At 68.8% G+C, this 115,343-nt stretch carries 107 protein-coding genes (2 of these 107 cut by a window edge); 45 read left to right on the top strand and 62 right to left on the bottom strand.

Going from position 1 to position 115,343, the window contains the following annotated elements; genetic code table 11:
- Positions 1 to 449, top strand: the 3' portion of a protein-coding gene (locus tag LX88_RS05090) for a GNAT family N-acetyltransferase (RefSeq protein WP_090072241.1). It extends 184 nt beyond the left edge of the window; only the last 449 of its 633 coding nucleotides appear in the window; the start codon falls outside the window, past its left edge; the stop codon is at positions 447 to 449.
- Positions 450 to 513: 64 nt separating this feature from the next.
- On the opposite strand, the gene LX88_RS05085 is transcribed toward LX88_RS05090, so the two are convergent.
- The 9 genes from LX88_RS05085 to LX88_RS05045 form a co-directional block, all read right to left on the bottom strand.
- The gene (locus LX88_RS05085) at positions 514 to 1,653 is read right to left on the bottom strand and encodes an N-acetylmuramoyl-L-alanine amidase (protein ID WP_258946660.1); all 1,140 of its coding nucleotides are present in this window, start codon (positions 1,651 to 1,653) and stop codon (positions 514 to 516) included.
- 220 nt (positions 1,654 to 1,873) lie between these two features.
- Complete coding sequence (gene trxA / locus LX88_RS05080; protein WP_090071992.1) at positions 1,874 to 2,203, bottom strand: thioredoxin; 330 nt, start codon at positions 2,201 to 2,203, stop codon at positions 1,874 to 1,876.
- 34 nt (positions 2,204 to 2,237) lie between these two features.
- A complete protein-coding gene (gene trxB, locus LX88_RS05075) occupies positions 2,238 to 3,218 on the bottom strand; it encodes a thioredoxin-disulfide reductase (RefSeq protein ID WP_258946659.1) in 981 nt (326 codons plus the stop codon).
- Positions 3,219 to 3,295: 77 nt separating this feature from the next.
- Positions 3,296 to 4,039: an RsmA family anti-sigma factor gene (locus LX88_RS05070; RefSeq protein ID WP_258946658.1), complete on the bottom strand. Its 744-nt coding sequence runs from the start codon at positions 4,037 to 4,039 to the stop codon at positions 3,296 to 3,298.
- Entirely contained in the window at positions 4,036 to 4,653 is a 618-nt protein-coding gene (sigM, locus tag LX88_RS05065; RefSeq protein ID WP_090071983.1) for an RNA polymerase sigma factor SigM, read from the bottom strand. The genes LX88_RS05070 and sigM overlap by 4 nt, the downstream gene beginning before the upstream one ends.
- 79 nt (positions 4,654 to 4,732) lie before the next feature.
- On the bottom strand, positions 4,733 to 6,256 hold the full coding sequence (locus LX88_RS05060) for a protein kinase family protein (RefSeq protein WP_372511181.1): 1,524 nt from the start codon (positions 6,254 to 6,256) through the stop codon (positions 4,733 to 4,735).
- Positions 6,257 to 6,287: 31 nt separating this feature from the next.
- The gene (murJ, locus tag LX88_RS05055) at positions 6,288 to 7,937 is read right to left on the bottom strand and encodes a murein biosynthesis integral membrane protein MurJ (RefSeq protein WP_258946656.1); all 1,650 of its coding nucleotides are present in this window, start codon (positions 7,935 to 7,937) and stop codon (positions 6,288 to 6,290) included.
- Entirely contained in the window at positions 7,934 to 10,231 is a 2,298-nt protein-coding gene (locus LX88_RS05050) for a DUF6049 family protein (RefSeq protein WP_258946655.1), read from the bottom strand. Before LX88_RS05050 ends, murJ begins: the two co-directional genes overlap by 4 nt.
- A complete protein-coding gene (locus LX88_RS05045; protein ID WP_258946654.1) occupies positions 10,228 to 10,746 on the bottom strand; it encodes an NUDIX hydrolase in 519 nt (172 codons plus the stop codon). Before LX88_RS05045 ends, LX88_RS05050 begins: the two co-directional genes overlap by 4 nt.
- Positions 10,747 to 10,788: 42 nt before the next feature.
- Here LX88_RS05045 and LX88_RS05040 point away from each other — a divergent pair, with 42 nt between their 5' ends.
- Positions 10,789 to 12,225, top strand: coding sequence for a CCA tRNA nucleotidyltransferase (locus tag LX88_RS05040; protein ID WP_258946653.1), 1,437 nt, complete (start codon positions 10,789 to 10,791; stop codon positions 12,223 to 12,225).
- A gap of 81 nt (positions 12,226 to 12,306) precedes the next feature.
- On the top strand, positions 12,307 to 12,576 hold the full coding sequence (locus LX88_RS05035; RefSeq protein WP_258946652.1) for a helix-turn-helix domain-containing protein: 270 nt from the start codon (positions 12,307 to 12,309) through the stop codon (positions 12,574 to 12,576).
- On the opposite strand, the gene LX88_RS05030 is transcribed toward LX88_RS05035, so the two are convergent.
- Positions 12,505 to 13,845 (bottom strand): MFS transporter, encoded by a 1,341-nt coding sequence (locus LX88_RS05030; protein WP_258946651.1) that lies wholly within the window; start codon positions 13,843 to 13,845, stop codon positions 12,505 to 12,507. The genes LX88_RS05035 and LX88_RS05030 overlap by 72 nt on opposite strands.
- 238 nt (positions 13,846 to 14,083) lie before the next feature.
- Between LX88_RS05030 and LX88_RS05025 the strand changes: the two genes are divergently transcribed.
- The gene (locus tag LX88_RS05025; RefSeq protein WP_090071978.1) at positions 14,084 to 14,662 is read left to right on the top strand and encodes a YqgE/AlgH family protein; all 579 of its coding nucleotides are present in this window, start codon (positions 14,084 to 14,086) and stop codon (positions 14,660 to 14,662) included.
- Between the two features lie 18 nt (positions 14,663 to 14,680).
- Here the strand turns inward: LX88_RS05025 and LX88_RS05020 are convergent, their stop codons facing one another.
- Positions 14,681 to 15,085 (bottom strand): SdpI family protein, encoded by a 405-nt coding sequence (locus LX88_RS05020; RefSeq protein ID WP_258946650.1) that lies wholly within the window; start codon positions 15,083 to 15,085, stop codon positions 14,681 to 14,683.
- Between the two features lie 250 nt (positions 15,086 to 15,335).
- Between LX88_RS05020 and leuS the strand changes: the two genes are divergently transcribed.
- A complete protein-coding gene (gene leuS / locus LX88_RS05015; RefSeq protein ID WP_258946649.1) occupies positions 15,336 to 18,128 on the top strand; it encodes a leucine--tRNA ligase in 2,793 nt (930 codons plus the stop codon).
- A 21-nt stretch (positions 18,129 to 18,149) separates the two neighbouring features.
- Here the strand turns inward: leuS and LX88_RS05010 are convergent, their stop codons facing one another.
- Positions 18,150 to 18,764, bottom strand: coding sequence for a TetR/AcrR family transcriptional regulator (locus tag LX88_RS05010; RefSeq protein ID WP_258946648.1), 615 nt, complete (start codon positions 18,762 to 18,764; stop codon positions 18,150 to 18,152).
- A 92-nt stretch (positions 18,765 to 18,856) separates the two neighbouring features.
- On the opposite strand from LX88_RS05010, the gene LX88_RS05005 reads away from it, so the two are divergent.
- Complete coding sequence (locus LX88_RS05005) at positions 18,857 to 19,717, top strand: SDR family oxidoreductase (RefSeq protein ID WP_258946647.1); 861 nt, start codon at positions 18,857 to 18,859, stop codon at positions 19,715 to 19,717.
- Between the two features lie 64 nt (positions 19,718 to 19,781).
- Here the strand turns inward: LX88_RS05005 and LX88_RS05000 are convergent, their stop codons facing one another.
- Positions 19,782 to 20,489, bottom strand: coding sequence for a TetR/AcrR family transcriptional regulator (locus LX88_RS05000; protein WP_258946646.1), 708 nt, complete (start codon positions 20,487 to 20,489; stop codon positions 19,782 to 19,784).
- Positions 20,490 to 20,601: 112 nt separating this feature from the next.
- Between LX88_RS05000 and LX88_RS04995 the strand changes: the two genes are divergently transcribed.
- On the top strand, positions 20,602 to 22,716 hold the full coding sequence (locus tag LX88_RS04995) for an MMPL family transporter (protein WP_258946645.1): 2,115 nt from the start codon (positions 20,602 to 20,604) through the stop codon (positions 22,714 to 22,716).
- On the opposite strand, the gene LX88_RS04990 is transcribed toward LX88_RS04995, so the two are convergent.
- Both LX88_RS04990 and LX88_RS04985 read right to left on the bottom strand, forming a co-directional pair.
- Positions 22,656 to 23,726, bottom strand: coding sequence for a YVTN family beta-propeller repeat protein (locus LX88_RS04990; RefSeq protein ID WP_258946644.1), 1,071 nt, complete (start codon positions 23,724 to 23,726; stop codon positions 22,656 to 22,658). The two genes, LX88_RS04995 and LX88_RS04990, sit on opposite strands and share 61 nt — an antisense overlap.
- 122 nt (positions 23,727 to 23,848) lie before the next feature.
- The gene (locus tag LX88_RS04985) at positions 23,849 to 25,879 is read right to left on the bottom strand and encodes a DUF2339 domain-containing protein (RefSeq protein WP_258946643.1); all 2,031 of its coding nucleotides are present in this window, start codon (positions 25,877 to 25,879) and stop codon (positions 23,849 to 23,851) included.
- 102 nt (positions 25,880 to 25,981) lie between these two features.
- Here LX88_RS04985 and LX88_RS04980 point away from each other — a divergent pair, with 102 nt between their 5' ends.
- Genes LX88_RS04980 through LX88_RS04960 form a run of 5 tightly spaced genes read left to right on the top strand, consistent with a single transcriptional unit; the run spans position 25,982 to position 31,061 of the window.
- The gene (locus tag LX88_RS04980; protein WP_258947609.1) at positions 25,982 to 26,947 is read left to right on the top strand and encodes a LacI family DNA-binding transcriptional regulator; all 966 of its coding nucleotides are present in this window, start codon (positions 25,982 to 25,984) and stop codon (positions 26,945 to 26,947) included.
- Positions 26,944 to 28,353: a sugar ABC transporter ATP-binding protein gene (locus LX88_RS04975; protein WP_258946642.1), complete on the top strand. Its 1,410-nt coding sequence runs from the start codon at positions 26,944 to 26,946 to the stop codon at positions 28,351 to 28,353. The genes LX88_RS04980 and LX88_RS04975 overlap by 4 nt, the downstream gene beginning before the upstream one ends.
- Positions 28,350 to 29,255, top strand: coding sequence for an ABC transporter permease (locus tag LX88_RS04970; RefSeq protein WP_245983847.1), 906 nt, complete (start codon positions 28,350 to 28,352; stop codon positions 29,253 to 29,255). The genes LX88_RS04975 and LX88_RS04970 overlap by 4 nt, the downstream gene beginning before the upstream one ends.
- A gap of 31 nt (positions 29,256 to 29,286) precedes the next feature.
- Complete coding sequence (locus tag LX88_RS04965) at positions 29,287 to 30,201, top strand: substrate-binding domain-containing protein (protein WP_258946641.1); 915 nt, start codon at positions 29,287 to 29,289, stop codon at positions 30,199 to 30,201.
- Positions 30,198 to 31,061: a ribokinase gene (locus LX88_RS04960; RefSeq protein ID WP_258946640.1), complete on the top strand. Its 864-nt coding sequence runs from the start codon at positions 30,198 to 30,200 to the stop codon at positions 31,059 to 31,061. The genes LX88_RS04965 and LX88_RS04960 overlap by 4 nt, the downstream gene beginning before the upstream one ends.
- A 1-nt stretch (position 31,062) precedes the next feature.
- On the opposite strand, the gene LX88_RS04955 is transcribed toward LX88_RS04960, so the two are convergent.
- The gene (locus LX88_RS04955; RefSeq protein ID WP_258946639.1) at positions 31,063 to 32,112 is read right to left on the bottom strand and encodes a right-handed parallel beta-helix repeat-containing protein; all 1,050 of its coding nucleotides are present in this window, start codon (positions 32,110 to 32,112) and stop codon (positions 31,063 to 31,065) included.
- Positions 32,113 to 32,269: 157 nt separating this feature from the next.
- On the opposite strand from LX88_RS04955, the gene ptsP reads away from it, so the two are divergent.
- Positions 32,270 to 33,901 carry a phosphoenolpyruvate--protein phosphotransferase gene (ptsP, locus tag LX88_RS04950; RefSeq protein WP_258946638.1) on the top strand — a complete coding sequence of 544 codons (1,632 nt, stop codon included), beginning with the start codon at positions 32,270 to 32,272 and terminating at the stop codon, positions 33,899 to 33,901.
- Here the strand turns inward: ptsP and LX88_RS04945 are convergent.
- Positions 33,898 to 34,302: a Rid family hydrolase gene (locus LX88_RS04945; RefSeq protein ID WP_258946637.1), complete on the bottom strand. Its 405-nt coding sequence runs from the start codon at positions 34,300 to 34,302 to the stop codon at positions 33,898 to 33,900. The genes ptsP and LX88_RS04945 overlap by 4 nt on opposite strands.
- Before the next feature lie 121 nt (positions 34,303 to 34,423).
- Between LX88_RS04945 and LX88_RS04940 the strand changes: the two genes are divergently transcribed.
- A complete protein-coding gene (locus LX88_RS04940; RefSeq protein WP_258947608.1) occupies positions 34,424 to 34,822 on the top strand; it encodes a MarR family winged helix-turn-helix transcriptional regulator in 399 nt (132 codons plus the stop codon).
- Between the two features lie 140 nt (positions 34,823 to 34,962).
- On the opposite strand, the gene LX88_RS04935 is transcribed toward LX88_RS04940, so the two are convergent.
- From LX88_RS04935 to macS, 11 genes are all read right to left on the bottom strand, one after another.
- A complete protein-coding gene (locus tag LX88_RS04935; RefSeq protein WP_258946636.1) occupies positions 34,963 to 35,808 on the bottom strand; it encodes a LysR family transcriptional regulator in 846 nt (281 codons plus the stop codon).
- Positions 35,805 to 36,821: a hypothetical protein gene (locus LX88_RS04930; RefSeq protein WP_258946635.1), complete on the bottom strand. Its 1,017-nt coding sequence runs from the start codon at positions 36,819 to 36,821 to the stop codon at positions 35,805 to 35,807. Before LX88_RS04930 ends, LX88_RS04935 begins: the two co-directional genes overlap by 4 nt.
- A complete protein-coding gene (locus LX88_RS04925; protein WP_258946634.1) occupies positions 36,806 to 37,279 on the bottom strand; it encodes an RNA polymerase sigma factor in 474 nt (157 codons plus the stop codon). The genes LX88_RS04930 and LX88_RS04925 overlap by 16 nt, the downstream gene beginning before the upstream one ends.
- A 29-nt stretch (positions 37,280 to 37,308) precedes the next feature.
- Positions 37,309 to 37,476: a DUF397 domain-containing protein gene (locus LX88_RS04920; protein WP_258946633.1), complete on the bottom strand. Its 168-nt coding sequence runs from the start codon at positions 37,474 to 37,476 to the stop codon at positions 37,309 to 37,311.
- 13 nt (positions 37,477 to 37,489) lie between these two features.
- Positions 37,490 to 38,296 (bottom strand): Scr1 family TA system antitoxin-like transcriptional regulator, encoded by an 807-nt coding sequence (locus tag LX88_RS04915; protein ID WP_258946632.1) that lies wholly within the window; start codon positions 38,294 to 38,296, stop codon positions 37,490 to 37,492.
- Between the two features lie 121 nt (positions 38,297 to 38,417).
- Positions 38,418 to 39,596, bottom strand: a complete 1,179-nt coding sequence (locus LX88_RS04910; protein WP_258946631.1) for a glycine C-acetyltransferase — start codon at positions 39,594 to 39,596, stop codon at positions 38,418 to 38,420.
- Entirely contained in the window at positions 39,596 to 40,627 is a 1,032-nt protein-coding gene (tdh, locus tag LX88_RS04905; RefSeq protein ID WP_258946630.1) for an L-threonine 3-dehydrogenase, read from the bottom strand. Before tdh ends, LX88_RS04910 begins: the two co-directional genes overlap by 1 nt.
- 36 nt (positions 40,628 to 40,663) lie before the next feature.
- Positions 40,664 to 42,118, bottom strand: coding sequence for an SDR family oxidoreductase (locus tag LX88_RS04900; protein WP_258946629.1), 1,455 nt, complete (start codon positions 42,116 to 42,118; stop codon positions 40,664 to 40,666).
- A gap of 113 nt (positions 42,119 to 42,231) precedes the next feature.
- The gene (locus LX88_RS04895; protein ID WP_258946628.1) at positions 42,232 to 42,747 is read right to left on the bottom strand and encodes a DUF1707 SHOCT-like domain-containing protein; all 516 of its coding nucleotides are present in this window, start codon (positions 42,745 to 42,747) and stop codon (positions 42,232 to 42,234) included.
- A 20-nt stretch (positions 42,748 to 42,767) separates the two neighbouring features.
- Entirely contained in the window at positions 42,768 to 43,430 is a 663-nt protein-coding gene (locus LX88_RS04890) for a response regulator (protein ID WP_090071943.1), read from the bottom strand.
- Positions 43,427 to 44,587, bottom strand: a complete 1,161-nt coding sequence (gene macS, locus LX88_RS04885; RefSeq protein ID WP_258946627.1) for a MacS family sensor histidine kinase — start codon at positions 44,585 to 44,587, stop codon at positions 43,427 to 43,429. The genes LX88_RS04890 and macS overlap by 4 nt, the downstream gene beginning before the upstream one ends.
- A gap of 116 nt (positions 44,588 to 44,703) precedes the next feature.
- On the opposite strand from macS, the gene LX88_RS04880 reads away from it, so the two are divergent.
- The gene (locus LX88_RS04880; RefSeq protein ID WP_307789503.1) at positions 44,704 to 45,906 is read left to right on the top strand and encodes a GGDEF domain-containing protein; all 1,203 of its coding nucleotides are present in this window, start codon (positions 44,704 to 44,706) and stop codon (positions 45,904 to 45,906) included.
- 82 nt (positions 45,907 to 45,988) lie between these two features.
- Here the strand turns inward: LX88_RS04880 and LX88_RS04875 are convergent, their stop codons facing one another.
- Complete coding sequence (locus LX88_RS04875; protein WP_258946626.1) at positions 45,989 to 47,140, bottom strand: AI-2E family transporter; 1,152 nt, start codon at positions 47,138 to 47,140, stop codon at positions 45,989 to 45,991.
- Between the two features lie 81 nt (positions 47,141 to 47,221).
- On the opposite strand from LX88_RS04875, the gene LX88_RS04870 reads away from it, so the two are divergent.
- From LX88_RS04870 to LX88_RS04855, 4 genes are all read left to right on the top strand, one after another.
- Positions 47,222 to 49,399: a translocation/assembly module TamB domain-containing protein gene (locus LX88_RS04870; protein ID WP_258946625.1), complete on the top strand. Its 2,178-nt coding sequence runs from the start codon at positions 47,222 to 47,224 to the stop codon at positions 49,397 to 49,399.
- Between the two features lie 149 nt (positions 49,400 to 49,548).
- On the top strand, positions 49,549 to 50,325 hold the full coding sequence (locus tag LX88_RS04865) for a hypothetical protein (protein WP_258946624.1): 777 nt from the start codon (positions 49,549 to 49,551) through the stop codon (positions 50,323 to 50,325).
- A gap of 249 nt (positions 50,326 to 50,574) precedes the next feature.
- Complete coding sequence (locus LX88_RS04860) at positions 50,575 to 53,895, top strand: beta strand repeat-containing protein (RefSeq protein WP_258946623.1); 3,321 nt, start codon at positions 50,575 to 50,577, stop codon at positions 53,893 to 53,895.
- A 284-nt stretch (positions 53,896 to 54,179) separates the two neighbouring features.
- The gene (locus LX88_RS04855; RefSeq protein WP_258946622.1) at positions 54,180 to 54,782 is read left to right on the top strand and encodes a TetR/AcrR family transcriptional regulator; all 603 of its coding nucleotides are present in this window, start codon (positions 54,180 to 54,182) and stop codon (positions 54,780 to 54,782) included.
- 183 nt (positions 54,783 to 54,965) lie between these two features.
- Here LX88_RS04855 and dnaB read toward each other — a convergent pair whose 3' ends face one another.
- The 6 genes from dnaB to LX88_RS04825 form a co-directional block, all read right to left on the bottom strand.
- Positions 54,966 to 56,924 (bottom strand): replicative DNA helicase, encoded by a 1,959-nt coding sequence (dnaB, locus tag LX88_RS04850; RefSeq protein WP_372511249.1) that lies wholly within the window; start codon positions 56,922 to 56,924, stop codon positions 54,966 to 54,968.
- A 602-nt stretch (positions 56,925 to 57,526) separates the two neighbouring features.
- Entirely contained in the window at positions 57,527 to 57,979 is a 453-nt protein-coding gene (gene rplI, locus LX88_RS04845; protein WP_090071925.1) for a 50S ribosomal protein L9, read from the bottom strand.
- Between the two features lie 17 nt (positions 57,980 to 57,996).
- Positions 57,997 to 58,236, bottom strand: a complete 240-nt coding sequence (gene rpsR / locus LX88_RS04840) for a 30S ribosomal protein S18 (protein ID WP_030480165.1) — start codon at positions 58,234 to 58,236, stop codon at positions 57,997 to 57,999.
- Between the two features lie 58 nt (positions 58,237 to 58,294).
- A complete protein-coding gene (locus LX88_RS04835) occupies positions 58,295 to 58,807 on the bottom strand; it encodes a single-stranded DNA-binding protein (RefSeq protein WP_258946621.1) in 513 nt (170 codons plus the stop codon).
- Between the two features lie 29 nt (positions 58,808 to 58,836).
- Positions 58,837 to 59,211: a 30S ribosomal protein S6 gene (gene rpsF, locus LX88_RS04830; protein WP_258946620.1), complete on the bottom strand. Its 375-nt coding sequence runs from the start codon at positions 59,209 to 59,211 to the stop codon at positions 58,837 to 58,839.
- A gap of 101 nt (positions 59,212 to 59,312) precedes the next feature.
- Positions 59,313 to 60,245, bottom strand: coding sequence for a hypothetical protein (locus LX88_RS04825; protein ID WP_258946619.1), 933 nt, complete (start codon positions 60,243 to 60,245; stop codon positions 59,313 to 59,315).
- A 131-nt stretch (positions 60,246 to 60,376) separates the two neighbouring features.
- On the opposite strand from LX88_RS04825, the gene LX88_RS04820 reads away from it, so the two are divergent.
- From LX88_RS04820 to LX88_RS04810, 3 genes are read left to right on the top strand one after another with little or no spacing between them, the layout of a single operon-like run.
- The gene (locus LX88_RS04820; protein ID WP_258946618.1) at positions 60,377 to 61,147 is read left to right on the top strand and encodes a deoxyribonuclease IV; all 771 of its coding nucleotides are present in this window, start codon (positions 60,377 to 60,379) and stop codon (positions 61,145 to 61,147) included.
- A 23-nt stretch (positions 61,148 to 61,170) separates the two neighbouring features.
- Positions 61,171 to 62,547 carry a glycosyltransferase family 87 protein gene (locus LX88_RS04815; protein WP_258946617.1) on the top strand — a complete coding sequence of 459 codons (1,377 nt, stop codon included), beginning with the start codon at positions 61,171 to 61,173 and terminating at the stop codon, positions 62,545 to 62,547.
- 19 nt (positions 62,548 to 62,566) lie between these two features.
- Positions 62,567 to 63,574: a GDSL-type esterase/lipase family protein gene (locus LX88_RS04810; RefSeq protein ID WP_258946616.1), complete on the top strand. Its 1,008-nt coding sequence runs from the start codon at positions 62,567 to 62,569 to the stop codon at positions 63,572 to 63,574.
- Here LX88_RS04810 and LX88_RS04805 read toward each other — a convergent pair.
- The 3 genes from LX88_RS04805 to LX88_RS04790 form a co-directional block, all read right to left on the bottom strand.
- Positions 63,486 to 65,099: a glycosyltransferase family 87 protein gene (locus LX88_RS04805; RefSeq protein WP_258946615.1), complete on the bottom strand. Its 1,614-nt coding sequence runs from the start codon at positions 65,097 to 65,099 to the stop codon at positions 63,486 to 63,488. The genes LX88_RS04810 and LX88_RS04805 overlap by 89 nt on opposite strands.
- A 101-nt stretch (positions 65,100 to 65,200) precedes the next feature.
- On the bottom strand, positions 65,201 to 67,627 hold the full coding sequence (locus LX88_RS04800) for a transglycosylase domain-containing protein (RefSeq protein WP_307789499.1): 2,427 nt from the start codon (positions 67,625 to 67,627) through the stop codon (positions 65,201 to 65,203).
- Between the two features lie 419 nt (positions 67,628 to 68,046).
- On the bottom strand, positions 68,047 to 68,445 hold the full coding sequence (locus LX88_RS04790) for a DUF5318 domain-containing protein (RefSeq protein WP_030480154.1): 399 nt from the start codon (positions 68,443 to 68,445) through the stop codon (positions 68,047 to 68,049).
- A 164-nt stretch (positions 68,446 to 68,609) separates the two neighbouring features.
- On the opposite strand from LX88_RS04790, the gene LX88_RS04785 reads away from it, so the two are divergent.
- Complete coding sequence (locus tag LX88_RS04785; protein ID WP_258946614.1) at positions 68,610 to 69,146, top strand: PadR family transcriptional regulator; 537 nt, start codon at positions 68,610 to 68,612, stop codon at positions 69,144 to 69,146.
- Between the two features lie 31 nt (positions 69,147 to 69,177).
- A complete protein-coding gene (locus tag LX88_RS04780; RefSeq protein WP_258946613.1) occupies positions 69,178 to 70,263 on the top strand; it encodes an inositol-3-phosphate synthase in 1,086 nt (361 codons plus the stop codon).
- Positions 70,264 to 70,303: 40 nt separating this feature from the next.
- On the opposite strand, the gene LX88_RS04775 is transcribed toward LX88_RS04780, so the two are convergent.
- Positions 70,304 to 71,038: an SDR family NAD(P)-dependent oxidoreductase gene (locus LX88_RS04775; protein ID WP_258946612.1), complete on the bottom strand. Its 735-nt coding sequence runs from the start codon at positions 71,036 to 71,038 to the stop codon at positions 70,304 to 70,306.
- 38 nt (positions 71,039 to 71,076) lie between these two features.
- Between LX88_RS04775 and LX88_RS04770 the strand changes: the two genes are divergently transcribed.
- The gene (locus tag LX88_RS04770; RefSeq protein WP_258946611.1) at positions 71,077 to 71,658 is read left to right on the top strand and encodes a hypothetical protein; all 582 of its coding nucleotides are present in this window, start codon (positions 71,077 to 71,079) and stop codon (positions 71,656 to 71,658) included.
- On the opposite strand, the gene LX88_RS04765 is transcribed toward LX88_RS04770, so the two are convergent.
- Positions 71,607 to 72,236, bottom strand: coding sequence for an HAD family hydrolase (locus LX88_RS04765; RefSeq protein WP_258946610.1), 630 nt, complete (start codon positions 72,234 to 72,236; stop codon positions 71,607 to 71,609). The two genes, LX88_RS04770 and LX88_RS04765, sit on opposite strands and share 52 nt — an antisense overlap.
- 67 nt (positions 72,237 to 72,303) lie before the next feature.
- Between LX88_RS04765 and LX88_RS04760 the strand changes: the two genes are divergently transcribed.
- The 4 genes from LX88_RS04760 (at position 72,304) to LX88_RS04745 (ending at position 78,427) form a co-directional block, all read left to right on the top strand.
- Positions 72,304 to 73,470, top strand: coding sequence for an MFS transporter (locus tag LX88_RS04760; protein ID WP_090066291.1), 1,167 nt, complete (start codon positions 72,304 to 72,306; stop codon positions 73,468 to 73,470).
- A gap of 64 nt (positions 73,471 to 73,534) precedes the next feature.
- The gene (locus tag LX88_RS04755; RefSeq protein ID WP_258946609.1) at positions 73,535 to 75,559 is read left to right on the top strand and encodes a PhoX family protein; all 2,025 of its coding nucleotides are present in this window, start codon (positions 73,535 to 73,537) and stop codon (positions 75,557 to 75,559) included.
- A gap of 129 nt (positions 75,560 to 75,688) precedes the next feature.
- Positions 75,689 to 77,785 carry a PhoX family protein gene (locus LX88_RS04750; protein ID WP_258946608.1) on the top strand — a complete coding sequence of 699 codons (2,097 nt, stop codon included), beginning with the start codon at positions 75,689 to 75,691 and terminating at the stop codon, positions 77,783 to 77,785.
- A 102-nt stretch (positions 77,786 to 77,887) separates the two neighbouring features.
- The gene (locus tag LX88_RS04745; protein WP_258946607.1) at positions 77,888 to 78,427 is read left to right on the top strand and encodes a DUF3455 domain-containing protein; all 540 of its coding nucleotides are present in this window, start codon (positions 77,888 to 77,890) and stop codon (positions 78,425 to 78,427) included.
- Here LX88_RS04745 and LX88_RS04740 read toward each other — a convergent pair.
- Positions 78,400 to 79,575 (bottom strand): MFS transporter, encoded by a 1,176-nt coding sequence (locus tag LX88_RS04740; protein ID WP_258946606.1) that lies wholly within the window; start codon positions 79,573 to 79,575, stop codon positions 78,400 to 78,402. The two genes, LX88_RS04745 and LX88_RS04740, sit on opposite strands and share 28 nt — an antisense overlap.
- A gap of 12 nt (positions 79,576 to 79,587) precedes the next feature.
- Here LX88_RS04740 and LX88_RS04735 point away from each other — a divergent pair, with 12 nt between their 5' ends.
- A complete protein-coding gene (locus LX88_RS04735) occupies positions 79,588 to 80,265 on the top strand; it encodes an SDR family oxidoreductase (protein WP_258946605.1) in 678 nt (225 codons plus the stop codon).
- Positions 80,266 to 80,294: 29 nt separating this feature from the next.
- Here LX88_RS04735 and LX88_RS04730 read toward each other — a convergent pair whose 3' ends face one another.
- The 5 genes from LX88_RS04730 to LX88_RS04710 all read right to left on the bottom strand — a co-directional run bounded on the left by LX88_RS04730 (position 80,295) and on the right by LX88_RS04710 (position 85,926).
- Entirely contained in the window at positions 80,295 to 81,608 is a 1,314-nt protein-coding gene (locus LX88_RS04730; RefSeq protein WP_258946604.1) for an amidohydrolase family protein, read from the bottom strand.
- 439 nt (positions 81,609 to 82,047) lie between these two features.
- The gene (locus tag LX88_RS04725) at positions 82,048 to 83,211 is read right to left on the bottom strand and encodes a sensor histidine kinase (protein WP_258946603.1); all 1,164 of its coding nucleotides are present in this window, start codon (positions 83,209 to 83,211) and stop codon (positions 82,048 to 82,050) included.
- A 300-nt stretch (positions 83,212 to 83,511) separates the two neighbouring features.
- Positions 83,512 to 84,618 carry a nitric oxide synthase oxygenase gene (locus LX88_RS04720; protein WP_258946602.1) on the bottom strand — a complete coding sequence of 369 codons (1,107 nt, stop codon included), beginning with the start codon at positions 84,616 to 84,618 and terminating at the stop codon, positions 83,512 to 83,514.
- A gap of 132 nt (positions 84,619 to 84,750) precedes the next feature.
- Positions 84,751 to 85,395: a tRNA (guanosine(46)-N7)-methyltransferase TrmB gene (gene trmB, locus LX88_RS04715; RefSeq protein WP_258947605.1), complete on the bottom strand. Its 645-nt coding sequence runs from the start codon at positions 85,393 to 85,395 to the stop codon at positions 84,751 to 84,753.
- Between the two features lie 126 nt (positions 85,396 to 85,521).
- Entirely contained in the window at positions 85,522 to 85,926 is a 405-nt protein-coding gene (locus LX88_RS04710; protein WP_258946601.1) for a hypothetical protein, read from the bottom strand.
- A 260-nt stretch (positions 85,927 to 86,186) separates the two neighbouring features.
- Here LX88_RS04710 and mycP point away from each other — a divergent pair, with 260 nt between their 5' ends.
- Positions 86,187 to 87,329: a type VII secretion-associated serine protease mycosin gene (mycP, locus tag LX88_RS04705; RefSeq protein WP_258946600.1), complete on the top strand. Its 1,143-nt coding sequence runs from the start codon at positions 86,187 to 86,189 to the stop codon at positions 87,327 to 87,329.
- Here mycP and LX88_RS04700 read toward each other — a convergent pair.
- The 3 genes from LX88_RS04700 to LX88_RS04690 all read right to left on the bottom strand — a co-directional run bounded on the left by LX88_RS04700 (position 87,295) and on the right by LX88_RS04690 (position 89,956).
- Positions 87,295 to 88,197 carry an ABC transporter ATP-binding protein gene (locus tag LX88_RS04700; protein ID WP_258946599.1) on the bottom strand — a complete coding sequence of 301 codons (903 nt, stop codon included), beginning with the start codon at positions 88,195 to 88,197 and terminating at the stop codon, positions 87,295 to 87,297. The two genes, mycP and LX88_RS04700, sit on opposite strands and share 35 nt — an antisense overlap.
- A gap of 92 nt (positions 88,198 to 88,289) precedes the next feature.
- Positions 88,290 to 89,039 (bottom strand): hypothetical protein, encoded by a 750-nt coding sequence (locus tag LX88_RS04695; RefSeq protein WP_258946598.1) that lies wholly within the window; start codon positions 89,037 to 89,039, stop codon positions 88,290 to 88,292.
- A gap of 5 nt (positions 89,040 to 89,044) precedes the next feature.
- Positions 89,045 to 89,956 (bottom strand): ABC transporter ATP-binding protein, encoded by a 912-nt coding sequence (locus LX88_RS04690; RefSeq protein WP_258946597.1) that lies wholly within the window; start codon positions 89,954 to 89,956, stop codon positions 89,045 to 89,047.
- 130 nt (positions 89,957 to 90,086) lie between these two features.
- Between LX88_RS04690 and LX88_RS04685 the strand changes: the two genes are divergently transcribed.
- The gene (locus LX88_RS04685; RefSeq protein ID WP_258946596.1) at positions 90,087 to 90,521 is read left to right on the top strand and encodes a PPOX class F420-dependent oxidoreductase; all 435 of its coding nucleotides are present in this window, start codon (positions 90,087 to 90,089) and stop codon (positions 90,519 to 90,521) included.
- Positions 90,522 to 90,563: 42 nt separating this feature from the next.
- Positions 90,564 to 90,833, top strand: coding sequence for a hypothetical protein (locus tag LX88_RS04680; RefSeq protein ID WP_258946595.1), 270 nt, complete (start codon positions 90,564 to 90,566; stop codon positions 90,831 to 90,833).
- Positions 90,834 to 90,840: 7 nt separating this feature from the next.
- Here the strand turns inward: LX88_RS04680 and LX88_RS04675 are convergent, their stop codons facing one another.
- Entirely contained in the window at positions 90,841 to 91,626 is a 786-nt protein-coding gene (locus tag LX88_RS04675; protein WP_258946594.1) for an HAD family hydrolase, read from the bottom strand.
- A gap of 48 nt (positions 91,627 to 91,674) precedes the next feature.
- Here LX88_RS04675 and LX88_RS04670 point away from each other — a divergent pair, with 48 nt between their 5' ends.
- The 3 genes from LX88_RS04670 to LX88_RS04660 are packed head-to-tail and all read left to right on the top strand — an operon-like array spanning position 91,675 to position 93,579.
- The gene (locus LX88_RS04670) at positions 91,675 to 92,202 is read left to right on the top strand and encodes a TetR/AcrR family transcriptional regulator (RefSeq protein ID WP_258946593.1); all 528 of its coding nucleotides are present in this window, start codon (positions 91,675 to 91,677) and stop codon (positions 92,200 to 92,202) included.
- Positions 92,202 to 92,675: a pyridoxamine 5'-phosphate oxidase family protein gene (locus tag LX88_RS04665; protein WP_258946592.1), complete on the top strand. Its 474-nt coding sequence runs from the start codon at positions 92,202 to 92,204 to the stop codon at positions 92,673 to 92,675. Before LX88_RS04670 ends, LX88_RS04665 begins: the two co-directional genes overlap by 1 nt.
- The gene (locus LX88_RS04660) at positions 92,659 to 93,579 is read left to right on the top strand and encodes an SDR family oxidoreductase (protein WP_258946591.1); all 921 of its coding nucleotides are present in this window, start codon (positions 92,659 to 92,661) and stop codon (positions 93,577 to 93,579) included. The genes LX88_RS04665 and LX88_RS04660 overlap by 17 nt, the downstream gene beginning before the upstream one ends.
- A gap of 162 nt (positions 93,580 to 93,741) precedes the next feature.
- Here the strand turns inward: LX88_RS04660 and LX88_RS04655 are convergent, their stop codons facing one another.
- Positions 93,742 to 94,398, bottom strand: coding sequence for a response regulator (locus LX88_RS04655; protein WP_258946590.1), 657 nt, complete (start codon positions 94,396 to 94,398; stop codon positions 93,742 to 93,744).
- 9 nt (positions 94,399 to 94,407) lie between these two features.
- Positions 94,408 to 95,583, bottom strand: coding sequence for a sensor histidine kinase (locus LX88_RS04650; RefSeq protein WP_308203421.1), 1,176 nt, complete (start codon positions 95,581 to 95,583; stop codon positions 94,408 to 94,410).
- A gap of 116 nt (positions 95,584 to 95,699) precedes the next feature.
- Here LX88_RS04650 and LX88_RS04645 point away from each other — a divergent pair, with 116 nt between their 5' ends.
- Positions 95,700 to 96,368 carry a hypothetical protein gene (locus LX88_RS04645; protein ID WP_258946589.1) on the top strand — a complete coding sequence of 223 codons (669 nt, stop codon included), beginning with the start codon at positions 95,700 to 95,702 and terminating at the stop codon, positions 96,366 to 96,368.
- A complete protein-coding gene (locus LX88_RS04640) occupies positions 96,365 to 96,733 on the top strand; it encodes a GntR family transcriptional regulator (RefSeq protein ID WP_258946588.1) in 369 nt (122 codons plus the stop codon). Before LX88_RS04645 ends, LX88_RS04640 begins: the two co-directional genes overlap by 4 nt.
- Here LX88_RS04640 and LX88_RS04635 read toward each other — a convergent pair.
- Positions 96,718 to 97,164, bottom strand: a complete 447-nt coding sequence (locus LX88_RS04635) for a hypothetical protein (RefSeq protein ID WP_258946587.1) — start codon at positions 97,162 to 97,164, stop codon at positions 96,718 to 96,720. The genes LX88_RS04640 and LX88_RS04635 overlap by 16 nt on opposite strands.
- Positions 97,165 to 97,218: 54 nt before the next feature.
- Here LX88_RS04635 and LX88_RS04630 point away from each other — a divergent pair, with 54 nt between their 5' ends.
- From LX88_RS04630 to LX88_RS04620, 3 genes are read left to right on the top strand one after another with little or no spacing between them, the layout of a single operon-like run.
- Complete coding sequence (locus tag LX88_RS04630) at positions 97,219 to 98,721, top strand: dynamin family protein (protein WP_258946586.1); 1,503 nt, start codon at positions 97,219 to 97,221, stop codon at positions 98,719 to 98,721.
- The gene (grpE, locus tag LX88_RS04625) at positions 98,718 to 99,083 is read left to right on the top strand and encodes a nucleotide exchange factor GrpE (RefSeq protein WP_258946585.1); all 366 of its coding nucleotides are present in this window, start codon (positions 98,718 to 98,720) and stop codon (positions 99,081 to 99,083) included. Before LX88_RS04630 ends, grpE begins: the two co-directional genes overlap by 4 nt.
- Positions 99,080 to 100,900 (top strand): dynamin family protein, encoded by a 1,821-nt coding sequence (locus LX88_RS04620; RefSeq protein WP_258946584.1) that lies wholly within the window; start codon positions 99,080 to 99,082, stop codon positions 100,898 to 100,900. The genes grpE and LX88_RS04620 overlap by 4 nt, the downstream gene beginning before the upstream one ends.
- On the opposite strand, the gene LX88_RS04615 is transcribed toward LX88_RS04620, so the two are convergent.
- Positions 100,897 to 101,361, bottom strand: coding sequence for a hypothetical protein (locus LX88_RS04615; protein ID WP_258946583.1), 465 nt, complete (start codon positions 101,359 to 101,361; stop codon positions 100,897 to 100,899). The genes LX88_RS04620 and LX88_RS04615 overlap by 4 nt on opposite strands.
- 139 nt (positions 101,362 to 101,500) lie before the next feature.
- On the opposite strand from LX88_RS04615, the gene LX88_RS04610 reads away from it, so the two are divergent.
- The 3 genes from LX88_RS04610 to LX88_RS04600 all read left to right on the top strand — a co-directional run bounded on the left by LX88_RS04610 (position 101,501) and on the right by LX88_RS04600 (position 104,623).
- On the top strand, positions 101,501 to 102,187 hold the full coding sequence (locus LX88_RS04610) for a DUF6802 family protein (RefSeq protein ID WP_258946582.1): 687 nt from the start codon (positions 101,501 to 101,503) through the stop codon (positions 102,185 to 102,187).
- 311 nt (positions 102,188 to 102,498) lie between these two features.
- Entirely contained in the window at positions 102,499 to 104,310 is a 1,812-nt protein-coding gene (locus LX88_RS04605) for a phosphoenolpyruvate carboxykinase (GTP) (protein ID WP_258946581.1), read from the top strand.
- 103 nt (positions 104,311 to 104,413) lie between these two features.
- Positions 104,414 to 104,623, top strand: coding sequence for a hypothetical protein (locus LX88_RS04600; RefSeq protein WP_258946580.1), 210 nt, complete (start codon positions 104,414 to 104,416; stop codon positions 104,621 to 104,623).
- Positions 104,624 to 104,908: 285 nt separating this feature from the next.
- Here LX88_RS04600 and LX88_RS04595 read toward each other — a convergent pair whose 3' ends face one another.
- The 5 genes from LX88_RS04595 to LX88_RS04575 form a co-directional block, all read right to left on the bottom strand.
- Positions 104,909 to 105,751 (bottom strand): septum formation family protein, encoded by an 843-nt coding sequence (locus LX88_RS04595; RefSeq protein ID WP_258946579.1) that lies wholly within the window; start codon positions 105,749 to 105,751, stop codon positions 104,909 to 104,911.
- A complete protein-coding gene (locus LX88_RS04590) occupies positions 105,748 to 106,995 on the bottom strand; it encodes a pyroglutamyl-peptidase I (protein WP_258946578.1) in 1,248 nt (415 codons plus the stop codon). The genes LX88_RS04595 and LX88_RS04590 overlap by 4 nt, the downstream gene beginning before the upstream one ends.
- 71 nt (positions 106,996 to 107,066) lie before the next feature.
- A complete protein-coding gene (gene mctP, locus LX88_RS04585; RefSeq protein WP_258946577.1) occupies positions 107,067 to 108,701 on the bottom strand; it encodes a monocarboxylate uptake permease MctP in 1,635 nt (544 codons plus the stop codon).
- A complete protein-coding gene (locus tag LX88_RS04580) occupies positions 108,701 to 108,967 on the bottom strand; it encodes a DUF3311 domain-containing protein (RefSeq protein ID WP_258946576.1) in 267 nt (88 codons plus the stop codon). The genes mctP and LX88_RS04580 overlap by 1 nt, the downstream gene beginning before the upstream one ends.
- A gap of 105 nt (positions 108,968 to 109,072) precedes the next feature.
- Entirely contained in the window at positions 109,073 to 109,759 is a 687-nt protein-coding gene (locus LX88_RS04575) for a GntR family transcriptional regulator (RefSeq protein ID WP_258946575.1), read from the bottom strand.
- Positions 109,760 to 109,855: 96 nt separating this feature from the next.
- Between LX88_RS04575 and LX88_RS04570 the strand changes: the two genes are divergently transcribed.
- The gene (locus LX88_RS04570; protein WP_258946574.1) at positions 109,856 to 110,635 is read left to right on the top strand and encodes a LamB/YcsF family protein; all 780 of its coding nucleotides are present in this window, start codon (positions 109,856 to 109,858) and stop codon (positions 110,633 to 110,635) included.
- A 174-nt stretch (positions 110,636 to 110,809) separates the two neighbouring features.
- Here the strand turns inward: LX88_RS04570 and LX88_RS04565 are convergent, their stop codons facing one another.
- The 3 genes in view from LX88_RS04565 to LX88_RS04555 are tightly spaced (at most 53 nt apart) and all read right to left on the bottom strand, a layout consistent with a single transcriptional unit that may run on beyond the window.
- Positions 110,810 to 111,709: an ROK family protein gene (locus LX88_RS04565; RefSeq protein WP_258946573.1), complete on the bottom strand. Its 900-nt coding sequence runs from the start codon at positions 111,707 to 111,709 to the stop codon at positions 110,810 to 110,812.
- 11 nt (positions 111,710 to 111,720) lie between these two features.
- Positions 111,721 to 113,889: an NEW3 domain-containing protein gene (locus tag LX88_RS44160; RefSeq protein WP_258946572.1), complete on the bottom strand. Its 2,169-nt coding sequence runs from the start codon at positions 113,887 to 113,889 to the stop codon at positions 111,721 to 111,723.
- Positions 113,890 to 113,942: 53 nt separating this feature from the next.
- Positions 113,943 to 115,343, bottom strand: partial view of a hypothetical protein gene (locus LX88_RS04555; RefSeq protein WP_258946571.1) — the 3' portion only. 708 nt of this gene lie beyond the right edge of the window; only the last 1,401 of its 2,109 coding nucleotides appear in the window; the start codon falls outside the window, past its right edge; the stop codon is at positions 113,943 to 113,945.

Raw genomic sequence — 115,343 nt, 5'->3', positions numbered from 1 at the left:
GCATGATCTACTGCGACGGCATCCCCGCCGGTTCGGTCTTCTACGCACCACCGGCCGCTGTTCCGCGCAGCGCCGCCTTCCCCACGTCTCCGGTGAGCCCGGACGCGGTCCTCATGACGTCGCTGGACGTCCTCCCCGAGTTTCGCGGGGGCGGGCTCGCGCGAGTCCTCGTGCAGGCCGTGGCGAAGGACCTGACGCGTCGTGGCGTGAAGGCCATCGAGGCGTTCGGCGACATGCGCCCGGACGACGAAGGAGCCAGTTGCGTCACGCCGGCCGACTTCCTCACGAGCGTCGGCTTCAAGACCGTGCGGCCGCACCCCCGCTGGCCCCGGTTGCGGATGGAGCTCCGCAGCTCCATCACCTGGAAGGAAGACGTGGAGGCCGCTCTCGAACGGCTCCTCAACAGCGTCACCGTCTCCACCGCGGAACCCAGCTTCCGCCCGGTCTGAAACGCACGCGGGGCCCTTTCGTACTGACATGCAGTACGAAAGGGCCCCGCGTGCAGTCAGAGCGTCAGCCCTTGGCCATCTCGTAGCGCAGCAGGTCGTTGAACGTGAACGTGCCCGTCGGCTGGTCGTCCTTGCCGAGCAGGTACAGACGCTTCACGGCCACGAGGATCCCCTCGGCCACGATGTCGCGGAACCCAGGGGTCGACAGCCGCGCGCGGTCCTCCGCGTTCGTCAGGTAGCCCACCTCGACGCGGACGGCCGTGCAGCGGGTGAGCCGCAGCAGTTCCCACGTCTTGGGGTGCGAGCCGCAGCTCGACATCGTCGTGCGGGCGGTGACCTCGCGCTGGATGAACCCGGCCAGCGCCTCACCGACCGTCGACGACGCACCGTTGCCGGTGCCGTAGTGGAACGTCGCCACGCCCTGCGCGTTCGGCGACGAGTTGCCGTCGCTGTGCAGGGACAGGATCAGGTCGGCACCGGCCTCGTTCGCGAACCGGGCGCGCTCGTTCTCGTCCGGGCAGTTGTCCGGCCCTCGCGTGAGCAGCGCCTCCATGCCGGTGGCGGCCATCTTGCCTTCGAGACGACGGGCCAGGTCCAGCATCAGATCGGCCTCGGACAGCCCGTCCACGACCACACCGCGGTCCTGGCCACCGTGGCCGGGGTCGATGACGATGCGCTTGCCGGACAGGCGTGAACCGGCGCCGCGCAGCTTCTCCTGCTCGCGCAGCAGCTGCGGACGGCCGCCGCGCACCTTCGGCTGGAGCTGGCGCAACGCGCGCACGGTGTCCGGACCGCACATGCCGTCCACGATCAGGCCGTAGTCGCGCTGGAAGTTCTTCAGCGCCTGCTCGGTCTGCTGGCCGAACACGCCGTTGGCGCGGCCGGCGTCGTAACCGAGCTCCAGCATGCGTTCCTGCAGGGCCAGCACGTCGTCACCGGTCGTCGGCTGCGACATCAGGAACGCGAGCGGCCGGTCCCCCAGCCGGAACGTCGCGTCACGCAGCGAACGGTAGGTCGCCGGGCCGACGATGCCATCGATGATCAGCCCCCGCTGCTGCTGGAACGCGCGCACTGCGTGCTCGACCTGCTGGTCGAACACCGGCGGCGCCTGTGGGTCGGCCGGCGGAAGCAGTCCGAGCCTGGTCAGGGTCGACCGGATCTCGGCAACATCACTTCCGACGTCCCCGCGGCGGAGCAGCTGCATGCACCCTCGCTCGACTAGGGCGCCGAACCTGGTCGGCGCGTCAGTTGGGAAGTCTTCATTGTGCCCTGCTGCGCTAAGTGATCGATGCAGGGCTACTCACAGTCGTACCGAGATCACCGCCCCGGCACCAAAACGAACGTGACCCGCTCGTCTTATCGATAGACGGGCGGGTCACGTTGCGCGTTGCAAAGAACTTCTCAGCTCCTGCAACTTCTTGAACTCAGGAGAGCACGTCCGACAGGTCCTTCAGCAGCGCGGCCTTGGGCTTCGCGCCGACGATCTGCTTCACCGGGCGGCCGCCCTGGAACAGGATCAGCGTCGGCACGGACATGATCTGGTAGTCGCGGGCGATCGACGGGTTGGCGTCGATGTCGACCTTGGCGATGGTGATCTTCTCGCCGTGCTCGGCCGCGATCTCCTCCAGCACCGGGGCAACCATCTTGCACGGGCCGCACCAGGTCGCCCAGAAGTCGACCAGCACGGGCTTCTCGCTGGTCAGCACGTCGTCCGCGAACGACTTGTCGGTCACCGTGACGGTGGCGCCTGCCATGTTGATCTCCCTAAAAGGACTCGCAGAAGGAACTTCAGTTGCTCTTGCCGTAGCCGCCACCGACGGCCTCGGCGGCCATCTCGGCCTGCTCGGTGCCGTGCTCGGCCAGCCACCGCTCCGCGTCGATCGCAGCGCTGCAACCGGAGCCGGCGGCGGTGATCGCCTGACGGTATTCGTGGTCGACCAGGTCCCCGGCGGCGAACACGCCGTCGAGGTTCGTGTACGAGGACTTGTCCTTGGTCAGGACGTAGCCCTCCGCGTCGAGGTCGACCTGGCCCTTGACCAGAGCCGAGCGCGGGTCGTGGCCGATCGCGAGGAAGAAACCGGTGACGGGCAGCTCGGACTCGGCGCCGGTCTGGGTGTCCTTGACCTTGATCGACGACACGGTGCCGTCACCGAGAACGTCGGTGACCTGCGTGTTCAGCTGCCACCTGATCTTCTCGTTGGCGCGGGCGCGCTCCAGCATGACCTTCGAGGCGCGGAACTCCTCGCGGCGGTGGATGACCGTCACGGACTTGGCGAAGCGCGTGAGGAACGTCGCCTCCTCCATCGCCGTGTCGCCGCCGCCGACCACCGCGATGTCGTGGTCGCGGAAGAAGAACCCGTCGCACGTCGCACAGGCGGACACGCCGCGGCCGAGCAGCTCCTGCTCGCCGGGGATGTTCAGGTAACGGGCCGCGGCACCCATCGCGAGGATGACGGCCTTGGCCTCGTACTCGACGCCGTTCGCGACGACCTTCTTGACGTCACCGGTCAGCTCGACCGACTCGACGTCCTCGGCGCGCAGCTCGGCACCGAAGCGGGTGGCCTGCTCGCGCATCTGCTCCATGAGCTCGGGGCCCATGATGCCGTCGCGGAAGCCCGGGTAGTTCTCGACCTCGGTCGTCGTCATGAGGGCGCCGCCGTACTGCGACCCCTCGAAGACCAGGGGCTCCAGCTGCGCGCGTGCCGCGTAGACCGCCGCGGTGTAGCCCGCCGGTCCCGATCCAATGATGATCACGTTGCGCACGCTCACGGCTCTGCAACTCCTCGATCTCGTCGTCTGACTGGCTCAACGGATCGTAGGTGCAGCTAATTCCGTGACTTGAACGACTACCTCTGACCCACGGTCGTGTCCTCGAGAACGCCCTCCGGCTTGTCCGGCCCGCAGGTCGCCGGGTCCAGCACGACCAGGCGGTACTTGCCCAGTCCGGCGGGCAGGATCGCCATGACCGCGGACTTGCCCTCGAGGTCGATCGGGCTGATGCCGAGCGGGGTGCCCGAGCTGGTGATGCCGCCGCCCTTCAGACAGCCGGCCAACCGGTCGGGGGTCTCCAGCGGGCCGTAGTTCTGCGCTCTGAGCACTTCACCGACGGCGGAGCCCAGTTCGTCGCGCTTGAGCGCGAGCGGGGGCGCCGCACCCGGCTTGGTCGTCGGCGCGGGCGCGGCGTCGTTCGCGGGCGGCTGCTGCTGCGCGCCCGGTGACACGGCCAGCACGATGCCGAACGCGGCCGCGGCGGCGACCAGCACACCGGCACCGCCCATGCCGAGCCGGCGGTTGCGGCGCTTGCGGGCGTCGTTCAGCGACACGACCGGCGCGATGCCGGGACGGGCCTCCGCGGCCAGCGCCGCGTCGATCCGCGCGGCCACGTGGTCGGGCATCGGGACGGGCGGCAACGACCGCAGGTCCTCCAGCGTGGCGTCGAGCGCCTGCAGGACCTCCCTGGCGTCGGCGTCCGCCTCGACCCTCGGACGCAGCTGTGCGGCGACCTCAGGGGGCAGCACGCCCGCGTGCAGGTCCGCGATGAGGTCAACAGACCACGGCGGACCCATCGGCACGCGCTCCATGCCGGTCATCGGCCCTCCCACTGACGTTGCTCTTGCACATTCACACCGTCAGCTGGGACGTTCGCATCTGCGATTCGGTTCCTGAGGTGCCCGAGAACTTTGGCCAGCTTGGCGCGACCACGCGCACACCGGCTCTTCACCGTGCCCTCCGCGATGCCGAGCATCTTCGCCGTTTCGGCGACCGAATACCCCTCGACGTCGACGAGCACGATGGGCGCCCGCTGCTCTTCCGGCAGCTCCATCAACGCCTGCTGCACCATGAGGCTGGTCTCGCGGTCGCTCATCGCGTCGCGGGGAGCGACGGGTTCGCCGGGACCGGCCTCGGGCAACGGCACTGTCGGTCTTGTTTGTCTGCGTCTCATCCGATCGAGACACGCGTTCACCACGATCCGGTGAAGCCAGGTGGTCACCTGTGACTCGGCGCGGAACGACGACGCCGCCCGGAAAGCCGAGATGAACGCCTCCTGCAGCGCGTCCGCGGCCTCTTCGGGATCACGCAGCGTGCGCAACGCCACCGCCCACATCCGGTCGCGGTGCCGTTTGACCAGCTCCGAGAACGCGTAGGGGTCACCTGCGGCGTGGGCCGAGATGAGATCGGCGTCCGAGCTGGCTGCGGCGGTCACGGTGGGAACTTTAGCGAGGGTGATCACAGATCACCCGGACAGGGCTACCCAGAGTGCGGGCGTAGTTCTACTCGCCGTCCTACTGCGCTCGCGTGTAGACGACTTCCCGGACCTCGGACTGGTTCTTGCCGCCGCCGGCGCTGGTGAGCTGCGTGATCCAGATCAGGACGTGACCGGTCGGCTCGTGCTCGTTCAGCTGGATCTGCGTCTGCCCGTCGGACAGGTCGGCGACCCCGATGACCTTGGTCTCCTCGAGCGGCGCGTCCAGCGCGGACGCGGACCTGATCTCGACGTGCGTGCCCTTGCTGGGCGAGGTGATGGTGACCGAGGCCAGCTTCACCGGCTCCGCGAACGAGGCCATCAGCCCGATGCCGGGCTTCAGCGTCGGGAACGGCTGGAAGTAGTTGTCGGTCCGCCAGAACGTGCCCGCGTTGTTGTCGGCCGCCCGGCTCGCCTGGTTGGGGTTGTCGGGCTGGTTGGTCACGTCGTAGACGCCGATGGCCGCCGGCTGCACCGGTCCGGCGGGTGCGGGCGGAGGTGCGCTCTGGCCGTTCGACCCCGGCTGGTTGATCACCACGGTCGGGCCGCCGCCCTTGGACGGCTCGTCGCTGAAGAACCCGACGATCTGCACGCTCAGCCACACGATCACGGTCAGTGTGGCCAGGGCGAGCACGCCGACGCTGATCCACAACTTCTTCTTCTGCTGCTTGTCCTGCCGTGGGCGCTGCGTGGTCCACACGACCTGGTCGTCGTCATCACGGGTCGACGCCACGGCCGGGATCAGCGCGGTCTGGGCTTCCTCGGCCGCGATCTGGTCGAGGACCTGCAGGATCGCGGCGGACGTCCGGATGCCGCCCACCGAGGTGTCTTCCAGCGACCGCACCGCGACGGACGACAGGTCGTGCGGCAGGTACGGGTGCAACGCGTTCGGAGCGACCACGGACCCGTCCGGCCCGGTCGGTGCGACCGGCACGCCCTGAGGGCCGCCCGGCAGCGCCCACCGGCCCGTCAGCAGCAGGTACAGGATCGCGCCGAGGCCCTTGACGTCGTCGCGCGCGATCGCGTCCGGCCGCGGGCCGGGGAACGCGAGGCGCAGGCGGCCGTCCGAGGTGACCCGGATGCGCTGCGGGTGGTCGGCGCCCAGCACGAGACCGGCGTGGTGCGCGCCCTCGATGGCGGCGCCCAGCGGTTCGAGCAGGCGGGTCGCGGCGCCCGCCGGCAGCGGGCCCTCCGCGATGAGGTCCATCAGGTCGGTGCCCTGGGTCCACTCGGCGATGACGATGCCGAGGATGCCCTCGTCGGGACGGATGCCGGTGCCGGGCGTCAGCACGTCGATCACCCTGGACACGCCGGGGTGCGTGAACGACGACGCGTGCATCGCGCGTTCGACCGTTCGGCGGGCACGGGCGGCAGCCTCGTTGTCCGCGAGGTTGCCCAGCAGCACCGTCAGCGCCACGTCCCGGTTGAGCTGACCGTCGCGCGCTCGCCACAGCTCCGCGTTGGACCGCGCGTCTGCTCCTGATTTCGCGAGCAGCCGGTAGCGGCCGTTGCCGATGACGCCCCCGGGATTCAGGGCGGCGTGAACTCCGCTACTCACGGACACGAGGGTACGGGACGGCGCTCACGGACTGGAGTCACCTTCGCCGCACCAAACGGTTGATCTTGGCGATCACCGGCTTCATCTCGGGCACCCGGAACGCCGCCAAAAGGCCGAACGCGAGGGGCAGGCCGATCGCCGTCACGAGCACGACCTCGATCCAGGCCGCCACGACCGGCTCGATGGTCCCGAGCATGCCCAGGACCAGCCAGTTCGCGCCCTTGGCGACCGCGAAGGCCAGCGAGGAGGCGACGACCGTGAGGCAGACCGTCCAGATGGTGAAGCCGGTGCGCAGGCGGCCGAGGCGGATCCGCAGCCACACCTGGCCGACGATCGCGCCGAAGACGAAGCTCAGCGACATCGCCAGCGACACGCCGACGGCGAGCTGCGAGGCGTCACCCGGCGTGGACACGGCGAGGAAGAGGTAGAGCAGGCCGATGCGCACCGCCACGATCAACGCCTGGATGAGCGTCGGCGTGCGGGCGTCCTTCATCGCGTAGAAGACCCGCAGCTGCAGCAGCGTCACGGCGTAGGGCACGAGACCGAACGCCGAGAGCGCGAGCGCCAGACCGATCCTCGTGCCGCCCTCGACGCCTGAGTTGCCCCAGGCGAAGGCCGCGAGGCCGATGGCCAGACCGGACACCGTCATCAGCGCGCTGAACGGCATCAGCAGGATCGCCGACATGCGGTTGCCGAACAGCAGGTCGCGCACGATCGACTCGTTGTCGTTGTTCGCGGCCGCCCGGCTCATCTTCGGCATCAGCGCCGTCAGCAGGGAGACACCGAGAACGCCGTACGGCACCTGGGCGATCAGCCACTGGTAGTTGAACGCCGTCAGCGTGCCCTCGGCGCTCGTCGCCACGTTCGTCAGAACCGTCATGCTGGCCAGGCCGAGCCCGACGTAGAGCAGCACCCAGAACGCGAGGCTGCCGAACTCCGACAGGCGCGAGTCCCAGCCGAAGCGCCACTTGAACTTGAAGCCGGTCTTCTTCAGCGCCGGGAACAGCACGGACGCCTGCACGGCCACACCGAGCGCGGTGCCGAGGCCGAGGACCAGCAGGTGCACGTCGGTCATGCGAACCGGGTTGAGCGTGAGCTCGCCCGGCAGCAGCGCGTAGACGACCAGAACGACGATCACGACGAGGTTGTTCAGCACCGGCGCCCAGGTGGGGATGCCGAACACGTGCCGTGCGTTGAGCACGGCGCTGAGCAGCGCCGTCAGGCCGTAGAAGACGATGCCCGGCAGCACCAGGTACGCGAACGCGGTGACCAGCTCGGGGTTCGCGTTCTCGGAGTCGGAGATGTAGAGGTCGGTCAGCAACGGCGCGCAGGCCATCGCGATGACCGTGCCGACGGCGAGGATCAGCGTGCCCATGGTGATCAGCCACTGGGCGTACGACTCGCCGCCGTCGCCGTCCTCCTTCTCGGCCCGGACCAGCAGCGGGATCGCCACGCTGGTCAGGATGCCGCCGAGCAGGAGCTCGTTGATCATCGTGGGCAGCATCGACGCCGCCTGGTACGAGTCGCCGAGCATCTCGGCGCCGATCACCGCGATCAGCAGCACCTTCGACAGCAGGCCGGTGCCCCGGCTGACGATCGTCGCGATCGCCATCGAGCCGCTCGCCCTGGCGACCGACGGTGGTTGGTTCTGCTGCTCTGGCTGGGTGGTCGTGGCTGTCTCGCTCACGCGCTCGACTTCTCCGGTGTGACGTTCTCGATGGACGGTGCGCCGCCGTTCTCGCCGTTGCGAGCGCGGACCCGCTTGTAGATGCGCCGCCCGGAAAGCAGGACGAGCGCGATCCCGGCGATCACGGTGATGATCACCGTGATGGTGCCGTAGGCGGACGACGACACCTCCAGCTTGACAGTGTCACCGAGAGCGACGCCCTCCGGAGTGGTCAGTCGCACGCTGACCGGGAACCGGCCGGAGCGCAGCACCTCGACGGGCACCCGCACGACGCGCTCGCCGCGGGCGGGAAGCACCTGGTCGGCGAGGTCGAGCTTGCGGATGCCGGGGGTGTCGGCGAGGTTGATCCGGACCGTCACGCGCACGTCGAGCTTGTTCGTGATCGTGACCGGGATCGGGCTGTCGCCGGAGCCGAGCAGGATCGGGCTGTTCGGCTGCGTCACGCCGACCATGCCGGTCAGCGCGTTCAGCTCGCTCTGGCTGACCTCGGCCGCGGACCGGGCGCCCTGCTCGTTGCCCCGCCACGCGCCGGACATCGCCCGCAGCAGCCCGAGCCACAGCGGGTCGGCCAGGTCGGACGGCGACGCGTGCGCGCTGTCCTCCTGCTGCATGGCCGCGACGAGGCCGTTGAGCTCGACGCTCTGGTCCGTCACGGAGTCCGAGATGATCGCCGAGATCTCCCGCGCACCGGCCTCCGGCGGGTAGGAGATCTTGGCGTTCGTCACCGCGGGCGTGGCGCCGGTGAGCTCCGCGAGCCCGGTCTGGCTCGCATAACCGCTGGTCAGCAGCTTCTGAGCGGTGGTGAGGAACTCGGTCATCTCCGAGAGCGGCGCGTGCCAGCGGCGCGGCGGCGCGACCAGCACGTTGCGGCCGTCGCCCTGCCAGCCGGCGCGGAACACCAGCACCGCCAGCGCGTTCTGCACGGACACCGGCTGGCTCTCGACCGGCGTGGTCACGCCGGACAAGGTGCGCGGGCGCGACTCACTGCCCTGCAGCGCGTCCGAGACCATCGAGTCGATCTTCACCGCGGTCACCGGGTTCTTGCCGCCGATGACGACCGGCGCGGTGCCCGGCGCGTCGGCGATGCCGGTCGGGTCGAGCAGCAGCGACTTCGCGCCGGGGTAGCCCTTGTCCGGCTGAGGGGTGACCAGCTCGTCGAACGTCGACTGGTCGAGCACGCCGTCCTCCGGCCACACCAGGTCGGGCAGCGGCTGCACGGACAGGACGTCCTGGATGAGCTTGGGGCCGTCCGTCACCGCGAGCGTGCGCATGGTCGCGAGCTTCGCCCTGTTCAACGCCACGAGGTCGGCGTCGGCGTACGGCAGCGCGACGACGCAACGGCCCGTGACGGCGAGCTTGAGGCGGTCGAGCCACAGCTTCGCCTCGATCCTGCCCTTGCCCTCGGTGCCGCCACGCAGCTGGTAACCGGTGCTCATGGCCTGCACGGTGCGCAGCAGGTCCGGGTCGATGGCCAGGCACATGGCCGTGCTCATCTGCGGAACCGCCTGCTCGTAGGCCTGCAGCAGGCCGTACAGCCGGCCGTTGACCGAGAGCGACGCCGCGAGCTCGTCGTCGATCAGCTCCGACCGGCCCTCGCCGCCCAGCCTGACCAGCCGCGGGCGGTCCGCGATCGGCCACAGCACCGTCAGCTTCGAGCTCGCGCCCGGCTTGCCCCTGGTCTCGCCGCCGGGCACGCCCAGCACGGGCAGCAGCGTCGACAGCGCCGCGAGACGTGCCTGGCCGCCGTAGTCCGGCCTGCCGTTCACGTTCGCGAGGATCGGGTAGATGCCCGGCCGTTCGACCTCCAGCGAGGTCGGCTCGGTACCGCGCAGCGGCACCTCCAGCGTGAAGTCCTTCTGCTGGCCCGGTTCGAGTTCGCCGGCGACAGGGGTGAACTTGGGCTGCACGGCCTCGGCCGCCGCCGGCTCCCGCAACGCCTTGCGCAGGTCGTCCTCGGAGTCGAGCGGCTCACCGCGCTCCAGGCGCAGCACGATGTCGGACACCTTGCGGTCGCCGATGTTGACGATCTTGCCGGTGATCCTGACGGTCGCCGGGGAGTCGCTCGTGACGAACCGGGGGGTGAGCTGGTCGATGTCGAGCCGCAGGAACTGCGGCTGCGCCTGACCCGGCTGGGCGGAGAGCGATCTGGTCGCCCACACCTGGGTGGCGGGAGCGGGCATGAACGGCAACGCGTCGACCTCGTCCGGCTGCCCCTGCTGGGCGGCCGCGGCCGGCGCTGTGATCACCACGAACGCGGCGACAGCGGCTGTGCAGACGAGCTTCTTCAGGCTCACGCCGACGACTCCGCCCCGTTGTGGCAACGGCCGGCGAGCAGTTCGGCTGCTCGGCGGACCAGGCGGCGCTCGTCGGCATACGCGAGTCGCTCGTCCAGTTCGCCGAGTGGCACCCACGCCACCTCGGTGACCTCCACGTCTTCGTCGGAAAGCTCTCCCCCCGTCGCTTCGAGGAGGAAGTGGTGAACCGTCTTGTGCACCCGGCGGTCGTCAGCGACGAACCAGTAGTCGATCGACCCCAACGGGCGCAACACCCTGCTATGAATACCGGTCTCCTCGGCGACCTCGCGCACCGCGGTCTGCTCCGCGGTCTCGCCTGCCTCGATGTGACCCTTGGGCAAAGACCACAGCAACCGGCCGCGCCGGTCAAGTCTGCCGATCACCGCGGCCCGCCGCTCGCCGTCGAGCACCAGGCCACCGGCCGACGTCTCGTCGACGGTCTCGAGCCTCCTGCCCCGGCGCCGCTTCCGGCGCCCCGGCTTGGGACTCCCGGAACGTGCGGCTGACGGGGACATACGGCCGATCGTACTTACGAACCTTGAGTACGCTGGTTTCTCGTGTCTCGATCGCTCCAGCAGAATGCGGTGGTGGAACCACCCGCCATCACACCTGTCGTCGCCGAACTCGCCGCTCGGTTCGCTGCCGGCGGCAAGCGCCTCTACCTCGTCGGTGGAAGTGTGCGCGACGCCGTGCTGGGGCGCCCGACGAACGACTTCGACTTCACCACCGACGCGCGACCTGCGGAAATCCAGAAGCTGCTGAGCGGCTGGTCCGACGCGCAGTGGGACACCGGCATCGCCTTCGGGACGGTCGGCGCGTCGAAGAAGGGCGAGATCATCGAGATCACGACCTTCCGCGCGGACGTCTACGACGGCGTGACCCGCAACCCCGAGGTGACCTTCGGCGATTCCATCGACGGTGACCTGGTCCGGCGCGACTTCACGGTCAACGCGATGGCGTACGACATCGCCGCGAGCGAGTTCGTGGACCCGACCGGCGGTCTGCAGGCGGCGCGCGACGGTGTGCTGGACACCCCGGCGACCCCGCAGGAGTCGTTCGGCGACGACCCGCTGCGCATGCTGCGTGCCGCCCGGTTCGTCTCCCAGCTCGGCTTCAAGCCCGCGCCTCGGGTGATCGAGGCGATGCGGTCGATGGCAGGCCAGCTCACCCGCATCACGCCGGAGCGCGTGCAGGTGGAGCTCTCGAAGCTCCTGTGCGGCGCGCACCCGCGCCGCGGCATCGAGCTCATGGTGGAGACCGGGCTGGCCGACGTCGTGCTGCCCGAGCTCACGGCCATGAAGCTGGAGATCGACGAACATCATCAGCACAAGGACGTCTTCGACCACTCGCTGGTTGTGCTGGAGCAGGCAATCGATCTTGAAGAAGTTGATCAATCACCCGATCTGGTGCTGAGGATCGCCGCGCTCCTGCACGACATCGGCAAGCCGGCGACGCGGAAGTTCGAGCCGGGCGGCGGCGTCTCGTTCCACCACCACGAGGTCGTGGGCGCGAAGATGGTGCGCAAGCGCTTGCGCGCGTTGCGGTACTCGAAGGAGATCACCGAGGACGTCGCGAAGCTCGTCTACCTGCACCTCCGTTTCCACGGGTACGGCAACGGCGAGTGGACCGACTCGGCCGTGCGCCGGTATGTGACGGACGCCGGTGATCTGCTGACGCGGTTGCACAAGCTCGTCCGTGCCGACTGCACGACCCGGAACAGGCGCAAGGCGAACCTGCTGCGCAACACCTACGACTCCCTTGAGGAACGCATCGCCCGCATCGCGGCCGAGGAAGACCTCGCGCGCGTGCGTCCGGACCTCGACGGCAACGAGATCATGAAGCTGCTCGGCCTGCCGCCGGGCCGCGAGGTCGGCGCCGCGTGGAAGTTCCTCAAGGAGCTCAGGCTCGACCGCGGGCCGCTGGACCGCGACGAAGCCGAGGCGGCGCTGCTCGACTGGGCGCGCGAGCAGGGGATCACGCCACCCGCCCCGTGACGCATTGTGAGCGAATGGAATCCCCGCGTTAGCGAAGTGTCAGCGCGGGGATGCACCATGGTCAGTGCGCCAGGGGGGCGCATGGGGGTGGTGCAGATGTTCGCTTGGGGGCTTTCCACAGGTCCTGCCGTACGAGACCTGGACGTTCTGACCGACGATCAACGAGCCGTGCTGAGGTGTCTCGCGCGCGGCCACGCCGACCACGAGATCGCGCGCGTGCTCGGCATCGGGCAACAGCGGGTGGCCGACGAGGTGGCCGACATCCTGCGGCGCCTGGACCTAACCGATCGAGTGGCGGCTGTCGTCTTCGCGCACGAGGCCGGGATGCTGCACCTGCCGTTTCCGCGCTGACAGGAGCAGGTAGGCGCCGAGCCCGACCAGGTAGAGGCTCGCGGCGACGAGGAGGAGGCCGGGCGAGCGCCCGTCCAGGGGGACCACCATCGCCGTGATCGACACCGCGGTGACCTGCGCGATGTTGAAGAGGGTGTCGTAGAGGGCGAACACGCGCCCGCGCACCTCGTCGCCGACGTCGTGCTGCACCGCGGTGTCCACGCAGAGCTTGACGATCTGACCGGCGAAGATGATCACGAAGCTGGCCAGCAGGATGGACGGCAGCGTCATCGGCAGCCCCAGCCCGACCTGGGCCGAGGCCGTGAGCAGCAACGCGCCGCAGATCGTGCGCTTGACCCCGAACCTGTCGACGATGCGGTCCGTCAGGATCCCGGCGAGCAGCACACCGGCGCCGCCGGCGACCGCGACCTCGCCGAGCCCGCCGATGCCCGCCTTGAGGATGCCGACGTCCTCCAGGCTGTAGCGCATCAGCAGCAGCGTGATCATCAGGCTCATGCCGAACGCCGCCCGGTGCGCGAGCAGCGCGGCCAGCCCGGCCGTGACGCTCGGCGTGCGCCAGGTGGCCTTCGCGCCGTCCAGCAGCCCGCGGGCCACGGCCGTCATGGCGTTGTTCGGCTCGTCGACCTCGTCCGGTCCGAGCACACCCGCCTTGAACCGGCTGGCGATGAACGCGCTGAGCAGCAACCCGACCACGGCGATGCTGGTGGTCCAACCCGAACCGCCGTCCCCCGCGCCGAGCAGCGAGCGGAACCCGATCGCGCAGGCGGCGCCGACGACGGCCATGACAGCACCGGCCGTCGTGGTCAGCGCGTTCGCCTCGACCAGGTGATCTTCGTCGACGACGTGCGGCAGTGACGCGCTCAGACCGGACCCGACAAATCTGCCGATGCCCATGACGACGAGCGCGGAGACGTAGAGAGGCAGCCCGCTCAGCCCTGCGCCGACGGCCAACGCCGTGAGCAGGACGAACACGGCCCGCACGACGTTCGCGACGACGATGACCTTCTTGCGGTCCCACCGGTCGAGCAACGCACCCGTGAACGGTCCGATCAGCGAGTACGGCAGCAGCAACACCGCGAACCCCGCCGCGATCGCCGCGGGATCGGCCTGGCGCTCGGGGTTGAACAGCACGGCACCGGCGAGCCCGGCCTGGAAGAGCCCGTCACCCCACTGGGAGGCGAGACGAGTGGCGAGAAGTCTGCGGTAGGCGGGGATGCCGAGGAACCGGCGTGATCCCCAGTGGTGTTTCTCCACCGCAAGCGTTGTCACCGTTGCACTCTATGCGCGTCGTGGTGAAAACCACGAAAGCCGGACCTCGCGGTCCGGCTCCCCTGGTGCCGGATGCCAGGTCGCCTCACGGCGCGGCGCACTACGCGGCTCCAGCCGAACGGTATTCCGCGAAGGCGGTTGTCTGTTGAGCCCGGGGGACACAAAGACATCCGACACCTCAGTCTAACGGGACGCGGGCCTGAGTTGTTCCGGCGATCACGGGTGATTTCATGGTGACGTGCGTCCCGATGACGAAGTCGAAGTCGAGCCAGGCTCCCTGTTGGTTGCCGCTCCGAGCCTGAACGACCCGAACTTCAAACGCACCGTCGTCTACATCATCGATCAACGTCCAGAGGGGACCCTCGGTGTCGTGCTGAACCGCCCCTCCGACGTGGCGGTGCATGACGTGCTGCCGCCGTGGGGTTCACAGGTCACGAAGCCGCAGTGCATCTACATAGGCGGTCCGGTGGAACAGAAGACGGCGTTGTGCCTGGCAGCGTTGAAGGCGGGCACCGACCCCGCCACCGTGGAGGGGCTGGTCAGCGTGCAGGGCCCGGTAGCCCTGGTCGACCTCGACGCCGAACCGGACGATCTGATGCCGCTGGTGCGCGGCCTGCGGGTGTTCGCGGGCTACGCGGGCTGGGGCGAGGGCCAGTTGCAGGGCGAGATCGACCGCGGCGACTGGATCGTCGTGACCGGACTGGCCGACGACGTGCTGGCCGGCGCGAAGGTCGACCTGTGGGGCAGGGTGCTGCGCCGGCAGGGCATGCCGCTGGCGCTGCTGTCGACCTACCCGAAGGACGTCCGAGACAACTGATTCACGTGAAACGTCGGGTTACAGCCCGGCGAGCGGGGAGCAGCCGCCGCCACCGCAGGCGCAGCCGCCACAACCCTTGGGCTTGACCGGCTCCGGCACGAGCGCCGCCGCCCGGCTGCCCATCACGCCACCGGCGAGGGCGATCGTCAGCGCGCCGACCAGTCCGATGATCCCGGCGGTCACCGCCAGGTCGGCCATCACGAACGCCATGGCGCCGGACACGACGGCGACGACACCTGCGGCGACGTTGGGCACGCCGGCGACGCGGTTGGCCAGCGCGAACGTCTCCTCGTCGCGCAGGGCGGCGGCCGTGCGCACGCCGACGAAGCGGTTGCGGCGCAGCTTGCCCTGCAGACCCAGCAGACCGACCGCGCCGAGAGCGACGCCGAGCACACCCAGGACGACCGACAGCACGATGTTCACCCCATGAGGGTAAGACGGGACCGCGGTTCCCCTCTCGCTCACCCCGGTCTGATGTGCCGCAGGCCACCGCCCGGTTCATCGTGCTTGCGCTGCGCTGATACCGTTGAGGGCATGAGCACGGCCCGCCTGCTCCTTATCTAGCCGCGACGACCTGATCGGAAGACGGTCGGCGCGGCCACCCTCCATGCCCGTCTGGGCTGGGGGGTTTCGTCATGTCAGGGGCAGGAACAGACGTGAGAGGGACCTTGAAATGAGCACGGACGCGGCGGAGATTCCCGCCTACCGCTACACCGCCGAGCTGGCGAACCAGATCGAGGAGCGGTGGCAGCGGTACTGGGAGAACCACGGCACCTACCACGCGCCCAACCCCGTTGGCGCGCTCAAGGGTGACGTGCCCGCCGACAAGCTGTTCGTGCAGGACATGTTCCCGTACCCGAGTGGCGCCGGGCTGCACGTCGGCCACCCGCTGGGCTTCATCGGCACGGACGTCTTCGCGCGGTACCACCGCATGAACGGCCGCAACGTGCTGCACACCATGGGGTTCGACGCGTTCGGCCTGCCCGCGGAGCAGTACGCGGTGCAGACGGGTCAGCACCCCCGCAAGACCACTGAGGACAACATCAACACCTACCTGCGCCAGATCCGCAGGCTGGGGCTGGGTCACGACGAGCGTCGTCGCATCTCGACGATCGACCCCGAGTACTACAAGTGGACCCAGTGGATCTTCCTGCAGATCTTCAACTCCTGGTACGACCCGGACGCCCGCAAGGCTCGTCCGATCGCCGAGTTGATCTCGCAGTTCGAGTCTGGTGAGCGCGACGTCGAGGGTGGCCGCACGTGGTCTGAGCTGTCTTTTGCCGACCAGCAAAGGATCTTGGGCGAATTCCGCCTGGCCTACATGTCGGAGGCGCCCGTCAACTGGTGTCCCGGACTGGGTACTGTCTTGGCGAACGAAGAGGTCACCGCGGACGGTCGCAGTGAGCGTGGCAACTTCCCGGTGTTCAGGAAAAGCCTGCGCCAGTGGATGATGCGCATCACCGCGTACTCGGACCGGCTGATCGACGACTTGGACCGGCTGGACTGGCCGGACAAGGTCAAGGCCATGCAGCGCAACTGGATCGGGCGCTCGCATGGCGCCCGAGTCCGATTCGCGGTGGGAGACGAGAACATTGAGGTCTTCACGACCCGGCCGGACACGTTGTTCGGCGCGACCTACATGGTCCTGGCACCGGAACACGAGCTGGTGGACCAGATTGCGGCGCCCGATCGCGTGGCAGACATCGCCGCGTACCGGCGCGCCGCGTCCCTGAAGTCCGAACTGGACCGTCAGGAGAACAAGGAGAAGACCGGCGTCTTCATCGGGGCGTACGCCACGAACCCGGTGAACGGCAAGGAAATCCCCGTCTACATCGCCGACTACGTGCTGATGGGCTACGGCACCGGCGCGATCATGGCCGTGCCCGGCCAGGACCAGCGCGACTGGGACTTCGCGAAGAAGTTCGACCTGCCGATCATCCGCACGGTCCAGCCGTCGGAGGGCTTCGAGGGCGAGGCCTACACCGGCGACGGGCCGGCGGTGAACTCTCGCCAAGAAAATGGGCTCAGCCTGGACGGCATGGCGATCGACGACGCCAAGAAGACGATGATCGGCTGGCTGGAGGAGAACGGCCACGGTTACGGCACCGTCCAGTTCAAGCTGCGCGACTGGCTGTTCAGCCGCCAGCGCTACTGGGGCGAGCCGTTCCCGGTCGTCTACGACGAGGCCGGCACCGCCATCGCGCTGCCCGAGTCGATGCTGCCGATCGAGCTGCCCGAGGTCGACGACTACTCGCCGCGCACCTTCGAACCGGAGGACGCGGACACCGAGCCGTCGCCGCCGCTGTCGCGCGCGACCGAGTGGACGACGGTCGAGCTGGATCTGGGCGACGGCCCGAAGACGTACCGCCGCGACACGAACACGATGCCGAACTGGGCGGGTTCGTGCTGGTACCAGCTGCGCTACGTCGACCCGGTCGAGACCGAGCGGTTCGTCGACCCGGAGAACGAGCGGTACTGGCTGGGCCCGCGCACGGCCGAGCACGGCCCGACCGACCCCGGTGGCGTCGACCTGTACATCGGCGGCGTCGAGCACGCGGTGCTGCACCTGCTGTACTCGCGCTTCTGGCAGAAGGTCCTGTTCGACCTGGGCCACCTGTCCGGCGACGAGCCGTACCGCCGCCTGTTCAACCAGGGCTACATCCAGGCGTACGCCTACCGCGACCCGCGTGGCGTGCACGTGCCCGCGGACGAGGTCGTCGAGGCCGACGGCAGGTACCTGTACAACGGCGAGGAAGTCACTCGTGAGTACGGGAAGATGGGCAAGAGCCTGAAGAACGTCGTCACGCCGGACGAGATGTGCGAACGGTACGGCGCCGACACCTTCCGGTTCTACGAGATGTCCATGGGTCCGATGGACGTGTCACGGCCGTGGGCGACGAAGGACGTCGTGGGTGCGCAGCGGTTCATGCAGCGCCTGTGGCGCAACCTGGTCGACGAGACCGACGGTTCGCTGCGCGTCACGGACGAAGAGCCGTCCATCGAGGCGTTGCGGCTGCTGCACAAGACGATCGCGGGCGTGCACGACGACTACGCGAACCTGCGCTACAACACGGCGGGCGCGAAGCTGATCGAGCTGAACAACTACGTCACCAAGCACTACTCGTCCGGCACGCCCCGCCCGCTGGCCGAGGCCCTGGTGCTGATGCTGGCCCCGCAGGCCCCGCACGTGGCCGAGGAGCTGTGGGCGAAGCTGGGCAACGACGGCTCGCTGGCGCACGGCCCGTTCCCGAAGGCCGACGAGCAGTACCTGGTCGAGGACACCGTCGAGTACCCGATCCAGGTCAACGGCAAGGTCCGCTCGCGGGTCGTCGTCTCGGCGTCCGCGTCGCAGGACGAGATCAAGGCCGCCGCACTGGCGGAGGAGAAGATCGCCGAGCTGGTCGCCGGTGGCGAGCCGCGCAAGGTGATCGTCGTTCCCGGCCGTCTGGTGAACATCGTTCTGTAGCGCCGAGAAGAGCTGGCGTGGCTACGGCCGCGCCAGCTCTTCCAGCACCTGCTCGACCTCCAGCGACGGGTCGGCCACTCGAGCCGCCCGCAACGCCCCCGCGAGCACCGCCATGAGCATCTCCACGACCAAGTCCACGTCGAACGGGTGCTCACCGAGCAGGTAGTCGCGTGCCAGCTGGTCGGCCGCTGTCGTGTACATCCGCAGCGTGGCCCGCACCGCCGGCCGTTCGAAGTCCAGCCCGAGGTTCTCGCACAGCTTCCGGTTGCCGTCGTCCCGCACGGCGTCGAACGGCTCCTCCGCGCCCCACGGCCGCAGCACGAGGTTGAGCGCCAGGTCGCGATGCGCCGCCAGGTACGTCAGGTGCGCGGCGTGCGACCGGCGGATCCGCTTTCCCAACGGCACGTCCGGGTCGTCGACGTGCAGGTCCAGCACCTCGCGCCCGATCGAGCACAGCACCTCGCTGTAGAGCCCCTGCTTGCTGCCGAAGTGGTGGAACACCAACCCGTGCGCGACTCCGGCCGCTCGGGCGACGTCGGCTGCCTTCACCTCGTCGTACTTCGACGTGATGAACAGCTCTCGGGCCGCTGCCAGGACTTTCTCCTTGGTGGCGGCTGCGGTGGCGGCACGGGTCATGTCACCACGCTAACAGCTCGTTGACTCCGAGTCAGTGAAGGAGTAGTTCTTGATTAAGAGTCATTGACTCAAAGTCAACGAGGGGATTCGAGATGACGAAGACACTGGTCATCGGAGCGACCGGCACCGTGGGCGGCCTGGTGCTCGCGGAGGCTGTGCGCCGAGGCGCGGACGTGCGCGCGTTGGTGCGCAACAAGGAGCGGGCGAACCTGCCCGACACGGTCGAGGTGGTCCAAGGAGACCTGGCCGACCGCGAGGCCGTGGCCGGCGCGCTGAGGGGCGTCGACTCGGCGTTCTACGTGTCGCCGCACGAGACCAACGAGGTCGAGATCGCGACGATCTTCGGGCAGGAGGCCGAACGAGCCGGTGCACGCCTGGTGTTCGGCGGCTTCCACATCGAGGACGACGACGCGCGCGAGGCGGCGGGCCGCGCGATCCCGGCCTACGTGCCGAAGCTGAAGCTGGCGGCGTTCCTCGCGAGCACCGACACCAGGCCCGCGATGGTCAGCATCACCAACTTCGCCCAGAACGACGAGGTCTTCCGCGCGGACATCGAGGCGGGGACGTTCCCGACGCCCCTGCACCCCGGCGGGGTCAACCGGATCGACCTGCGCGACGCGGCCGAGGTGCTCACCGACGCGCTGGTCGACGTGAGCTTCGCGGCCGGCTCCTACCAGCTCGTGGGTCCCGAGTCGTTGAACGGCGAGCAGTCGGCGCAGGTCTGGGCGGAGGAGCTCGGCCGGCCTGTCGTCTACACCGGTGGCGACCCGGAATGGCGCAGGGCGTTCGAACGCAGGCTGTCGGGCCAGAAGCTGGTGGACTGGATCCGCAGCTTCGAGCTGCTCAGCGCGGCGCCGATCCCCACGACCGAGGCCGAGGTCGCGACCATGACGAAGCTGCTCGGGCACGCGCCGCGCACGTTGCGCGACTACGTGCGCGACTCCGTGGCCTGAGTTTTGTCTGCAAGTCAGCCGAAGGCCGACTTGCAGACAAGAACTCACTGCTCAGCGGTTAAAATCAGGCACTGAAGCCGATGTCCGTCAGCATCTGGTCGAGCATGCTGTCGAACATCGGCTCCGGGTTGCTCACCGCGAACGGGAACCGCCCGAACACCTCCAGCGCCACGTGCCCGTACAACCGCACCCACGACTGGACGACGTGGTAGATCTTGCCCAGGTTCAGGACGCCGTCGTCGAGCGTCACACCGTGCTCCGACACCGCGTCCACCAGCACCTGCTGGAACGCCACCAGGTCCTCGTGCAGCACCTCGGGCACCTCGTCGTCCGAGTGGGTGGCGACCAGGTTCGACGCGATCAGCTGCCCCGCGAGCTGCAGGAACACCGAGCCGAACTGGTCGGCTCCGATCGGGTCGCGCGGCGAGGCGAAGACCAGCGCGAACTCCTGCGGGTGGGCCAGTGCCCAGCGGCGGAAGGCGTGGCACACCGCCCTGACCTGGCATCCCACCTCGCCTGACGTGTCCGCGGCGAGGTCCGCGTAGAGCGCCGCCGCCATGTCCGCGCAGATGTCGTCGCAGAGCTGGCGCAAGAGCGCGTCGTGCGAGTCGTAGTAGCGGTAGAGAGCCGGCGCGGTGATGCCGAGTTTACGTGCAATCGCACGCAGGGTAACCGCGTCGCGGCCGCTTTCCACCAAGAGGGCGCGGGCCGCCTGCCGAATCTCACGCTCGGTCTCGGCGCGGAGCCGTTCTCGGCGAGTGGCCTCGGTCATATGTCACTCCATCGGGTTGTAGACCCCGTCCATGGACCCGTACGGTTTCAGTGAACGGTGTTTACAAGAGTTCACGGTATTAACAGCACGGTAACCCAGGAGGCCGTCGTCGATGTTCGCGAAGTGGGGATCCATCGCTTATCGCCGCCGGTGGGTGGTGTTGATCGCGACCGTACTGCTCGCGGTCGTCGGCGGTGTGTGGGGCATCGGCGTGTTCGACAAGCTCAGCCAGGGTGGGTACGAGGCTCCCTCCAGTGAGGCGGCGCGGGCCGACAAGGTAGCCGAGGAGGCGTTCGGGCGGCAGAACGGTGACGTGATCGTCATTTATCGCGGCGATTTCGCGAACCCGCTCGAGCTGAAGAAGGTCGCCGGCCACATCAGCGGCTTCCCCAAGGACGACGTGCTCAAGGCCGTCGGGCCGGTGCCGTCGGACGACCAGCAGCAGGCTCTCGTCGCGATCACGCTGAGCAGCGGTGACTCGAACGAGCAGATCAAGCAGTTCCAGGACGTCCAGCCGCAGTTGAAGATCGACGGCTTCACCGAGCAGGTCGGCGGGCTCGTGCCCACCCAGAAGGCCATCAACGACATGTCGCAGGACGACCTGACGCGCGCCGAGATGTTCTCGCTGCCGCTGGTCCTGCTGCTGCTCGTGATCATCTTCGGTGGTCTCGTGGCGGCGTCCCTGCCGGTCGTCGTCGGCGGTCTCGCGATCATGGGCTCGCTCGGCGTGCTGCACGGCGTCGCCCTCTTCACCGAGGTCAACTCGTTCGCGGTCAACGTCGCCTCCCTGCTCGGCCTGGGCATGGCGATCGACTACGGCCTGTTCATGGTCGGCCGGTTCCGCGAGGAACTCGCGCAGGGCCGCACGTCCGAACAAGCCGTCGCCCGCACCGTCGCGTCCGCCGGCCGCACCGTCGTGTTCAGCGCGACGCTGCTGGTCATCGCGCTGGCCGGGCTGCTGCTCTTCCCCCACGGCTTCCTGAAGTCCCTCGCGTACGGCGGTGTGTCGTCGGTCGCGATCGCGGCGCTGGTCTCGGTCACGCTGCTGCCCGCATTGCTCGGCGTGCTCGGCCACCGGGTCGACAAGCTCGCGATGCCGTGGCGCAAGAAGGAGCCCAGCGAACGCGGCTGGCGCAAGCTCAGCGGCAAGGTCATGAAGCGGCCCGTGCTGATCGCCGTGCCGATCGTCGGCGTGCTGCTGGCCCTCGGCTCGCCGTTCCTCGGCGTCCAGTTCGGCCAGGTCACCGAGAAGGTCCTGCCCGAGGGCAACGCCGTGCGCGTCGCCACCGAGAACATCAACCAGAACTTCTCTGCGCTCTCCAACACCGGTTTCAAGATCGTCGTCAAGGGCGGTGACGAGGCCGCGATCCAGGCTTACCTGGGCAAGGTCAAGGACGTGCCCGGCGTCGGCGAGGTCCAGCCGACGGGTGCGGACAAGGGCGTCACGGCCGCGATGGCCGGGCTGGAGAACGACGCGCTGAGCGAGGAGTCCAAGCAGGCGCTGAAGGACGTTCGCGCGCTGCAGGCCCCGGCCGGCGCCGAGGTGCTCGTCGGCGGCAACACCGCGGTGGTCAGCGACTCGCTCGACGCCATCGCGGAGGGCCTGCCGTTGATGGTCACGCTGCTGGTCGGCGCGACGCTGATCCTGATGTTCCTGGCGTTCGGCTCGGTCGTGCTGCCGATCAAGGCCGTGGTCATGAGCGCGCTGTCGCTCTCCGCGACGTTCGGCGTGCTGGTGTGGATCTTCCAGGACGGTCACGGCGCCGACCTGCTGGGCGTCACGCCAGGCCCGCTGGAGTCCGGCATCGTCGTGCTGATGGCGGCCATCGTGTTCGGTCTGTCGACGGACTACGAGGTCTTCCTGCTCTCCCGCATGGTCGAGGCCCGCGGTCAGGGCGCGACGACGGAGGAGGCGGTGACCACCGGTCTGGCCAAGACCGGCCGGGTGATCACGTCGGCCGCGCTGCTGCTGATCGTGGTGACCGGCGCGTTCGCGTTCTCGCAGGTCGCGATGATGCGGTTCGTCGGTGTCGGCATGATCCTCGCGCTGGCGCTCGACGCCACCGTGGTCCGCATGCTGCTCGTCCCGGCCGTGCTCAAGCTGCTCGGCAACGCCGCGTGGTGGTCACCCGGTCCGCTCAAGAAGATCCAGGAACGGCTCGCGCTTCACGACGAGCCGGTGGACGACCTCGACGACGAGGTCCGCAAGCCGGTCCCCGTCGGCTGACCGGGCGGGAAGGCGATCATGGCCGCGTCGAAGAGGCGCGGCCTCGCCTCCAGTTCGTCCAGCTTCATCCGATACGTGGTGAGCACCGAGTTCGTGCTGTCCAGGACCGTCGTCGTCGCGCCGGTGGCGAGGAAGACCCTCGTGTCACCCGGTGCGATGGCGACGCTCGGCGAGTCGATGCGCAAGCGTTCGCGCACCGTCATCGTCGCCGCGTCGACGACCAGGACCGACCGTTCCTTGGGCAGCGTCAGGTAGACCGTGGCGCCGTCCGGGGTGACGGCGATGCTGCCCGCTCCCCTGCCGACGCCGACCGTGCCGACGACCTGGTTCGTGGTCGTGTCGATCACCGACAACGTGCCGGGCGTCCGGTCACCGAGGCGCATGCTGCTCACGTAGAGGCGCTTGCCGTCCGGTGAGATCGCCAGGTGCTGCGGCAGTCCGCCCACCTGCACCGCCGACGTCTGGAACGCCGTCGCCGTGTCGACCAGGCCGACCGTGCCGTCCTGGGAGTTCGCGACGTAGAGGATCTTGTTGTCCGGGTGGACGGCGAGGCCCTGCGGCTGCCCGCCGGCCTTGATCACCGCGACCATCTGGAAGTTCTCCGGGTTCACCACCGCGACGCCGCCGCTGGCCGAGACGTAGAGCCGCCGGCCGTCCGGGCGCATCACCGCGTGCGACAGCTGGACCTGGGTGAAGAGCCGGTCGACGATCTCGCCGGTGCCCGGGTCTACCACGGTGATCGCGCCGGTCCACCCGTTGATCACGTAGAGCCGCCGCCCGTCGGGTGACACCGCGACGCCCGTCGCGCGGCCCCCGGTGTCGGCCTGCACGAGAACGGCACCGTTGCGGGTGTCCACGACCTGGACGAGACCGGTCTTCCCCACCACGTACGCGAGCGGTGTCGCTGATGCGGAAGAAGTGGTCGTGTACTCGTGCCCTTGGTGAACACCCGTCGCCGCGAAGGCCGCTGAGAGCGCTATAACCGCGGCCACGAGGCGTGGCTTTGCCATACGGCCGATGGGAACACTTCCGGGTGCTTTCGATCCACTTCAGTCACTCGGCCGAGTGAAATCTATGCCTGGAGGTAGTACGGCTGTCGTCCGCGACGGCGGTGCGGACGACAGCCGTCCCATCAGTAGGAGTGCGGAACCACTGGTTTGGATTCATATGACTCGGGATTTTTCGCCGAAGTCACCAGTTTGGCGTAACGGGTGCCGGCGGTGAGCAGGACCAGACCGGCACCGAGGAACGCCAGCACGCGGGCGACGCCGTCGAGCGCGGAGAGGTCGAACAGCACCAGCTTCACGACCGCGGCACCGACGAGGATCAGGCCGGAGATCCGCAGCGCCTTGTTGTTGATCCCCTTGACCAGCAGGAACAACGCGGCGATCGTCCACGACACCGTGACCATCGAGTGCCCGAAGAGGAATCCGATCTCGTCCGGCGACATCAGCAGCGCCGCGCACAGCACCGCACCCGCCGCGCCGTAGAGCAGCACGAGCCCGGAGACGATCCACGGGAACGGGTGCTTGGCCGGCTCGCGCAGCACCTGCATCTTGAGCGCGGCCCACGGCAGGATCGCGGCGAAGACGCCCAGCACGACCGCCGTCACCAGGGCGGCCGCGTAGTCACCGGGCCCGACGTCGTTGAAGAAGCGCGGCTCCTCGACGAGCCACGTGATCGGCACGGCCTGCCCGATCGTCATGAAGAACCCGAGCACGCCGAACGCCATCGACCCGGCGAGCGCGGTCTTCTTGTTCAGCCGCGCCGCGAGGACGGCCAGGAGCACCGCCTCCGCCAGCACGATCGCCGTGCGGACGTTGCCGTCGAGCGCGATCACCGTGGTCTGGAACAACGCGAGCATGCCCGTCGCACCGGCCGCCGTGGTGAACCCGCGCGGCAGGTCGGGGACCATCCAGATCGCCAGCAGCACGGCGGCGACCACACCGGCGAGGATCGAGTTGGCCGGGTTCTCGAGCAGCGTCGTCGCGAACAGGGCCGGCAGCGCCGAACCCGCGATCAACGCGACGGCGACGATGTCGTCGGGCCGCTTGCGGATCGTCAGGAACGCGACCGCGATGCCGACGACGGTCGTGGCGGCCGCGACGCCGACCACGGTCCACTCGTAGGAGCGCGGGATGGCGTTCGCGGTGGTGAGCAGTGAGGCGAGGATCGGCGGGAAGCCACCGGCGATGGCGAGGCCCGGCCAGTTCCGCTTGATCTGGACCGGCGTGCTGGCCATCTTCAGCACCAGCAGGAAGCCGACGAGCAGGACCGTGAAGCCCTCGGTGATGATCGGCGAGCACAGGGCACAGGCTGCGACGACGGTGACCGCGAGCGCCTGCGACTCCCACTTCAGCGCGAGCACGACACCAAGCGCGGCGACGGCCAGCCCGACGACGAGCCCCACGCTCTCCGGCAGGTACCCGTACAGGCTCGTGGCGGCGAGGACGTCGAGGTAGAGCCCGGCGAAACCGGTGAACGCCAGCGCCATCGCGCCGGTGCGCCCGGCGGGGTTGCGGTGCAGCCACATGCCGATGCCGACCAGCGCGCCGCTGAACACCGCGCCGCCGATGACGCGCGGCATCGGGCCGAGCCAGCCGCGCTGGACGGCGAGGACCAGCAGCATCACGAAGCCGAGCACGGTGATCGCGCCACCGACCCAGGCCAGCAGCTTCGCGCCGGCGCCGTCCTTGCCGAGCTTCTCGAACAGGGTCTCGCGCGGCTGCGGCGCGGGCCACTGCTGCTGTTGTTGCTGGGGGTGGGGCCACCGCGCCTGCTGAGGCTGTGGGAACTGCTGCCCGGCAGTCGGCGGAAGCTGCTGCCCAGGGAACTGCTGCCCGGCAGTCGGCGGCACCTGAGCCGAGCCAGCAACGTGCTGCGGCGCCGCCGCCATGTCACGCGGGGCCCTTTCGTACTGCATGTCAGTACGAAAGGGCCCCGCGTGCGGTTGCGAGACGGCGGCCGGTGGCGTCGGGACGGTCGTGGCCGGCGGCTGCGGCACCTCGCCGGGCCGCGCCACCTCGGGTGCCTCGAGAACCGCGGTCGCGGTCGAGGCGGAGCGCTCGCGCATCTCCGTGCTGATCGTCGTCAGCCGCTGCCCGATGGCCGCGAGCTCCAGCGCGAGGCGCTGCTCGTCTCCGAGGCGATCCTGTCCGTCCATGTGATCAGGGTGAGGCAGAGCACGCCCAGTTACATCCGTACACCTACTCATCCGCTTGACTAGATACATGTGTAATCGATTAACTACTGCTCCGTGACGACCATGAAGGACGTCGCGCAGCACGCCGGCGTCTCCACGGCCACCGTGTCGCGCGTGCTCAACGGGCATGCCGCACCGACCCCCGAGACCCGCGAGCGCGTGCTCGCCGCGATCGAGGAACTCGGCTACCGGCCCAACGCCCTGGCGCGATCCCTCAGGACCACCAGCACCCAGACCCTCGGTCTGGTCATCAGCGATCTGCTGAACCCGTTCTTCGCCGAGATCGCCCGGGCGGTCGAGGACGAAGCCCGGTCACACGGCTACTGCGTCGTGATCGGGAACGCCGACGAGAGCGCCGAGCAGGAAGCGACCTACGTGCGCACCCTGCTCGACCGCCGGGTGGACGGCCTCCTGCTGTGCCCCGCGACCGACGACCCGAGTCTGGTTCGCGAAGTGAGCGCAGGCGGCGTACCGCTGGTTCTGCTCGACCGGACGGTCAGAGGCGCCACATGCCCCGTCGTCCGCGCTGACGGCAGTGAGGCGTTGACCGCGCTCGCCCGGCGGCTCGTCGGCGCCGGCCACACCCGCATCGGAGTGATCGCGGGTCCGCCGAACACCTCCACTGGAAGAGAACGGACCGACGTGCTCACCGGGTCGCTCGGCGGCCTCGCGCAGGTCGTGCACGGCGACTTCCGCCAGGAGAGCGGCAGCCAGGCCGCCGCGAGGCTCCTCGACGACGGCGCCACGGCGTTGATCGCGATGGACAACCTGATGGGTCTCGGCGCGCTGGGCGAGGTCAGGGCCCGCGGCCTGCAGATCCCGCACGACATCGCGTTCGCGGTGTTCGACGACCAGCCCTGGTTCCCGCTGCTCGACCCGCCGATCACCGTCATCGCGCAGCCGACCGTCGAGATGGGCAGGGCCGCCGCGCGCAGCCTCCTCGCCCTGATCGACGGCCGCCAGCCCGACGACGTCCGCCTCACCGCGAAGCTCGTGCTGCGCGGTTCGCTCGGGGAGGCCGAGCTGTGAAGACCCTCATCACCGCCCGCGGCATCACGAAGCACTTCGGCGCCACCAAGGCGCTGGACGGCGTCGACCTCGACATCAACGCGGGCGAGGTCCACGTCCTGCTCGGTGAGAACGGTGCCGGCAAGTCCACGCTGGTCAAGGTCCTCGCGGGCATCCACGGCCACGACGCCGGCACGATCGAGGGCCACGCCAGCCTCGCCGTCATCCACCAGGAACTGGCGCTGGTCCCCGAGCTGAGCGTCGCGGAGAACCTGTTCCTCAACCGCCTCCCGCGCAGGTTCGGCTTCGTCGACCGCGCCGAGATGCGCCGCAGGGCACCGGAACTGCTGGACCGCGTCGGCCTGGACGTCGATCCGGACGCCAAGGTCCGCGACCTCGGCATCGCCCAGCAGCAGATGATCGAGATCGCCCGCGCGCTCGACAAGGACGCCGGCGTGCTGATCCTCGACGAGCCGACCGCGGTCCTCACCGAGACCGAGACCGACCGGTTGCTGCAGATCATGGTCCAGCTGCGCCAGAACGGCGTCGGCCTCGTCTTCATCACCCACCACCTCGACGAGATCCAGCGCGTCGCCGACCGCATCACGGTCCTGCGCGACGGCCGGAGCGTCGGCGTCCTCGGTCCCAAGGCCACCACCCGGCACATGATCGAGCTGATGGTCGGCCGCCCGATCGACGAGCAGTACCCACGCGCGCGACAACGCCCTGGCCAGCCGCTGCTCAGCATCGAGGGCCTGACCAGGCGCGGCGCGTTCGAGGACATCAGCATCGAGGTCCACGCGGGCGAGGTCGTCGGCATCGCCGGCCTGGTCGGCGCAGGGCGGACTGAGGTCGCGCGGGCCGCGTTCGGCGTCGACGGCTACGACCACGGCACGGTCGAGGTCGACGGGAAGCCGTTGCGCCGGGGCGACGTGCAGGCCGCCATCAAGGCAGGTCTCGGCCTGGTCCCCGAGGACCGCAAGGGCCAGGGCCTCGTCCTGACCGCCACCGTCGGCCAGAACCTCGAGCTCGTGACGCTCGGCGACCGAGACCAGAAGCGCCTGCACGACATCGCGGGCAAGCTCCGGATCAAGGGCCGCGTCGAGCAGCCGGTGAAGGAGCTGTCGGGCGGCAACCAGCAGAAGGTCGTCATCGGCAAGTGGCTGCTGGCCGACCCGAAGGTGCTGATCCTCGACGAACCGACCAGGGGCGTCGACGTCGGCGCCAAGGTCGAGATCTACGAGCTCATCAACCGCATGACCGCGCAGGGCCGGGCCGTGCTGCTCGTGTCCAGCGACCTGCCCGAGGTGATCGGGATGAGCGACCGCGTCGTCGTGATGGCCCACGGCCGGGTGGCCGGTGAGCTGCCCAGGGGCGCGACCCAAGACCAGGTGATGGCACTCGCCGTGCAGGAGATCTCAGCGTGAGCACGATCAGCATTCGCAAGTACGCGAGCGAGAACGGTGCCCTCGCGGGCCTCGTCGTCCTCGCTCTGGTGATCGCGGTCATGCAGCCCGCGTTCCTCAACGCGCAGAACCTGCTCAACGTGGGTGTGCAGGCCGCGGTCATCGCGATCATGGCGTTCGGCATGACGTTCGTGGTGGTCGCGGGCGGCATCGACCTGTCGGTGGGCAGCATCGCCGCACTGGCCGCGATGGTCGGCGCGCTCACCGCCGGCCCGATCGGCCTGGTCGTCGGCGCCCTCTGCGGTCTCGTCAACGGCGCGCTGATCAGCTACGGCAAGCTGCCGCCGTTCATCGCGACGCTGGCCATGCTCAGCGTCGCCCGCGGTCTCACGCTGGTGTTCTCCGAAGGCCAGCCGCACGAGACCGACGCGCTGGTCACGTTCCTCGGCTCGAACCTCGCGCCGATGGTTCCGCTGCCGTTGCTGCTGATGCTGGCGTTCTTCGGCATCACCGGCCTGATCCTCACGCGCACCAACCTCGGTCGCCGCATGTACGCGATCGGCGGCAACGAGGAAGCGGCCAAGCTCAGCGGAATCGACGTCCGGAGGCAGAAGCTCTGGATCTACGCGCTGAGCGGCCTCTTCGCCGCCGCCGCGGGCCTCGTGCTCGCGGGACGGCTCGGGTCCGCCGGTCCGCAGGCAGCGGTCGGCTACGAACTCGACGCCATCGCCGCCGTCGTCATCGGCGGTGCGTCGCTGTCCGGTGGCGTCGGCCGCGCCACCGGGACGTTGGTCGGCGCACTTGTGCTCGCCGTCCTGCGCAACGGCCTCAACCTGCTGCAGGTACCGCCGTTCTGGCAGCAGGTCGTCATCGGTGCGGTGATCGCTCTCGCCGCGCTGCTCGACTCACTTCGCCGTCGCTGAGAAAACCCGCAACAGGTAAAGGAAGACACCAATGAAGGTGACCCGACGGATCGCGCTGACGCTCGGCGCCGCTGCTCTGCTGGCGACCGGGTGCAGCGGTACAGGGGCGTCCGGAGGCCAGATCACCATCGGCCTCGCGGTGTCCACTTTGAACAACCCGTTCTTCGTGGAACTGCAGCAGGGCGCGCAGGAGATGGCGGACCAGCTCGGCGCCAAGCTGACCGTGGTCGACGCGCAGAACGACGCGACGAACCAGGTCAACCAGGTGCAGACGCTGGTGACGCAGGGCGTCAAGGCGATCATTCTCAACCCGGTCGACACCTTGCAGTCCGCGCCGGCCACGAAGGCCGCCGAGACCGCGAACATCCCGCTGATCTCGGTCGACCGCGCCGTCGAGGGCAAGGTCGCCGCCGAGGTCGCGTCGAACAACGTCTCGGGCGGCAGCCTCGCGGCCATCGAGCTCGGCCGCGCCACCTCCGGCGAGGTCGCGCACCTCAAGGGCATCCCGGGCGCCTCAGCGTCGCGTGACCGCGGCCAGGGCTTCGAGCAGGGCCTGAACAGCGGCAACATCAAGGTCGTCGCCTCGGCCGTCGCCGACTTCGACCGCGCCAAGGGCCTCAACGAGACCACGAACCTGCTGCAGGGCCACCCCGGCATCAAGGGCGTCTTCGCCGAGAACGACGAGATGGCGCTCGGCGCGATCAAGGCCCTCGGCGCCCGTGCCGGCAAGGACGTGCAGGTCGTCGGCTTCGACGGCACGCCGGACGGCCTGAAGGCGATCCAGGACGGCACGCTCGCCGCGACCATCGCGCAGCAGCCGAAGCTCCTGGGTTCCAAGGCCGTCGAGCAGGCCGTGCACGCCGCCAAGGGCGAGCCGGTTCAGCAGGTCGTGGACGTCGAGGTCAAGGTCATCACCGCGAAGAACGTGGCAGAGTTCGTCAAGTGACGCAGACTTTGCTCGTTCTCGGGTCCGCCAACGCCGACCTCGTGGTCGAGGTCGGCAGGCGGCCCGCGGGCGGTGAGACCGTGCTCGGCGGCGACACCGTCGTGCTGCCCGGCGGCAAGGGTGCGAACACCGCCGTTGCCGCCGCACGCGTCGGTGCCTCCGTCGCGTTGGTCGGTGCGGTCGGTGGCGACGGGTACGGCTCGCTGCTGCGCGAGTCGCTCGAGTCGTCCGGCGTCGACACCGCGCTGGTGAAGACTTCCTCTCGTCCCACCGGGATCGCGTACATCACCGTGACGCCGGACGGCGAGAACTCCATCGTCGTGTCGCCGGGTGCCAACGCCGACGTGTCACCGTCCGATGTGGACGCTCTGTCTCTCGGCGGCACGGCCGTGCTGACGTGCTCGCTGGAGGTGCCGCTGGAGACGGTGGTCCACGCGATCGGCGCCGCCTCCCGCGCCGGCGCCCGGACCGTGCTCAACCTGTCGCCGGTCGCGGAACTGCCCGCGGAGACGTTGCGGCAGCTCACCGTGCTGATCGTGAACGAGCACGAGGCCGCGCAACTCGCGCCGGACTGGCGTTCCCTGCTCGACCTCGGTCCGAGTTCGGCCATCGTGACGCTGGGCTCGCGCGGCGCCGCGGTGGTGCAGGAGTCCGGTGTCGTCGAGGTGCCGGCGATCGAGGTCGACGAGGTGGTCGACACGACCGGCGCCGGTGACGCGTTCGCCGGTGCGCTGTCCGCGCGGCTGGCCGAGGGCGACGACCTGGTGCGGGCCGCCCGCTACGCCGCGAAGGTCGCCGCGCTGTCCGTCACGAAGGCGGGCGCGCAGCCGTCGTACCCGACCGCCGCCGAAGTCGGCTGAACTACGCCGGTACCGCCGCGCGGTCGTCGAAGAGGTCTTCGTTCGGCAGCGCGTACTTCTCGACGTCCGGTGCCCTGTCCGGCAACGGGTCCGTTGGCATCTCCGGCTGCAGCGGCGGGGCGGCGACCTGGTTGAACGGGATTCCGCGCGGCGCCCTGACCTTCTTGCGCGGCGTGTCGGCGTCGTACCGCACGTCCTGGCCGTTGCCGACGATCACGTTGCTTCGCTGCAGGTCGTCCCTCGGGCCGGGGCTCAGCGCCAGCCCGACACCGGGGTTGCCGGTGATCAGGTTGCGGGACACCAGGTTCTTCGTGCTGGTCAGGAGGCTCATGCCGAGCCCGAACGCGCCGTCGGCCTGCGCGGGCGAGAGGGCCTCGTCGTTGTCGGAGACGAGGTTGCCGACCAGGGTGACGTCCTCCTGGCGTTCGGCGGCCGAGGTCATGCCGACCCGGTTGCCGCTGAACCTGTTGCCCAGCACGAACATCCGGCCGGACGCGTTCGTGCCCTGGTAACCGACGGCGTTGCGTTCGGCGACGTTGCCGCGCACGACGACGTCGCACGGCAGGCACTGGCTGACGGAGAAACCGGAGTCGGCGCTGCCGCTCGCGTAGCTCTGCTCGATCACGCCATTCTGGGCGTTGTCGGCGTGGACGCCGAACCGCGCGTTGTTGCTCGCCGTCACGTAGGAGACGCGAAAGCCGCGTTGCCCGGAGATCAGCACACCGTCCGAGGTGTGGTTGCGGACCGTCAGGTTCTGCACGGACACGTCCGGAGCGGCGACCACGATCCCGTTGGCGCGCTCGGTCTCGCCGTCGATGATCACGCTGCCGCGGCTGGCTCCCCTGATCGTGAGGCCTTTGGTCTTGACCTGCACCGATTCTTCGTAGACACCCGGCGACACGACGATGGTCGCGCCCTCCTGCGCCACGTCGACGGCGTCCTGGATGGTGCTCAGCTGCGCCGGGACGTTGATCTCGGGACCGAGACCCGGTTGCGCCGACGAGCATCCGGCGACCAGTAAGACTGCGGCGAAGACGTACTGAAGGCGCACGGCTGGCACCGTACTGCTCCGAACGGCCTAGGGTCACATCGCGGTCGGCTGCGCGTGTTAAGCCGTGATGACGAACTGCGCGTTGCTGCGCGTTCCGCCGCTCGATTGGTCACACTGAGCTGTCCCGGGTTTCCCGTCGGAGGGTATGGTCTAGACCATGTCGAGCGCGCGGCTGAGCGGTGTCGGTGTGAGCAGCGGTCGGGCAACCGGCCCCGTGGTGAGGATCGCCGAGGCCCTGCCCGAACCTCCTGCGGGCCAGCGAACAGCGGATACGAAGATGGAGGCCTCCCTCATCCGTCCCGCGACGGAGGTCGTGGCGCAGCGCCTGATGGAGCGCGCGAAGACGGTCGAGGGCGACGCTCGCGCCGTGCTGGAGACGACGGCGGCGATGGCCGGCGACCCGTCCCTGATCAAGGCCGCCGAGAAGCTCGTCGTCGACCAGTCGCTGACCGCCGCCCGTGCCGTGCACGAGGCAGCGCAGAAGTTCATCTCCGCACTCCAGGCCGCCGGTGGCTACATGGCCGAACGGGCCCGCGACGTCCAGGACGTCCGCGACCGCGTCGTGGCCGAACTCCTCGGCCAGCCCGCGCCCGGAGTCCCCGACCTGGCCTCGCCGTCCGTGCTGGTGGCGCGCGACCTCGCGCCTGCCGACACCGCGGGCCTCGACCCCGCCAAGGTCCTCGCCCTGGTCACGGAAGAGGGCGGCCCCACCTCCCACACCGCGATCCTCGCCCGTTCGCTGGGCATCCCGGCCGTCGTCGCGTGCCGCGGCATCCTGGCGTTCGAGGGCACCTCTCTCGACGTCGACGGTGACACGGGCCAGGTCCGCGAGTCGGACGGCAAGGTCCGCGCGGCCGGCACGGGCAAGAAGGCCGAGTGGAACGGCCTCGGTGTGCTCAAGGACGGCCTCCGCGTGAAGGTCCTGGGCAACGTCGGCTCGCCCGCCGACGCCCTGGCCGCTGCCCAGGCAGGCGCGGAGGGCGTGGGCCTCTTCCGCACGGAGTTCTGCTTCCTGGACGCAGCGGAGGAACCGACCGTTGCTGAGCAGACTGCTGCTTATGAGGCTGTGCTGGCGCCGTTCAAGGGCAAGCCGGTTGTGGTGCGCACGCTCGACGCGGGCGCGGACAAGCCGCTGGCGTTTCTGAACCCGGACCCCGAGCCCAACCCGGCCATGGGCGTCCGCGGCCTGCGCGTCGCGTTCGACCGCCCCGAGGTCCTCGACCGCCAGCTCGAAGCCATCGCTCTGGCCGCGGCGTCGTCCGGCGCCGAGGTCTCGGTCATGGCCCCGATGGTCGCCACCGCCGCCGAAGCCGCCTGGTTCGTCGAGCGCGCCCGCAAGGCCGGCATCGCCCGGGTCGGCGTGATGGTCGAGGTCCCGTCCGCGGCTCTGTCGGCGAAAGAGATCCTGCAGGTCGTCGACTTCATCTCCATCGGCACCAACGACCTGGCCCAGTACGTCTTCGCCGCCGACCGCCAGCTCGGCGGCGTGGCAGCGCTGAACGACCCGTGGCAGCCGGCACTGCTCCGCCTGATCGCCCTGGTCGGCGAGGCGGCGACCGCCACCGGCAAACCTGTCGGCGTCTGCGGCGAGGCGGCGGCCGACCCGCTGCTCGCGTGCGTGCTGATCGGCCTCGGCGTCACGTCGCTGTCGATGAACCACACGGCGCTCGCCGGTGTCGGCGCGAAGCTGGCGACGTCCAGCATGGACATCTGCCAGCTCGCGGCCCGCGGCGCGCTGGCCGCGGGCGACCCGGCTTCCGCGAAGCTGGCGGCCCGCGCCCCGCACTAACCGATCGCGGTCACGCGGATCTCGATGCGCATCTTCGGGTGACCGAGGGCGGTGACCCCGCTCTCGGTCCAGATCGGCGCACGATCCCCCATGCGCGCACGGAACTGCTCGACCATCACGCGGTTGTGGTCGTCGAACGAGTCGTCGCCGAGCACGTGGTACGAGTTCACGTGCACGACGTCCGCCCAAGACGAGCCCGCAGTCACGAGAGTGCGCTCGACGTTGTCGAACGTACGCACGATCTCGTCCTCGAGCGACTCCGGGAACTCGAACTCGTCGCTCCAGCCGCCCTGACCCGAGGTCTCGACCCGGTCGCCGATGCGCACGGCCTGGCTGTACCGCATGTTCTCGAGCTGCGTCTCGCCGTATCCGGGGGTGGCGAAGAACTCCGGCTTGCTCATGACTTCCTCCTATGACTTCACGCTTGAAGTCAACCGTACACGACTTCAAGCGTGAAGTAAGCTGCGCGGCGTGGAGTGGCTGAACGCGGACGAGAAGGAAGCCTGGACCGGGCTGATCTCGATGGTGCTGCTGCTGCCGGGCCGGCTCGAAGCGCCGTTGCAGCAGGAGTCGGGCCTGAGCCTCTTCGACTACCTGGTGCTCAGCCACGTCTCGGAGGCACCGGACCGCAGGATCCGCATGAGCGAACTGGCACACCTCGCGAACGGGTCGCTGTCGAGGCTGTCCAACGTGGTCAAGCGCTTCGAGCAACGCGGCTGGGTGGTGCGCTTCCCCGACCCCGACGACGGCCGGTACACCATCGCGTTGCTGACCGACGAGGGCTACGAGGTGGTCGCGGCCGCAGCGCCCACGCACCTGCGCACGGTCCGGCAGTTCGTCCTCGACCCGCTCAGCCCTGCCGACCGCCAGGCGTTGGCGCGCATCGCGACCAAGCTGAGCGTGACGATCCCGCCGCCCTAGCTCGCTGTTTCGTGCCGCACGCGGGGCCCTTTCGTGCGGTCTGACCGCACGAAAGCGCCCCGCGTGCGGTTGAAGACGGCGCGGATGAGGTGGCTTGCGACCGGTGGACGACTTCAGCGGCGAAAGTCCAGCGCGTCGCCCTAGCCGGGGCGCAGTTCGTCGAGGACCGCCCTGATCAACGGGTGGTCCTCCGAGCCCCGGCGCACCGCCGCCACCACCCGCCGCAACGGCGCCACACCTGCCACCGGCACCCCGCCGACGGCGTTCCGGGGTGCCAGCGCGACCCCTGCACCCGCCGCCACCAGCGCTTCGATCGCGCGGAAGTCGTCAGAGGTGTGCCTGATCCGCGGTGTGAACCCGGCCTGCGCGCACGCCGTCTCGACCACGTCCCGCAGCGGGTTGCCCGGCAGCGTCACGACCCAGTCCTCGTCCGCCAGTTGCCGCAGCTCGACCGGTCCGCCGTTCAGCGCGTGCCCCGGCGGCAGCACGACGTCGAACGGCTCGGTGTAGAGCGGAAACCGGGTGAAGCGGTCCGTCGTGCGGTGTTCCTCGGTGATCGCCACGTCGATCTCGCCGTCCAGCAACAACCGCACGCTCTCGTGCCCCTCGGCGTCGCGCACCGACAGTTCGATCGAGCGTTCCTTCAGCACGGCCAGCGCGGGCGCCACCACCTGCGTGATCGCCGACGCGAACGCCGCCACCCCCACCCGGCCCGCCGTCCCGTCGGCCAGAGCGTCCAAAGTGGCCTGTGCGCGTTCCAGTTCGGCGGCGACGACGTGCGCGTGCGTGACGAGCAGCTCGCCCGCCGGAGTCAGCGACACCCGTCGTCCCTTGCGCAGCAGCAACGGATGCCCCGCCTCCGACTCCAGCGCCGCGAGCTGCTGCGACACCGCTGACGGCGTGAGGTGCAATGCGGCGGCTGCGGCCGTCACGGTGCCGTGGTCAGCGAGTGCGCGCAGCACGCGGAGCCGTCGTGGGTCGATCACCGCTCAATGATGGGGGATTCCACTTCGCCGTTCACGGGGACGTCCTGAGGCACGATCGGCTCGAAGCCCACCTGCTCCAGCAGCAGGTACTCCGTCTCCGAGATGGCGATCTGCGCGGGCAGCCCGAACTGGGGCGTGGTGATCACGTCCCGCTTGACGATCGGCAGCCCGGTCTCGGCGTCGATCACCAGCTGCGTCTCGACGTCGGCGAACTGGAACGTCGGCGGCGCGGCGATCGCCACACCGACCCCCCGGCGCTCGTTGAGCACGGTCACGTCACCGAGGAACCGCGCCCCGTCGAGCGTCTTGACCAACTCGAACGCCGCCCGCCGCTGGTCGGCGCTCACGTTCGAGCTGATCAGCTCCATCGCGAGTGACCCGAGCCGGTAGGCGTCCTTCCCCACGATGGTCTCCAGCGCCTTCTTCAGCTCCTGCGGATCGGCGGGCAGCGAGTCGAGCGAGTCGAAACGCGCCTGGCTGTGCAGGGACATCTGGAAACCGGCCACAGCGGTCTTCTGCACGGCCGGCTTCATCGGGCCGATGCGCACCGAGTGGGTCCCGCCGACCTGCGGCACCGTCTCCGGCCTGCCCGCGGCCTCCCACGGGTTGCCGTCGCGGTCCAACGGGAACGGCCTCACGTCGCCGTCCTTCTGGAGGACAGTGACCTGCTGGTTCGCGGCCAGCCACCGGTCGGTCTTGGAGTCGATGTGCACGGCGTACGGGTCAGCCGGGTCACCGACGATCATCAACGACCACTGCCGCGTCAGCTCGTGCCACCACTTAGGAGGGGCAGCCGGCTGCACGGGCTGAGGAGGCGCAGGCAGCAGCACGACCGCAAGCACGATCACCGCACCGATGACCAGCAACGGAGCGAATCGCCGGACGAACTGCTTCCGAGCAGGCCTCTCCCGCGGCAACGTGACGATGCGCGCCAGGTCGCGTTCCATCCGCTCGGGGTCGACCTCGGGCACGGGCGGCTTCGCCTGCGCCAGGTCCTTCAGGAGGTCTTCCACGACGCCCTCGCACGGTCGAAGTTCGGAGTCCAGAGAGCAGCCTGCAAACGCCGCCGAGCCCGGTGCAGCCGCACGAAGAACGTCGCCGTCGTGCACCCGAGCACCTGCGCGGCCTCCGCCGCGGCCAGTCCGTGCCACGCGATGAGCGTGAGCACCTCCTGGTCCGCGTCGGACAGGCTCGCGAGCGCCGCCCGCAGCTCGACGACCGCGAAGTCGTCCTCGGCCGGGGAGTCGGTGAGCTCGTAGGTCGTCGTCTGCCTGTGCGCCGCCCGCACCAGGTTGCGGGCGATGCCGAGCAGCCAAGGCAGCGCGTTCGACGGCATCTGGTCGAGCCTGCGCCAGGCGACTGTGAAGGTCTCGCTGGTGATGTCCTCCGCGAGCCGAGGCCCCGCGTGGCTCGCCGCGTAGGCGAGCACCCGCGGGTAGCACTCGCGGTAGACGCTCGAGAATTCCTCCACGTCAGGTAGTGCGCTGACCGGCCCGATTCTTACAGCCGAGTGGCGCGAGTCACATCGCGGAGGAACGCCGACCACGCCTCGCCTGACACCGGCAGGTGGGTGGAAGGCGCCTTGCTGTCACGGATGCCGATGCCACGTCCGACCTCGACGCAGTCGCTCGCATCAGGGCTGTAGGAGCTCTTGCGCCAGACCGGCATGCGGAACATCTCCTCAGGTCAGGATGCTTTTGATCAGCTCCTTCGATTCTTGCTCATCCAACGCCTGAGCGTCGAGCAGCTTCAGCACGCTGGAGTAAGTCGCAAGAGACGCCTTGTCTTCGAGGAAGAGGGACGAAGTCTTGCTTTCGATGAAGATCACCGGGTCGAACTTCTGGTAGCTGAGTTGCAGGAACGAGCCGGACACACCGGCATGGCCGCCGAGGGCGGTCGGTACTATTCGCACAGTGATGTACGAGCGCTCAGCCATCCCGCCGAGATGAATGAGCTGGTCCTTCATCACGTCGGGCCCGCCCACGGGTAGGTGCAGCGCTTGTTCGTGGATGTAGAACACAAACGTGCGGCTCCAATGAAAGAGCTCGCGCCGTGCAATCCTCGCCCGGATGACGTCCTCGTAGTCGACAGCCTCGTTCGGTGTGCCCTTCGCGACTAGCGCTCGCATGTAGTCCACGGTTTGGAGATGGCCCGGGACCAGGTTCATCGACCAGACGGTGACGGCGTTGGCCAGGCGCTCCTGGTCGATCAAGAGGCGCACCTGGTCCGGAATCCCGTCTTCGGGGATCTGGAGATAGCCGTTCTCGCGCGTCTCGTTGAACAAGGCGAGCAGGCGCTGGACCTCTGGCGGCTTGACGCGACAGAAGCCGAGCAGCTGCATCAGGTCGGCCTCGGTGACGCCGCCCTTGCCGCGGACCAGGTCGGAGAGTTTGGCTTCGTCCCAGCCGAGTTCCTCGGCGATCTTGCGGTGGGTCAGCCCAGTCGGCTCGATGATCTTGCGAACAGCATCGCCGAACTCGCGTCCCACCACACTGGACTTTCGTCGTGGCATGTCGACGAAACTAGGAGCAAGACCCGTACCGGCTCCATTGTTTCCTTCCGAATGTCACCGAAGGAAGTAGTTTTTGGAGCCGGTACAAGTCCGACCTTCACATCTTTGCGCGTGCGGCGATAAACGCGTCTACAGCGCGGTTAACGTCCTCGGTCGTGTGTGAAGCCGACATCTGCGTGCGGATACGAGCCTTGCCGTGCGGCACCACGGGGTACGAGAAGCCGATCACGTAAATGCCCTGCTCCAGCAGCAGGTCCGCCAACCGGCCCGCCTCGGCCGCGTCACCGATCATCACCGGGATGATCGGGTGCTCACCGGGCAGCAGGTCGAAGCCCTCCTCGGTCATCCGCCGGCGGAACAGCTCCGTGTTCTCCCGGAGCCGGACCAGCAGGTCGGACGAGGTGGAGAGCATGTCGAGCGTGGCGATCGCGGCGGCGGTGATCGACGGCGCGAGGGAGTTCGAGAACAGGTACGGGCGCGAGCGCTGGCGCAGCAGTTCGACGATCTCCTTGCGGCCGGACGTGTAGCCGCCGGACGCGCCGCCCAGCGCCTTGCCCAAAGTGCCGGTCACGATGTCGACGCGGTCCTGCACGCCGAACAGCTCCGGGGTGCCGCGTCCGGTCGGGCCGGTGAAGCCGACCGCGTGCGAGTCGTCGACCATGACCAGCGCGTTGTAGCGCTCGGCCAGGTCGCAGATCTCGTCGAGCGGCGCGAGGTAGCCGTCCATCGAGAACACGCCGTCGGTCGCGATCAGCCGGTAGCGCGCGTCGGCCGAGTCCTTGAGCTGGCGCTCCAGGTCGTCCATGTCGCGGTTCTTGTAGCGGAACCGGCGAGCCTTCGACAGGCGCACGCCGTCGATGATCGACGCGTGGTTCAGCTCGTCGGAGATGATCGCGTCCTCGGCTCCGAGCAGCGTCTCGAACAGGCCGCCGTTCGCGTCGAAGCACGAACTGTAGAGGATCGTGTCCTCGGTGCCGAGGAACTCGCTGAGCTTGCGCTCCAGTTCCTTGTGCGGCTCCTGGGTGCCGCAGATGAACCGCACCGAGGCCATGCCGAAGCCCCAGTCGTCCAGCGCCTTCTTCGCGGCCTCGATCAGCTGCGGGTGGTCGGCGAGGCCGAGGTAGTTGTTGGCGCAGAAGTTCAGCACCTCGTCACCGGAGCCAACGCGTACGGAGGCGTTCTGCGGGGTGCCGATCACGCGTTCTGACTTGTAGAGGCCGGCCTCCCTGATCTCCTCGATCGTCTTGAGGAGGTCGTTCTTCAGCTCGCCGTACATCAGGCTCCCGTCCAGTCGAGGATGACCTTGCCGCACTTGCCTTCGCGCGCGGTGGCGAACGCCTCCGCGTGCTGCGTGTGGTCGTACCGGTGCGTGATGACCGGCGCGAGGTCGAGGCCGCGCTGCAGCAGCACGGTCATCGAGTACCAGGTCTCGAACATCTCGCGGCCGTAGATGCCCTTGATGTGCAGCATCTTCAGCACGACGCTGCTCCAGTCGACGGAGAACTCGTCCGCGGGCAGCCCCAGCATCGCGATGCGACCGCCGTGCGCCATGTTCGCGATCATGTCCCGCATCGCCGTCGGCTTGCCGGACATCTCCATGCCGACGTCGAAGCCCTCGGCCATGCCGAGTTCCCGCTGCGCGTCCGCGATCGTCTTCTCGGCGACGTTCACCGCGAGGTCGACGCCGACCTTGCGGGCCAGGTCGAGGCGGTGCTCGGAGATGTCGGTGATCACGACGTTGCGCGCGCCCGCGTGCTTGGCGACGGCGGCGGCCATGATGCCGATCGGACCGGCGCCCGTGATGATCACGTCCTCGCCGATGACGGGGAAGCTCAGCGCGGTGTGCACGGCGTTGCCGAACGGGTCGAAGATCGCGGCCACGTCCAGGTCGACCTGCGTGCGGTGCACCCACGCGTTCTGCTCGGGCAGCACGACGTACTGCGCGAACGCGCCGTTGGAGTGCACGCCCAGACCACGCGTGTTGGCGCAGAGGTGGCGGCGGCCGGCTTTGCAGTTGCGGCAGGTTCCGCAGACGAGGTGACCCTCGCCGCTGACCAGGTCGCCGACCTTGACGCCGGTGACGCTGCCGCCGATCTCGACGACCTCGCCGACGAACTCGTGGCCGAGGACCAGCGGCGCCTTGATGTTCTGCGCGGCCCAGTCGTCCCACGAGTCGATGTGCAGATCGGTGCCGCAGATGCCGGTGCGCAACACCCTGACCAGCACGTCCGTCGGTCCGGGGGTGGGATCCGGGACGTCTGTCAGTTCGAGGCCAGGCCCAGCGGCGACCTTGACGAGAGCCTTCATGCGGGAAGTTTCACCCTTTGCTGCTTGTGCAGTCCATCAGGACTTTCTGAAGTTCTTGTGCAGCTCAGCTTCATTGGCGATGTTGCGCACCATGCCGCCGAACACGATGCCGTGGAACGGCCAGACGATCCCCCAGTAGAGGTGTCCGGCGAGCCCTTTCGGCACGAACACGGCGCGTTGGCGGTAAGTGGACCCGTGTCCCTCGTTGCCCGCCACTCGAAGCTCCAGCCACGCCTTGCCCGGCACCTTCATCTCGGCCCGCAACCGCAGCAACTGCCCGCGTTCGATCTCCTCGACCCGCCAGAAGTCGAGCGCCTCGCCCACGTACAGCCGCTGCGGATCACGCCGCCCGCGCCGCAGCCCGACGCCGCCGACCAGCCGGTCCATCCAGCCCCGGATCGCCCAGGCCAGCGGGAACGAGTACCAGCCGCGCTCGCCGCCGATGCCCTCGACGACTTCCCACAACCGTTCGGGCGTGGCGCTCGTGCGGCGCTCGCGTTCGTCGGTGTAGACCGAACCGCCGGACCAACCGGGGTCGGTGGGCAGCGGCTCGCTCGGCGACCCCGGCAGCGTCGCCCCGGACCAGCGCGTCTCCACGTCGGCGTCGCGGATCTTGCTCAGCGCGAGTTCGACGGCCTTGTCGTAGCCGGTGTTCTCGCCGGGCAGCACCTCGCGGATGTCGTTCTCCCGGCACACCACCTCGTGCACCAGCGACTCGATCAACGGCCTCGCGATCGACCTCGGTACCGGCGTGACGACGTTGACCCAGTGCGACGACAGGCCCGGCGTCAGCAACGGCACCGGCAGCACGCGGCGCTTGGGCAGTCCGGCGACCTCGGCGTACCGGAGCATCATCTGCAGGTACGTCAGCACATCCGGCCCGCCGATGTCGAACGTCCGGTTCTCGTCCTCGAGCGTCGTGGCCTCGACCAGGTACCGCAGCACGTCCCGCACGGCGATCGGCTGGATCCGGTTGTGCACCCAGCGCGGCGTGACCATGACCGGCAGCCGTTCGGTCAGGTAGCGCAGCATCTCGAAGCTCGCCGACCCCGACCCGATGATCACGGCGGCCTGCAGCACCACGGCCTGGACGTCCGAGCGCAGGAAGACCTCGCCGACCTCCTTGCGCGAAGCGAGGTGCGGCGACAGCTCGACACCGGCCGGGTGCAGGCCGCCCAGGTAGACGATCCTGCGCACACCGGCCCGTTCGGCCGCCTCCGCCGTGTTCTCCGCGGCCTTGCGGTCGGCGTCGGCGAAGTCCTTCGAGTGCAGCGAGTGCACGAGGTAGTGGACGACCTCGACGTCCCGCATCGCCTCGTCGAGATCACCGAGCACGTCCCCGCGCACGATCTCGACGTCAGCGGCCCACGGGACGTCGCGCAACTTCTCCGGCGAACGCACGAGGCAGCGGACCTCGTGCCCTTCGGCCAGCAGCCTGGGCACGAGTCGTCCGCCGAGGTACCCGGTCGCGCCGGTCACGAGACACCGCATGCCTCGATCCTGCGGCTTCCGGGGCGTTCGTGCAGATCAGGCCACGCTCGCGCAGGGGTCCCCCTGGTCTGGGATCCCCTCGCATCCCAACGTACTCAGCGGGTCCAACAAGATCAGCGCTTGCTCCGCTTGATCACCACGGTCCCGCCGCGCACCGAGCCCTTGAGCTGGAAGTGAGGGTTGCCCATGGTCGTGTTCTGGACCTTGTCCTTCAGCTCGCCCGCGGTGATCTCGACGGCGTCGGCGTCGACCGACGACCCCGCCGGCACCAGGAGCTTCACCGTGCCCAGCGACACGTCCAGGTCGACGTTGACGACCGGGGGCACCTCGGCGGCGGTGAAGTCGAGGTTCGTGGTGCCGAGGGTGTTGCGGATGACGAGCTCGTTCGGCACGACCCAGTGGCCCTTGCGGGTCGTGGTGCTCATCGTGTTCTTCAGCTCGGTCCGCTCGCGGGCCACTTCGTTGTTGACCATGCCGGGCAGGTCGAGCAGCACCACGTTCAGATCGGCCCTGGTCTTCGCGCCGAGCGCGGTGTCCGTGCGCACGGTGAACTCGTCGAGCGTGATCATGCCGCGGCCCACCGCCTTGTTCAGGAGGGTGACGACGTGCTCGCGTTCCGCGTCGGACACGCGTAAGTCTCTGGGGTCTGTCATTTCTCTGCCTCCGGTTCGGCGTCGAGACCGTGCTCGATGGCATAACGCGCCAACTCCACCCGGTTGTGCAGTTGGAGTTTGCGCAATGTCGACTGGACGTGGTTTTCGACCGTGCGGTGGGAGATGACCAGGCGGTTCGCGATCTGTCGTGCGGTCAGGCCCTTGGCGACCAGCCGCAGCACCTCGGTCTCCCGGTCGGTGAGCTGAGGCTTCTCCTCCGAGCCGTCGGGCGCGGCGGCCATCCGCCGGTACTCGCCCAGCACCAGGCCCGCGAGCCCGGCCGTGAACACGGCGTCGCCCGCGGCCGTCCGGGACACGGCCTCGACCAGTTCCTCCGAGGACGCGGACTTCACCAGGTAGCCGGACGCGCCCGCCTTCACGGCCTGCAGCACGTCGTCGTGCTCACCGGACGCGGACAGCACGAGCACGCGCGTCTCCGGCAGCTCGCTGGTGATCATCGCGGTGGCGTCGACCCCGGAGAGTTCGCCGAGGTTGAGGTCCATCAGGACCACGTTGGGCCGCACGGCCTTCGCGATCCGCACGGCCGAGGGCGCGTCACCCGCGGTCGCCACGACCTCGAAGCCGCGTTCCTGCAGATCGCGCGCCACGCCTTCGCGCCACATCGGGTGGTCGTCCACGACCATCACCGAGACCGTCATCTTGCCGCCCCCTTCCTGAACACCCGAACCTCCCATTCCGTGCCCTCCCCCGGCCCGGTCTGGAGCTCCAGCGTTCCGCCGAGCGACTCCACCCGGCCTTTGATCGACTTCTCGATCCCCATCCTGCCTTCCGCGGCGGCCGAGGCGATCCGGCCTTCGGGGATGCCAGGCCCATCGTCCCTGACGCTCAGCACGATCTCCTCCCCGAGATCCTCCAGCAACACCCAGGCACACGTGCCCTCGCCGCAGTGCTTGTCCACGTTGGACAGAGCTTCGCGCACCAGCGACGTGAGCTCACTCGCCGCCGGAGCCTCGAACATCACCTGCGTGGCCGGTGTCGACACCTGGATCCTCGGTGTGGCGAGCATCTGCAGGCCGGGACGCAGGTCGATCTCTCCGGCCACAGTGGAGTCGGCGGGTGCGGCGGCCACCAGGTTCCTCAGCGCCACCTCCTGCTCACCCGCCATCTTGGCCAGTTCGGCGGCTTCGCCGCCGACCTCCAGGCCCCGCTTGCGCACGCGGGCGAGGACCTGCAGAACGCTGTCGTGGATCGACCGGGCAAGCCTCTCGCGTTCAGCCGTCGCGGCTTCGGCCCTCAAAGCCTGGGCGAGGAGCACCGCCGAACGCCGTGCCGTGGCCGACGCCATGCCGACGACCATGCCCGCACCGGCCAGCAACACCACGTCGCGGAGCAGGTCGAGGCTCGGCGAACGGTGGGACAGGTAGGTGGAGAGACCGACGGCGAGTCCACCCGCCAAGCCCGCGTAGGCCCCGCCGAGCGCGCCCAGGGCGACCGCCGGCACGCACGCCCAGATCGTCGTGATCAGCGGGACGTGCAGGACCAGCAGTTGGTGGTCGGACATGATCAGCGGAGACAGCGACATGAGACCGCAGGTCAGAGCGAGGTCGACCAGCACGATCGGCCACCGCCTGCCCCACGTCGTGCTGTAGGCGCGGCTCGTGAAGACGGACCACAGCGCCATCACCCCGAGAGTGGTCCACGCGAGCCACGGCCGTACGTAACCGGATTGGTTCGCGATGACGTTGGCCGCCGCGAAGAGGAATGTGACTATGCGTAGTGCGATCACCCCGCGCCACAGGGGCGTGGACGGGTCGTCGATCACCTTCGTCACACGTTCGGCAGGCTCTTTGGGCACGCTGTGCTCCTTTCGGACACCATCCTGCCGCGTGAACGTGTGCTGGCTAACCCCCAGGTGGCCGTCTTCTGCCGAACGGAGGAATGTGCGACGCTCTCCGGGTTCGGGGGAGGGCGATGCGGGTGCGGGACTGGCCGGTGTGGACTTTGCGGCAGCCTGCGCTCTACTACTGGTTGTTCATCGACATCGCGGCCCTCGCCACGGTCACCTACGCGATCGTTTCCTCGGAAACGCCGTCACCCTCCGAAATCGCCAGGTTCGCCGCGATCGCGGGCACAGCGGGTGCGGTGATCATCGGCAGCACCATCTACAGCCACCGCCTGGGTGAGACCGAACGAAACCCCTGGGCAGCTCACCTCTGCTACCTGACGGCAGGCATTCTGGCCCTCCCGCCGAACTTGCTGGTGCTCCTCCTCTTCGGCCCGGCCCTGCACTGCCTGCTGACCCAGCGCCCGGAAACCCACCGCTGGCTCTTCACGCTGAGCGCCACCACGCTGGCCGTCTTCACCACCCGCTACGTCCTCGGCTGGGCCGACCCGCACGCCAACATCGTGATCCTCACCCTGGCCGCGACACTGCTGCTGGTCCTGCGAGCGGCCCTGATCGCACTGGGCCTGAAGCTGCGCAGCCCGTCCGCCACCTTCGAGGAGAACGTCGGCGAACCCATCGACGCCATCCTCGGCATAGTCGCCGTGTCGATCGGCGGCCTCATGGGCTGCGTGGCGGAGTCGAACGCGGTCCACGTCCTCATCGCCGGCCCGTCCCTGGCCCTGCTGGAACGAGCGGCCCAACTCCCCCAATGGCGCCGCTCAGCCCAGCGCGACGCCAAGACCGGCCTCGCCAACGCGGTGCACTGGGACACCCGCGCCCGTTACGAACTGACCAAGGGCGCCAGCCGCACCCGCCCGATGGCCGTCATGCTCCTCGACCTGGACCACTTCAAGAGGGTCAACGACGAGGTCGGCCACCTGGCAGGCGACGCCGCCCTGGCCGCGATCTCGTTGCTCCTGCGCGGCACCGTCCGCCGAGGAGACCTCGTCGGCCGGTTCGGCGGCGAGGAGTTCGTGGTGCTCCTGCCCGAGGCCACGCCCGACGAGGCCGAGTTCGTCGCCGAACGAGTCCGCAAGGCTGTGGCAGCACTTCGCGTGCCCACCATGGCCACGGACGGCAAGCCGCACGAGCTGCACGGCCTGACTGTGTCCATAGGGGTGTCGACGACGACTCGGTTCGGGTACGAGCTGCCAGACCTGTTGGTAGCGGCCGACGCGGCGTTGCTGGCGGCCAAGGCTTATGGCCGAAACCTCGTGTCGATGGCCTAGAGCTCCTGAGGTTGATGAGGGGAGCTTTCATAAACCTCAGGTTTATGAAAGCTCCCCTCATCAACGTCGTGTGGGAGGGGGTCTAGAGCTCTTTGACCCGTTCGCTCTTGTCGTCCTTCGGCGCCGTGTCCTGAGGGTTCAGCACGTCCACCTTCTCCGGCTTCTGCACAGCGTCCGAATCGGACACCAGCGACCGGATCCCGGAGTTCAGCACCGCCAGCAACGGCACGGCCAGCAACGCCCCGGCGATGCCACCGGTCACCAACCCGCCGGCGATCGCGAGCACCACGGCCAACGGGTGCAGCTTGACCGCACGCCCCAGCAGCAACGGCTGCAGAACGTGCGACTCCAGCTGCATCACACCGACGAGCACGGCCAACACCACCAAAGCAGCGATGGGCCCGTTGGTGACCAACGCGATCAACACCGCCACGGCACCGGTGAACACCGCACCGATGATGGGGATGAACGCGCCGAGGAACACCAACGCGGACAGCGGCACCACGAGCGGCACACCGATGATCGCCAGACCGACACCAACGCCGACGGCGTCCACGATCGCGACCACGGCCGTAGCGCGCACATAAGAAACGAGAGAGCTGAACCCGCGCCGTCCGGCCACGTCGACGCGCTGACGCACGTCGCGAGGCACCGCGCGAGTGACGAAACGCCAGATGCCGTCACCGTCGTGCAGGAAGAAGATCAGCGTGAACAACGCCAGCAGCAGCCCGGTGAGCAACTCGCCCAGGGTCGCGGCGGTCGTCAGGGCGCCGGACGTGATCTCCGCCTGGTTCTCCTTGATCGTCTTCACGATCTCGTTGACGTAGTTCTGCAGCTGCTGGTCCGACAGGTGCGCGGGCCCGTCCTTCAGCCACGTCTGGATGGTGTCGAGCGACGCCGCCACCTGTGACTGCAGTTCGGGCAGCCCGCGGGAGAACTCGCTGATCACGAACGTCAGCACGCCGCCGAGGACGCCGATGCCGATGATCATCATCACGGTCACCGCCACGCCGCGCGGCACGCGCCACTCGACGAGCTTCGAGACGCCGGGCGACAGCAGTGCGGCGAGCAGCAGCGCGATAGCGACGGGGATCACTATCGACGCGAGGAAGCCGAACACGTAGGCGACCACGTACAACGCGGCCACCACGACGACGAACCGCCAGCTCAGCGCGGCACTCACGCGCAGCAGCCTTGGAACGCGCCCGCTGATCTCCGACTCCGGCGTGCTCATGGGCCTCACGTTAACTGTTCAGACCCTCGCCAAGGTGCAACCCGAGCGGGGATGATCCGATTCGTCAGGGGGAGGACGAACGTGATCAAGCCCGAAGACTTGACCGAGCTCGAACGCCAGGTCGCCGGGGCCTATGCGGGCGGCACCGAGATCGACCTGACCGGGCAGAGCGTGCGCGGCGAGGTGCTCACCGGTCTGCTGACCGGGTTGTACCGGGTGCCGCGCAAGGGACTACCCGCTCTGCGCCTGCGCAACGCGCGGATCACCGGCATGTTCGAACTGGAGGGCACCCGCGTCACGCGGGTCATCGACCTCACCCACTGCACCTTCGAGGAGTCGCTCGACCTCCGCATGGCCCGCCTCATCGGCCTTCGGTTGCGCGGCACCCGCGTTCCCGGGCTGCAGGGCCGCAACCTCAGGGTCTTCAGCGACCTGGTCCTCGAGGCCGGCTTCACCTGCACCGGCACCGTCGACCTCACCGACGCCGCGGTGGACGGGACGCTCCGCCTCGCCGGTGCGGTGCTGCGTTCGGCCACCGACCACGCGCTGCTCGGCGCCCGGATCAGGGTCAGCGGTTCGATCCAGGCCATCGCGATGCGCGCGAACGGTGAGGTGCGGTTCCGCGGTGCGGCGATCGGCGGCAGCGTCCACCTCGGTGGCGCGCGGCTGCTCAACACAGGCAAGGACGCGCTCGACGCGTCCGGGATCGTCGTCGCGGGCAACGTCTTCTGCAACGCCGAGGGCGGTCGCTTCACCGCCGACGGCCGCGTGCTGTTCGACGGTGCGCGCGTCAACGGGAACGTCGAGTTCACCGGCGCCCGCCTCAACTCCGCCCACCGCGTCGACAACCAGGTGCTGGTACTGCCGCACGGATCGGCCGACGAGGCCGCGACGCTCGTGGCCGACCGCATCCGGGTCGAGGGCAACGTCGAACTCGACGACGGCTTCACCAGCGAGGGCACGGTCCGGCTGCCGAACGCGAGCATCGGCGGCTACCTCCGGCTGTCCGGCGCGGTGATCGGGCCGCGCGAGATCGCCGAAGAGCTCGCCGGTGACGTCACGAACCGCATCCCGGTCGCCCTGCACGCCGACGGCATGCAGGTCCGCGGCGACGTCGAGGCCCGCAGTGCCGTCAACGGCGCGGGCATCCGGTCCAAGGCACTCCACACCTACGGCCAGGTGCGGCTGTCCAACGCCACCATCCACGGCAGCGCCAGCATGTCCGGCGTCTCGCTGCACGGGCCGGGCATCGACGTCCTGTTCGCCGACCGCCTCCAGGTCGGCGGCACGCTCTTCCTGCGCGAGTTGAAGGCCAAGGGCTCGGTCCGCCTGCAGAACGCGAACATCGGCTCCACGCTCGACCTCTCCGGCGCCGAGCTCACCCTCCCGAGGCTCCGCGGGAACGGCACTCAGAAGCCGTCACTGGATGCCCGCGCCATCACGATCGGCAAGGACCTCCTGTGCAGCCGCGGGTTCACCGCGGTCGGCGGCGTGCGCATCCGGCTGGGCGAGGTCGGCAAGATGGCGACGTTCAGCGACTCGCACCTCGGCTCGACCGCCGCGGACATCGCGCTCAACGCCTACGGCCTGACCGTGCACCAGTTCCGCCTGCACATCCCCGCGGGCCAGCAGCCCAAGGGGAAAATAGTGCTGAGCCGCCTGAAAGCGGTGTCGGTGACCGACGGGCCGGGCCTGTGGGACGCCGAGGGCGGCGTCGCCGTGGACGACTTCGAGTTCGCCGGCATCACCGCCGACCCGGACGTGCCGGTGCAGACGCGCTTGAAGTGGTTGCTCAAGGTGCAGCCGGACTTCGCGCCCGGACCGTACGAACAGCTCGCCGCCGTGTACCAGCAGGGCGGCGAGGAGGAACTCGCGCAGAAGGTCCAGCTGGAGAAGCAGCGCCGCCGCTATTCCGAACTAGGCCGCGCCGGCCGGGTCTGGGGCGTCGTGCAGCGGTGGACGGTCGGCTACGGCTACCGCCCGTGGCTCGCGATCTGCTGGCTCGCCGTGTTCTGGCTGTTCGGCGCGCTGTGGTTCGCCTGGCACCCGATGGTCAAGCTCAACAAGGACGAGGACCCGGTGTGGAACGCCGCGCTGCTCGCCCTCGACCTCCTGATCCCGATCATCGACTTCGGCCACGACGGCAAGTGGCAGTTCACCGGTGCGTCGCAATGGATATCTTCGCTGCTCGTGGCCGTGGGCTGGGTGCTCGCGTCGACCGCGGCCGCCGGTGCGGCCCGGGTGTTGAAACGGGTGTGAGCCAAGGGAAGCCGTTCACACGATGTGGTTAACCGAGCGCCCAGGGCGTGCATTCGGAGTGGATGGACTGGCAGAGTCGCCGACGTCGACTTGATCAGTTGATCGTCGGCGATTCCCTTGAGCGCCACCGAGTAGCGAGGTTTCCTGCGTTGTTCTCCACTGAGCTGCGAGCGAAGACGGGAGCGAACGGCATGCGCCGGTTCGCCACCCGAGCGCTGCTCGCCGTCGGTGGAGCGATCGCCGGAACCGCCGTTGCCTGGGCGCTCGCCACGACGTCGGCCAACGCGGCCGACATCGTGCCTGCCACGGACGCGCAGCAGTTCGACGTCGTCAGCACGATCGTCGCCAAGACGGACGAGAAGCTGCCGGTCGCCGTTCCCGCTGCCAAGGCAGTGCACAAGATCGACGAGACTCTGCGCACCGAGCAGGAGAAGGCTCGCGCCGCTCTGCCGGACGTTCAGGTCTCCCAGGCGGTCGAGCAGATCGCCGCACGAATCCTGCCGCAGGTCACCAGGATCGGTCAGTCCAGCAGTCCCGTCAGTGAGCGGGCCATGGACGTGACGTTCCCGGAGATCCCGGCTCCCGCCACCGATGCCGGACAGTCGCCGGCACCGGTGGTCTCGCAGTTCACCGGCGCGTCCGGTGGCAGCTGGACGGACCTGTTGGAGCACAACGACTTCGTCGTGCCCTCCGAGCAGCGTCCTTCCCTGCCCAGCACCCCGTTCCCGAAGCTGCCCGTCCCGGCCCCCGCGCCGGTGCAGTGTGCTTCGTGCAACGACGGTTCTGGTTCTGCCAAGGGCAGCATGATGGCTGCCCCCGCTGCACCCGGTGACGCTCACGGCATCTCGTCGACGCGCGCTCTCGCGCCGTCCACTGACGAGGTCACCGTGACGCCGGGCAAGCAGCCCGGTATCAACCCCGACTGATTCAAGCGCGCGGTCCGCGGCAGCCCTCTCCCCTGGCTGTCCGGAAGTCGACCGTCGCGCTTTTTTCTTGCGCTCAAACAGGTCGATCACCGCGTGCGACTCCCCCGGTGATGACGCGCCCTCCCCTGCGCGTTTCGGCCCCACCCCCTTGAGCCCCCGTCGCTTGGACGGGAAATCGATGAAGGAGATCTAATGCAGACCTGGGCAAAGCGCGGACTTCAGACCGCGTTTGTCACTGGTGGTTTGCTGATGCTCGGTACGGGCATCGCTTCTGCTCAGGAGAACGTCGACCCGGACGCTGCGCCTTCGGCTGTCGACGTCGCGGCCGGTGTTCCGGTCAAGGTCGACCAGAACAAGCTGGCCACCCCGGTCCGGGAAGTCACGGTCCCCAAGGTCGACCGGACGATCAGCACGGACCGCGTCACCAGCGCGGTGCCCACCCGCACGGCAGCGCCCGTCGCGAACCCGCTGGTCCGTCAGGCAGGTGAGCGCCTGCAGGGCACCGCCTTCCAGAACGTGGTGCGCGGCAACAGGATCCAGGGGCACCTCGATGTGCCGTTCAACATCTGCGGCAACGCGATCGCGGTTCTCGCCGACACCGAGGCGACCGGCGACTGCACGCAGACCACGCACCGTGACGGCACCGTCGTCACCGATGGCGCCGGCCAGGCTCTCGCCGGCAACGTCGTCGCCGTCGACCACGTGCTCCCGGTCCAGGCCACCGGCAACGCGGTCGGGGCGGGCGGCAACGCCGAGACCAACACGACCGACGCCAAGCAGGTCTCGACGACCGGCGGCGACATCACCACCAGTGGTGAAAAGGGCACCATGTCCGGCAACGTCGTGGCCGAGCGCGGTGCGACCCCGGTTCAGGTCACCGGCAACGGCGTGGGCGCGGCGGGCATCGCCGAGGGCAACTCCTCCGCCGACACGTTCGCCTCCTCCGAGGGCGACGTCGTCACGAGCGGCAAGAACGGCTCGATCTCCGGCAACGCCGCGCCGATCCCGCTGGCGCCGCTGTTCGAGGTGAACGGCAACTCGGCCGCCGCCGCGGGCAACGCCGCCACGGACTCGACGCAGACCGGTGCCGCGTACGCCGGCGGCAAGACCTTCACCAACGGCGACCCCGCCACGCTCGCCGGCAACATCGCCGAGCCCGCGCTCGCCGGCCCGATCACGGTCGACGACAACGCCGCCGCCGCCGGTGGCAACGCCGCCGCCGTCAGCGACACGGTCAACGACTCGCGCGCCGGTGGCTCGCACCACACCACGGGCCACGGCTCCACGGGGTCCGGCAACATCGCCGGCGCGCCCATCTCGCTGCCCGTCGCCGCGGGCGGCAACGGCGCGTCCCTGGTCGGCAACGCGCTGACCGACCACTCGAACGAGGCGAACTCGACCGCCGGTGGCCAGTCCTTCACCGTCGGCGACAAGTCCGTGCTCTCGGGCAACATCGCGGACGTTCCCCCGGCCACGGCCGTGGACGTGTGCGGCAACGGTGCCACGCTCGCCGGCCAGGCCGCTGGTACCTGCGAGAACGACGTCAAGTCGGTCACCTCCGGCTACCAGGGCACGACGGGCAACGACTCGGTCGGCTCGGGCAACATCGCCTCCACCCCGCTCGCCGCGCCCGCCGAGGTCTACGGTCTCGCCGCCGCTGTCGGTGGCCAGGCCGCCGGCTCGGCCGACGAGGTCAAGCTGGTCCAGTCCGGTGGCACCCCGAACACCCAGGACGACCGCGGCACGGTCTCCAGCAACGTCGTGACCGCGCCGACCGCGGTCGCCCCGCAGGTCTTCGCCGTCACCGCCGGCCTCGTGGGCAACACCACGTCGGACGCGGCGAACGACACCACGGTCGTCGCGGGCGACGCGCCCCACGCGACCGGCAAGAAGAGCTCGGCGTCCGGCAACATCGTCCAGGTCCCGACCTCGACGCCGGCCCAGGTCTTCGCCGACGGCGTCACCCTGGTGGGCAACAACGACACCACGGGCGTCAACTCCACCGACATGAAGGCCGGCGGCGACGCCCTCACCACCGGCAAGCAGGGCTCCATCGCGGGCAACGTCGTGTCGGCCCCGGTCGCGACCGGCACCCAGGTGCTCGGCTGGTCGGTCGGCGGCGGCGGCAACGTCAACTCGACGGCCACCAACGACCTCAGCTCGGTCGCCGGCGGCGACGTCAACAGCAACGGTGACAAGGGTGCCGTCGCCGGCAACCTCATCGGCGCGCAGCCGGCAGTGCTCCCGGCCGTTCCGGGCAACACGGTCTCCGCGGCCGGTATCACCAACTCCGACGTGGTGTCCGCCACCAACGTCGTGTCCGGTGACGACAGCCACACCTCGGCTGACGACGCTTCGGTCTCCGGCAACCTGGTCAACGTCCCCGCCAACGCCTTCGCCGGCGTGTACGCGGACGCGGTCGCGGTCGCGGGCAACGCCACGACGGTCACCGACAAGGCCTCGCACACCCAGGCCGGCGGCGAGACCGCCACCGAGGGCAGCGGCCCGCTGACCGCTCGCGACATGCACGTCCCGGTCGAGGCGGCTGCCAAGCTCGCGCGCATCCCCGTTGAGGTCGTCGGCCAGGCGACCACGCTGGGCACGAGCGACGACACGCAGCTCACCGGCGAGGACACCGACGGCCCCCTGCGCGCCACGCAGCTCAAGGGCCTGGAGCTCCCCAAGGGCGTCGACAGCCTGATGAAGGCCAACCAGGTTCCGACGTTCCACGGTCTCGACAGCAAGCTGCCGATCAACCAGCTCCCGAACCCGGCTGACCTGGCGGCTCTGGTCGGCCAGCTGCCCATCCAGGGCCTGCCCACCACCCAGGGTCTGCCCACGCAGGGCCTGACCAAGGGTCTGCCCACGCAGGGTCTCACCAAGGGTCTGCCCACGCAGGGTCTCACCAAGGGTCTGCCCACCCAGGGCCTGACCAAAGGTCTGCCCACGCAGGGTCTCACCAAGGGTGTGCCCACCCAGGGTCTCACCAAGGGTGTGCCCACCAAGGGTGTGCCCACGCAGGGCGTGACCAAGGGTCTGCCCACGCAGGGCCTGACCAAGGGTCTGCCCACGCAGGGCCTGACCAAGGCTCTGCCCACCCAGGCTCTCACCGAGGGTCTGACCCAGGGCCTCACGAAGGGTCTGACCCAGGGCCTGGCCAAGACGCCCCTCCAGGGTCTGCCCGGTGTGGCGAAGGAGCGCTCCGCCCTGCCGCTGAACGGTGGCACCGGCAACGTCACGCCGAACATCCAGGGCCTGCCCCTGGGCCAGCTGCTCGACGCCGCGAAGGGCCTGATCCCGGCCGGCGCCACCGGGCGTTCGCTGCCGTCCCTCCCGGTGACCGCCCCGGCGCTGCCGGTGCCGGTGCAGCTGCCCGCGCTGCCCACCGAGCGTTCGCTGCCCGCGCTGCCCGTCGACGGCCCGGCCTCCCTCTCGGGTCTCAGCCTGAACCCGACCCAGGGTCTGGCCCCGAAGGCCGGCGAGCGTTCGCTGCCGCAGCTGCCGTTCGCCCCGGCGCTCGCCATGATCGACCCGGCCAACCTGTTCCAGAAGGTGACCGGCTCGCTGTAACACCCAGCACCACGTAACACCCCGCAGTACGTAACACCCTCCCTCCGGTAAGAAGCTGAGCCCCAGCGACACGACGGTGTCGCTGGGGCTCAGTGCCGTTCGGGGGGATTTCGTGCCAGCTCCGGTGACGATCCAAACTCGTGGTGAGGCTGAAGCAGTCATCTTCCCGTTCCCCTCTCTGGCGAGACGAGACGTCTCGTCTCGTTGATGAGGCGAAGCACGCCGCCACATGCGAGCACTTGGCAAGACGAGACGTCTCGTCTCGTCGCTTACTAGGATGAGTCATGCCCATGCCAGGTGTCCCAGACCCCAACCGACGCAGCGATGCAACGCGGCGCGCCATCCTCACCGCAGCCATCGACCTCCTCGGGGAGGTGGGCTATCCGAAGCTCACCATCGAAGGCATCGCCCGCAGGGCCGGAGTCGGCAAACAGACGATCTACCGGTGGTGGGCGTCAAAGGGTTCGCTGATCTTCGAGGCCTTCCTGGCCTTCGCAGGTGACGGCGAGACCGCCGCCCTGCCGGACACCGGCGATCTGGCCGCAGACCTGAAACTGGTACTGCGGGCCACGGTCGATGAACTGGACGATCCGCGCTACGACAAGGCCATGCGCGCCATGCACGTCGAGATCGTCAACGATCACTTGCTGGCCGGCGAGTACGTGGCGCGACTGGAAAAGCCGATGCGGGAACTGAAGAAGGAGCGCCTCCGCGCGGCACAGCGCGCTGGGCAGCTCGCTGAAGACGTCGAGCTCGAGGTGGCGATCGACATGCTGTTCGGTCCGGTCCTCAACCGGTGGCTGCAGCGGACTGGCCCGCTGACTCACCACTACGTGGACCAGGTGGTGGACACGGCGTTGCGCGGCCTCGAACCCCGCAAGCCGTAGCCCGCTGGTCCACGTGCGAGTGTCTGCGTCGGTCGGCCCGGCGGGCGAGATCGCGGCGTTGTGGCCGGCGGCCGCGGACCCGGCAGCGCTGACATCGGCGACGACGTAGCCGGGACTGGCCTCGTTCCCGACCTCAGGACATCGCCGCCGCACCGTTGCAATGCCGTTGAGGCAGGCGTCGGCTTACGTCTGGGCCAGGTCCGTGAAGCGGCTGTAGTGCAGCTGGTGCGCCACGACGATGGTCGCGGTCGGCCCCGCGCGGTGCTTGGCGATGATCAGGTCGGCCTCGCCGGCGCGCGGGTCGTCGCGTTCCCAGGCGTCTGGGCGGTTGACCAGGATGACCATGTCGGCGTCCTGCTCCAGGGAGCCCGACTCACGGAGGTCGGAGAGCATCGGGCGCTTGTCTGTTCGCTGTTCCGGGCCTCGGTTGAGCTGGGAGATCGCGATCACCGGGACGTGGAGTTCCTTGGCGATCAGCTTGAGGTTTCGGGAGAACTCCGAGACTTCCTGCTGGCGCGACTCCGTCTTCTTGCCCGACGACATCAGCTGGAGGTAGTCGACCACCACGAGCTTGAGGTCGTGGCGCTGCTTGAGGCGGCGGGCCTTGGCCCTGATCTCCATCATGGTGAGGTTCGGGCTGTCGTCCACGAAGAGCGGTGCCTCGCTGATCTCGCTCATGCGGCGGGCCAGGCGGGTCCAGTCGTCGTCGCTCATCGTGCCGCCTCGCATGTCGCTGAGGCGGATGCGCGCCTCGGCGGAGAGCATGCGCATGACGATTTCCGTGCGGCTCATTTCCAGGCTGAAGATGGCGCTGGTCATGCCGTGCTTGACCGAGCACGACCTGGCGAAGTCGAGGCCCAGCGTCGAGTTGTGGGTCGGGATCATCGTCTCGCCCGCGAGGTACAGGTGGTCGTGGTTGTCGACCTCCACGCACCTCACCGGGACGGAGGCGACTGGGCGGACCGCGACGATCTCCACCTGGGCGTGCTCGCCCAGGCCCGCGATCAGTTCGTCGACGTCGCGGCGCAGGCGGGCGAAGCGGCCGTCGATCTGCAGTGCGGCCAGCAGTTCCGCGCGCTGCTTGTGGGACGCGCGCAGGTACGCGGCGGGGATGTGCGGGTCGTCGGCCAGGTCGAGTTCCTTGGCGACGCGCAGTTCGTCGTCGGTCAGTTCCAGGTCGCCCAGGCCGGACAGGAACAGGCCCAGCGCGCGCGGGGACAGCGGCAATGACGCGGTGGGCAGCTCCCAGGCCGCGGACAGCCGGACGAACATGCGGCACAGGCCGACCCGCTCGAACAGCTGCGCGGTGGTGCGGATCGCCCAGAAGCCGCCGGTCTCGCTGCATGACTCCGTCAGCCACTGGTGCTCGGCGTCGGCCACGATCACGGTGCCGTCGGAGAACTCGACCTCGAAGCACGGACGGCCCGTCATCACCTCGGTCGCGGCGACCACCCTGGTCGGACGGCCGTCGGCGCCGATCAGGAACGAGCCCACCGACACGGCGCCCATCGTCGTCCAGCCGGACGGCGTGGGCAGCGGGGTGTCCAGGGCGAGCGCCTTGCCGACACCGGGGCGGGCCGCGACGATGATCATCTGGCCGCCGTGCAGGCCGTTGGTCAGGGCGTCGAGGTCGGCGAAGCCCGTCGGGATGCCCTGCGACATGCCGCCGCGGGACGCGATCGCGTCGATCTCGTCCATGGTCGGCTGCAGCAGGTCCTCGAGGGCCACGTAGTCCTCGGTGGTGCGGCGGTCGGTGACCTCGTAGATCGCGGCCTGCGCCCGGTCGACCACCTCGTCGACGTCCGCGCCCTCGGCACCGTTGTAACCGAGCTGCACGATGCGCGTGCCGGCCTCGACCAGACGGCGCAGCACCGCTTTCTCGGCCACGATCTCGGCGTAGTAGCCGGCGTTCGCGGCCGTGGGGACCGTCGCGATCAACGTGTGCAGGTACGGCGCGCCACCGACGCGCAGCAACTCGCCGCGGCGTTCGAGCTCGGCCGAGATGGTGATCGGGTCGGCGGGCTCGCCGCGGCCGTACAGGTCGAGGATGCAGTCGTAGATCGCCTGGTGCGCGGGGCGGTAGAAGTCGTTCGGCGCGAGCGCCTCGATGACGTCCGCGATCGCGTCCTTGGACAGCAGCATGCCGCCGAGAACGGACTGCTCCGCCGCGAGGTCCTGGGGCGGCTGACGCTCGAATGCGGGCTCCGCCATGCCCCGGTCGTCCACGAGCGCCACTGCCGAATCACCCCTGCGAAGAAAGTCGAGAGCCGGTGCCTGGATCACCTAGTTGTACCGCGCGGCACCGACAATTTCGGGCGGCCACGCTGTGCGATGGCCTCGCCCTGACAGCGACGCTAGAGGGACCCGTCCGGAGCAAGCAAACCAGCGTGTGGATCGCCCTGTGGACAACTGGGGGACAACCTGTGGATGGTTGCTCACAGGGGTCACGGCGCTGGGGACAACCTGTTGACAACCAGTGGAGTGACAGAAGTAACTGCAGCTCAGAGGCTGTGTACAAGTTGTGGAAAAAGTTGTGTGCCACAGCCTCGGCGTGTCGCGAAAAACACCTTCGTCGGCGTGTCGCCGCCAGGCTGGACGAGCCGTTTATCCACAGGAAGTGGACAGATTTACGCTGGTCCGAACGAGCGAAAGCGCCACCCACCCGGAGCATTCCGGGTAGGCAGCGCTTCACAAACCGAACCGTGGGCCACCCCCACCAACGTGTGGCGGGGACAACCCGATGATCACTCGCCGGCAGTGACCTCGACCGGCAGGGCGACGGTGACCTCGGGGTGGAGGCGAACCGTGACCGAGTGCTTGCCGGTCGTCTTGATGTGACCCGGCAGCTCGATGGCGCGCTTGTCCAGGACCGGACCACCGGCGGACTTGACGGCAGCCGCCACGTCCGACGTGGTGACCGAGCCGAACAGCTTGCTGCTGCCGGCGGCGGCCTTGGCCTTGAGCGTCACGGAGAGACCCTCGAGCGCGGTCTTGATCTCCTTGGCGTGGTCCAGGTCGCGCACGCGGCGGGTGTCCTGCGCGCGGGTGATGACCTGGATCTGCTTCTGCGCGCCACGGGTCGCGACGATCGCGAGACCACGCGGGAGCAGGTAGTTGCGGCCGTAGCCGTCCTTGACCTCGACGATGTCGCCGGGAGCGCCAAGGCCGGAAACGTCAGCGGTGAGGATGAGCTTCATCGCAGTGTCTCCTTCTCTTAGCGAGCGGTCGAGGTGTAGGGCAGCAGGGCCATCTCACGGGCGTTCTTCACGGCAACAGCGACGTCGCGCTGGTGCTGCGAGCAGTTACCCGTGACGCGGCGGGCACGGATCTTGCCGCGGTCGGAGATGAACTTGCGGAGCAGCGTCGTGTCCTTGTAGTCGATCAGGGACGCGCTCTTGTCCTTGCAGAAGGCGCAGACCTTCTTCTTGGGCTTGCGCACAGGCGGCTTGGCCATGTGTCTCTAACTCCTGAATACGCGATGAGTGAAGTACTGGATGACCGGTGCAGTCGGTCTAGAAGGGGGGCTCGTCGGCGAAGCCACCGCTGGAACCGGCCTGCGGGGCAGAACCCCACGGGTCGTCCGCGGGTGCGGCGCCGCCACCGCCGCGAGACTGCTGACCACCGCCGCCGCCGAAGCCGCCGCCACCGCCGCCGTCTCCACGGCTGACCTTGTTGACCTTCGCGGTCGCGTAGCGCAGCGAGGGGCCGATCTCGTCGACCTCAAGCTCCACGACAGTGCGCTTCTCGCCTTCCTTCGTGTCGAAGGAACGCTGGCGCAACCGTCCGGAGACGAGCACTCGCGAACCGCGGGTGAGCGACTCGGCCACGTTCTCGGCGACCTGCCGCCACACGTTGCACCGCAGGAACAGCGCTTCGCCGTCCTTCCACTCGCCCGAATTCTTGTCGAACGTGCGGGGCGTGGAGGCGACCGTGAAGCTGGCCACCGCCGCACCGGACTGGGTAAAGCGCAGTTCGGGATCGGCAGTCAGGTTCCCGACCACCGTGATCGTCGTCTCACCAGCCATGTCTTGGGAGCTCCCCTAGTCGAGGTTCGTCAGGCCCTGGCAGCGGCCCGAGCCGCTGACTTGGCCGACTTGGCGTCCGACTTGGCCTTGGCCTTGGCGGCCAACTTGGCGGCCTTGGCGGGCTCGCGGCGCAGGACCTTCGTCCGGAGCACCGTCTCCTGCAGACCGAGCTGGCGGTCCAGTTCCTTCACCGCGTCAGGCGTCGAGGTCAGGTCGAGCACCGCGTAGATGCCCTCGCTGCTCTTGTTGATCTCGAAGCTCAACCGGCGCTTGCCCCACACCTCGACCTTCTCCACGTTTCCGCCCGTGGTGCGGATGACGTTGAGGAACGTGTCGAGCGACGGTGCGACAGTGCGCTCGTCGAGACTGGGGTCGAGGATGACCATCACTTCGTAATGACGCATGAGGACCACTCACCTCCTGTGGACTCGCGGCCACGGGCTTTCCGTGGCAGGAGGGTCGTCGCGTCAGCAACTGACAAAGGTTAACAGAGCGCGTCCGGCGACTACGCAGGGGTGCGACGCAGTGCCCAGGTCCGCACCAGCGCGCCCGTGACCAGGGCGAGCATCAGCACCGCGACCAGCACCGGAGCGCCGACGCCGCCGGGTCCGCTCAGCCTGGGCAACGCCGTGGCGCGGCCGGCGGCCTGCACCGAGTCGCCCTCGACGCCGGTGCCGTTGGACGCGCGGGGCACCTGCGAGCCGTACCGCACACCGGGCGACGGCGAGTAGAGGCCGGGCATCGCGAACGGCAGCGAGCCGTAGCTGAACAGCGGCACGCGGCCGAAGTTCGAGCCGATCGGGTAGAGCGAGAAGTCGCGGTTGCTGGGAGCGCCCGCGCCCACACCGGGAACGCCGGGCTGGGTGCCCGGCTGCGTGCCGGGGTTGGTCCCCGGCTGCGGCTGGGGCTGCTGACCAGGCGGTTTCGGTGCACCGGGGATCGCGCCGACGGCCTGCTGAGAGGCGTCCGCGACGGCCTTGGCGCCGTCCTGGACGGGCGCGGCGACCTGGTTGACGCCGACCACCGTCACCTGGCAGCCCTGCGTCAGCGTCGTGCGCACGGTCTTGTCGAGCGTGCCGAGGATCGGCCCGAGCAGCGGGATCTTGTTCACCTCGGCCATCACGGCGTTGGCGATCGTGCCGCCGCTGATGGTCGTCGTGCCGACCTGCACCGCGCCGATCGGCATGGGCTTGGCCTGCGCGAACGCCTGCTTGAACGGTTCGGCGAGCGGCGGCCCGAGCAACGGGACGGCGCGCACGAGGTCCGTGATCGGCTGCGTCACGGCGGCCGGACTCAGAGAGACGGGGGTGCCGGGCGCGCCCTGCACGGTGGTGGCGCAGCTGCCGACCACGATGGGTTCCGCCGCGTGCGCGACCCCGCCCACCGAAGCGGAAGCCAGGGCCAGCAACGCCGTGGCGGCGACGCTCAACAGCCTCATGCGAACCCCTTTCCTACTCTCTAGTAACGACCGTAGGTCCTGGTGGTGACGTAGACCATCCCCAGTTTTTCCAATTACTCCTATCGGCGGCGGCTGCGATGGCGTTATGGGCGCCGACTACCCTCCTGCGTATGCGCATCGGGGCCCATGTACGCGACGACGACCCGGTCGGCGCCGCGGCCGAACGCGGGGCCGAGGTCGTCCAGTTCTTCCTGTCGGATCCCCAGGGGTGGAAGAAGCCCAAACCCCACCCGCAGACGGAGGCCCTGCTCGCCTCCGGCCTCGAGGTGTTCGTGCACGCCCCGTACCTGATCAACATCGCGTCGCTGAACAACAAGATCCGGATTCCGTCCAGGAAGAACGTGGTCCAGCACGCCGAGGCCGCCGCGACGGTCGGCGCCAAGGGCCTGATCGTGCACGGCGGCCACGTCACCAAGGGCGAGGACCCGGCCGAGGGCTTCGCGAACTGGCGCAAGTTCTTCGAGCGCCAGGTCGCCGAGGGCGGCTTCGCGGTCCCGGTCCTGATCGAGAACACCGCGGGCGGCGACGGCGCCATGGCGCGCACGTTCGACTCCCTCAAGCTGCTCTGGGACGCGGTCGGCGAGTTCGGCGCGGGCTTCTGCCTCGACACCTGCCACGCGTTCGCCGCCGGTGAGGACCTGGTCGGCATCGTCGACCGGGTGAAGGCGATCACCGGCCGGATCGACCTCGTGCACCTCAACAGCTCGCGCGACGAGTTCGGCTCCTCGCGCGATCGGCACGACAACATCAAGACTGGCACCATCGACGCCGACCAGTTGGCGGCCGTGGTCGCCACCGCCGGATGCCCCGTCGTGGTGGAGACGCCCGACGAGGGCCAGGCCGACGACATCGCCTTCCTGCGCGACCGCGCCGGCCGGTGAACACCGTGCACGAGGTGGTGAGCGTGACGCCCGAGCGAGGCGACGCCGGGCGTTTCGTGAACCGCTTCGGCAGCGCTGCCGCCGCCGTGCTCGTGTTGCTGTGCGGGCTCACGCTGCTGCTGGGCTTCATCAACAAGGACCGCTGCACCGGTCCCGCGTTCGACCAGTGGGGCCGCACGCAGCCCGACTACGACGAGCGCAACAAGCAGGACGTCTGCTACTCCGACATCCAGCACCTCTGGATCGGGCGCGACATCGACCGGCACGTCTTCCCGTACGTCGACGGCAACATCAACGACAAGGGCATCCTCATCGGGGGCTCGGTCGAGTACCCGGTGCTCTCCGGCCTGCTCATCTGGGCGGGTGCGATCTTCGCGCACAACGACGCGGAGTACCTGCTCTACTCGTCGCTGCTGATGGCGCCGTTCGGCCTGCTCACGGGCTACCTGCTGGGCAAGCTGGCCCGCTGGCGCGCGTTGCTGTGGGCGATCGGGCCACCGCTGGTCCTCTACGCCTTCCACAACTGGGACCTGCCGGTCGTCCTGTGCTCGGTCGCCGCGGTCTTCGTGGTGCACCGCTGGAACCGGCCGCTCGTCGAGAGAGCCGTGGTCGCGTCCGTGCTGCTCGGGCTCGGGTTCGCGTTCAAGGTCTACCCGGCGGCCTTCGTGCTGCCGCTGATGCTCTTCGTCGCCACCGGCGGCTGGCGCGGCCAGGAGATGCCGGCCGGTAAGAAAACCGACGTGGCGGGCGCGGTCAAGGTCGGGCTCGCGTCGATCATCACGGTCGTGCTGGTCAACCTGCCGTTCGCGATCGCGGGCTACGACGGCTGGGCGGCGTCGTTCGAGTTCCAGTCGCTGCGCCGGGTCGACATCACGACGAACTCGGTCTGGTACTGGGGCCTGCGGCCGTTCATCGGCGACGACGCGATGCAGTCGCTGGTCGGCGTCATCTCGCCGATCACGATCCTGGTCTCGTTCGCGATCGCCGCCGGCTACGGCTGGATGCGGTTCCGGCGCGAGGGCAGCTATCCGTGGATCGCGGTGTCCGGCGCGATGCTGTGCGGCTTCATGCTGCTGCACAAGGTCCACTCGCCGCAGTACACGCTGTGGCTGGTGCCGTTCCTCGTGCTGCTGCGCGTGCGGCTGGTGTGGGCCTTCGCCTACTTCGTGGTCGACCTGGCCATGGGCGTCGGCATCTTCCGCTGGTTCTGGGCGATCGAGTTCGGTCAGCCGGCCGGGATCTACGACAGCTTCTCCGCGCAGGCCGTGATGATCGGCGTGTGGGGCCGGGCCGCGTTGCTCGTGGCGCTGTTCGTCGTGTTCCTCAAGGCCCGGGACGTCACCGAAGACGACCACGAAGACCTGAAGTTCATCCGCGGGGCTGTAGCAGCGAAGACCTGATTCGCCGCAGACTCCACTCGTGAGGGTGATCATCGTGCTGGCGTTGCTGCTGGCCTGCGGTGCCTCCGGGGTGCCCGTGCGCTCGGAGGTGATCCGCTGGCTGCCCGTGTGGCAGGCCGTGCCGACGCTCTCGGGCACCGTGCCGGACCAGAGCGTGCGCACGACGGTCGACCTCGCGGCGGGCGGCACCTCGGTCCGGGTGCGCCTGTCGAACCTGATGGGCATCAAGCCGGTGCGCGTCGAGCAGGTCACCGTCACCGCGAACGGCGTGACGCGGCAACTCACGTTCGGCAGGTCCAAGAGCGTCACGATCAGGGCCCGCGCCGAGGTCCACAGCGACGCCGTGCAGCTCGAGGTCACCAAGACGCTGGAGATCAGCACCTACGCCCCGGCCGGCACGCCCTGTCAGGCCCGCGCACATCGCACGATCACGTCCACGCGTGAGCAGATCTGCCTCGTCTCGGCCGTGGAGGTCGCGGGCTTCACCGCGCCGGGGGCGGTCGTGATGTTCGGCGACTCGATCACCGAGGGGTTCTACGAGAACACCTGGCCGTCGTTGGTGCGGAGCGACTACGCGGTCCTGAACGCGGGCATCAACGGCAACGGCGTGGTGCTGGGCAACGCGCCGATGATCACGCGTGTGAACCGGGACGTCCTGTTCAGCAAAGAGGTCCGCAAGGTCGTGCTGCTGGGCGGCATCAACGACATCCAGAGCGGTGTCAGCGCCGAGAACGTCATCGCCGGCATCCGCACCGTCCAGCTGCGATGCCGCAACGAGGGCGTGGAGTTCCACGTCGGCACCATCACGCCGTGGCGCGGCTGGTACACGTGGACCGAGGAGAAGGAACAGCAGCGCCAGAAGGTGAACGCGTGGATCCGCGCCACCTTCCGCGACGCCATCGACTTCGACGAGGCCGTGCGCGACCCCGCCGATCCGCTCAGACTGCGTCCGGAGTTCGACTCCGGTGATCACCTGCATCCGAATGGGAACGCATTCGGTGCGATGGCGCGCCTCGTGCGGGTGTGACGAGCTGCCGGTCCGGCGCGTCGGCCAGCACGCCCGCCAGCGGGTCGTCGCCCGCCTGCCGCACGAGGTCGCGCTCCGGGTGGTAGATCTCCTTGAGGATCATCACGCACAGCAGGACGACGGCGGCGTCACGCAGCACCACGGCGCCGAGGAACCAGTCGATCGGCAGGCCCTTGTGGTCGGTGCCGAGGTAGAAGTACATGCGCGGCACCCACACCAGCGCGTCGACCGTCATCCACGCCAACAACAACTTCCAGCGCGGCAACGCCAGCACGGCCAGCGGCACCAGCCACAGCGAGTACTGCGGGCTCCACACCTTGTTCGTCAGCAGGAACGCCGCCACGACCAGGAACCCGAGCTGCGCGAGCCGGGGCCTCGTCGGTGCCGAGAGCGCCACGTAGGCGATGCCGGCGCAGCATACGAGGAACAGCACCATGCTGACCGTGTTGAGGATCGTCGGCGGTTGTCCCTGCGCCAGGCCGGGGTCGAAGCCCTGCCACCCCGTCCACTGCACGAGCACGTTGTAGAGCGTGTCCGGGTCCGCGTTGCGTTCGGTGTTGAGGCGGAAGAACTCACGCCATCCCGTCTGCGAGGCCGGGTTCAGGGCGATCGGCGCGTTGACGAGCGCCCACGCGCCTATGGCCGCCGCCGTGGTGGTGAGGCCGACCTTGACCCTGTTGGACCGCCAGCACAACAACAGCAACGGCCCGAGCAGGAACAACGGGTAGAGCTTCGCCGCACCACCGAGCCCCAGCAACACCCCGGCGAGCACCGGCTTCTTCCGCGCCCACGCCAGCAGGCCGGCCGTCGCGAACGCCGTCGCGATCGTGTCGAAGTTGGTGAACGCGTGCACGACGACCAGCGGTGACACGGCCACGATCGCCGCGTCCCACGTCCTGCGCCGCGCGATCCGGGCGACCGAGAACACCGTCACCAGCCACGCCACCGCCAGCCAGAACGCCGTGACGTTGAAGAACACGATCACCGTCATCGGCAGCCCCGGCACGAGCGCCACGAGCCCCTGCGCCACGCGCGCGTTGAGCCACATGAACAGGCCGGTGACCACGGGGTACTCCATGTACCGGACGTGCTCGGTCGGCTTGCCCTCGTCGTCCTTCCACGACGTGATGTACGGGAAGGCACCGCGCTGGTCGAGCCGTTCCGCGGTGTAGAGCGGCACCGTGTCGGAGTAGCAGAGCGCGGTGAACTGCTTGCTGCCCCGCCAGTCGAGCTGCACGACGCCCTTGTCGTCCGTGTACTGCTGGATGCACGGGGACTTCTGCACCCATCCCAGCAGCAACGTGACCACGGCGAGCATCAGGACCACCCGCAGCGCCGTCCAGAAGTAGTTCCGGCCGACCTGCGCGTGCTCGCCGAGCGGACCGCCGAACGGTCTGCTCAGGCTGCGGGCGAGGGACTCGGTCCACGTCGGTGCGACGCGTTCTTCGCGGGTGAGCGAGTCGGTTTCCTCGGCGAGGTCCGTCTCGGAGGCCTCGGCGGGACGCTCGGCAGGGCTGCTGGGCACGGGGCGGATGTTACGGCCAAGACCGTTTCGCCGTGGTCAACATCCCAGGTACCGCACAAAGCGAAGGGGCCCGGTGCGTGTGCACCGGGCCCCTTCACGGGTCAGCCGTCTCCTGGAGCGCCGGCCCTGGGGCGGCCGCTGGTCGACGGATCGGGATCGTCGGACGGATCCGGGCAGTTGATGCCCGGGATGCAACCTGGGTTCGGCGGCTTCGTCTGCGACGGCTTGGTCGACTCCGAGGTCTGCGCGGGCGGGTTGTTGCTCGGCTGGTTGTTGTTGCTGCTGGGCGGAGCCGACGGCGGGTCGGACTTGCGCGGCGGGTTGAAGTTGCCCAGCGGGACCGGCTTCGGGAACGCTTCCTTCTGCGCGCCCGCGAGTGCCCCGTCCATGAACTTCTTCCACATCAGGCCGGGCAGACCGGAGCCGAAGACGGCCTTGCCGCCCTTGTCCCTGATGGCCACGTTGCCCTGGTCCTTGCCGACCCACACGGAGGCGGACAGCTGCGGCGTGTAGCCGACCATCCAGGCCTTCGAGTTCTGGTCGAGGCTGCCGGGGAGCTCGTGCGTACCGGTCTTGCCGGCGCACGGGCGGCCGCCGGCGCACGCGATCGCCCCTGACGGGATGTCCTTCAACGTCTCGGTGACGTTGTCGGCGATGTCGCGGCTCTTCGTCTCGACCGGGTCGAACGCCGGCACCGGCTGGTCGACGTGCTGGTAGAGGACGTCACCGGTGGGGCCCACGATCTTCGTGACGAAGAACGGAGCCCGGTACACGCCGCGAGCCGCGAACGTCGCGAAGGCCGAGGCCATGTCGAACGGCCGCACCTGGGCGTTGTCGGCACCGATCGAGATACCGGCGTTGGGCGGGCCGCCACCTTCGCCGACCAGGGTCTGCTTGTCCTGGCCGCCGACCCTCACGACCTTCGGGATGCCGGCCGCGTGCGCCGCGTCCGCCACGGCCTTGGGGCCGGTGTCGTTCGCCACCATGTCGTAGAACACGGTGTTGAGGGACTCCTTCATGGCCTGCTTGATCGGGCACTGCTTGCCGCACTGGCTGTTGCCGGCGTTGCGGATCTCGACGCCGGCGATCTTGCGCGGGGTGGCGTCGTAGGTGTCGCCGATGCCCTTGCCCATCTTCAGGGCGGCCACCAGGTCGAACGGCTTGAACGACGAGCCGGCCTCCTGGACCGTGCCCTTGGCGTAGTCGATGCCCTTGAGGCCGTCCTTGCCCGGGTAGTAGGCCCTGACGGCGCCGGACTGCGGCTCGATCGCGCTGAGCGAGGTGCGCAGCTCCGGGTCCTGGCCCGCCATCACCGAGTTCACGGCGTCGAGCGCGGCCTGCTGCATCTTCGGGTCGATCGTCGTGGTGACGGTGACGCCGACCTTCTGCGCCTTCTCCATCGTGAGGCCGACGAGCTCGCTGTCGATCTCGTTCTGGACCTGCTGGCTCACGCGGGCGAGCGGGCCTTCGAGGCTCGCGGGCTGCGTCTGCTCGAACGGCAGGGGCGCCGGGTACTGGCGGGCGTCGTAGTCGGCCTGGCTGACCCATCCCTTTTGAAGCATCTGCTTCATCACGAATTCCCAGCGCTTCTTCGCGTGCTCCTCGTCCTCGGACCAGGAGGGGATCTGGATCATGCCCGCGATGAAGGCGGCCTCGGAGGGAGTGAGGTCCTTCATCTGCTTGTTGTAGTAGACCTGCGCCGCGGCCTTCATGCCGTTCGCGCCACGACCGAAGTACACCGTGTTCATGTACGCGGTGAGGATCGTCGGGTGGTCCGACTCGTTGCTCATCTTGTAGGCCTTGACGAGCTCGGTGAACTTACGAGTCAGCGTCGCTTCCTCGTTGCCCGTCGCCTTCTTGATGTACTGCTGCGTCAGACCGGAACCACCCGAGCTGCCACCGGTCGCCTGGATCCAGACGGCCCGGGCGATGGCCTTGACGTCGAAGCCGGGGTTCTCGAAGAAGTCCGCGTCCTCCGCCGCCATGACGGCGTTCTTGACGGTGTCCGGGAGCTCGTCGTACGTGAGCAGCGTGCGGTTCTGACCGGGCGAGGTGATCTTGCCCATCTCGGTGTTGTCCGAGTAGAGCAGCGTGATCGTCTTGTCCTGGGCGTCCGCGATCTCGTTCGGGCGCGGCCAGTCGACGAGCGGGTACGCGACCGCGATGGCGATCACCGGGCCCAGGAGCATCAGGCCGATCGAGACGAACGCGGCGATCCGCACGCGCTTCCAGATCTTCTTCTTGCGCAGACGACGCTCCTCCTCTTCGGTGAGCTCCGGCTCGTCGTCGTAGTACTCGTCGTCGTCACCGTCGTGCACGCCGGCCATGAGGAACTCGTCGTCAGGCTCGCGGTGGGTGATGAGCTCGGGCTCGCGCTGCGTCGGCCGGTTGACCGGCGGCAGCTGCGTGGTGCGGTCCGCACCGGGGGTGCGCGGGGGCACGCCGGGACGGCCGGGGCCACCCTGCGGGCCACCGGGGCCGGCCGGTCCACCGGGGCGACGGGCGCCGGGAGGCGGGGCGATGGGCATGCCACCGGGAGGCGTCGGAGGACGGTTGCCCGGAGCACCGGGACCGCCCTGAGGCCCGCCGGGGCCGCTCATGGGGCCCTGCGGACGCCCTGGCCCGCCCTGCGGCCCGCCAGGCCCACCCTGCGGACCGCCTGGTCCGTTCGGGCGGCGTGGGGGCTGCTGCTGTGGGAAACCACCAGGTGGCGTGCCACCCTGAGGAGGGCGCGCGAAACCACCGGGCGGGGTACCCGGACGTGGCTGATTCGGGACATCGCGCCTCGCGCCGCCGCCGTCCGGGTCGTCCCCGGTCGGCCACTGCGGCTCGCCTCCGCGCTGCCGGTCATCATGCTGGTCGTTCACGTGAAAAGGCCTCCCAGACCGGCGTGCATCAGCACACGGTTCGGTGGTCGTACTTCATTCGGAGCAGTGTCACCTGTGGGTCATTCCGCTGCAGTCCTCCTGCGTGGCTTTTCCAGCCCACGCTTCCCCAGGACGTATGACTGCACCAGGTGGTTCCAACTGCACGTGCGACAAACTTCAACTAGGTACACGGAGAACTCGTCGAAGAGGTTCGCCATCTTCACCAGTTCTTCAGGCGTCCGCGCCGATCCGGCCGCGTGCTTGAGCTCGTCACCGTAGACCCACGACACGTGCGTCAGCGGTTCCTTGCGGCACACGGGACAGGGCACGTCGGTCGCCGTCCCGTGGAACTTCGCAGCTCGCAGCAGGTACGGGTTCGCGTCGCAGACCTCCATGGTACCCGTCCGACCGGCATAGACCTCCGCCAGCAGCGCACGCCGCTGCAGCGAGTAGTCCACCACCTGCCGTTGGGTCAACACGTGACCAGAGTACGTGCCGGGCGCTTTTCGACGATGGGCCGTTCAGGGCAGCGGGCCCCGACGCGGTATCACGGTGTGCCACATCCCACAGTTACGAGGAGCCATCGATGTATCGAGTCGATATAATCACCTCACCTATCGGTGCAGGTGCGAGGAGGTGACTCGTGTTCGAGTTCGCGCTGCTCGGCCTGCTGCACGAGGCGCCCATGCACGGCTACGAGCTGCGCAAGCGTTTGCATGACCTGCTCGGAGCGTTTCGCGCGTTCTCGTACGGATCGCTGTACCCAACACTTCGGCGACTCCAGCGGGCGGGCCTGATCGTGGAGGAGGGGCCGGAGGAATCGGCTCTTTCTTGGGGACGCCGGGCTCGCAAGGTTTACGAGCTGACTCCCGAGGGCAAGGAACGGTTCGCCGATCTCCTGGCCAACGCGGGTCCGCAGACCTGGGACGACGACTCGTTCGGAGTCCACCTGGCGTTCTTCTCGCGCACGCCGGCCGACATCAGGATGCGCATCCTGGAGGGCCGCCGGCGGTGTGTCGAAGAACGCAGGGAGGGGCTTCGCGAGCGGCTCACGCGCACGGGTGAGCAGATCGACCGCTACACCCGCGAGCTGCACAGCCAAGGTCTGGAAAGCACGGAGCGCGAGGTGCGGTGGCTCAACGAGCTCATCGCGCACGAGAAGTCCGAGCAGGACGAGTAGCGATTCACTGTTGATCAAGGAGGACTCGGCAATGGGCGAAAACCGCCGCACCGTTCGAGTGGCCATCGTCGGGGTTGGCAACTGCGCGGCGTCGCTGGTGCAGGGCGTCCACTACTACCGGGACGCCGACCCGAGCACCCGCGTGCCCGGTCTCATGCACGTGCAGTTCGGTGACTACCACGTGCGCGATGTCGAGTTCGTCGCCGCGTTCGACGTGGACGCGAAGAAGGTCGGGGTCGACCTCTCGGAGGCCATCGGGGCCAGCGAGAACAACACGATCAAGATCGCGGACGTGCCGCCGCTCGGCGTCGTCGTGCAGCGCGGGCACACCCTCGACGGTCTCGGGAAGTTCTACCGCGAGACGATCGAGGAGTCCGACTCCGAGCCCGTCGACGTCGTCGCGGCGTTGCGCGAGGCCGAGGTCGACGTGCTGGTCTCGTACCTGCCCGTGGGTTCCGAGGACGCGGACCGCTTCTACGCCCAGTGCGCCATCGACGCCGGTGTCGGCTTCGTCAACGCCCTGCCGGTCTTCATCGCGTCGGACCCGGAGTGGGCGGAGAAGTTCCGCGCGGCCGGCGTCCCGATCGTCGGTGACGACATCAAGTCCCAGGTCGGCGCCACCATCACGCACCGCGTGCTGGCGAAGCTGTTCGAGGACCGCGGCGTCCAGCTCGACCGCACCATGCAGCTGAACGTGGGCGGCAACATGGACTTCCTGAACATGAAGGAACTGGAGCGACTGGAGTCCAAGAAGGTCTCCAAGACCCAGGCCGTCACGTCCCAGGTGGACCGCGACATGGGCAAGCGCAACGTCCACATCGGGCCGTCGGACTACGTGGCGTGGCTCGACGACCGCAAGTGGGCCTACGTGCGCCTGGAAGGCCGCGCCTTCGGCGACGTGCCGCTGAGCCTCGAGTACAAGCTGGAGGTCTGGGACTCCCCGAACTCCGCGGGCATCATCATCGACGCCGTTCGCGCGGCGAAGATCGCCCTCGACCGGGGCATCGGCGGCCCGATCCTCTCGGCGTCGTCGTACTTCATGAAGTCCCCGCCGGTGCAGTACTCGGACTCCGAGGCGCACGAGGCCGTCGAGAAGTTCATTCGCGGCGAAGCCTGACCTGTCGGGCCGCCCTCTTCACGAGGGCGGCCCTTCACTTTCAGCGCTTCGAGAGCCGCAGCTTCTGCCAGCTGCCGTCCGCGGTCCACCCGCCGTCGACGGGCAGCGCGACACCGTTGATGTACCGCGCGTTGTCGCTCGCCAGGAACCGCACGGCCTGCGCGATGTCATCGGGCGCGGCGAACCGGTTCATCGGCACGTGGTCCGTGATGTCCTCGTCGACGTAGTACCCGCCGGCCTGCGACTCGACGTCCATCTCGGTCTTGACCCAGCCGGGACACACGGCGTTGACCCTGATCCCCCGCCCGCCCCACTCGACGGCGAGCGTGCGCGTCAACCCGATCAGCCCGTGCTTCGTCGTGTTGTACGCGGCCCGGTCCGCCACGCCCTGCAACCCGGCGACACTCGCGATGTTGACGACGCTGCCGGAACCCTGGTCGAGCATGATCCTGCCCAGCGCCTGCGTCAGCAGGAACGGCCCGGTCAGGTTGACCGCCATGATCCGTTCCCACTGCTCCAGGCTCGTGTCCTCGAACGGCACGATGCCGGCGATCCCGGCGTTGTTGACCAGCACGTCGACCCGTTGATGGGTGCTCATGACGTGATCCGTCAGGCGCTGGACGTCCGCGGCGCTCGCGACGTTGCCGACGATCCCGTCCTCGCTCTCCTGCAGGTCGAAGCCGACGACGGCGAACCCGTCCTCGCGCAGCACGTCGGCGATCCGCAGCCCCATGCCCTGCGCCGTGCCCGTGACCACGGCAACTCGTTGCGTCATGCCCGCCACGCTAGCCGTGCCTCCACTAGGTTCGGCCGGTGCGCACTCTGCTCGTCGCCCTCCCCGGCCTGGTCCTCGCCGGCATCGGCCTGACCCACCCCCACCACCTGGACGCGTCGACCGCGCAGTGGTGGCGGGACATGCACGTAATCCTGGCGGTGATCTTCCCGCTTCTCGGTGCGGCGCAATGGTTTCTGCTCGACGACACCCCCAAGTACGTCCGCTACCCGGGCCGGGTACTCGCGTTCGGTTTCGTCGTCTTCTACGGTGCGCTGGACGCGTTGGCGGGCATCGGCGGCGGGGCGATGACGCTGGCGAACGGCGGTCGCACCAGCGCCGACGAGCCGTTGTTCAAGATCGGCAACCAGCTCGGAACCGTTGGCGCGTGGTGCTTCCTGGCTGCCAGCGTCGCGATCGTGGCGTGCGCATTGCTCAAGTACAGGCTCAAAGCCCTGCCCGGAGCCGTCTTCCTGCTGTTGGGCAGCTACCTGTTCCTCAGCAGCCACATCTACTGGCCGAAGGGCGTCATCGCCTGCGCCTGCATCGCCGCAGGCATGGCCGCGATCAGTTACGCCAGCGCGTCCGGCAGGCCGGTGATCGAGGACAGCACCCGCACCTGAGCCAGCACGTCCTCGGCGGGCGGGAAGTGCGGGTTCGGCACGGCGAGCACGGTCATGCCCGCTGCCAGAGCGGCCTTCAGGCCGTTCGTCGAGTCCTCGACGGCGTAACAAGAAGCCGCAGGAACGCCGAGTCGCGAAGCCGCCAGCAGGTACACGTCCGGTGACGGCTTGCCCGCGGCGCACTCCTCCGACGACACGGCGACGGGCACGGGTAGCCCGGTCACGTCCAGGAACACCTTGATCAGCACCGCTGGCGCGGACGACGCGATGGCCACCGGGAAGCGAGACGAGACGAGACGCATCGTCTCGGCAGCGCCCGGGATCAGCGGCAGGTGCGCGGCGTAGGCCTTCTCCATCTCGGCGATCACGCCGGCGGACGCCTCGGCGGGCGTCAGCTGAACACCCACGTCCGACACCAGGTACGCGCCCCACTCCGGCGTCGACATCCCCTGCATCGCGCGGGTCGCCTCAGCCGTCCACACGCCGCCGTGAGCAGCGGCGAACGACTGGCGCACCTCGTCCCACACCTGTTCCGAGTCGATCAGCACGCCGTCGAGGTCGAAGATCACCGCATCCACGCCCTGAACCGTACCTTGTGACGCACTGTACTTCGCCATGCTAAGTAAAATCGGTTAGGATGGCGAAGTGAATTTCAAGGCTCAGCCCAAGCAGGTGTGGATCACGGCGTTCGCCGCCGTGATCGCATTCATGGGGATCGGGCTCGTGGACCCGATCCTGCTGTCCATCGCAGAGGGTCTGCACGCAACACCGTCGCAGGTCACCCTCCTGTTCTCGTCCTACCTCGGCGTCCAGGTCGTGGCGATGCTCTTCACGGGTGCCGCGACGGCGCGGTTCGGGGCCAAGCGCACGCTCGTCGGCGGGCTCGCGCTGATCGTCGTCGCGACGCTGTTGTGCTCGGCGGCGGGGAGCATCGGCCAGCTCGTGGGGTTGCGGGCCGTGTGGGGGCTCGGCAACGCGTTCTTCATCGCCACCGCGCTCAGCGTCATCGTCGGTGCGGCCAGCGGCGGGCAGAAGGCCGCGATCCTGCTCTACGAGGCGGCGCTCGGTCTCGGTCTGAGCGTGGGGCCGTTGCTCGGGGCACTGCTCGGCAGCTTCTCGTGGCGCGGGCCGTTCCTCGGCACCGCGATCCTCATGGCGGCCGCCCTGATCCTTTGTGCAACGTTCCTGGCGAAGGACTCGCACCTCGAACGTCCGAGGATCAGCCTGCTCGACCCGTTGAAGGCCCTGCGGAACCCGGTCCTGCTGCGCACCTCGATCGGAGCGGCGCTCTACACGGCCGCGTTCTTCACAGTTCTCGCCTGGTCCCCGTTCGTCCTGCGGTGGGGTGCCGTCGAGATCGGACTGATCTTCTTCGGCTGGGGTGTGTGCGTCGCCGTGTCGAGCGTCTTCCTCGCGCCACGGCTCGCGGACCGCGTCGGCGAGAAGGCCGCGATCATCGGGTCGGTGCTGGCGTTCGCCGTGCTCATGCTCCTGATGGCGGTGCCCAGCAAGCCGTTGCTGGTGGTCGCGGTGATCGTGAGTGGCCTGGTCAGCGGGCTGCTCAACACGCTGTTCACCGGCACCGCGATGAGCGTCAGCGACGCGCCGCGGCCGGTCGCCAGTGCCGGGTACAACTTCCTGCGCTGGCTCGGCGGTGCTCTGGCCGCGACGTTCGTCAGCCACCTGGCCCAGCCGTTCGTCGTCGCCGCGGTCCTCTGCGTCGTCGCCGCCGGACTGCTGGCGCTCAACCGGACGGACACAAGGGACGTTCCGTCCGAAGCTGTCCTCGCGGGTGAACAACTTGTGGGTTAACAAAGCATGAACGGAAGCCTACGGTCGGTCCTGGTTCCCGCACCGACCGTAGGAGGCCACCACCATGATCCCTCTGCCACTCGTCAACCACCGCGTCGGCAGAGCGGCGGTGACATGCGAGTACCGCTGCGGGGACGCGTGCTTCCACGAGGTCCCGAACACCTCGGACAACCCCTATTTCGGGGATCTGGTCAGCCGCCGCACCGCGCTCAAGGCCGGTGCGGTCGTCGCGGCCGCCGCCACCATCGCCACGCCGGCGGCAGCCGCGGCCGCCGCCGAACCCCAGCAGTCCCAGGGCCGCCCACCCAGGGGACTCGACTTCAAGCCCGTCACGATCAACACCAAGGACGAGGTCGTCGTCCCCGAGGGCTACGAGCAGGGGATCGTGATCCGCTGGGGCGACCCGCTCTTCCCGGGCGTCCCCGAGTTCGACTTCGACGACCAGACCGCCGCGAAGCAGGAGAAGCAGTTCGGCTTCAACTGCGACTTCGCCGCGATCCTGCCGCTGGACCCGTTGGAACTGACCGGGATCATGGTCACGAACCACGAGTACACCAGCGAGCCGTTCATGTTCCGCGGCTACGACGCCGCGAACCCCACCGAGGAACAGGTGAAGATCGCCTGGGCGGCGCACGGCCTCTCGGTCTTCATGATCAAGCGCTCGCTGTTCTCCGGCCACTACAAGGCGAAGTTCAGCAAGTACAACCGCCGCATCACCCTGCACACGCCGTTCGAGGTGCGAGGTCCGGCAGCGGGCAGCGACCTGCTGAAGACCTCCGCGGACCCGACGGGCAAGAGGGTCCTGGGCACGATCAACAACTGCGCCGGCGGCGTCACGCCGTGGGGCACGATCCTGTCCGGCGAGGAGAACTTCAACCAGTACTTCGGCAACGCCGCCGGCCGCAACGACCCGAGGCTCACGAGGTACGGCGTCACCGGCACGGCGACCACCCGCAAGTGGGAGCGCTTCGACAAGCGCTGGGACCTCGCGCAGGAACCCAACGAGGTCAACAGGTTCGGCTGGGTCATCGAGCTCGACCCGAACGACCCGGACTCCACGCCGATCAAGCACACGCACCTCGGCCGGTTCAAGCACGAGACCGCGAACATCCGGATCGCCGACGACGGCCGCGTGGTCGCGTACTCCGGTGACGACGAGCGGTTCGAGTACATCTACAAGTTCATCTCGAACGGCAAGATGAAGCGCGGCAACAGCAAGGCCGCGCGCCGCCACAACATGACGCTGCTCGACGACGGCACGCTGTACGTGGGCCGGTTCACCGGCGACAGCCCCGCGTCGGAGATCGACGGCACCGGAAAGCTGCCCAGCGACGGGAAGTTCGACGGCGGCGGCGAGTGGATTCCGCTGGCGTCGGGCAAGAAGTCCTTCGTGCCGGGCATGACGGCCGAAGAGGTCTACGTCTTCACGCGCATCGCGGCGGACAAGGTCGGCGCGACGAAGATGGACCGCCCCGAGGACATCGAGTGCCACCCGCGCACCGGAACGATCTACTGCGCGCTCAGCAACAACGTCGAACGCGGCGTCACGGCGGGCAAGGAAGGCCCGACCGAGCCGAACCCGCGCATCAACAACCGGCACGGGCAGGTGCTGGAGATCGTCGAACGCCGCGGCGACGCGCTCGCGCTGACGTTCAACTGGGGCCTGTTCCTGGTCTGCGGCTTCCCGGAGGACCCGAACACCTACTTCGGCGGTTACGACAAGTCACAGGTCAGCCCGATCTCCAGTCCGGACAACGTGGCGTTCGACCGGCACGGCAACCTGTGGATCTCCACGGACGCGGACGGCAAGCTCGACGGGCTGAACGACGGCCTCTACGGCGTGCCGCTGGAAGGGCCGGAACGCGGTCATCTCAAGCTGTTCCTCACGGTGCCGCGCGGCGGCGAGACGTGCGGCCCGGTGATCGGCGAGCGGGTGATCACGGTGTGCGTCCAGCACCCCGGCGAGGTGGACGGCGCGAACGCCGACAAGCCCGTCTCGAACTGGCCGGACCGGGGCACCTCGCGGCCGCGTCCGTCGGTCGTCGCGGTGTGGCGCAAGGGCCGTCGTCAGCTGGGTGAGATCGGCTGATCACCCTGCGTGCTGTGATCGTTCGGGAGTAGTACGTGTTCGCCTGCCGTTCACCTCGTGGACGGCAGGCGATCTCGTTGGGCTCTTAGGTTCGGCCAGTTCCCACACTGACCGATCTCGGAGGCCTGCGTGTCCTCACCCACCGATCGGGGCCGTCGTCTGCTGCCCCTGCTCACGGCCAGCCACCCGCTCGGGCGTCAGGCCGTCACCTGCGAGTTCCGCTGCGGCAACGCCTGTGCCCACGAGGCGCCCAACACGACGCAGAACGCGTACTTCGGTGACGTCGTCAAGGAGGTCGTGAGCCGCCGCGGCATGCTCAAGGCCGGTGCGGTCGTCGCGGCCGCCGGCGCAGGCGCGCTCGCGTTCTCCGGTGCGGCCGCCGCCGCTCCTGCCCACGCCGCGGCCGAGGCCCTCGGCCGCGGCGGCAACAACGGCAACGACGGTCTGAACTTCGAGCCGGTGCAGCCCAACACCCTCGACCAGATCAGCGTGCCCAAGGGTTTTCAGCAGGACGTCGTCATCCGCTGGGGTGACGGGGTTCTGGACGACGCGCCGAAGTTCGACTTCGACGACCAGACGCCGGAGGCGCAGGCCAAGCAGTTCGGCTTCAACAACGACTTCTGCGGTCTGGTCCCGGTTCCCGGCTACCACGACAGCTGGCTCATGGTGAGCAACCACGAGTACACGACAGAGTCGTTCATGTTCAAGGACTGGGCGCCGGACAAGATCACCGAGCGCCACGTCAAGATCGCGTGGGCCGCGCACGGCCTGTCGGTCGTGATGGTCGACCGCGATCCCCGCACGGGCAAGCTCTTCGTCTGCCCGGACGACAAGAAGAAGTACAACCGCCGGATCACGGTCACCTCGTCGTTCGAGGTGCGCGGTCCCGCGGCCGGGTCGAAGTTCCTCAAGACCTCCGCCGACCCGTCCGGCAAGAAGGTCCTGGGCACGCTGAACAACTGCGCCGGTGGCGTCACGCCGTGGGGCACGATCCTGTCCGGCGAGGAGAACTTCAACCAGTACTTCGCCAACGCGAGCCAGGTCACCGACGCGGACACGAAGGCCAAGCTCGCCCGCTACGGCATGAGCGGCGGCGCGACGGTGCGCCAGTGGGAGAAGTTCGACAAGCGCTTCGACCTGGCCCAGGAGCCCAACGAGGCCAACCGCTTCGGCTGGATCGTCGAGATCGACCCGCTCGACCCCAGGTCGACGCCGGTCAAGCACACCGCGCTCGGCCGCTTCAAGCACGAGGGCGCGAACGTCATCGTCGCCAAGGACGGCCGCGTGGTCGCGTACATGGGCGACGACGAGCGCTTCGACTACATGTACAAGTTCGTCACGGACGAGCGCATGCAGAAGGGCGACTCGAAGCGCGCCCGCGAGCACAACAAGAAGCTGCTGGACAAGGGCACGCTCTACGTCGCCAAGTTCACCGGCGACAGCCCGGCCGCCGAGATCGTCGGCGACGGCACGCTGCCCAAGGACGGCGAGTTCGACGGCTCCGGCGAGTGGATCGCCTTGGCGCACAACGACAAGTCGTTCGTGCCGGGCTTCACCGCCGAAGAGGTCTACGTCTTCACGCGCCTGGCCGCGGACAAGATGGGCGCCACGAAGATGGACCGCCCGGAGGACGTCGAGCCCTCGACGCACAACCGCCGGATCTACGCCGCGCTGACCAACAACACCGACCGCGGCAAGGCGGGCAAGGAAGGCCCGACCGAGATCAACCCGCGCAACGGCAACAAGCACGGCCACGTGCTGGAGATCGAGGAGCGCCGCAGCGACAACACGGCGCTGACGTTCTCCTGGAAGCTGCTGCTGGTCTGCGGTGACCCGAAGGACCCCGGCACGTACTTCGGAGGCTTCGACAAGTCACAGGTCAGCCCGATCTCGTGTCCGGACAACGTCGCGTTCGACACGCACGGCAACCTGTGGATCTCCACGGACGGCAACGCACTGGCGTCCAACGACGGCCTCTTCGCGGTGCCCGTCTCCGGCAAGCGCCGCGGCCAGGTGAAGCAGTTCCTCACGGTGCCCCTGGGTGCGGAGACCTGCGGCCCGGTCATCACCGAGGACTTCGTGCTGGTGTCCGTGCAGCACCCCGGCGAGATCGACGGCGCCTCGGCCAACAACCCGCTGTCGCACTGGCCGGACGGTGGCACCTCGCAGCCGCGTCCGTCCGTCGCGGTGGTGTGGCGCAAGGACCGTCGCAAGATCTGCGACTGATCCGGTGAACCGGTGCGGCCACCCGTCACGTCACGGGTGGCCGCACCACCGGCTGAGACGGTACTGAACCGGTCCGCAAACCCGCCCGTACGACCTGAGGTGATGAAACGTGCTGGCATCGTCCTGGTCTCATCAACTCTTCTCGGCATCCTCGTGGGAGGTGCCGGCTCCACCGCCGCGCCGACCCCGGAAGCCATGAACGGAGCTGACGCGAGGGTCGCACCCGCTGTTCAGGTCCCGTCCGGGAACAAGCTCGTCGCGAAGCTCTACGCCAAGGGCGTGCAGACCTACACCTGCACGGCCGGAGCGTGGAAGGGCCTGGAGCCCGCCGCAACACTGGCGGACCGGCTCGGCAGGGCGGTCGGACTGCACTCGCGCGGTCCGGTCTGGGTCTCCACCGTCGACGGCAGCGCGGTCGAGGCCGCCCCAGTCGAGGGCGCCCGCAACGAGGTTCCCGGAGCCGTTCCGGAACTTCTGCTCAAGGCCAAGTCCACCAGGGGCGAAGGAACGTTCGCCGGCGTCAGCTACGTGCAGCGCCTCGCCACCAAGGGCGGCGTCGCACCGGCGGGCGGCTGCACCGAGGGCGCGCAGACGTCCGTGCGTTACGAGGCGCTCTACACCTTCTCCGTCCCCGCCCTCTGAACGAGCGCGACCACCGCTGCCGTGATCATCGTGATGCCGACGACCCAGAGGCCGGTCTTCTGGGTCCCGGTGACGTCACGCAGCCAGCCGGTCACGTAGGGCGCCGCGAAACCGCTCAGGTTGCCCAGTGAGTTGATCAACGCGATTCCACCTGCCGCCGCCGCGCCGCCCAGGAAGCTCGTGGGAAGCGCCCAGAACGTGGGCAGCGCGGCGCAGACACCGATGGCGCAGACCGAGACCGCCACCATCGCCGCGATGGGGTTGTCCAGGTAGAGCGCCACGGGGATCGCCGCTCCGCCGAGCAACATGGGCGCGGCGACGTGCCACTTCCGTTCCCCGGTGCGGTCGCCGTGCCTGGCCCACAGGACCATGGCGACCGCGCCGAGGACGTACGGGATCGCGTTGATCAGCCCGCGCTCGACGATCCCGGCTCCCGGCGCGAGGCCCTTGATGATCGTCGGCAGGAAGAACCCCAGCGTGTACAGCCCGTAGACGATCCCGAAGTACACGAAGCTCAACGCCAGGACTCGCGGGTGCGTGAGCGCTTTCTTGAGCGGCCAGTGCTCCTCGGCGGGCTCCTCCGGAGCGTTGTCGGGCTTGTCCGGCAGCCAGAACCACGTCACGAACGCCAGCGCGATCGCCGGCAACCCCTCGATCAGGAACATCGTGCGCCAGTCCGTCCACTGGATCAGCAACGCGCTGAACGTGGATCCGAGCGCCGTCGAGATCGGCACCGCCACCATGAACAGCGCGACGATCCGCGCCCGGTCCTTCTGCGGGTAGAAGTACGTCAGGTACAGGATGATCCCGGGGAAGAACCCGGCCTCGGCCACGCCGAGCAGGAAACGCAGCACGACCAGCACGGTCCCGTTGGGCACGAACGCCATGGCCGTGGCGACGATCCCCCAGCTGACCATGATCCGCGCGATCCACTTGCGCGCGCCGAACCGGTGCAGCGCCAGGTTGCTCGGCACCTCGAGCAGCAGGTAGCCGATGAAGAACACCCCGGACGCGAACCCGAACACCGTCGCCGAGAGCTGGAGCTCCTCCGACATGCCGTTCGGCCCGGCGAACCCGATGTTGACCCGGTCCAGGTAGTTGATGAAGTAGAGCAGGCACAGGTACGGCAGGATCAACTTCCTGGGCACTATGGTCCCCCCATGAGTGATCGTCCGGTCGCCCTCGTCACCGGGGCATCCAGCGGAATCGGCTCGGCCATCGCCAGAAGTCTGGCCTCGACCCACGACCTGCTGCTAGGCGGCCGCGACGAGACGTCGCTGTCCCTGCTGGCCGCCGAGCTCCCCGGCGCGCAGGCCTGGCCGTTCGACCTCACGAACGCCGCCAGCGCCGACCTGTCCGCCGTCTCACGCCTCGACGTGGTCGTCCACAGCGCCGGCATCGCCCTGCTCGGCCCGCTGGCCGAGGCCACCCAGGACGACTGGCGCCGCACGTTCGACGTGAACGTCTTCGCGGTGGCCGAACTGACCAACCTCGTCCTGCCGCAACTGCGCGCCGCCTCCGGCCACGTCGTGCTGATCAACTCCGGCGCCGGCCTGAACGCCAACCCGGGCTGGGGCGTCTACGCGGCCTCGAAGTTCGCCCTGCGCGCGTACGCCGACGCCCTGCGCGGCGACGAGCCGACGTTGCGCGTGACCACGGTCTACCCCGGCCGCACCGCCACGCCGATGCAGGAGGACGTGCGGCGCCACGAGGGTGGCGAGTACGACCCGTCGAAGTACATCGACCCGGCCTCGGTGGGGCGGGCGGTGGCGTCGGCCGTGCTGGCGACGCCCGACGCCCACATCACCGAGATCAACGTGCGGTCCCGCCCCCACTAGTTGTCCACAGGGTTGTCAACAGCCTGTGGCTAGAGGTTGACGCTGCGCAGTCGCCGTGCCACCGCGGCGACTCCGGCCTGCGCCTCGTGCCGGTCCACCCGAGTGGACTCCCCACCGGCGACGACGTGGTCACCGGCGACCCACACGTCGGTGACCCGGCGCGACCCGGACCCCCAGACCAGGTTCGCCAGCAGCTGCTCGTCCGGCGCGTCCAGCCCGGTGGCGAACGCGGGGTCGTCAGCGGCGACGTGCACGACGTCGCCCCAGCGACCTGCCTCCAGCGCACCGATGTCGTCGCGGCTCAAAGCGTCGGCCCCGCCCCGAGTGGCCATCAGCAACGCCTGCGCGGCCCCGAGGACGGTCGCGTCCATCTTGGAGACGCGGGCGAGCAGACCGGCCAGCCGTGCTTCCTCCAGCAGGTCCAGGTCGTCGTTGGACGCGGGGCCGTCGGTGCCCAGCCCGACCGCCACGCCCGCGGCCAGCATCTCGGGCACCCGCGCGATCCCCGAAGCGAGCTTCGTGTTGGAGCCGGGGCAGTGCGCGACGCCGACGCCGTACGCGGCGTACAGGGCGATGTCGTCGTCGGACAGGTGAACGGAATGCGCGGACAGCACCCGTCCGCCCAGCACGTCCGAAGCCTTCATCAGGGCCGGCACGGACCCGAACTCGGCGCGGGCGGCCTCGTCCTCGAACGGCGACTCGGCCACGTGCACCATGAACAGCGCGCCGCGGGCCCGTGCCTCGACCGCGATCGCGGTCAGCTGCGCGGCCGACAGCGTGTAGGCGGAGTGCGGCCCGTAGGCCAGCTCGACCCGCTCACCAGGCCCGAACCGCAGGCCGTCGGCGTCGATCCACGCGGAGATCTCGTCGGTCTGCGACTTCCAGTCCATGCCCGGCACGTCGAGGATCGCCCCGCCGAACACCACCCGTGACCCGGCGGCCAGGACGGCGTCCGTCAGCTCGCGGCCGTGGAAGTACATCTCGGCGGAGGTGGTGACGCCGTGCCGCAGCATCTCGACGGCGCCGAGCAGCATGCCGGTGCCGATGTCGGCAGGGGTCATCTGGGCCTCGTTCGGCCACATCTGCTCCTGCAGCCACCGCAGCAGCGGCAGGTCCGAGCCCAGGCCGCGCAGCACCGTCATCGGGCTGTGCGCGTGGGTGTTCACGAGGCCGGGCATCAGGATCCCCGACAGCGAGCGGACCTCGCCGTCGAAGGCGGGGGCATCGGAGAGGGCGCCCACGTAGGTGATCCGGCCGTCGACGACGTCCACGACCGCGTCGCGCAACACGGCGCAGGACGGGTCGCAGGGCAGGACCACCGGGGCGTGCAGACGCAATGACATGGGAAGAATCCTGCCACTGTGATGCCGGTCACAAGCATGCATACATCCGAACGCGATGGGCATCCTCGCTCTGTCGGGCGCGGGCCGACCCCCAGGGTCCGCCCCGGCCTAAAACTTCTCCCCAACCAAGGGGCCCGTCACGCGTGATGCGACGGGCCCTTTGTGCATCCATGAGCAACCACGGGTAGGACAGGGGCGTCTCAAGATCATGTCGAAGAAGCCGTGCACGTCCAGTGGACAGTTCCGCCGCGCACAGAAGCCCGCCACCCCCAAGCCGCCGACTCGTCGCTGAGTTGGCATGATCACACTCCACGACCGGGCGTGATCATGCGGAGGCATTCAGTGGCCGACATCGACCCTCAGAACGACGACCAGCAGAGCGATGTCGAGATGACTCAGGAGTTCGAAGTCATCCGCGACGACATGTGAGCCAGCGGCGCTAGCTGATCGGCAGATCGGCGCGGACCGTCCACCCAGTCGGTTCGCGTCGGCCTGCGGAGAAGGTGCCGCCCAGCAACTCCGCGCGCTCGCGCATGCCGACGAGTCCGTAGCCTCCAGATCCGCCCACGGGCACACCCGACGCCACGCCGTCGTCGGCCACGTTCAGGTGCAGCACACCGTCACTTGAGGACAGTGAGACGTCCACAGAGGACACCGCTGCCGCGTGCTTCTGGGTGTTGGTCAACGATTCCTGCACCAACCGCAGCACCGACCGTGCCAACTCCTGCGGCACCGCGTCCTGCAGGTCGAACGAGAGCCGCACCGGGAGCCCGGACTCCACCGCCAGCGACCGCACGTCGTCCACGAGGGACGAGGACGCGGCCGGCGTGGAGGACTCGCCGTCCCGCAACGTCCCGACCAGCCGCCGCATCGCGGTCAGCGCCTCGTGGCCGGACGCCTCGATGGTCGGCAGCACCTGCTCGGCTGCGGCGCGGTTGATCTGGCCGGCCTGCGCGTGCACGACGATCGCGGTCACGTAGTGCGCCACCACGTCGTGCAGTTCGCGGGCGAGCGCCAGCCGTTCGGAGTTCTGGGCCGCCGCAACGGAAGCAGCCAGCTGAGACGTGCGTTCGTTGTCACGGGCCCGGAAGTACAGGCCGGTGCCCACCGCGATCACGAACATGAGGACCGCGCCGAACAGGTAGCTCCCCGGGTCGGGTTCGTAGGTCCGGTAGTCCCGCGGCGCCACGACCGGATAGCTGATGACCTCCGCGGCCACCATCGCCGCGAGGACGACCGCGGTGCCCGACACCGCGTACCAGCGCGGTGCCTCGCGCACGACGATCGCGATGGTCGCCATCGCCGCGCCCGTCACGGAGATCGACGCACCGCTGATGAAGAAGTGCGGCTGCATGGACAGGTCCAAGAACCGCAGGTAGACGGCGGTGAAGACGATCGCCGCGGCGAGGGCCAGGGTCGCGTCGAAGGGACGCCGGGGCGCCAGCACGGCGATCGCGCAGATCACCGCGACACCGGGGGCCTGCCACCAGGGGTTCGTGTAGTCGGCGGTGAACAGCTCCAAGCCCGAGATGAAGGCCAGTGAGAGCGCCAGCGGCCACTGGCGTTTGGCGAGCAACCGCCAGTTCAGTTCCTTGCTCTCCACCCGACACACGGTAAAGCCGGAAGGCTGATCCCGCGTCCGACCGGGGTCTACCTACGGGTCAGCCATAAGGCTGACTGGGCGACCTGCGGAAATACCCTCACGGCGGATGCCGGATCACGCCCCGGTCACGGACTCTGGAGGAGCGGAAGTCGGGGAAACGGAGGACGCCATGTTGTCAGTTGTGTTCACTTGGGCCGCCGCGGTGGTCGGCCTGTTGGTCCTGGCGCTGATGGCTCTCTCAGGCGTGATGATCGACTCGAAGCACTAGGGTCTCCCGGCGGCCGGCGTGTGACGGGGAAGTCAGACGCTGGTCAGGGAGTGTTGCTGGCGGAGCAGCTCCGCCAGCCTGCTCGTCGGTTGTGGACGGGTCTCGTCCAACGCGGCCGTGAAGCGCGCCGGAGAACCGTTCCGTGCGCGTGCCGCGGCTGCGGTGTCCAACCGGAACGCGGGCCGCGCGGCGGAAGGCCGTTGACGGGAACGCAGCCACGCGAGGCGGTGCAACGCTTCCGCGTGGTGGTCGGTGATGGTGACAGCCGCCTTGTCGAACGAGTGCAGCACTGCAGCGTTCAGGTGAACGGTCGCGAGGTCCCGCCACAGCGTGCGTTCGGACGAGGTGTCCAAACCCAACGCATCGGCAACCTCACGCGCCACACCGTAAGCACCTTCATCAGCCAGTGACCGCGTGCCGATCTCGGCGCCGACGAACCACGAGTTGAACGGCGCGGCGGGGTAGTGCACGCCGCCGATCGAGAGCCGCATGTTCGAGATGACCGGAACCGCGTGCCAGCGCAGGCCCATCTCACCGAACCACGGCAGAGTCGGGTGCTCCAAAGGAACTTCGTGCACGATCTCGGACGGCAGCGTGAACAGCCGCGGGCCCTCGTGTTGCGTCTCCACCACCAACGGCAGCAGGTCGAACCGTGAGCGACGCACCGGCGGACGCCAGCCCATGCCCTGCATGGTCTCGGTGAACTGGGTGTACCGGCGGTCCCCCATCCCGTCGGCGTACCCGGCGTACCGGATCAGCTGCTCGTTCCAGATCACCGGCCCGGGCGAACCGGGCGCGTCCGGCGCGAAAACCGTTACCAGCGGCCGGATCTCGCCGCCGTTGGTCGCCAGCCGCAGGTGCTCGACGCACTCGCCGGCGACGGCGGCGGCGTTGCGGTAGCCGCGCAGATCGCGGACTTTCAGGCGGCGCCAAGGCACACCCGAGGTGCACCAGCCTGAATCTCGCAACGCGATCCGCGCGCCGTAGGCGAGTTCGTTGGTGGTGTGGCGGTAGGTTCCGGTCTCGGTGATCTCGGCGCGCACCTGGGCGATGCGGGCGGACAGCGAGCCTGCGTCGGAGTGCGCCGCGTGGAACATGCGGACGAACTCCTCCGCGACGGGGAGGACGTCGGGGGTCACGGAGCGAGACGCTAAGCCCGGAACAGCCTCACGCGTCACTGCCACTCGGGGCATTTCGGGTGATCAACACTGGCCACTCCAACGAGTGAACGCGAGACCCAGGGTGCTCACTCGATCGGCTTGAGACCTCGATCAGGTGAGGTCGTTCCGCCGGAACATCAGGTCGTGCGAGACGCGATCCTCGTTCACCGCACGCTGTTCGAACTTGGTGACGGGCCGCCAGTCCGGCCGCGGCGCCCAGCCGTCGTACGCGTTGGTCAGCAGCCGCTCGCCGGAACAGACCTCCAGCATCTGCTCCGCGTACTGCTCCCAATCCGTCGCCAGGTGCAGCACGCCACCGGGCTCCAGCCGCGACGCCACCAGTGCCACGAACTCCGGCTGCACGAGCCGGCGCTTGTGGTGCTTCTTCTTCGGCCACGGGTCCGGGAAGAAGATCCGCACGCCGTGCAACGACGCGGGCGCGATGTGGTCGGTCAGCAGGTCGACGGCGTCACCGCGCAGCACGCGCAGGTTGTCGAGCCCACCGAGGTGCTCGGCGCGCAGCAGCAGCTGGGCGAGTCCCGGCTTGTAGACCTCGGCGGCGACGTAGTTGAGCTCGGGCGCGGCGGCCACGAGCTGCGAGGTGGTCTCGCCCATGCCGGAACCGATCTCCAGCAGCACGGGCGCGGAACGGCCGAACCACGAGTCGAAGTCCAGGGGCCCCTCGGGCAACGACTTGACGTCGTTGCCCATCTTCTCCCAGTACGTGTCCCAGGCACGTTCCTGTCCCACGGTCATGCGCTCGCCGCGCTGGACGAAGCTGACGATGGAACGGGGGAACTCAGGCCTGGTCACGACGGGACATTCTAAGTCCTGTCCTGTAGGTCCGTTCGACTAGCGCGGACGAGGCCTGCAGGACAGGGCCTAGGCAATGAGTTCTATGTCCTCGATCTGAGCACGCAGGTCAGCAACGGTGAAGTCGATGGCCTGGGGCAGACCGGCCCCGCGATGGGCGGGAACCAGGTGCACGAACCCGCGGTGCGAGTCGGTGAACTGCACGGTTGTCGGGGTGGCAGGCCCGTAGACACCGCTCTCGGACGGCACGTACTCCCAGTACCCGACTTCACCCAGGTCGACCCAGGGAACGAACACCCAGCCGGGACGTGAGGAGAGCAGTTCGCTCACCGCGTCCTCGACGGCGTGGCCTTCGGCACGGGAACGCAGGCGCCCCCGGTCCAGCGCGCGCAGCCACCACGGCGCGGGCGCGTCCTCGACGTCCCGCACCGAGCGGTACATCGTCAGGACTTCACTCTCGGAGGCGCGGTTCACCCACGAATGGCGCGCGTCTGCAGGGGTGAGGGCGATTTCGGAAGGGTTGGGAGCTTCGAGCGCGCTGTTCCACTCGAGGCCGAGCATTGCTTCCACACGGACCACTGGCCACCTCCGCAGCGGGGATAACCCCATTGAACGTGAACTCAAACGCCGGTGATGTCCAGAATGCGGCTTTTCACGGCTTGTTAACAGCACCCTTACGCAACGTGTGACGCCAGGCACGTTGCGGTGTGAGGTGGAAACACGATGTAGCTGACGTGCACCTGGTCTCCGCGCTCGCCGTCGCGCTGCCGTTGCTGCTCGCCGCGCAGACGATCGAGGAGCAGGAGTGGCACCTCGACGCGCTCGACGTCTACTCGGCGCAGGCCCAGGCCCGCGGGGACGGCGTGATCGTCGCGGTGATCGACTCGGGCGTCGACGCCCAGCACCCCGACCTCGCCGGACAGGTCCTGCCCGGAACGGGCTTCGGCCGCTCCAAGGGCACCGACGGCACGACCGACGCTGACGGCCACGGCACCGGGATGGCCGGGATCATCGCCGCGACCGGCAAGAACGGCGGGGCGCTCGGCATCGCGCCCGGCGCCAAGATCCTGCCGATCGCCAGTGCCGACGAGAAGGAGCAGTTCGGGCTCGACGTCGTCGCCGAGAGCATCAGGTGGGCCGCCGACCACGGCGCCAAGGTCGTCAACATGTCGCTGGGCTTCTCCAGTTCGATGACGCCGACGCTGGTCAAGGCCGTGAACTACGCGATCGAGAAGGACGTCGTCCTCGTCGCCGCCACCGGCAACGACGGCAAGGAGGTCTCCGCTCCCGCCAACATCAACGGCGTGATCGCGGTCGCGGGCACGAACGAGGAGGGCAAGCCCTGGGCGTCGTCCAACGTCGGCGCGGACACCGTGCTCGCGGCTCCGGCGGCGGGCATCGTGACCATCGCGCCGCAGAGCGTCTACGCCAGTGGTTACGCCGAGATGGACGGCACGAGCGCGGCGTCGGCGATCGTGTCCGGCGTCGCCGCGCTGGTCCGCGCGAAGCACCCGGACATGGCGGCGAAGGACGTCGTCAACGTGCTGGTCAAGACCGCGACCGACCTGGCGGAGCCCGGCCGTGACGCGGCCACCGGGTTCGGCATGGTCAACCCGATGGGCGCGCTCACCGCGCAACTCCCGCCGGTGCAACGCAACCCGCTGCTGCCGCCGTTGCCCTCGACCACGCAACCGACTCCGGCGCTCACGGCCCAGCGTCCCCAGCAGCCGGTCGACGTGGAGGACCGGCTGCCGTTCGTCGCCGCCGTCGCGGGCGGCACCGCCGTGATGACCGGGCTGCTGATCGCGTTGCCCGCCATCAGGTCGCGGCGCCCCAAGCCCGTCAGTGCGCGTGATACTCCACCGACTCCTTGGTGAGCTGCATGAAGGCCTCCTCCAGCGAACCGCGCTGAGGGCTGAGCTCGTGCAGCACGATCTGGTTCTCCGCCGCGAGCTCACCGATCTGCTGTGCCGGGATCCCGTGCACCACCAGGCTTCCGCTCACCGAGTCGTCGGTCACCGTCGCGTGCGCCGCGAGGATCTCGCGCAGCTTCGCGGCGTGCGGCGACCGCACCCGGACGGTGTCCTGGGTGGCGTCGGCGATGAACTGCTCGGTGGAGGTCTGCGCGATCAGCTGACCCTTGCCGATGACGATGAGGTCCTGGGCGGTCTGCGCCATCTCGGACAGCAGGTGGCTCGACACGAACACCGTGCGGCCCTCGCTCGCGAGCCGGTGCATGAACTGCCGGATCCAGAGGATGCCCTCGGGGTCGAGACCGTTGACCGGCTCGTCGAACAGCAGCACCTCGGGGTCGCCGAGCAGCGCGCCCGCGATGCCGAGCCGCTGCGCCATGCCGAGCGAGAACCCGCCGGCGTTCTTGTGCGCGACCTCGGTGAGGCCGACGACCTCCAGCACCTCGTTCACCCGGCTGACCGGGATCTTGTTCGAGACGGCGAGCCACTTGAGGTGTGAGCGCGCGGAGCGGTTGGGGTGCACCCACTTCGCGTCGAGCAGCGCGCCGACCTTGCGCAACGGCTGCTTGAGCTGGGCGTAGTGCTTCCCGTCGATCCTGACGTCGCCGCCGGTGGGGGTGTCGAGGCCGAGGATCATCCGCATGGTCGTGGACTTGCCGGCGCCGTTCGGGCCGAGGAACCCCGTGACGCGGCCGGGCTGGACGGTGAACGACAGGTCGTCGACGGCCTTCGTCCTGCCGTAGTGCTTCTGCAAGCGCACTGCTTCGATCATGACCTCTCCCGGTTTTCTCGACAGAACTGACAGGGACCTGGGTCATCCCCCGACGGATGACCCAGGTCCCTCTCCCCCTCATTCGGAACAGGTCACGCGTCCCGCCGCTTCGCGACGACCAGTGCGACCACCAGCATGGCGATGGCGATGCCGGCGAAGTAGGCCAGCGATCCCCACTGGCTCAGCTTGAAGTCGATGCCCGCCCCGCCCTGCTCCGGGCTGTCCGCGCCCATGGTGAGGAAGTGGGTGGCGTTCGTGAACGGCAGCCAGGCCTGGATCTTGATGCCGACCTTGGGGATGAACCCGATCAGGCCTTCCGCGGCCATCTGCCACACGAGCAGGATCGAGACCGCACCGGCCGTCTGGCGGACCAGGATGCCCACGGCCACCGCGATGATCGCGCCGATGGCGTAGACGATGCCGACGCCGGCGACGTGCCGCCACTCGGCGGCCGTGTTGATGGAGAGGTCGGAGTTCGACGAGAGCAGCTTGGCGATGCCCACCGAACCGAAAGCGATGATCTCGCCGAGCACACCGGCGATGAACGCGACCACGACGGTCTTCGCGACGAGCGCCGAGGTGCGGTTCGGCACCGCGAGGAACGTCGAGCGGATGGTGCCGAAGCGGTACTCGGTGGTGACCGCGATCGCCGCCATCACCAGCACGACCGCGATGGCGAGCTGGGCGCTGCCGATCTGGGTCAGGCCGAGTGACACCTGCTCCTCGCTGGCCGCCGCGATGATCGCGGTGAGTCCCACGCCCAGCACGATGGCGAGCGCGCTGCACCAGTAGGGCGACCGGGTCGAGAAGAGCTTGATTCTCTCAACTGCCAACAGGGTCATCAGACTCACTTCCCGATCTCTGCGTGGTACTCGACAGCATCGCCGGTCAGCTGCATGAACGCCTCTTCGAGCGAACCGCGCTGGGGGCTCAGCTCGTGCAGGACGACACCGTTGGCAGCGGCGATGTCACCGATCTGGTCACTGGTCGCACCCGATACGGACAACGCGCCGTCCGCACCGTCACGAACGGTGAAGCCCTTGTCGACCATCAACGGGCCGAGCTTGGAGAGCTGAGGGCTGCGCACGAGGACCGTGTTGCCCGTCGCGCTGTCGATGAACTCCTGCGTGGTGCTCTGCGTGATCAGCTTCCCCCGGCCGATCACGATGAGCTCGCTGGCCGTCACGGCCATCTCCGACAGCAGGTGGCTCGAGACCAGGACCGTGCGGCCCTCGGCGGCGAGGTTCTGCATGAACGTGCGGATCCAGAGGATGCCCTCCGGGTCGAGACCGTTGACCGGCTCGTCGAACAGCAACACCTTCGGGTCGCCGAGCAGTGCCGCGGCGATCCCCAGCCGCTGCGACATGCCGAGCGAGAACCCGCCGGCGTTCTTGCCCGCGACCTGCGTGAGACCGACGGCCTCCAGCACCGCGTCCACGCGGCTGTTCGGCAGGTTGTTGGACTTGGCGAGCCAGCGCAGGTGAGCGCGGGCGGAGCGGTTCGGGTGAACCCACTTGGCGTCGAGCAGCGCACCCACGGTCTGCAGTGGACGGTGCAACTCGGTGTAGGGCTTTCCGTCGATCAGCACGCGGCCTGCCGTCGGACGGTCGAGCCCCAGGACCATGCGCATGGTGGTCGACTTGCCGGCGCCGTTCGGACCGAGGAATCCGGTCACCCGTCCAGGGTGGACGGTGAACGACAGGTCGTCGACCGCGACCGTCCTGCCGTATCTCTTGGTGAGGCCGATTGCCTCGATCATTGGCTGTCCCCTCTCGGTGATGGGACTACCTTGTCGCTCCGAGGGGTCATCACACATCGGCCTGCGGTCTGCGCGTGCGTCAACTTCCGTCGTCCGGTGGCGCTACCTCCGTCGTAGTTGAATGAGCCACATGGGATACACGGAAGCCCCGGACGGCTGGTGGCGCGAGTTCGTCCTGGCCAAACCCGCCCGCACCGCCAAGCTCGCGGTCACCCGCAAGGACGGCTCGCCGCACGTCGCCCCGGTCTGGGTCGACCTCGACGGCCCGGACGTCGTCTTCCTGACCGCCCGCGACACGGTCAAGGGCAAGTCGATCCTGCGCGACGGCCGCGTGGCCCTGTGCTTCGACGACGAGCAGCCGCCGTTCAGCTTCGTCACCATCACCGGCCAGGCAGTGGTCGACGAGGACCCGGACCAGCTCAAGTACTGGGCGGGCCGCACCGCCGCGCGCTACATGGGCGCCGACCGCGCCGACGAGTACGCCGAGCGCAACGGCGTGCCCGGCGAGATGGTCGTACGGGTGAAGGTCGACAAGGTCGTCGCCATGAAGAACGTGTCGGACTGAATTCTGTTGCCGTCCTGGCACCGGCTCGGCGACGCTGAACCGGTGCCAGGACAGAAGAAGCGCAAGAACCGCGAGGCGGAGGCGAACCGTCGCCTCGCCACGCGCACCGCGCCGGGCACGGGGCGATGGGTCGTGCACTTCGAGACGCGGGACCACGCGGAGTACCGCGAGTACGTGCGCCGCCTGCGCGCCGCGCCGGAGCAGGCCGGCCTGACGCGGGCCGACCTGGAGGTGGCCAGGCTGGATGCGCTGTGCGGCCGTGAGAACCACCCCACCACGTACCAGCTGAGCGTGTTCGTCCCGAACCCCTAGGCGGTGTCTAGCCGGGGAAGAAGCGGTTCAGCACCTGGGCGGCGCCGTCCTCCAGCACGGTCGGCGCCACCTCGTCCGCCATCGCCTGCACGTGCGCCGGCGCCTGCCCCATCGCGACCCCGAGCCCTGCCCACTTCAGCATCTCGACGTCGTTGGACCCGTCCCCGATCGCGAGCGCGTCCGAAGCGCTGATGCCCAGCTGCGCGACGAGCTCGTCGAGAGCCGAGCCCTTCGAGACGTCCGGCGGCACCGCGGTCAGCCAAGCCTCGGTGTGGTCCACGGACCACTCGATGCCGGGCAGTTCCAGCTCGCGGACGGCGAACGCCAGCTCGGCCGGCGTGTGGTCCAGCCAGCGCATGACCAGCCGCGAGGTCGGCACCGCCATCTCCTCGAACGTCACCTGTGTCGTCGTACCCCACAGATCACCGGGCAGGAACTCGCCCAGCGACAGGTTGCCGACGCCGATCTGCTCGACCGCGAACACGGCGCCGGGCAGCAGCGCCCGCAACGTCTTGATGGTCGGCCCGGGGTCGAACGTCACGCGCTTGGTCACCTCGCCCAGCGCCGGGTCCCACCACACCGCGCCGTTCGAGCACACCCCGTAGGAGACCGGCAGTTGTGGGGCCACCGCACGGATGCCGACGAGGCTGCGGCCGGTGCAGAGCACGACGACGGCGCCGTGTTCGGTGGCGCGGGTGATGGCCGCTTTCACGGCGGGCGCTATGTGGTTCGAGCCGACAGCGGTCAGGGTTCCGTCGATGTCGAGCGCCACCAGTTTCGGTCTCCAGGTCACGTGACGCCACCCTATGCGAAGGTTAGTGAATTGTGGTTCACTAATGGTGTGGCACGACCCCGCACCATCACCGACGAACGGATCCTGAACGCCGTCGCGGCCGTGATCGACCGGCGCGGACCGGAGTTCACCGTCGCGGACGTGGCGGCGGAGGCCGGGGTGTCGGTCGGGGCGGTGGCGAAGCGGTTCGGGTCCAAGAGTGGGCTGCTGCAGGCACTCACGAAGGCCGGCACCGAGGAGGTCGCCCGCAGGATGCGCGCGGCCGGCACCGTCCGCGAGGCGCTGCTGACGTGGTTCGACCGGCTCGCCGACCCGGTGGTCGCGACGAACAACCTGGCGCAGCTCGGGGTCGACCTGATCGATCCGGAACTGCGCGCATTGCTGGCCCGGCACTACGCGGTGCTGGAAGAAGAGCTGGAAGTCCTCTGCGCGGCCGAGGGGTTGCCGCCCAACGCGGCCCGCGTCCTCGCCGCGCTCGTCTACGGGATCTCGATGGACTGGTCGGTGCGACCGCGCGGCGACCTGCTGGCACGCACGGCCGAGGACGTCGATCTGGTGCTGGAAGGGATGCGTTGATGGCTACCTGGGCGGAGTTCGCGGCCGAACAGCCCGACATGGCCGTGTTCGTGCAGGCCAGGTTCGCCGCGGACCGGCACGCGTTGATCGCGACGCTGCGCAAGGACGGCTCGCCGCGGATCAGCGGTGTGGAACCGGACTTCGCCCGCGGTGAGCTGTGGGCGGGCATGATGTTCGATTCGTTGAAGTCAAAGGACTTGCGGCGTGATCCGAGGTTCGCGTTGCACTGCATGAGTACGACCGCGTCGGTGGCGGAGGCGGGGGACGCCAAGATCAGCGGCACCGCCGAGTTCTGGATGGACAAGGCGGACTACCTCAAGGACCTGTTCGATCGCACGGGATGGAATCCCAGCGAGCTCGACCTGTTCAGGTTCAACGTCACCGAGGTCGTGCAGATCACCACCGAGGGCGACGAGATGGTCGTCCTCTCCTGGCACGAGGGAAGGGGAACTCGCCGTGTCGGCAAGAAGTAATCCCGATCTGAGCGGGAAGGTCGCGGTCGTCACCGGCGCCACGCGCGGTGCGGGACGGGCGATCGCCGTGGAGCTGGGGGCGGCGGGGGCGACGGTGTTCGTCGCCGGCCGCACCACGCGGACGCAGCAGTCCGAGGTCGGGCGGTCGGAGACGATCGAGGAGACCGCCGAACTCGTGGACGCCGCGGGCGGCAGGGGGATCGCGGTCCGCTGCGACCTCACGAATCCGTCCGACGTGGACGCTCTGGCCGCGAAGATCGACAAGCTCGACATCTTCATCGACAACGCGTGGGGCGGCGAGAACCTCGTCGAGTGGGGCAAGTTCTGGGAACACGACCTCGACAAGCAGCTGCGGATGTGGCGCAACGGTGTCGAGACGCACCTAGTGGCGTTGCACAAGCTCATGCCGATCCTGATCAGGTCCGACGACGGGCTCGTGGTCGAGGTGACCGACGGCGAGGACGGCGAGGCGTACTTCGTGAACCTGCCGTACGACGCGGTGAAGAGCTCGGTGCGCCGATTCGGTGAGGTGCTGGCGAAGGACCTCGAGAATCACCCGAACGTGACGGCGGTCGCGGCCACGCCGGGGTTCCTGCGCTCCGAGCAGATGCTGGAGGGCTTCGGCGTCACCGAGGCGAACTGGCGTGACGCGATCGAGAAGGTGCCGGACTACGCGTTGTCCGAGACGCCGCACTACCTCGGCCGCGGCCTCGCGCACCTCGCGGCGGACGAGGACCGCAAGCGGTTCGCCGGGCAGTGCCTCTCGTCGTGGAAGCTCAAGCGCGAGTACGGGTTCACCGACCTCGACGGCTCACAGCCCGACTGGGGCCGCTGGTACGACGAGGTCGTGAAGCCGCGGATGGCGGGCGCGACCATCGAAGCCGACCCGGAGAAGTACCGCTAGTGCGGTGACCACGAACCTTCACGGGGTCTTCCGGTGCTCAGCAGGGCGCCTCGCGGCACCGTCCCCGCGCCCCTGTACGTCCAGTACTCGGGACGCGGGGACGGCACCGCGATGCACCCGTCTGAACAGCGAAATACCCGGTAAAGGTTCGTGGCCACCGCACTAGGCGTCACCGGGACGGACGAGACCGGTCTCGTAGGCCAGCACCACGGCCTGCACCCGGTCTCGCAGTTCCAGCTTCGCCAGGATCCTGCCGACGTGCGTCTTCACCGTCGCCTCGGACAGGAACAGCTTGCGGGCGAGCTCGGTGTTCGACAGGCCCTTCGCGATCAGCACGAGCACCTCGCGCTCGCGTTCGGTCAGCACGTCGAGCACCGAGGCGTCCCGGAGCTCACCGCCGCCGTCGCCGAGGAACCGGCCCAGCAGCCGCTTGGTCACCGAGGGCGAGACCACCGCGTCGCCGGAGGCCACCGCGCGCAGCGCCGACACCAGGTCGGACGGCGGGGTGTCCTTCAGCAGGAACCCGCTGGCGCCGTTGCGCAACGCCGACAGCGCGTACTCGTCCATGTCGAAGGTGGTCATGACCAGCACCTTCGCGGAGTTGGCCTCCGCGATGCGCTTGGTCGCCTCCACGCCGTCCATCACGGGCATGCGGACGTCCATCAGGACGACGTCGGGCCGCAGCTTCTCCGCCATCTGCACGGCGTCGAGGCCGTCTGCCGCCTCGCCGATCACGTCGATGTCTTCCTGCGCGCCCAGCACCATGCGAAAGCCCATCCGCATGAGTTCCTGGTCGTCCACCAGCAGTACCCGAATCACTCGATCACCCTATGCGGCTAGCGGGAACGTCGCGCGCACGCGCCAGCCCCCACCGGGGTTGGGACCCGCCTCGAACTCCCCACCCAGCACCGCTGCCCTTTCCCTCATGCCGATCAGTCCGTTGCCGCCGGAGACCTTGACCACGTCGTGAGGTGTGCCGAACCCGTCGTCGGTCACTTCCAGCCGCAGTTCCTCCGGCGAGCGCGCCAGGCGGACCAAGGCGGTGGTCCCTGCTCCGGCGTGCTTGATGGTGTTCGTCAGTGCTTCCTGCACTATCCGGTAGACGCTCAGGCCGACGCCCACGGGCAGGTCGTCCACGTCGCCGTTGATCTCCAGGCGCACCGGCACGCCGGCGGCCCTGGTGTTCTCGGCGAGTTCGACCACACCCCGCGCGTCGGGCTGCGGCGCCCACTGCGTCTCGGACTCCTCGCTGCGGAGTACCCCGAGCAGGCGGCGCATCTCGGTCAGCGCGAGGCGGCCGGTGTCGGCGATCGTGCGGACCGCGTTCTCGGCCACTTCCGGCTGCGACCTGATCGTGTACGCGGCGCCGTCGGCGTGGACGATCATCACGCTCACCGCGTGGGCGACGACGTCGTGCAGTTCGCGGGCGATCCGGGAACGCTCCTCGCCCACGGCGATCTTGGCCTGCTGGTCGCGTTCGGTCTCGAGCAGCACCAGGCGTTGCTCCATCTCCCGCTGGTAGGCGCGGCGCGCCCCGATGAACTCGCCCATCGCCCAGCTGAACCCGAAGATCACGAAGATCAGGAACACCAGGAACACGGCCTGGAGCTCACCGACCTGGAAGATCGCCCAGAGCAGCGTGCCCGCGAGCAACCAGCCCAGGTAGATCAACGCCGTCTTGCGGTTCGTGTTCGCGACGAGCGTGTACAGCGCGATGGCCAGCGCGAAGTCGGACATGCGGACCGGGATGCCGTTGATGCCGCCGTGCGAGAAGAGCTGCAGGAACGCGCCCGCGAGGATCAGGTAGCTCGTGCCGAGCGGGTGGTGCCGGCGAAACGGCAGCGGCCCGAGCATCAGCAACGTCACCGCGAGATAGGCGGAGAACGACACTCCCTGGTCGACCACTGTGGCCGCGATGCCCATGTCGAAGATCAGCAGAATCCCGGCGATCAGGGAGTCCCCGAAGGCCGGATGTGACTTCATCCACAGGCTGAACCGCCGCACTGCACAAGGTTAGGTGCGGACCGAACCTCCGCGCGTCGCGCCACGGGCTGACGCTGCGTACGACTTCAGTGTGAGTTATTGTGTCGAGAGGTTGATACAAAGTTCGGGGGTTCGCCATGTACGACGTCCTGTGGGCCGCTGGCGTCGGGTTGTTCCTGCTGGTCGCTCTGTGGCCTACGCAGTCGACCGGCAGGCGCCTGCTCAAGAGCTGGAAGGTGTCCGACCCGGCACCGGCGCAGGTCGACGACGCCATCCGGTACCTGAAGCGGCGGCGCCTGCTCTACCCGTGGCTCTTCGTCGGGATGTCGTTCGTGCCGTTCGCTAGCGGCCGCGGTGTCGGGTCGTTCGCGGCGGTCGTGCTCGGGGGCACGTTGCTCGCGGAGCTGATCGCGTTGTCACTGCCCCGCGAAGGTCGGCAGCGAGTGGCCACGCTCACGCCGCGCGGCCTGTTCGACATCGGCTCGCAGTACGTGCTGATCGCGTACGCGGCGATCGTGCTGTTCGGGCTGGGCTGGCTGCTCGTGCGGCTCGAGATCGCGCAACTGCCCGTGTTCGTCGTGTCCGTCGCCGCGGTCGCGGTGGTCATGTGGGCGGCGGTCGCGCGCCCGGCGGACGGTGACGAGGAGGTCGACCGGGCGCTGCGCACTCGCAGCGTGCACGTGTCGGCGGGGATCGGGGCGGCGATGGTCGGCGCGCTCGTCGGCGGCCCGTTCCTGTTCGCCGGCGTCGTCGCGTGGGTCCTGATGGCCAACACGAACGTCGTGTCCAAGAAGATCGTCTTGTGACCGCACCCAGAATCGTCGTCGACGTCGAGAACGGTGTCGCACCTTGGCGCCAGGTCCGGGACCAGCTCGTCCGGTTGATCAACGGTGGTGTGCTGCCGGTCGGGTCCCGGCTGCCGACGATCCGGCAGCTCGCCGCGGACCTCGGCCTCGCCGCCGGCACGGTCGCGCGGGCCTACCGGGAACTGGAGACCGGCGGGGTGCTCACGACAGGACGAAGGCAGGGCACCGTCGTGGCTGCCCTGCCTTCGCATTCACCGGATCCGCTCTCCGCCGCCGCGGCGGAGTTCGTCGCCATCGCTCGGTCACTCGGCGCCAGTGAGGGGGAGGCACTGAACGCCGTGCGAGCCCATTACTTGGGTGAGTAAGGCGACTCGATCTTGGGTGCGGATCGCGGTTCGTTGATGTGGGCCTGACGTTCTTGCCGCTCTTCGTAGATGCGGTGCTCTTCGGCCATCTCGTCCGCGAGCTGCTGCTGCACCTGACGATCCCGAATCCTCGCCAGGATCGCCATGGTGGCGCCGTGAGCCAGTGCCAGCAGCAACAGCACGATGCCCAGCTTCACGACCACGTTCTTCACTGCGTCACCGGTGTCGACGTCGATGATCGACACCAGTGCAAGAAGGCCGAGCACGACGAGGTGGAACAGCACGGTCGTCAGCTTCATCATGCTGCCGGCCTGCTCTTCGTCGTACGCGGCGCGTTTGAGGTATCCCTTGCCACCGCGGTAGATCAGCTGGCCGTCGACCACGACCAGGACGATCCCCAGCACTAGGAACGTCACGTAGCTGTCACCCATGCGCTGTGGCTACCCGTGCACGCACGCGCACAAACCGTGGCACGATCAGTGCCCGTGACGGCGTTGCAGGGACAACAACTGGCCGGTCCGCTGTGCGCGGCGGTGGCCAACCTGTGCGTTGCCCTCCAGCCCCAGGTGTCGCCGCGGACCGCCGCCGGTTTCCAGGAGGTGCTGCGCCGGTTGCACGCGCCGTTGCAGGTCGCGGTGGCCGGTCGGATCAAGTCCGGCAAGTCGACTCTGGTGAACGCGTTGATCGGACGCCGGGTCGCGCCCACCGACATCGGCGAGTGCACACGGCTCGTCACGCGCTATCAGTACGGCACGGTCGACCGCATCGAAGTCGTGTTGCGGGACGGCAGGCGGCAGGTGCTGCCGTTTGACGCGAACGGCATGATCCCCGCTTCTCTCGGTTTGGAAGGCGTTTCGCACATCGAGGCGTACCTGACGAACGCCGTGCTGCGCGACATCACCGTCATCGACACACCGGGGCTCGGTTCGCTGGACGCGGCGTCGGTCGCGCGCACCGAGGAACTGCTGGATCCGGTGTCGCGCAACGCGGTCGCCGGTGCCGAGGCCGTGCTCTACGTCGTGACGCAGGGCGTGCGGGCGGACGACCACTCGACGCTGGCCGCGTTCACCGCCGCGACCGCCTCCCGCGATGCAGGCCCGGTCAACGCCATCGCCGCGTTGAACAAGGTCGACGCCGTCGCGCCGGAAACCGTCGAGGGCGCGGACGGTGACCTCTGGCGCGCCGCGCAGATCCTCGCGGCGAAGCAGGCCGAACTGCTCAGGCCGCGGGTCGCCGACGTGCTGCCGGTGATCAGCCTGCTCGCCGAGTCCGCGGAGACCGGGGAGTTCACGTCGGCCGACGCGGAGGCGCTGAGGGCGCTGGCGGCCCTCGACGCGGACACCCGCACGATGATGCTGATGTCCGGAGACCTCTTCACGTCGTGGGAGTGCGACGTCGCGGCCGGTGTGCGCTCCCGGTTGCTGGAGAAGCTCGACCTCTACGGCATCGGCCAGGCACTCCTGGCACTGGACGCCGAGCCCGCGCTGCCCGCAGGGGCGTTGCGGCGGGTGCTGTTCGACGCGTCCGGGTTCGCCGCGGTCCGAGGCCGGCTGGACGCGGTCTTCCGGGCGCGGGCCGACGGCATCAAGGCCGCGGCGGCGCTGGCATCGGTCACGTCGCTGGCCTCCGGCGATCCCGGTGAACGGCAGCGCGTGCACGACGCGATCGAGGTGCTGCTGGCCCGTCCGGAGGCACATCAGCTGCGGCTGCTGGAGGCGTTGACGCTCGTCTCGTCCGGCGCGGTCGCGCTGGCCCCGGACCTGACGGAGGAGGTTCTGCGTGTCGGGAGCACCCCGGACGTGGCCGCACAGCTGGGCCTGCCGGGCAGACCAGGCGCGGAGCTGGTCGCGTTCGCGCTGGAACGGGCCGGGTGGTGGCGTTCGTTCGCCTCCTTCGGCGCGACTCCGGCGCAGGCTCGGGTGGCGCACGTCGTCCACAGGGCGTATTTCCTCATCTGGCAACAACTACGTGCTGGGGGGCACCGATGAGCGTGAACGGAACCGAACACCCCGATCTGGCGTCGGACGACGGTGTGGAGACCATTGCCGACGAGCTGCTCGACCAGGCGCTGGCCGAGCGCCGCGCGCTGGTCCAGCTGTGCCTGTACGCACTGGACCGCGCCAGTGCGGGCGTGGTCGCACGCATCGAGGAAGGCCTGTCGTCCATAGGCGTCGTGGCGCTGCGGGTGGACGGTGAGCGGTTCGACCCGTCGCAGCACGAGGCCGGTGGCGCCGTGCCGACCGACGACCTGTCGTTGCAGGGCCTGGTCGCCGAGACCGAGGTGCCCGGCTTCTGCGACCGAGGCCGTCTCCTGCGGGCTCCGATCGTGACGGTCTACACGTCCCGATGAGCAACCTTTCGCAGACAGTCCGGCAGACCCGCGAACGCCTCACCGCTCTCGTGCGCGAGCTCGACCCGTCGATGGCCGACTGGGTGACTCGCCGCGCGGCGCCCGAGGTGTCGACGGTCGTGATCGTCGGCGAGACGAACCGCGGCAAGTCGTCGCTGGTCAACGCCCTGCTGTCGGCTCCGGGTCTCTCGCCGGTCGACGCGGACGTGGCCACCTCCACCTACCTCGTCTTCCAGCACGGCCCGTCCTGGGCGGCCCGAGCCTGCTATCCCGGCCTGCTCGCGCCCGTCAGCTTCCCGCTGCCCGCGCTGATCAACTGGGTGTCCGCCGCCCACGACCTGCCGGAGGGCGAGCTACCGCCGCGCTACGTCGAGGTCGACGCCCCGATCCCGCTGCTGGAACGGATGTCCGTCGTGGACACCCCCGGCGTCGGCGGCCTGGAGTCGGTACACGGCGAACTGGCGCTGGAGGCCGTCACGTCGGCCACCGCCCTGATCTTCGTCGTGGACGCCTCGTCGCCGTTCACCCGCGGTGAGCTGGACTTCCTCAAGCGCGTCGGCGACCGCGTCGAGACCGTCGTCTTCGCCCTGACCAAGACCGACCAGTACCGGGGCTGGCGCCAGGTCCTCGACGCCGACAAGGCGTTGCTGGCCGAGCACGCCCCGCGTTTCGCCGACGCCACCTTCTATCCGGTGTCGTCGCGCATGTTCGGCATGGCCGCCCAGGCCCCGAACCCGGACGCGGCCTCCATGCTCCGCGAACGCTCCGGCATCTCCGCTCTGCAGACCGCCCTGCAGGAACTCGTCGCGGGCCGCGCCGGCATGCTCGCCGAGGCCAACGCCCTGCGCGCGTTGTCGACTGTGCTGGCCGAGTTGGAAATCCGCCTCGAACACGAGAAGCGCGCTCTGTCCGTGGGCGAGGACGAGGCTGTTGTTCTCCGTGCCCGCCGTGAAGAGCTGCAGACCGAACGCCGTTCCTCGACCCGCGGCTGGCAGGTCCGGTTGCGCGGTGAGGTTCAGCGGGCCCGCATCGAGAACTCCCACGAGATCTCCCGCCAGATGCGTGACCTGCAGACCTGGTACCGCCAGGCCATCGACTCGGCCGACCGCACCAGCCTGACCGCGTTGCCGCAGCAGGTGGACACCGCCCTGCAGGTCGTCTCCGGCCGGATCTCCACAGCTCTGTCCGTGCGCCTCTCGCAGGTCACCGACGCCGTGCTGGCCGCGTTGTTCAGCGCGGAGGAACTGACCCTGATCCGCGGCCAGTTCGCCCGCGGCGAGCAACCCCCGGTCGTGTTGCGCCCCAAGGAGAAGCGCCCGCCGACGGCCGAGGACAAACTGCTGGTGTTCATGGGCGTCTCCGGCGGCCTGGGCGCGGGCAAGCTCGCCGTCATGCCGCTGGCGGGCCTCGGCATCGCCGTGCTGAACCCGATCGTCCTGCCCGTCACCATCGCCCTGGGCCTCGGCGCGGGCTGGTGGATGGCCCGCACCCGCACCCACACGGCCGAAAAGCAGCACGTCAAGCAGTGGCTCTCGGACGCCATCGCCGACGCGCGCTCCACAGTGGACCAACTGGCCGCCGAGCAGCTGATCGAGGCCGAGCAGGCCCTGTCGCTCGCGTTGGACGAGGCACTGGCCAAGCGCATCGAGGCCATCGAGGCCGAACTGCGCGAGGTCGACCGCGCGTTGCGGATGGAGGCCGGCGAACGCGGCCGCGAGCTGCAGGCCGTGACCCGGCAGCTCGCCGAGGTGGAGCAGGGGCGCTCGAAGGCCGAGGAACTGCTCGGCCGGATCCGCTCGGTCCGCGACCGCGCCTAAGTCACCAGGTGCACGAGCGCCGCGACCGCGACCGGCACCGCGAGGCTCCCCAGCGAGAACAGGAACGCCTTGCCGCGCGACATGTACGGCAGCCCGGCGGTGTGGTTCGCCAGCACCCGTTCGACCTCCCGCGGCGCCGACTCGTCGTTGACGAAGAGCCGAACCCCGCCGGCGTCGACCAGTTCGACCCAGTGCAGGTCGATGCTCCGCGCCGGCACGCGGATGCGCCTGACTCGCACCAGCCGGTCCAGGTCGACCGTCCGCCGCCCACTGACGGTCCGGCCGGTGAGGTACCGCTCGTCGTCGAGGGCGAGGCCCGTCCCCTTGGGCAGGAACACCAGCAGGTGCAGGAGCATCACGGCGAAGCCGACGAAGACGATCCCCGAACCACCCCCGTCCACCGACAGGCCCCCGTGCACCGCGGCCCCCGCGCTCACCACCAGCACCAGGGCTGTCACCACCCGCGCACTCCCCATGACCGTCCCCCGATCGCTCATCCCCCAGACGCACGCAGCGATGCCGTTGTTGAGCTTGGCCGGGGAACCAAACCGGCATAACGTGGGTCATACCGGTACATGAGCAAGTAGGAGGTGTGTCCCGGTGTACATCGACGAGAACGGTGCGGCCGACGCCGAGCTGAAGGTCACCGTCGAGGATGAGGAGTACACCGCCGACGTCACCTTCGACCTCGACCACGACGGCGTGAACGACTCCGCCGTCGTCGAGACGGACGACGGTGGACATCTCGCGTTCACCGACACGAACGGCGACGGTGACGCCGATCTGATGAGCACGTTCGACAAGGACGGCAATCTCCTGAGCCAGGCGCGGTTCGAGGAGAATTCCGGTGAGTGGGTCGCCGTCGACCCGAGCGATCCCCGGCAGGAAAAAACGAATTCGTCTCCCACTCAGGCGATTGTGGTGGACACCGACGGCGGTGAACGAAACGTCGGGCAGGCCACCGAGGACACCGACGGGGACGGCAAGGCCGACACCGCCGTCGTCCGGGACGACGCCGGCGACACGTGGTTGTTCACGGACAAGAACGGCGACGGCAAGGCCGACGTGGCGACCGAGATCACACGATCCGGCGAGGTCACGATGTCGGAGCACCGCGGTGACGACTGGGTCGAGGTCGAGCACGGGCACATCGAGTCCGACGGCCGGTACGTGACCGACTCGAAGAGCGGCATTCTGGACGACTCGGACGACTGGCTGGAGGAAGAACGGTTCGACGGAGTCGTCCGAATCGATTCCACAACCGGTCAGTGGATCAGTCCGAACTGACCCTCTAACTGAAGCGCAGGTCACAGGCCCCGGTGTGGTGAGAACCGCACCGGGGCCTCTTGTGTTTTTCCCACCTCAAGCCGGCCTTAACGCCGTCCGAGTGCTGAATCGATTCCAGAATCGGTTTTGTGAGGGAAGCGACAGGCTGGGGGTGCTTTACCTGCCATTCACCGGGCTAACCTCGGTCCATCCCCTTCCACGTACGCCCGGCCCCACCGGGCGTCGTGAGCTATTCCCGAGGACGACGAAGTCCTGCACCGGACCACCACGTGCTCGGGTTGCCGAGGCGTTCAGTCAGGAGACGAGACGAGATGACGGCAGTGACCATTCCCGGTCTCGAACACGCACCTACCAACCACGCGCGTCTGCTCGCATGGGTTCAGGAAGTCGCTGAGCTGACCTGCCCTGACGAGGTTGTTTGGGCTGACGGGTCTCAGGGCGAATGGGACCGTCTCACGAAGAAGCTCGTCGACGCCGGCACGTTCGTGGCGCTCAAGAAGAAGCCGAACTCGTTCTGGGCGGCCTCGGACCCGACGGACGTCGCGCGCGTGGAGGAGCGGACCTACATCTGCTCCGTGCGCGAGGAGGACTCGGGCCCGACGAACAACTGGATGGACCCTTCAGAGATGAAGGCCATCATGACCGAGCTCTACCGGGGCTGCATGCGTGGCCGCACGATGTACGTCATCCCGTTCTGCATGGGCCCGCTGGACGCGGAGAAGCCGATGCTCGGTGTCGAGATCACCGACTCGGAGTACGTCGTCGTCTCCATGCACATCATGACCCGCATGGGCAACAAGGCCCTCGCGCTGTTCGGTGAGGACGCTCCGTTCGTCCCCGCGCTGCACTCGCTCGGCGCTCCGCTGGAGGCCGGCCAGGAAGACGTGCAGTGGCCGTGCAACGACACCAAGTACATCTCGCACTTCCCGGAGACCCGCGAGATCTGGAGCTTCGGCTCCGGCTACGGCGGCAACGCCCTGCTCGGCAAGAAGTGCTACTCGCTGCGCATCGCCTCGGCCATGGCGCGCGACGAGGGCTGGCTCGCCGAGCACATGCTGATCCTCAAGCTCACCTCGCCGGAGAACAAGGCGTACTACATCGCCGCCGCGTTCCCGTCGGCCTGTGGCAAGACGAACCTCGCCATGCTGGAGCCGACCATCCCCGGCTGGAAGGTCGAGACGCTCGGCGACGACATCGCCTGGATGCGTTTCGGTGAGGACGGCCGCCTGTACGCGGTGAACCCGGAGAACGGCTTCTTCGGCGTCGCGCCCGGCACCGACTACCACACCAACCCGAACGCGATGCGCACCATCGCCAAGGGCAACTCGCTGTTCACGAACGTCGCGCTGACCGACGACGGCGACATCTGGTGGGAGGGCATGGGCGAGCCCCCGGCCCACCTCACCTCGTGGAAGCACCAGGACTGGACGCCCGACAGCGAAGAGCTGTCGTCGCACCCGAACTCGCGCTACTGCACGCCGATCGAGCAGTGCGACATCAAGGCGCCGGAGTGGGAGGACCCGAACGGCGTCCCGATCTCGGCGATCTTCTTCGGTGGCCGCCGCGCCACGACGATCCCGCTGGTCACCGAGTCGCGCGACTGGCAGCACGGCACCTACATGGGCGCCACGCTCTCGTCCGAGACCACGGCCGCCGCGGTCGGCAAGACCGGCGTCGTGCGCCGCGACCCGATGGCGATGCTGCCGTTCATCGGTTACAACGCCGGCGACTACTTCCAGCACTGGGTCGACCTCGGCAAGCGCGCCGACGCCGACAAGCTGCCGAAGATCTTCTACGTCAACTGGTTCCGCCGCGGTGAGGACAAGCGCTTCCTGTGGCCCGGGTTCGGCGAGAACTCGCGCGTGCTGAAGTGGGCCATCGAGCGCCTCGAGGGCAAGGCCGCCGCGCAGGAGACGCCGATCGGTTACGTGCCGACCGCCGACGACCTCGACCTCGAGGGCCTGGACGCGTCGCGTGAGGACATCGAGGCCTCGCTGGAGTTCAACGCCGACGAGTGGCGTGCCGAGATCCCGCTGGTCGAGGAGTGGTTCGCGAAGATCGGCGAGAAGGTCCCGACCACGCTCCGCGACGAGCTGGAGAATCTGAAGCAGCGCCTGGGCTAGTTCTTGTCGCACGCGGGGCCCTTTCGTACCGTCTGACGGTACGAAAGGGCCCCGCGTGCTGTAGCAGCCGACACGTGGAGTGAGATTGGGGTATCACTGACGTGTGACGAAGGACGACTTCCTCGGCGGCCTCAACTTCGACGGTTCGAAGCGCGATGTGGAGGTCGGCCCGTCGACGGGCATCGTGCGCTACTACCCGGTGCCGCCCGCCCCGCCCCTCCGTCCGTCACGGTGGCGTTACGCGCTCGTGTTCGGCCTCGGTTTAGCCATCGGCGTGGTCGCCGGCGTGGTCCTGTGCAGCAATTTTCTCTGAATCACTGCAGCTCATCGTCCACAAGAGACGAAGTTGTCCACAGGTGTGGACTGCTTTGTGCACATGTTGTGGATAGCTGTGGACAAGCCTGGGGACTTGTCCCCAGGTCGTAGGAATGGTCTTGCTCCAGGAATGAACCCGGCACCTTCCGGGAACGTCTTAAGTACGTGATGGCGGTCACAAAGATCGTCACTGAGGCGGAGAGGGAGGTGTGCCGTGGGGATCGCAGGAATCGCGATGCTGGTGCTGTCCCTGGCCGCCGTGCTGATGGTCGTGGTCGCCGGATCAGTTCGGGAGCGGGTTGTCGCGGATGCCGAGGAGGGTGCCACCGAAGGTCTTGGTGGCCTCCGCGTAGCAGACGGCGTTGGTCCAACCCTCTGACCAGGCCTGGGACCCGGGGTTCCGCCACGCGGGGAACACGTCCGAGCGCTTGGTCGAGCCCAGGTAGTCGTGCACGGCCTTGGTGCACTTCTCGTTCGCGATCGAGTTCATCTGCTCCTTGGACGGAGCGGGGTCGGTCGACTTGCCGAGCGAGACGACGCCACCGGGTACGGCCTCGGCCATGTGCGCGGTGGTGCAGGCGACGACCTTCACCTCCTGGTCCTTCGACGGCGAACCCTGGGTGCAGGTCTGGAAGGTGCCGAAGCCGTTGCTCTTCAGCACGTCCTTCACGGAACCCTTGCGCGCCAGCGGCTTCTCGTCCGGGCTGATCTCCACGACGGTGCACAGCCGCCAGCGCTGGCCGTCCTTCCAGCCCTGCTCGTTCGGCCAGAACGCCCAGACCCGCAGGCGCGTCGAGTCCGCGTCGCCGCTGCCCAGGTACTCGCTGAGCGTCTGACGGCACGGCGGGAGCGCGGCCTTGCGCAGCGCCTGCGTGTCCGGATAGGTCGTCGGGAGGCCGGTGAGCTCACCGACGCCCATGACCTCGGCCTCGTGCGAATCGGTGCACTGCAGCACCTTCAGCTCGTAGGCGTTCATGCACTGCCCTGCCTTGGGCAGTGCGGGCGCGGAGGCGGAGGCGGTCGACGGCAGAGGTCCGGGGACCGCCTGCCCTCCCACCTGGATCGCGCACGCGGACAGGGTCAGCGCGCTCAGGACAATTGCCACCGCCAGCCGCACACGAGTCACACCACAGAGACTAGGGCCTTCACCTGATCGGCGATGTCCCGACGCTGTTTTTCGAAGGCCGGATCGGTCAGCGCGGCCGGGTCGGCCGGCTGCCCGAGCACTGGCGTGTGCAGGTGTCCACCGAGGACGTTCGTTGCGCCGTAACCGATCCGCAGCCTGTTGGCCCGGTACATGCTCTCGTTGGAGAGGTTGTCACCGCCGCCACCGGACGCCGCGACCCTGCCTGGAGTGGGGTTGTCCGTGCGGCACGACTGCTGCGAGCCGACGACGACCCACTCGCAGAAGGCCAGGTTGTAGTTCACCGCGAACGGGCCGGTGCCCGCGTCGATCATCTTCTGGAACGGCAGGGTCGTCTCGATGAACTCGTCGCCGGGCTGCGGCCATCCGGCGGCGTTCGGGACGCTGCCGAACGAACCGACGTTGTTGTTGTCCGCGAAGCCACCGCGCCAGCGCGCCGCCCACCGCTCGACGTCGAACCGGCCGGGCCTGCCCTGGCTGATCGTCACGAACGCGTCGGGCTTCTGCTGCAACGCCGAACCGTAGAACTGCTCGACGACCCCCTCGTCGAAACTGCCCCACAGCACCGGGAGCACCGCGGCCTGCAGGACGACCTTGCCGGTCGGCGTCGAGATCTCCCGGCCGTCGAGCTGCAACGCCGCCGCACCGGCGGGGTTGGCGCGCCGCACGTTCACGCCGGTGAGCTGGAACGGGTCGAAGCCGGTGACGGCGATCCGGCGCACGCCGGGCCTGCTGGGGAACGCCGAGTCGCTCAGACCCCGTGAGGCCCAGTCGAACCGCTGGACGAGCTTCGCGCGCTCGTTCGGCGGCAGGGCGAACTTCGGCTTCCACTGGCGCAGCGCGGAACTGAGCTGCAGGCGGGCCCAGTAGAGCGGGCGGTCGTCGTAGGCGTCGTGTGTCACGGGTGTTGTGCTTTGCGCGCGGGCGACAGCGGCCTTCCACAGCGCGTTGCCTTCGCGTTCCACGAACTGCTGCGCCTGCTTCGGCACGATCTGGCGGCAGAGCTTGGCGGTGAAGTCCGTGACGCGGCCGTCGAACCCGGCCAGCTCGACCAGCGACGGGCCGACGGCGGGGCCGCCGACGACGAGCGTGTCGTCGAGGCGCTGTTCCTCGACGGTGAGCGGTGCGGTGGTGTCGTAGCAGTTCGGGTCCTGCGCGTGGGCGACGGCAGGACTCAGGGTGAGGGCGATCGCGGTCAGTCCGACCAGTCCGGCGATGGTTTTCACGTACTCGATCCTCAACGCAAAGGGCCACCCGCCGTAACCGACGGGTGGCCCATAGTGTCGACGACTGCGTCTCAGTGGGCAGCGATGGGCTTGACCCTCGGGTTGTCCTCGTCGACGTGGTAGTCGGACGGATCGGTCTGGTCCGTGCCGTTGAACCACTTGGCCTTCTTGGCGATCAGCGTGACGACCACCGCGACCAGGAGGTTGACGAACAGCGCGATGATGCCGACGTAGATCTGCGTCGTCGACGCGCCGAACGGGTGCCACCCGAAGATCGAGATGTTGCCCAGCGGTAGCGCGGAACCGGCGAAGTGCGCCTTGCCGATGGCCGGGTTGCCGATCGTGTAGAGCAGCCACATGCCGTAGCCCATGCCCGCGAACCAGCCGGCGACCAGGGCGTAGACGTGGAACCAGCGCGTGTACAGCGCGATCGCGACCGCCGGCAGCGTCTGCAGGATCATCACGCCGCCCATGAGCTGCAGGTCGATCGAGAACTGCGGGTCGACGAACACGATGAACGCGACGGCGCCGAACTTGACCACCAGGCTGGCGAGCTTGGCCTGCTTCGCCTCTTCGGCCGGGGTGGCAGCCTTCTTGATGTACTCCTTGTAGACGTTGCGCGTCCACAGGTTCGCCGCCGCGATCGACATGATCGCCGCCGGCACCAGCGCGCCGATGCCGATGGCGGCGAACGCGATGCCCGCGAACCACGACGGGAAGTTCGCGCCGAAGAGCTCGGGCACGATCGTGTTGGTGTCGGGACGGCCGGTCGCCTGGTTGACGATCGGCTTGGTGCCCGCGCTGATCGCAACGAAGCCCAGCAGTGCCAGCAGACCCAGCAGCAGCGAGTACGCCGGGAGCGCGACCATGTTGCGCTTGATGACGTTGCGGCCGCGGCTCGCCAGGATACCGGTCAGCGAGTGCGGGTAGAGGAACAGCGCGAGCGCGCTGCCCAGTGCCAGCGTCGCGTACTGCAGCTGGTTGGTGCCGGTGAGCAGGATGCCGTCGGCCTTGCTCGGCGTGGCGTCGAACTTGGCCTGCGCGTCGTTGAAGATCTCGCCCCAGCCGCCGAACTTCGAGGGCAGGTAGATGATCGCGACGAGGATGACCAGGTAGATCAGGATGTCCTTGACGAACGCGATCAGCGCCGGCGCCCGCAGACCCGACTGGTAGGTGTAGAGCGCGAGGATCAGGAACGCGATGAACAGCGGCAGGTGGCCGAGGATGCCGGAGCCGTTGAGGCCCATGCTGCGCAGCACGGCCTCGAGGCCGACGAGCTGCAGCGCGATGTACGGCATGGTCGCGACGATGCCGGTGACCGCGATGATCAGCGCCAGCCAGTGCGAGCCGTAGCGGCCCTTCACGAAGTCGGCGGGCGTGACGTAACCGTGCACGCGGCTGACCGACCACATCCGCACGAGCGGCAGGAAGACCAGCGGGTACAGGATGATCGTGTAGGGCAGGGCGTAGAAGCCGAGCGCGCCCGCGCCGAACATCAGTGCCGGCACCGCGACGAAGGTGTAGGCGGTGTAGAGGTCACCACCGACGAGGAACCACGTGATCCAGCTGCCGAACTTGCGGCCGCCGAGGCCCCACTCGTCGAGGTGCTCGAGGGTGTCGCCCTTCTGCCACCGCGCAGCCAGGAAGCCCATCACGGTGACGAGCAGGAAGAGAGCGCTGAAAACGATCAGCTCGGTCCACTGCATCAGTTCGCTCCCTCGTCCAGGTCGTCCACGCCGAGCTTGTCGGGCTTGCCGGTGACCACGGGCTCGTCCTTGGTCTTGACGTAGACGAGTCCGACGCACACGACGCCGAGCACGACGAACAAGAACTGGTACCAGTAGAAGAACGGGAGCCCGAAGATCCTGGGCTCGTCCTGGTTGAACCACGGCGTGATGAGCATGAACAGCGGAAGTATCAGCAGCAGGTTCCAGTTGCTCCAGCGCAAGCCGGTCTTGTGCTCCGACGGCATGGTGGCCCTCCGTGTACGCGGTGTTGCGCGGATGTTAGGCCTGATGAAGGGCGCCGTCAGCCTCGTGATCGCAATCGTTGCCTTCGGCTTAACGTTCTCTTTGGACTAATCCGCCACAAGACGGCTGACGAGGTCCTGTTCGGCCGCGTCGAAGTACTCGTCGAGCTGCTGGACCGCCTGTTCGACCGTGCCGTTGTTCAGCAGTTCCACGATCTTGCGGTTCCACGGCAGGTAGGTCTGGTGGAAGGCCTCGACCTCGTGCGCGACGCGGAAGGCGAGCATGAGCTCGGCGAAGAGCCGGTCGGACTCGTCGCTCAGCCGGGCGCTGCCCGCGAGGCCGACGATGCCGCGGTGGAACTGGATGTTCGCGCTGCCGGTCTTGCTGAAGTCGTTCTTCTCGGCGCGGGCCACGGCCTGGCGGACCGGTGCTCGCACCGCTTCCCGCTGCGCGTCGCCAACGGTGTGCCAGAGCCTCAACGCTCCACCCTCGATCACCCGGCGTGCGGCGTAGAGGTCGCGCACGTCGTCGCCGGTCGGGCGGCGGACGAACACGCCGCGGCTGTGCTCGTGCACCAGGATCCGGTCGCGGGTGAGCAGCCGGAACGCTTCCCTGAGCGTGTTGCGGCTGACTCCCAGCGCTCCGCCGATCGCTTCCTCGCTCAGGCGCAGGCCCGGTTCCAACTCGCCGAGGAGCACCCGCTCGCGCAGCATGTCGGCGACCTTCTGCGCGGTGCTCGCGCGCTCCAGATCAGCCTTGCTCTGGGCCAGCGTCGACACCCACGTCTCGGTCACCTCGGCAGTCTATTTGCAGGATCGTTCGATTGCCCTATCGTAGAATCGTTCAACAATCCCACAATCTGTCGATCGAGCGCGCATGGGAGGACGGCCATGGACCTGAACGCGGACCTGGGCGAGGGCTTCGGCCACTGGACCCTCGGCGACGACAAGGCCCTGCTGACCGTTGTGACCAGCGCGAACGTCGCCTGTGGCTACCACGCCGGCGACGCGGACACGATGCGCGAAACCTGCGCCCTCGCCGCCGCGGCAGGAACGGCCATAGGCGCCCACGTCGGCTACCGGGACCTGGCGGGCTTCGGCCGCAGGTTCATCGACGTAGCCCCGGACACGCTCACCAACGAGGTCCTGGCCCAACTGGGGGCCTTAACGGCCTTCGCCCGCGCCGCAGGCACCCGCATCTCGTACGTGAAGCCACACGGCGCCCTCTACAACACCCTGGTCCGGCACGAACCCCAGGCAGACGCCGTGGTCGACGCGGTCCGCCTCTTCGACCCGACACTCGCGGTGCTGGGCCCACCAGGAGCGGTCTGGCTGAAGCGAGCCTCGGTGGCAGGCCTGCGCGTCTGGCACGAGGCCTTCGCGGACAGGGCCTACACCCCATCCGGAACCCTGGTCCCGCGCGGCGAACCGGGAGCCGTCCTACGCGATCCTGCCGAGATCGCGGCCCGCTGCGCACAACTGGCGACCGAGGGCTGGATCCGCAGCGTCTTCGGCCGCCCGGTCCGAATCCAGGCCGACTCGATCTGCGTGCACGGCGACACCCCGAACGCCGTGGAAATCGCCCGCGCGGTCCGCTCGGCCCTGGAGGCGGCAGGAATCGCGGTAGGCCGCGTGGAGTCGCCACTACGCCACACCCGCCAGGCAGTCTGACGCCCCACAACGCGCCGGCCGCTCCAGCCCAGTCAGCCTGCGGCCCACCTGCCCAGCGTGCTCTCGCCGCCCAGCACCAGTCCCGTAATTCGTCCGCCCAGCCAGCTCATCCGCGCAGCCTGCCCGGCCCGAACCCACCTGCCTACTGGGCCCGTCTGCTCGCGACCCCGCCGATCACACCGACTGCCGGACCAGCGCAGCCGCCCCCACCAGCCCGGCCTCCCCGCCCAGTTCGGCCGCCCGCACCTCGAGCCCGGCCAGGTAGGAGAGCCCTGCATGGGTCTTCAACGTCCGCCGCACCGGCTCGAACAGCAGCTCCCCGGCCTGCGCCACCCCACCCCCGATGACGGCGAGCTCCAGGTCGCACACCGCGGCAGCCCCGGCGATCGCCATCCCGACGGCCTGACCGGCACGTTCGAACGCCGCCAGCGGGATCTCCTCGCCCGACATGGCGGCGGCGGCGAGCAGGGCGGCGTCGGCGTGGTCCGGTGCCGGCCAGCCGGCGTGGCGTGCCCAGGCCACCATGCGCGGGCCGGCGGCGATGGTCTCCGCGCACCCGCGGCCGCCGCACGTGCAGGGTTCGCCGTCGGGGTCCACGACGACGTGGCCGATGTGGCCCGCGTTGCCGGTACGGCCGCCGAACGGCCGTCCGTCCAGCACCAGCCCGCCGCCGACACCCGTCGACACGACGAGGCCGACCATGAACGTGCTGCCCTGGCCGGCGCCGCGCCAGTGTTCGCCCAGGGCCATGCACACGCCGTCACCCGCGAGTTCCACCGGGACGTCCGGGAACAGCGACGCCACCGACGACCGCAGCGGGAACTCCTGCCAGGACGGCACGTTGATCGGCGAGACGGTGCCGGCGGTCGTGTCGACCGGGCCCGCCGAACCGATGCCCACGCCCGCCACGGCCGAGTCCTGGACCACCTCGGAGATCACCGAGACGACTGCGTCCCAAGGGTTTTCGGACGGCGTCGGCACGCGCGAGGAACGCACCACCGAGCCGAAGGGGTCCACCAGGGCGGCGGCGATCTTGGTGCCGCCGAAGTCCAGTGCCAGCACCAGATCAGTCACGGTGACGCAGCTTAACCAGCCACTTCGAGACGGATGGGCGCAGTGGTGCGGACCAGGTCGCCCGCGGCCACGCGCACGACGGCCGGCCACGTGCCCGGCGTGGCCCAGGCGGGCGCTGCGAGCGTGAAGTCGAGCGGCAGCCGGCCCTGCGCCGACACCGTCCCGCCCACGCAGAACGGCCCGGCGAACTCCCACGAGGAGCGCGGCGACAGCAACCGGGCCTGAACCGGCAGGTCACCGTGCGCGCCGGAGGCGAGCACGACCCGCACCGGCGCCGATTCCCCCGGCCTCACCGACACCACGGCCGGCGCCGAGGCCACCCACAGCACCTCGACGGGCTCGTCGCCGTCCCACTCGGGCACGGTCAGCAGCACCACGTCGTAGACCTCGAAGGGCAACCCTTCCAACGTGGCGCGCACCGGGTGGCAGCCGGGGATCCGCGGCGGCACCAGGCGCACCTCAGCCGACACGTGGCCGCCGGCCGGGACTGACACCGGCAGCGAGTCCCACGACGCCGACCAGCCGTCGGGCAGCGAGAGCCGGACGACGCCGGAGAACGCCGGACCGTCCGACACGGCCACCACGCGCAGCAGGGAGGGGCCGAGCACCTCCAGGTGGACGTTCGCGGGCAGGCCGCCCAACGGTGCGGGCTCGTGCAGCCAGTAGCGCGCGAACACCGGGGTCACGGCAGGTGAGACCGGCCCCAGCGGAGGCCCGGCCAACGCCAGTCGCGACGCCACGGACGGCAAGGTGCCACTGGAAGGGCTGCGCGAACCGAGCACGGCGAACAAGGAAGAGGGCCCCAGGTGCCCGACCTCGTTCCACAGCGTGAAGGTCGTGGAGCCGACCATCTTCTCGCCGACCTCGCTGTGCCAGACGCTCACCGGCCCGACCAGCCGAGGCGCTTCCAGTGCAGGACCGTCCACGGCGACGAGAGAGGCGATCGGGTCGTACGACAGGACGTAGTGGGTGGACGCGATCTCGGTGCCGAAGCCGCGCTTCCAGCCGTGATCGATGTCGTCCTCGACCAACGAGTAGGTGCGCCATCCGTGCGCGGGCACGTCACGCGCCAAGAACGTCACTGTCACGCCGTCCACCAACGTCGGCAGCAGAACGCCATCGCACTCCACGTGCACGTTGCGTTCGAACGGCAGATGCACGGACACGATGTCGGTGCACGCCGAGGACAACGGGTTCCACACGACAACGGACGTGTCCACAGTGGACGTCAAGGCCGCGAGCGACCGCGAGATGACGTCGGACCGCAGGTCGAAGGCCTCCCGCGGATGCGCCACCGCTGCACGGGAGAGCGCGGCGGCCGGATACGTGGCCCCGGTCAGCCGAGCCGCGTGCGAAGCGAACACGGCAGCAGGCGAGTCGTCCACTGGTGCAGGCGGCACGGGCACAGACCCGCGCACGTAGTAGTCGCGCGGCAACGAGCAGATGATCCGCGGCCACGTGTAGCGCGCGCTCCAGTCGTGGTGGATCGCGGTGACCCACGGGTTCGGAGCCTCCCGATCGGAACCGACCGGCATCATCACGTGCGGTGCGGTGACTCCGGCCCGCAACTCCAGGAACGAGTCGTAGACCGACCGCTCGGCCTCACCCAGCGACGAGGCCGTCAGCAGCGATCCGGGCGGCAGCAGGGACAGCGTCGGCGGCACACCGACCACATTGGACTCGGACCCGACGACCTCGACCCGCCCCTCGGAGATCAGCCGCAGCAGCAACGAGCGGTGCTGCGGGAACGTGTCCCAGTACGGCTGCAGCAACTCGACCGACGTCACCGCGAACCGGTAGGCGAGATCGGTCAGCGCCAGGTCCAGATGGGCGCGCACAGCAGCGAACGGTGCGTCGCCCGCGACGTGCCCGACGAGGTGCACCGTCCACCCCGGCGAACCCACGACCAGCGAGAACGTGCACGACTCCTCGCCGGCGGCCGACCGCACGACGGCCTGGGCGGGCACCACGGCACCGGGCGGGTGCTCGGACACGTCGACGGCGAGCTCGTACCCGAACGGCCCCGGCACCAGCGAACCGCCGTGCCGCGGGGAGTGCAGGCTCGGCCCGGACACGTGCGCGTGCACCGGTCCGGCCAAGGTGGGCGACGTCAGCCGCACCACCTGCAGCAGCGCGGTCCGAGGCCCGACGAACAGCTCGGTGGACTCGGCGGCGATCACCGGACGATCGCACCACTGTTCACCAGGCGGCGAAATACCCCGATGGTGGCGTTCTACCTCTTCAGCATCCGGGTCAGGCCGGCGGCCACGGTCGTCGCCAGGATCCAGCCCGTCACGATCAGCCCGGACGCGATCCACTGCGACGCGCCCGGCGTCTGCCAGCGGTTCTTGTTGCCGAAGTCGACGATCGGCACCACCAGGTCGATCGTGTAAAGCCAGGCGTTCCACGGCAGGTGGTCGTCGTCGTTGATCTCGGTCAGCGGTCCCTTGACCTGGAACCAGATGCTGCCGACGACCCACGCCGCGATCAGCCACCCCAGCGCACGCGCCGGCCGGTAGCCGTAGCCGACCATCGACCGCTGCAGGAAGCTCCACACCAGCACCAGCGGACCGAAGAACCGCATGCCCTCGGCGACCGCCTTGTACCGCAGGCGTTGCTTCTCGATCAGCACGGTCGAGGCGTGCTCCTCGTTGCCGGCCGCCGTCAGCATCTCGGCGAAGTGGTCGTACGGGCGCGGGTGGTAGCTGCGCCGCATCGCCTGCCGCAGCCAGCGCAGCCGCTGCTGCACCTGGTCGTCGTCGCGCAGGTCGATCGGATAGGCGAGCGAGTCGTAGCGGAAGTCGTCGAGGTCGATGAAACCCGTGGCGTTCCAGAAGTTCTCGTTGTCGTCCAAAGACGTGCAGCGCGCCTGCCGCAGCGTCACGAGACCCTTGGGCGGTGACACGACGTTGAGCATCAGCTCCTGCACCTGCATGCCCATGGCGTTCAACGCGTGGCTGTCGAGCTTGTAGCCGAGCACGGCGCCGTTGAAGTTCGCCATCCGGCCGATCATCGCGCGACGGCACCGCACGCCGCCGTGCGCGACGAACTCCTTGTCGCCGCGCGCGCAGATGAGGTCGCGGCCGATGGTGGCGCCACCGATGTCGAGCGACGGCTTCTCGCGCGGCTGGTGCCGGTACTTGCCCGGCTTGATCAACCGGCTGCCGCGCAGGTCGAGGTTCGCGCCGACGGTGATGCCGCGCAGCTCCAGGCCGCCGGCGACATCCGACTCGCGCACCACGAAGTTGCTGCCGATCTGGGAACGGTTGGCCAGCACGGCGTCCGCGGCCGGGTTGTCCACAGTGGCCCGTTCGATGGTGATGCTGCCGCGCACGTGCGTGTCGACCATGCGCAGCTGGCCCTTGATCCGCACGCCGCGGCCGACGACGTCACCGCCGATCTCCGCGCCGTCGACGTGCAACGCGCGGCCCGAGCCGGTCGGGTCGGTGCCGACCGACGGTGGTGACACGGCGTCCAGCACGGCTTCTGCCAGCGAGAACGTGCCGCCGATCTTCGCGTTCACCGCGCGGACCGTGCCGTGGCTGGTGAAGCCGCGATCGAGCGCCAGGTCTCCGGACACGTCCACGCGGTCGAGGAAGAGCGTGGCGGACGGATCGGCGTGCGGGTCGCTGGA

This window comes from Lentzea californiensis, from assembly GCF_024648825.1.
Taxonomy (GTDB): Bacteria; Actinomycetota; Actinomycetes; order Mycobacteriales; family Pseudonocardiaceae; genus Lentzea; species Lentzea californiensis.
The sequence above is the reverse complement of the archived record's forward strand: the minus strand, read 5'-3'. Positions and strand labels throughout refer to the sequence as shown.

Coding starts and splice junctions, on each gene's coding strand:
- LX88_RS04685 (WP_258946596.1), top strand. CDS start 90,087: ATGGGATACACGGAAGCCCCGGACGGCTGGTGGCGCGAGTTCGTCCTG.
- ptsP (WP_258946638.1), top strand. CDS start 32,270: ATGTCGAGCGCGCGGCTGAGCGGTGTCGGTGTGAGCAGCGGTCGGGCA.
- LX88_RS04900 (WP_258946629.1), bottom strand. CDS start 42,118: ATGCGGTGTCTCGTGACCGGCGCGACCGGGTACCTCGGCGGACGACTC.
- LX88_RS04745 (WP_258946607.1), top strand. CDS start 77,888: ATGAAACGTGCTGGCATCGTCCTGGTCTCATCAACTCTTCTCGGCATC.
- LX88_RS04980 (WP_258947609.1), top strand. CDS start 25,982: ATGAAGGACGTCGCGCAGCACGCCGGCGTCTCCACGGCCACCGTGTCG.
- LX88_RS04820 (WP_258946618.1), top strand. CDS start 60,377: ATGCGCATCGGGGCCCATGTACGCGACGACGACCCGGTCGGCGCCGCG.
- LX88_RS05005 (WP_258946647.1), top strand. CDS start 18,857: ATGACGAAGACACTGGTCATCGGAGCGACCGGCACCGTGGGCGGCCTG.
- LX88_RS05070 (WP_258946658.1), bottom strand. CDS start 4,039: ATGACCGGCATGGAGCGCGTGCCGATGGGTCCGCCGTGGTCTGTTGAC.
- LX88_RS04635 (WP_258946587.1), bottom strand. CDS start 97,164: ATGGGTGACAGCTACGTGACGTTCCTAGTGCTGGGGATCGTCCTGGTC.
- dnaB (WP_372511249.1), bottom strand. CDS start 56,924: ATGCTGCTGTCCAAGGACGCGATCGCGGACGTCATCGAGGCGCTCGCG.
- LX88_RS04775 (WP_258946612.1), bottom strand. CDS start 71,038: ATGACGCAACGAGTTGCCGTGGTCACGGGCACGGCGCAGGGCATGGGG.
- LX88_RS04855 (WP_258946622.1), top strand. CDS start 54,180: ATGCCCATGCCAGGTGTCCCAGACCCCAACCGACGCAGCGATGCAACG.
- rpsR (WP_030480165.1), bottom strand. CDS start 58,236: ATGGCCAAGCCGCCTGTGCGCAAGCCCAAGAAGAAGGTCTGCGCCTTC.
- LX88_RS04880 (WP_307789503.1), top strand. CDS start 44,704: ATGCGGGTGCGGGACTGGCCGGTGTGGACTTTGCGGCAGCCTGCGCTC.
- LX88_RS04780 (WP_258946613.1), top strand. CDS start 69,178: ATGGGCGAAAACCGCCGCACCGTTCGAGTGGCCATCGTCGGGGTTGGC.
- LX88_RS04825 (WP_258946619.1), bottom strand. CDS start 60,245: ATGAGGCTGTTGAGCGTCGCCGCCACGGCGTTGCTGGCCCTGGCTTCC.
- LX88_RS04700 (WP_258946599.1), bottom strand. CDS start 88,197: ATGATCGAAGCAGTGCGCTTGCAGAAGCACTACGGCAGGACGAAGGCC.
- LX88_RS04580 (WP_258946576.1), bottom strand. CDS start 108,967: ATGCCGTCGGAGCACAAGACCGGCTTGCGCTGGAGCAACTGGAACCTG.
- LX88_RS04800 (WP_307789499.1), bottom strand. CDS start 67,627: ATGCCCATCGCCCCGCCTCCCGGCGCCCGTCGCCCCGGTGGACCGGCC.
- LX88_RS04690 (WP_258946597.1), bottom strand. CDS start 89,956: ATGATCGAGGCAATCGGCCTCACCAAGAGATACGGCAGGACGGTCGCG.
- LX88_RS04860 (WP_258946623.1), top strand. CDS start 50,575: ATGCTCGGTACGGGCATCGCTTCTGCTCAGGAGAACGTCGACCCGGAC.
- LX88_RS05010 (WP_258946648.1), bottom strand. CDS start 18,764: ATGACCCGTGCCGCCACCGCAGCCGCCACCAAGGAGAAAGTCCTGGCA.
- LX88_RS05085 (WP_258946660.1), bottom strand. CDS start 1,653: ATGCAGCTGCTCCGCCGCGGGGACGTCGGAAGTGATGTTGCCGAGATC.
- leuS (WP_258946649.1), top strand. CDS start 15,336: ATGAGCACGGACGCGGCGGAGATTCCCGCCTACCGCTACACCGCCGAG.
- LX88_RS04735 (WP_258946605.1), top strand. CDS start 79,588: ATGAGTGATCGTCCGGTCGCCCTCGTCACCGGGGCATCCAGCGGAATC.
- LX88_RS05000 (WP_258946646.1), bottom strand. CDS start 20,489: ATGACCGAGGCCACTCGCCGAGAACGGCTCCGCGCCGAGACCGAGCGT.
- LX88_RS04995 (WP_258946645.1), top strand. CDS start 20,602: ATGTTCGCGAAGTGGGGATCCATCGCTTATCGCCGCCGGTGGGTGGTG.
- LX88_RS04695 (WP_258946598.1), bottom strand. CDS start 89,039: ATGACCCTGTTGGCAGTTGAGAGAATCAAGCTCTTCTCGACCCGGTCG.
- LX88_RS04965 (WP_258946641.1), top strand. CDS start 29,287: ATGAAGGTGACCCGACGGATCGCGCTGACGCTCGGCGCCGCTGCTCTG.
- LX88_RS04620 (WP_258946584.1), top strand. CDS start 99,080: ATGAGCAACCTTTCGCAGACAGTCCGGCAGACCCGCGAACGCCTCACC.
- tdh (WP_258946630.1), bottom strand. CDS start 40,627: ATGAAGGCTCTCGTCAAGGTCGCCGCTGGGCCTGGCCTCGAACTGACA.
- LX88_RS04985 (WP_258946643.1), bottom strand. CDS start 25,879: ATGGACGGACAGGATCGCCTCGGAGACGAGCAGCGCCTCGCGCTGGAG.
- LX88_RS04945 (WP_258946637.1), bottom strand. CDS start 34,302: ATGAGCAAGCCGGAGTTCTTCGCCACCCCCGGATACGGCGAGACGCAG.
- LX88_RS04645 (WP_258946589.1), top strand. CDS start 95,700: ATGTACGACGTCCTGTGGGCCGCTGGCGTCGGGTTGTTCCTGCTGGTC.
- LX88_RS04835 (WP_258946621.1), bottom strand. CDS start 58,807: ATGGCTGGTGAGACGACGATCACGGTGGTCGGGAACCTGACTGCCGAT.
- grpE (WP_258946585.1), top strand. CDS start 98,718: ATGAGCGTGAACGGAACCGAACACCCCGATCTGGCGTCGGACGACGGT.
- LX88_RS04920 (WP_258946633.1), bottom strand. CDS start 37,476: ATGCCGGTCTGGCGCAAGAGCTCCTACAGCCCTGATGCGAGCGACTGC.
- trxA (WP_090071992.1), bottom strand. CDS start 2,203: ATGGCAGGCGCCACCGTCACGGTGACCGACAAGTCGTTCGCGGACGAC.
- mctP (WP_258946577.1), bottom strand. CDS start 108,701: ATGCAGTGGACCGAGCTGATCGTTTTCAGCGCTCTCTTCCTGCTCGTC.
- LX88_RS04910 (WP_258946631.1), bottom strand. CDS start 39,596: ATGTACGGCGAGCTGAAGAACGACCTCCTCAAGACGATCGAGGAGATC.
- LX88_RS04940 (WP_258947608.1), top strand. CDS start 34,424: ATGGTGCTGCTGCTGCCGGGCCGGCTCGAAGCGCCGTTGCAGCAGGAG.
- LX88_RS04570 (WP_258946574.1), top strand. CDS start 109,856: ATGGACCTGAACGCGGACCTGGGCGAGGGCTTCGGCCACTGGACCCTC.
- trmB (WP_258947605.1), bottom strand. CDS start 85,395: ATGACCGTGGGACAGGAACGTGCCTGGGACACGTACTGGGAGAAGATG.
- LX88_RS04755 (WP_258946609.1), top strand. CDS start 73,535: ATGATCCCTCTGCCACTCGTCAACCACCGCGTCGGCAGAGCGGCGGTG.
- rpsF (WP_258946620.1), bottom strand. CDS start 59,211: ATGCGTCATTACGAAGTGATGGTCATCCTCGACCCCAGTCTCGACGAG.
- LX88_RS04990 (WP_258946644.1), bottom strand. CDS start 23,726: ATGGCAAAGCCACGCCTCGTGGCCGCGGTTATAGCGCTCTCAGCGGCC.
- LX88_RS04730 (WP_258946604.1), bottom strand. CDS start 81,608: ATGTCATTGCGTCTGCACGCCCCGGTGGTCCTGCCCTGCGACCCGTCC.
- LX88_RS04890 (WP_090071943.1), bottom strand. CDS start 43,430: ATGACGGTCTCGGTGATGGTCGTGGACGACCACCCGATGTGGCGCGAA.
- LX88_RS04875 (WP_258946626.1), bottom strand. CDS start 47,140: ATGAGCACGCCGGAGTCGGAGATCAGCGGGCGCGTTCCAAGGCTGCTG.
- rplI (WP_090071925.1), bottom strand. CDS start 57,979: ATGAAGCTCATCCTCACCGCTGACGTTTCCGGCCTTGGCGCTCCCGGC.
- LX88_RS04605 (WP_258946581.1), top strand. CDS start 102,499: ATGACGGCAGTGACCATTCCCGGTCTCGAACACGCACCTACCAACCAC.
- LX88_RS04665 (WP_258946592.1), top strand. CDS start 92,202: ATGGCTACCTGGGCGGAGTTCGCGGCCGAACAGCCCGACATGGCCGTG.
- LX88_RS05045 (WP_258946654.1), bottom strand. CDS start 10,746: ATGTCCCCGTCAGCCGCACGTTCCGGGAGTCCCAAGCCGGGGCGCCGG.
- LX88_RS05035 (WP_258946652.1), top strand. CDS start 12,307: ATGGGGGTGGTGCAGATGTTCGCTTGGGGGCTTTCCACAGGTCCTGCC.